The sequence below is a fragment of the Saccharothrix australiensis genome (assembly GCF_003634935.1).
Taxonomy (GTDB): Bacteria; Actinomycetota; Actinomycetes; order Mycobacteriales; family Pseudonocardiaceae; genus Actinosynnema; species Actinosynnema australiense.
On record NZ_RBXO01000001.1, the window covers coordinates 1783741 to 1895619 of the forward strand.

The 111879-nt window shown below is 73.5% G+C and carries 115 protein-coding genes, 3 tRNA genes and 4 pseudogenes (2 of these 122 cut by a window edge); 72 read left to right on the plus strand and 50 right to left on the minus strand.

What is annotated here, in order from left to right; translation table 11 throughout:
- Positions 1–324, minus strand: the 5' portion of a protein-coding gene (locus C8E97_RS08410; protein WP_121011101.1) for an enoyl-CoA hydratase-related protein. The gene continues 453 nt to the left of window position 1, outside the view; the window shows 324 of its 777 coding nt (coding positions 1–324); the start codon lies at positions 322–324; its stop codon lies off the left edge, out of view.
- Between the two features lie 63 nt (positions 325–387).
- On the opposite strand from C8E97_RS08410, the gene C8E97_RS08415 reads away from it, so the two are divergent.
- Positions 388–1011 (plus strand): DJ-1/PfpI family protein, encoded by a 624-nt coding sequence (locus C8E97_RS08415; RefSeq protein ID WP_121003201.1) that lies wholly within the window; start codon positions 388–390, stop codon positions 1009–1011.
- Positions 1008–1538 carry a MarR family winged helix-turn-helix transcriptional regulator gene (locus tag C8E97_RS08420; protein ID WP_246018761.1) on the plus strand — a complete coding sequence of 177 codons (531 nt, stop codon included), beginning with the start codon at positions 1008–1010 and terminating at the stop codon, positions 1536–1538. Before C8E97_RS08415 ends, C8E97_RS08420 begins: the two co-directional genes overlap by 4 nt.
- Positions 1539–1590: 52 nt before the next feature.
- On the opposite strand, the gene C8E97_RS08425 is transcribed toward C8E97_RS08420, so the two are convergent.
- The 10 genes from C8E97_RS08425 to C8E97_RS36780 form a co-directional block, all read right to left on the minus strand.
- The gene (locus C8E97_RS08425; protein ID WP_121003203.1) at positions 1591–2328 is read right to left on the minus strand and encodes a sirohydrochlorin chelatase; all 738 of its coding nucleotides are present in this window, start codon (positions 2326–2328) and stop codon (positions 1591–1593) included.
- Positions 2325–3203: an ABC transporter permease gene (locus tag C8E97_RS08430; RefSeq protein ID WP_121003205.1), complete on the minus strand. Its 879-nt coding sequence runs from the start codon at positions 3201–3203 to the stop codon at positions 2325–2327. The genes C8E97_RS08425 and C8E97_RS08430 overlap by 4 nt, the downstream gene beginning before the upstream one ends.
- Complete coding sequence (locus C8E97_RS08435) at positions 3184–3969, minus strand: ABC transporter ATP-binding protein (RefSeq protein ID WP_121003207.1); 786 nt, start codon at positions 3967–3969, stop codon at positions 3184–3186. Before C8E97_RS08435 ends, C8E97_RS08430 begins: the two co-directional genes overlap by 20 nt.
- A gap of 21 nt (positions 3970–3990) precedes the next feature.
- Complete coding sequence (locus C8E97_RS08440) at positions 3991–5073, minus strand: ABC transporter substrate-binding protein (RefSeq protein WP_121003209.1); 1083 nt, start codon at positions 5071–5073, stop codon at positions 3991–3993.
- Between the two features lie 22 nt (positions 5074–5095).
- Positions 5096–6436, minus strand: a complete 1341-nt coding sequence (locus tag C8E97_RS08445; protein WP_121003211.1) for a sulfate adenylyltransferase subunit 1 — start codon at positions 6434–6436, stop codon at positions 5096–5098.
- Positions 6437–7411: a sulfate adenylyltransferase subunit CysD gene (gene cysD, locus C8E97_RS08450; RefSeq protein WP_425470495.1), complete on the minus strand. Its 975-nt coding sequence runs from the start codon at positions 7409–7411 to the stop codon at positions 6437–6439. It abuts the gene before it with no gap.
- Entirely contained in the window at positions 7369–8070 is a 702-nt protein-coding gene (locus tag C8E97_RS08455; RefSeq protein WP_121003213.1) for a phosphoadenylyl-sulfate reductase, read from the minus strand. The genes cysD and C8E97_RS08455 overlap by 43 nt, the downstream gene beginning before the upstream one ends.
- Positions 8067–8225, minus strand: a complete 159-nt coding sequence (locus C8E97_RS08460; RefSeq protein WP_033427569.1) for a hypothetical protein — start codon at positions 8223–8225, stop codon at positions 8067–8069. Before C8E97_RS08460 ends, C8E97_RS08455 begins: the two co-directional genes overlap by 4 nt.
- Positions 8226–8316: 91 nt before the next feature.
- Positions 8317–9999 (minus strand): nitrite/sulfite reductase, encoded by a 1683-nt coding sequence (locus C8E97_RS08465; RefSeq protein ID WP_121003215.1) that lies wholly within the window; start codon positions 9997–9999, stop codon positions 8317–8319.
- 111 nt (positions 10000–10110) lie between these two features.
- Positions 10111–10197, minus strand: coding sequence for a putative leader peptide (locus C8E97_RS36780; RefSeq protein WP_425470662.1), 87 nt, complete (start codon positions 10195–10197; stop codon positions 10111–10113).
- 486 nt (positions 10198–10683) lie between these two features.
- On the opposite strand from C8E97_RS36780, the gene hemW reads away from it, so the two are divergent.
- The gene (gene hemW, locus C8E97_RS08470; protein WP_121003217.1) at positions 10684–11898 is read left to right on the plus strand and encodes a radical SAM family heme chaperone HemW; all 1215 of its coding nucleotides are present in this window, start codon (positions 10684–10686) and stop codon (positions 11896–11898) included.
- Here the strand turns inward: hemW and C8E97_RS08475 are convergent.
- On the minus strand, positions 11891–12631 hold the full coding sequence (locus tag C8E97_RS08475; protein WP_121003219.1) for a GNAT family N-acetyltransferase: 741 nt from the start codon (positions 12629–12631) through the stop codon (positions 11891–11893). The genes hemW and C8E97_RS08475 overlap by 8 nt on opposite strands.
- A gap of 110 nt (positions 12632–12741) precedes the next feature.
- Here C8E97_RS08475 and hrcA point away from each other — a divergent pair, with 110 nt between their 5' ends.
- From hrcA to C8E97_RS08500, 5 genes are all read left to right on the plus strand, one after another.
- Positions 12742–13764 (plus strand): heat-inducible transcriptional repressor HrcA, encoded by a 1023-nt coding sequence (hrcA, locus tag C8E97_RS08480; protein ID WP_121003221.1) that lies wholly within the window; start codon positions 12742–12744, stop codon positions 13762–13764.
- Between the two features lie 79 nt (positions 13765–13843).
- Positions 13844–14992, plus strand: coding sequence for a molecular chaperone DnaJ (dnaJ, locus tag C8E97_RS08485; protein WP_121003223.1), 1149 nt, complete (start codon positions 13844–13846; stop codon positions 14990–14992).
- Positions 14989–15723 (plus strand): 16S rRNA (uracil(1498)-N(3))-methyltransferase, encoded by a 735-nt coding sequence (locus tag C8E97_RS08490; RefSeq protein WP_121003224.1) that lies wholly within the window; start codon positions 14989–14991, stop codon positions 15721–15723. The genes dnaJ and C8E97_RS08490 overlap by 4 nt, the downstream gene beginning before the upstream one ends.
- 202 nt (positions 15724–15925) lie before the next feature.
- The gene (locus C8E97_RS08495) at positions 15926–16597 is read left to right on the plus strand and encodes an alpha/beta hydrolase family protein (protein ID WP_121003226.1); all 672 of its coding nucleotides are present in this window, start codon (positions 15926–15928) and stop codon (positions 16595–16597) included.
- A gap of 10 nt (positions 16598–16607) precedes the next feature.
- Positions 16608–16946, plus strand: coding sequence for an HIT domain-containing protein (locus tag C8E97_RS08500; protein WP_121003228.1), 339 nt, complete (start codon positions 16608–16610; stop codon positions 16944–16946).
- 404 nt (positions 16947–17350) lie between these two features.
- Here the strand turns inward: C8E97_RS08500 and C8E97_RS08505 are convergent, their stop codons facing one another.
- The gene (locus C8E97_RS08505) at positions 17351–18733 is read right to left on the minus strand and encodes an FAD-binding oxidoreductase (RefSeq protein WP_121003230.1); all 1383 of its coding nucleotides are present in this window, start codon (positions 18731–18733) and stop codon (positions 17351–17353) included.
- 60 nt (positions 18734–18793) lie between these two features.
- Entirely contained in the window at positions 18794–19582 is a 789-nt protein-coding gene (locus tag C8E97_RS08510; protein ID WP_121003232.1) for a GNAT family N-acetyltransferase, read from the minus strand.
- 143 nt (positions 19583–19725) lie between these two features.
- On the opposite strand from C8E97_RS08510, the pseudogene C8E97_RS35840 reads away from it, so the two are divergent.
- The 14 genes and pseudogenes from C8E97_RS35840 to C8E97_RS08570 all read left to right on the plus strand — a co-directional run.
- Positions 19726–20436, plus strand: a pseudogene (locus tag C8E97_RS35840) (PhoH family protein); the annotation flags it as partial.
- A 261-nt stretch (positions 20437–20697) separates the two neighbouring features.
- A pseudogene (locus C8E97_RS35845) lies at positions 20698–21246 on the plus strand (LAGLIDADG family homing endonuclease); the annotation flags it as partial.
- Between the two features lie 267 nt (positions 21247–21513).
- Positions 21514–21879 (plus strand): annotated as a pseudogene (locus C8E97_RS35850) (PhoH family protein); the annotation flags it as partial.
- 5 nt (positions 21880–21884) lie between these two features.
- Positions 21885–22439, plus strand: coding sequence for an rRNA maturation RNase YbeY (gene ybeY, locus C8E97_RS08520; RefSeq protein WP_121003237.1), 555 nt, complete (start codon positions 21885–21887; stop codon positions 22437–22439).
- Positions 22440–22449: 10 nt separating this feature from the next.
- Positions 22450–23751 carry a hemolysin family protein gene (locus tag C8E97_RS08525; protein WP_121003239.1) on the plus strand — a complete coding sequence of 434 codons (1302 nt, stop codon included), beginning with the start codon at positions 22450–22452 and terminating at the stop codon, positions 23749–23751.
- 1 nt (position 23752) lies between these two features.
- Complete coding sequence (locus tag C8E97_RS08530; protein WP_121011110.1) at positions 23753–24103, plus strand: cytidine deaminase; 351 nt, start codon at positions 23753–23755, stop codon at positions 24101–24103.
- A 29-nt stretch (positions 24104–24132) separates the two neighbouring features.
- Complete coding sequence (locus C8E97_RS08535) at positions 24133–24450, plus strand: (2Fe-2S) ferredoxin domain-containing protein (protein WP_246018762.1); 318 nt, start codon at positions 24133–24135, stop codon at positions 24448–24450.
- A gap of 124 nt (positions 24451–24574) precedes the next feature.
- Positions 24575–25471 (plus strand): GTPase Era, encoded by an 897-nt coding sequence (era, locus tag C8E97_RS08540; RefSeq protein WP_121003241.1) that lies wholly within the window; start codon positions 24575–24577, stop codon positions 25469–25471.
- Between the two features lie 87 nt (positions 25472–25558).
- Positions 25559–26311, plus strand: coding sequence for a DNA repair protein RecO (gene recO / locus C8E97_RS08545; RefSeq protein WP_121003243.1), 753 nt, complete (start codon positions 25559–25561; stop codon positions 26309–26311).
- 80 nt (positions 26312–26391) lie between these two features.
- The gene (locus C8E97_RS08550; RefSeq protein ID WP_121003246.1) at positions 26392–27255 is read left to right on the plus strand and encodes an isoprenyl transferase; all 864 of its coding nucleotides are present in this window, start codon (positions 26392–26394) and stop codon (positions 27253–27255) included.
- 59 nt (positions 27256–27314) lie between these two features.
- Positions 27315–27680 (plus strand): hypothetical protein, encoded by a 366-nt coding sequence (locus C8E97_RS08555; RefSeq protein ID WP_121011116.1) that lies wholly within the window; start codon positions 27315–27317, stop codon positions 27678–27680.
- Entirely contained in the window at positions 27680–27952 is a 273-nt protein-coding gene (locus tag C8E97_RS08560; RefSeq protein ID WP_121003248.1) for a hypothetical protein, read from the plus strand. Before C8E97_RS08555 ends, C8E97_RS08560 begins: the two co-directional genes overlap by 1 nt.
- A 97-nt stretch (positions 27953–28049) precedes the next feature.
- Positions 28050–29060, plus strand: a complete 1011-nt coding sequence (locus C8E97_RS08565; RefSeq protein WP_121003250.1) for a permease — start codon at positions 28050–28052, stop codon at positions 29058–29060.
- Complete coding sequence (locus C8E97_RS08570; RefSeq protein WP_121003252.1) at positions 29057–29842, plus strand: TIGR03943 family putative permease subunit; 786 nt, start codon at positions 29057–29059, stop codon at positions 29840–29842. The genes C8E97_RS08565 and C8E97_RS08570 overlap by 4 nt, the downstream gene beginning before the upstream one ends.
- Positions 29843–29918: 76 nt before the next feature.
- Here C8E97_RS08570 and C8E97_RS08575 read toward each other — a convergent pair whose 3' ends face one another.
- From C8E97_RS08575 to C8E97_RS08585, 3 genes are read right to left on the minus strand one after another with little or no spacing between them, the layout of a single operon-like run.
- A complete protein-coding gene (locus tag C8E97_RS08575) occupies positions 29919–30341 on the minus strand; it encodes a Fur family transcriptional regulator (RefSeq protein ID WP_121003254.1) in 423 nt (140 codons plus the stop codon).
- Positions 30338–30733 carry an ArsR/SmtB family transcription factor gene (locus tag C8E97_RS08580; RefSeq protein ID WP_121003256.1) on the minus strand — a complete coding sequence of 132 codons (396 nt, stop codon included), beginning with the start codon at positions 30731–30733 and terminating at the stop codon, positions 30338–30340. Before C8E97_RS08580 ends, C8E97_RS08575 begins: the two co-directional genes overlap by 4 nt.
- 42 nt (positions 30734–30775) lie before the next feature.
- Positions 30776–31039: a hypothetical protein gene (locus C8E97_RS08585; protein WP_121003258.1), complete on the minus strand. Its 264-nt coding sequence runs from the start codon at positions 31037–31039 to the stop codon at positions 30776–30778.
- Positions 31040–31056: 17 nt separating this feature from the next.
- On the opposite strand from C8E97_RS08585, the gene C8E97_RS08590 reads away from it, so the two are divergent.
- On the plus strand, positions 31057–31434 hold the full coding sequence (locus C8E97_RS08590) for an antibiotic biosynthesis monooxygenase family protein (protein ID WP_121003260.1): 378 nt from the start codon (positions 31057–31059) through the stop codon (positions 31432–31434).
- 91 nt (positions 31435–31525) lie between these two features.
- Positions 31526–32911, plus strand: coding sequence for a glycine--tRNA ligase (locus C8E97_RS08595; RefSeq protein WP_121003262.1), 1386 nt, complete (start codon positions 31526–31528; stop codon positions 32909–32911).
- 167 nt (positions 32912–33078) lie between these two features.
- Here C8E97_RS08595 and C8E97_RS35855 read toward each other — a convergent pair.
- Positions 33079–33426 (minus strand): annotated as a pseudogene (locus C8E97_RS35855) (helix-turn-helix domain-containing protein); the annotation flags it as partial.
- Here C8E97_RS35855 and C8E97_RS35860 point away from each other — a divergent pair.
- From C8E97_RS35860 to C8E97_RS08615, 4 genes are all read left to right on the plus strand, one after another.
- A complete protein-coding gene (locus C8E97_RS35860; protein WP_246019460.1) occupies positions 33343–33519 on the plus strand; it encodes an anthrone oxygenase family protein in 177 nt (58 codons plus the stop codon). The pseudogene C8E97_RS35855 and the gene C8E97_RS35860 overlap by 84 nt on opposite strands.
- A 177-nt stretch (positions 33520–33696) precedes the next feature.
- The gene (locus C8E97_RS08605) at positions 33697–34050 is read left to right on the plus strand and encodes a hypothetical protein (RefSeq protein ID WP_147455032.1); all 354 of its coding nucleotides are present in this window, start codon (positions 33697–33699) and stop codon (positions 34048–34050) included.
- Positions 34051–34106: 56 nt separating this feature from the next.
- A complete protein-coding gene (locus C8E97_RS08610; protein WP_121003268.1) occupies positions 34107–34694 on the plus strand; it encodes a carbonic anhydrase in 588 nt (195 codons plus the stop codon).
- Positions 34695–34709: 15 nt separating this feature from the next.
- Complete coding sequence (locus tag C8E97_RS08615; RefSeq protein ID WP_121011119.1) at positions 34710–36167, plus strand: SulP family inorganic anion transporter; 1458 nt, start codon at positions 34710–34712, stop codon at positions 36165–36167.
- 53 nt (positions 36168–36220) lie between these two features.
- Here the strand turns inward: C8E97_RS08615 and C8E97_RS08620 are convergent, their stop codons facing one another.
- Positions 36221–37081 (minus strand): serine hydrolase, encoded by an 861-nt coding sequence (locus C8E97_RS08620; protein ID WP_121003270.1) that lies wholly within the window; start codon positions 37079–37081, stop codon positions 36221–36223.
- Positions 37082–37096: 15 nt separating this feature from the next.
- Positions 37097–37822 (minus strand): Type 1 glutamine amidotransferase-like domain-containing protein, encoded by a 726-nt coding sequence (locus tag C8E97_RS08625; RefSeq protein ID WP_121003272.1) that lies wholly within the window; start codon positions 37820–37822, stop codon positions 37097–37099.
- Positions 37823–37868: 46 nt separating this feature from the next.
- Between C8E97_RS08625 and C8E97_RS08630 the strand changes: the two genes are divergently transcribed.
- The 4 genes from C8E97_RS08630 (at position 37869) to C8E97_RS08645 (ending at position 41147) form a co-directional block, all read left to right on the plus strand.
- Positions 37869–38507 carry a YdcF family protein gene (locus tag C8E97_RS08630; RefSeq protein ID WP_170211695.1) on the plus strand — a complete coding sequence of 213 codons (639 nt, stop codon included), beginning with the start codon at positions 37869–37871 and terminating at the stop codon, positions 38505–38507.
- 93 nt (positions 38508–38600) lie between these two features.
- A complete protein-coding gene (locus C8E97_RS08635; RefSeq protein WP_121003274.1) occupies positions 38601–39857 on the plus strand; it encodes a deoxyguanosinetriphosphate triphosphohydrolase in 1257 nt (418 codons plus the stop codon).
- Between the two features lie 19 nt (positions 39858–39876).
- Positions 39877–40122, plus strand: coding sequence for a hypothetical protein (locus C8E97_RS08640; RefSeq protein ID WP_147455033.1), 246 nt, complete (start codon positions 39877–39879; stop codon positions 40120–40122).
- On the plus strand, positions 40101–41147 hold the full coding sequence (locus C8E97_RS08645) for a serpin family protein (RefSeq protein WP_121003278.1): 1047 nt from the start codon (positions 40101–40103) through the stop codon (positions 41145–41147). Before C8E97_RS08640 ends, C8E97_RS08645 begins: the two co-directional genes overlap by 22 nt.
- Here C8E97_RS08645 and C8E97_RS08650 read toward each other — a convergent pair.
- Positions 41117–41323 (minus strand): hypothetical protein, encoded by a 207-nt coding sequence (locus tag C8E97_RS08650; RefSeq protein WP_147455034.1) that lies wholly within the window; start codon positions 41321–41323, stop codon positions 41117–41119. The genes C8E97_RS08645 and C8E97_RS08650 overlap by 31 nt on opposite strands.
- Positions 41324–41428: 105 nt before the next feature.
- Here C8E97_RS08650 and C8E97_RS08655 point away from each other — a divergent pair, with 105 nt between their 5' ends.
- The gene (locus tag C8E97_RS08655) at positions 41429–41995 is read left to right on the plus strand and encodes a carboxymuconolactone decarboxylase family protein (protein WP_121003282.1); all 567 of its coding nucleotides are present in this window, start codon (positions 41429–41431) and stop codon (positions 41993–41995) included.
- A 190-nt stretch (positions 41996–42185) separates the two neighbouring features.
- Here C8E97_RS08655 and C8E97_RS08660 read toward each other — a convergent pair whose 3' ends face one another.
- Positions 42186–43085, minus strand: coding sequence for a sigma-70 family RNA polymerase sigma factor (locus tag C8E97_RS08660; protein WP_121011125.1), 900 nt, complete (start codon positions 43083–43085; stop codon positions 42186–42188).
- A 25-nt stretch (positions 43086–43110) separates the two neighbouring features.
- On the opposite strand from C8E97_RS08660, the gene dnaG reads away from it, so the two are divergent.
- The 3 genes from dnaG to C8E97_RS08675 are packed head-to-tail and all read left to right on the plus strand — an operon-like array spanning position 43111 to position 46311.
- Positions 43111–45003, plus strand: a complete 1893-nt coding sequence (gene dnaG / locus C8E97_RS08665; protein ID WP_121003284.1) for a DNA primase — start codon at positions 43111–43113, stop codon at positions 45001–45003.
- Positions 45003–45515 carry a hypothetical protein gene (locus C8E97_RS08670; protein WP_121003286.1) on the plus strand — a complete coding sequence of 171 codons (513 nt, stop codon included), beginning with the start codon at positions 45003–45005 and terminating at the stop codon, positions 45513–45515. The genes dnaG and C8E97_RS08670 overlap by 1 nt, the downstream gene beginning before the upstream one ends.
- Positions 45516–45564: 49 nt before the next feature.
- A complete protein-coding gene (locus C8E97_RS08675; protein WP_121003288.1) occupies positions 45565–46311 on the plus strand; it encodes a trans-aconitate 2-methyltransferase in 747 nt (248 codons plus the stop codon).
- A gap of 108 nt (positions 46312–46419) precedes the next feature.
- On the opposite strand, the gene C8E97_RS08680 is transcribed toward C8E97_RS08675, so the two are convergent.
- Complete coding sequence (locus C8E97_RS08680) at positions 46420–46659, minus strand: hypothetical protein (RefSeq protein ID WP_121003290.1); 240 nt, start codon at positions 46657–46659, stop codon at positions 46420–46422.
- Positions 46660–46796: 137 nt separating this feature from the next.
- On the opposite strand from C8E97_RS08680, the gene C8E97_RS08685 reads away from it, so the two are divergent.
- A tRNA-Asn gene (locus C8E97_RS08685) sits at positions 46797–46868 on the plus strand.
- Positions 46869–46934: 66 nt separating this feature from the next.
- Here C8E97_RS08685 and C8E97_RS08690 read toward each other — a convergent pair.
- Complete coding sequence (locus tag C8E97_RS08690) at positions 46935–47603, minus strand: site-specific integrase (protein ID WP_246018765.1); 669 nt, start codon at positions 47601–47603, stop codon at positions 46935–46937.
- On the opposite strand from C8E97_RS08690, the gene C8E97_RS08695 reads away from it, so the two are divergent.
- Positions 47593–48063, plus strand: coding sequence for an NUDIX hydrolase (locus tag C8E97_RS08695; RefSeq protein WP_121003294.1), 471 nt, complete (start codon positions 47593–47595; stop codon positions 48061–48063). The genes C8E97_RS08690 and C8E97_RS08695 overlap by 11 nt on opposite strands.
- On the opposite strand, the gene C8E97_RS08700 is transcribed toward C8E97_RS08695, so the two are convergent.
- A complete protein-coding gene (locus tag C8E97_RS08700; protein ID WP_121003296.1) occupies positions 48051–48605 on the minus strand; it encodes an HD domain-containing protein in 555 nt (184 codons plus the stop codon). The two genes, C8E97_RS08695 and C8E97_RS08700, sit on opposite strands and share 13 nt — an antisense overlap.
- A gap of 1499 nt (positions 48606–50104) precedes the next feature.
- On the opposite strand from C8E97_RS08700, the gene C8E97_RS08705 reads away from it, so the two are divergent.
- From C8E97_RS08705 to C8E97_RS08715, 3 genes are all read left to right on the plus strand, one after another.
- Positions 50105–50950 (plus strand): oxygenase MpaB family protein, encoded by an 846-nt coding sequence (locus tag C8E97_RS08705; RefSeq protein ID WP_121003298.1) that lies wholly within the window; start codon positions 50105–50107, stop codon positions 50948–50950.
- A gap of 84 nt (positions 50951–51034) precedes the next feature.
- Positions 51035–51109 (plus strand) — tRNA-Ile (locus tag C8E97_RS08710).
- A 233-nt stretch (positions 51110–51342) separates the two neighbouring features.
- Positions 51343–51987 (plus strand): hypothetical protein, encoded by a 645-nt coding sequence (locus C8E97_RS08715; RefSeq protein ID WP_147455035.1) that lies wholly within the window; start codon positions 51343–51345, stop codon positions 51985–51987.
- Between the two features lie 33 nt (positions 51988–52020).
- Here C8E97_RS08715 and C8E97_RS08720 read toward each other — a convergent pair whose 3' ends face one another.
- From C8E97_RS08720 to C8E97_RS08730, 3 genes are all read right to left on the minus strand, one after another.
- On the minus strand, positions 52021–53997 hold the full coding sequence (locus C8E97_RS08720) for a carbamoyltransferase family protein (RefSeq protein ID WP_121003302.1): 1977 nt from the start codon (positions 53995–53997) through the stop codon (positions 52021–52023).
- A gap of 186 nt (positions 53998–54183) precedes the next feature.
- Complete coding sequence (locus C8E97_RS08725) at positions 54184–54888, minus strand: hypothetical protein (RefSeq protein ID WP_121003304.1); 705 nt, start codon at positions 54886–54888, stop codon at positions 54184–54186.
- A gap of 53 nt (positions 54889–54941) precedes the next feature.
- On the minus strand, positions 54942–55583 hold the full coding sequence (locus C8E97_RS08730) for a Crp/Fnr family transcriptional regulator (protein WP_121003306.1): 642 nt from the start codon (positions 55581–55583) through the stop codon (positions 54942–54944).
- A 185-nt stretch (positions 55584–55768) separates the two neighbouring features.
- Between C8E97_RS08730 and C8E97_RS08735 the strand changes: the two genes are divergently transcribed.
- From C8E97_RS08735 to C8E97_RS35195, 3 genes are all read left to right on the plus strand, one after another.
- On the plus strand, positions 55769–56620 hold the full coding sequence (locus C8E97_RS08735; RefSeq protein ID WP_211346948.1) for an NAD(P)-dependent oxidoreductase: 852 nt from the start codon (positions 55769–55771) through the stop codon (positions 56618–56620).
- A 360-nt stretch (positions 56621–56980) separates the two neighbouring features.
- A complete protein-coding gene (locus C8E97_RS34360; protein WP_170211698.1) occupies positions 56981–57118 on the plus strand; it encodes a hypothetical protein in 138 nt (45 codons plus the stop codon).
- Complete coding sequence (locus tag C8E97_RS35195) at positions 57115–57264, plus strand: hypothetical protein (RefSeq protein ID WP_211346949.1); 150 nt, start codon at positions 57115–57117, stop codon at positions 57262–57264. The genes C8E97_RS34360 and C8E97_RS35195 overlap by 4 nt, the downstream gene beginning before the upstream one ends.
- A gap of 143 nt (positions 57265–57407) precedes the next feature.
- Here the strand turns inward: C8E97_RS35195 and C8E97_RS08740 are convergent, their stop codons facing one another.
- Positions 57408–57596 (minus strand): ferredoxin, encoded by a 189-nt coding sequence (locus C8E97_RS08740; RefSeq protein ID WP_425470497.1) that lies wholly within the window; start codon positions 57594–57596, stop codon positions 57408–57410.
- Complete coding sequence (locus C8E97_RS08745) at positions 57596–58795, minus strand: cytochrome P450 (protein WP_121003312.1); 1200 nt, start codon at positions 58793–58795, stop codon at positions 57596–57598. Before C8E97_RS08745 ends, C8E97_RS08740 begins: the two co-directional genes overlap by 1 nt.
- Positions 58796–58979: 184 nt before the next feature.
- On the opposite strand from C8E97_RS08745, the gene C8E97_RS08750 reads away from it, so the two are divergent.
- Genes C8E97_RS08750 through C8E97_RS08760 form a run of 3 tightly spaced genes read left to right on the plus strand, consistent with a single transcriptional unit; the run spans position 58980 to position 60939 of the window.
- Positions 58980–59852, plus strand: coding sequence for an ABC transporter ATP-binding protein (locus C8E97_RS08750; protein WP_121011128.1), 873 nt, complete (start codon positions 58980–58982; stop codon positions 59850–59852).
- Positions 59849–60703, plus strand: coding sequence for an ABC transporter permease (locus C8E97_RS08755; protein ID WP_121003314.1), 855 nt, complete (start codon positions 59849–59851; stop codon positions 60701–60703). Before C8E97_RS08750 ends, C8E97_RS08755 begins: the two co-directional genes overlap by 4 nt.
- A complete protein-coding gene (locus C8E97_RS08760) occupies positions 60700–60939 on the plus strand; it encodes a helix-turn-helix transcriptional regulator (RefSeq protein ID WP_121003316.1) in 240 nt (79 codons plus the stop codon). The genes C8E97_RS08755 and C8E97_RS08760 overlap by 4 nt, the downstream gene beginning before the upstream one ends.
- A 44-nt stretch (positions 60940–60983) precedes the next feature.
- Here the strand turns inward: C8E97_RS08760 and C8E97_RS08765 are convergent, their stop codons facing one another.
- On the minus strand, positions 60984–62132 hold the full coding sequence (locus C8E97_RS08765) for a macrolide family glycosyltransferase (RefSeq protein ID WP_121003318.1): 1149 nt from the start codon (positions 62130–62132) through the stop codon (positions 60984–60986).
- Positions 62133–62266: 134 nt separating this feature from the next.
- Positions 62267–62851, minus strand: a complete 585-nt coding sequence (locus C8E97_RS08770; protein ID WP_211346950.1) for a TetR/AcrR family transcriptional regulator — start codon at positions 62849–62851, stop codon at positions 62267–62269.
- Positions 62852–62916: 65 nt separating this feature from the next.
- On the opposite strand from C8E97_RS08770, the gene C8E97_RS08775 reads away from it, so the two are divergent.
- From C8E97_RS08775 to C8E97_RS08795, 5 genes are all read left to right on the plus strand, one after another.
- Positions 62917–64020 (plus strand): FAD-dependent monooxygenase, encoded by a 1104-nt coding sequence (locus C8E97_RS08775; protein ID WP_121003319.1) that lies wholly within the window; start codon positions 62917–62919, stop codon positions 64018–64020.
- Between the two features lie 197 nt (positions 64021–64217).
- Positions 64218–65369 carry a nitric oxide synthase oxygenase gene (locus C8E97_RS08780; RefSeq protein WP_121003321.1) on the plus strand — a complete coding sequence of 384 codons (1152 nt, stop codon included), beginning with the start codon at positions 64218–64220 and terminating at the stop codon, positions 65367–65369.
- 94 nt (positions 65370–65463) lie between these two features.
- A complete protein-coding gene (locus C8E97_RS08785) occupies positions 65464–66573 on the plus strand; it encodes an NAD(P) transhydrogenase subunit alpha (protein WP_170211700.1) in 1110 nt (369 codons plus the stop codon).
- Positions 66570–66845: an NAD(P) transhydrogenase subunit alpha part 2 gene (locus C8E97_RS08790; protein ID WP_246018767.1), complete on the plus strand. Its 276-nt coding sequence runs from the start codon at positions 66570–66572 to the stop codon at positions 66843–66845. Before C8E97_RS08785 ends, C8E97_RS08790 begins: the two co-directional genes overlap by 4 nt.
- Positions 66842–68200 (plus strand): NAD(P)(+) transhydrogenase (Re/Si-specific) subunit beta, encoded by a 1359-nt coding sequence (locus C8E97_RS08795; RefSeq protein ID WP_121003325.1) that lies wholly within the window; start codon positions 66842–66844, stop codon positions 68198–68200. The genes C8E97_RS08790 and C8E97_RS08795 overlap by 4 nt, the downstream gene beginning before the upstream one ends.
- Before the next feature lie 39 nt (positions 68201–68239).
- Here the strand turns inward: C8E97_RS08795 and C8E97_RS08800 are convergent, their stop codons facing one another.
- Together C8E97_RS08800 and C8E97_RS08805 are read right to left on the minus strand one after the other, a co-directional pair.
- Complete coding sequence (locus C8E97_RS08800) at positions 68240–70273, minus strand: bifunctional diguanylate cyclase/phosphodiesterase (RefSeq protein ID WP_121003327.1); 2034 nt, start codon at positions 70271–70273, stop codon at positions 68240–68242.
- Between the two features lie 6 nt (positions 70274–70279).
- Positions 70280–71089 carry an SAM-dependent methyltransferase gene (locus C8E97_RS08805; RefSeq protein WP_121003329.1) on the minus strand — a complete coding sequence of 270 codons (810 nt, stop codon included), beginning with the start codon at positions 71087–71089 and terminating at the stop codon, positions 70280–70282.
- A gap of 186 nt (positions 71090–71275) precedes the next feature.
- Here C8E97_RS08805 and C8E97_RS08810 point away from each other — a divergent pair, with 186 nt between their 5' ends.
- The 3 genes from C8E97_RS08810 to crcB are packed head-to-tail and all read left to right on the plus strand — an operon-like array spanning position 71276 to position 72544.
- Positions 71276–71713 (plus strand): MarR family winged helix-turn-helix transcriptional regulator, encoded by a 438-nt coding sequence (locus C8E97_RS08810; RefSeq protein ID WP_121011137.1) that lies wholly within the window; start codon positions 71276–71278, stop codon positions 71711–71713.
- Positions 71703–72203 carry a fluoride efflux transporter FluC gene (locus tag C8E97_RS08815; protein ID WP_246018768.1) on the plus strand — a complete coding sequence of 167 codons (501 nt, stop codon included), beginning with the start codon at positions 71703–71705 and terminating at the stop codon, positions 72201–72203. Before C8E97_RS08810 ends, C8E97_RS08815 begins: the two co-directional genes overlap by 11 nt.
- Positions 72200–72544, plus strand: a complete 345-nt coding sequence (gene crcB / locus C8E97_RS08820; RefSeq protein WP_121003331.1) for a fluoride efflux transporter CrcB — start codon at positions 72200–72202, stop codon at positions 72542–72544. The genes C8E97_RS08815 and crcB overlap by 4 nt, the downstream gene beginning before the upstream one ends.
- Positions 72545–72547: 3 nt before the next feature.
- Here the strand turns inward: crcB and C8E97_RS08825 are convergent, their stop codons facing one another.
- A complete protein-coding gene (locus C8E97_RS08825; RefSeq protein ID WP_121003333.1) occupies positions 72548–74800 on the minus strand; it encodes a HelD family protein in 2253 nt (750 codons plus the stop codon).
- Positions 74801–74979: 179 nt separating this feature from the next.
- Here C8E97_RS08825 and C8E97_RS08830 point away from each other — a divergent pair, with 179 nt between their 5' ends.
- From C8E97_RS08830 to C8E97_RS08850, 5 genes are all read left to right on the plus strand, one after another.
- Positions 74980–75876, plus strand: coding sequence for an NAD(P)-dependent oxidoreductase (locus C8E97_RS08830; protein ID WP_121003335.1), 897 nt, complete (start codon positions 74980–74982; stop codon positions 75874–75876).
- Positions 75877–76054: 178 nt separating this feature from the next.
- A complete protein-coding gene (locus C8E97_RS08835; RefSeq protein WP_246018769.1) occupies positions 76055–76741 on the plus strand; it encodes a hypothetical protein in 687 nt (228 codons plus the stop codon).
- 228 nt (positions 76742–76969) lie between these two features.
- On the plus strand, positions 76970–77614 hold the full coding sequence (locus tag C8E97_RS08840; protein ID WP_246018770.1) for a TetR/AcrR family transcriptional regulator: 645 nt from the start codon (positions 76970–76972) through the stop codon (positions 77612–77614).
- A gap of 68 nt (positions 77615–77682) precedes the next feature.
- On the plus strand, positions 77683–79059 hold the full coding sequence (locus C8E97_RS08845) for a dihydrolipoyl dehydrogenase family protein (RefSeq protein WP_121003339.1): 1377 nt from the start codon (positions 77683–77685) through the stop codon (positions 79057–79059).
- A gap of 205 nt (positions 79060–79264) precedes the next feature.
- The gene (locus tag C8E97_RS08850; protein ID WP_121003341.1) at positions 79265–79636 is read left to right on the plus strand and encodes a hypothetical protein; all 372 of its coding nucleotides are present in this window, start codon (positions 79265–79267) and stop codon (positions 79634–79636) included.
- 145 nt (positions 79637–79781) lie between these two features.
- On the opposite strand, the gene C8E97_RS08855 is transcribed toward C8E97_RS08850, so the two are convergent.
- Complete coding sequence (locus C8E97_RS08855) at positions 79782–81029, minus strand: hypothetical protein (RefSeq protein WP_121003343.1); 1248 nt, start codon at positions 81027–81029, stop codon at positions 79782–79784.
- A gap of 71 nt (positions 81030–81100) precedes the next feature.
- Between C8E97_RS08855 and C8E97_RS34370 the strand changes: the two genes are divergently transcribed.
- Both C8E97_RS34370 and C8E97_RS08860 read left to right on the plus strand, forming a co-directional pair.
- Entirely contained in the window at positions 81101–81274 is a 174-nt protein-coding gene (locus C8E97_RS34370) for a hypothetical protein (RefSeq protein WP_170211702.1), read from the plus strand.
- A gap of 240 nt (positions 81275–81514) precedes the next feature.
- Positions 81515–82018 (plus strand): DUF3145 domain-containing protein, encoded by a 504-nt coding sequence (locus C8E97_RS08860; RefSeq protein WP_121003345.1) that lies wholly within the window; start codon positions 81515–81517, stop codon positions 82016–82018.
- Positions 82019–82892: 874 nt separating this feature from the next.
- Here C8E97_RS08860 and C8E97_RS08865 read toward each other — a convergent pair.
- From C8E97_RS08865 to lanKC, 4 genes are all read right to left on the minus strand, one after another.
- Positions 82893–84596: an ABC transporter ATP-binding protein gene (locus C8E97_RS08865; RefSeq protein ID WP_121003347.1), complete on the minus strand. Its 1704-nt coding sequence runs from the start codon at positions 84594–84596 to the stop codon at positions 82893–82895.
- Entirely contained in the window at positions 84596–86188 is a 1593-nt protein-coding gene (locus C8E97_RS08870) for an ABC transporter ATP-binding protein (RefSeq protein WP_121003349.1), read from the minus strand. The genes C8E97_RS08865 and C8E97_RS08870 overlap by 1 nt, the downstream gene beginning before the upstream one ends.
- Before the next feature lie 148 nt (positions 86189–86336).
- The gene (locus C8E97_RS08875) at positions 86337–86501 is read right to left on the minus strand and encodes a SapB/AmfS family lanthipeptide (protein ID WP_121003351.1); all 165 of its coding nucleotides are present in this window, start codon (positions 86499–86501) and stop codon (positions 86337–86339) included.
- 32 nt (positions 86502–86533) lie between these two features.
- A complete protein-coding gene (gene lanKC, locus C8E97_RS08880) occupies positions 86534–89065 on the minus strand; it encodes a class III lanthionine synthetase LanKC (protein WP_121003353.1) in 2532 nt (843 codons plus the stop codon).
- 498 nt (positions 89066–89563) lie between these two features.
- On the opposite strand from lanKC, the gene C8E97_RS08885 reads away from it, so the two are divergent.
- Positions 89564–90130: a hypothetical protein gene (locus C8E97_RS08885; RefSeq protein WP_121003355.1), complete on the plus strand. Its 567-nt coding sequence runs from the start codon at positions 89564–89566 to the stop codon at positions 90128–90130.
- 242 nt (positions 90131–90372) lie between these two features.
- Here C8E97_RS08885 and C8E97_RS08890 read toward each other — a convergent pair whose 3' ends face one another.
- The 5 genes from C8E97_RS08890 to C8E97_RS08910 form a co-directional block, all read right to left on the minus strand.
- On the minus strand, positions 90373–91608 hold the full coding sequence (locus tag C8E97_RS08890; RefSeq protein WP_121003357.1) for a beta-ketoacyl-[acyl-carrier-protein] synthase family protein: 1236 nt from the start codon (positions 91606–91608) through the stop codon (positions 90373–90375).
- On the minus strand, positions 91605–91844 hold the full coding sequence (locus C8E97_RS08895) for an acyl carrier protein (protein ID WP_033437259.1): 240 nt from the start codon (positions 91842–91844) through the stop codon (positions 91605–91607). Before C8E97_RS08895 ends, C8E97_RS08890 begins: the two co-directional genes overlap by 4 nt.
- Positions 91845–91905: 61 nt before the next feature.
- Complete coding sequence (locus C8E97_RS08900) at positions 91906–92883, minus strand: beta-ketoacyl-ACP synthase III (RefSeq protein ID WP_121003359.1); 978 nt, start codon at positions 92881–92883, stop codon at positions 91906–91908.
- Entirely contained in the window at positions 92880–93818 is a 939-nt protein-coding gene (locus tag C8E97_RS08905) for an ACP S-malonyltransferase (protein ID WP_281275317.1), read from the minus strand. The genes C8E97_RS08900 and C8E97_RS08905 overlap by 4 nt, the downstream gene beginning before the upstream one ends.
- 170 nt (positions 93819–93988) lie before the next feature.
- The gene (locus tag C8E97_RS08910; protein WP_121003361.1) at positions 93989–95176 is read right to left on the minus strand and encodes a PucR family transcriptional regulator; all 1188 of its coding nucleotides are present in this window, start codon (positions 95174–95176) and stop codon (positions 93989–93991) included.
- A gap of 350 nt (positions 95177–95526) precedes the next feature.
- Between C8E97_RS08910 and C8E97_RS08915 the strand changes: the two genes are divergently transcribed.
- The 3 genes from C8E97_RS08915 (at position 95527) to pnuC (ending at position 99146) form a co-directional block, all read left to right on the plus strand.
- On the plus strand, positions 95527–97065 hold the full coding sequence (locus C8E97_RS08915; protein ID WP_121003363.1) for an alpha/beta hydrolase: 1539 nt from the start codon (positions 95527–95529) through the stop codon (positions 97063–97065).
- 211 nt (positions 97066–97276) lie between these two features.
- Complete coding sequence (locus tag C8E97_RS08920; protein ID WP_121003365.1) at positions 97277–98257, plus strand: mechanosensitive ion channel family protein; 981 nt, start codon at positions 97277–97279, stop codon at positions 98255–98257.
- Between the two features lie 262 nt (positions 98258–98519).
- Complete coding sequence (gene pnuC, locus C8E97_RS08925; protein WP_121003367.1) at positions 98520–99146, plus strand: nicotinamide riboside transporter PnuC; 627 nt, start codon at positions 98520–98522, stop codon at positions 99144–99146.
- Between the two features lie 13 nt (positions 99147–99159).
- Here the strand turns inward: pnuC and C8E97_RS08930 are convergent, their stop codons facing one another.
- From C8E97_RS08930 to aceE, 3 genes are all read right to left on the minus strand, one after another.
- Positions 99160–100416, minus strand: a complete 1257-nt coding sequence (locus tag C8E97_RS08930) for an ABC transporter substrate-binding protein (protein ID WP_121003369.1) — start codon at positions 100414–100416, stop codon at positions 99160–99162.
- Positions 100403–102433, minus strand: a complete 2031-nt coding sequence (locus C8E97_RS36435) for a substrate-binding domain-containing protein (protein ID WP_170211703.1) — start codon at positions 102431–102433, stop codon at positions 100403–100405. The genes C8E97_RS08930 and C8E97_RS36435 overlap by 14 nt, the downstream gene beginning before the upstream one ends.
- A 368-nt stretch (positions 102434–102801) precedes the next feature.
- Positions 102802–105549 (minus strand): pyruvate dehydrogenase (acetyl-transferring), homodimeric type, encoded by a 2748-nt coding sequence (gene aceE / locus C8E97_RS08940; protein ID WP_121003373.1) that lies wholly within the window; start codon positions 105547–105549, stop codon positions 102802–102804.
- A gap of 293 nt (positions 105550–105842) precedes the next feature.
- Between aceE and C8E97_RS08945 the strand changes: the two genes are divergently transcribed.
- From C8E97_RS08945 to C8E97_RS08960, 4 genes are all read left to right on the plus strand, one after another.
- Complete coding sequence (locus tag C8E97_RS08945; RefSeq protein ID WP_121011149.1) at positions 105843–106274, plus strand: DUF3052 domain-containing protein; 432 nt, start codon at positions 105843–105845, stop codon at positions 106272–106274.
- Positions 106275–106373: 99 nt separating this feature from the next.
- On the plus strand, positions 106374–106838 hold the full coding sequence (locus tag C8E97_RS08950) for a peroxiredoxin (RefSeq protein ID WP_121003375.1): 465 nt from the start codon (positions 106374–106376) through the stop codon (positions 106836–106838).
- 40 nt (positions 106839–106878) lie between these two features.
- Positions 106879–106950: transfer RNA gene (locus C8E97_RS08955), tRNA-Val, on the plus strand.
- A gap of 88 nt (positions 106951–107038) precedes the next feature.
- On the plus strand, positions 107039–107341 hold the full coding sequence (locus C8E97_RS08960; protein WP_121003377.1) for a hypothetical protein: 303 nt from the start codon (positions 107039–107041) through the stop codon (positions 107339–107341).
- A gap of 7 nt (positions 107342–107348) precedes the next feature.
- Here C8E97_RS08960 and C8E97_RS08965 read toward each other — a convergent pair whose 3' ends face one another.
- Entirely contained in the window at positions 107349–107627 is a 279-nt protein-coding gene (locus C8E97_RS08965; RefSeq protein ID WP_121003379.1) for a hypothetical protein, read from the minus strand.
- Positions 107628–108478: 851 nt separating this feature from the next.
- Here C8E97_RS08965 and C8E97_RS08970 point away from each other — a divergent pair.
- Positions 108479–109495, plus strand: a complete 1017-nt coding sequence (locus tag C8E97_RS08970) for an XRE family transcriptional regulator (protein ID WP_121003381.1) — start codon at positions 108479–108481, stop codon at positions 109493–109495.
- 84 nt (positions 109496–109579) lie between these two features.
- Here C8E97_RS08970 and lipA read toward each other — a convergent pair whose 3' ends face one another.
- The gene (gene lipA / locus C8E97_RS08975; RefSeq protein ID WP_121003384.1) at positions 109580–110581 is read right to left on the minus strand and encodes a lipoyl synthase; all 1002 of its coding nucleotides are present in this window, start codon (positions 110579–110581) and stop codon (positions 109580–109582) included.
- 371 nt (positions 110582–110952) lie between these two features.
- Between lipA and C8E97_RS08980 the strand changes: the two genes are divergently transcribed.
- A protein-coding gene (locus C8E97_RS08980) for an LLM class F420-dependent oxidoreductase (RefSeq protein ID WP_121011152.1) crosses the window boundary here: on the plus strand, positions 110953–111879 show its 5' portion. The gene runs 9 nt beyond the window's last position; only the first 927 of its 936 coding nucleotides appear in the window; its start codon is at positions 110953–110955; the stop codon falls past the right edge of the window.

Below are 111879 nucleotides of genomic sequence, written 5' to 3' on the forward strand. Positions count from 1 at the left end.
GCCCGCCCTGGCCGGCCCGGCGAGCCGCGCGACGACCGGCTTCGGGCTGGTCCACAGCTGTTCGAGGATGGCGGGGAACTCGTTGACCCCCTGCTGGTCGGGGCTCGCGCCACCGGCCTCCTTGAGGTCCATGCCCGAGCAGAACACCGGCCCGGTGTGAGTGAGCACGACCACGCGCACGCCGTCGTCGCCGACGGCCGTCGTCAGGTGCCCGATCAGCTCGGCGCGCAGCTGCGCGGACAGGGCGTTGCGGTTGCGGGGGGAGTCCAGCGTGATCGTCGCGATGCCACGCCGCACCTCGTAGTGGACCAGCTCGTCTGCCATGAGCCGCACTCTAACGAGGGTCCGGTATTTGACAGCGTGCTGTCAAAATGACATGATACTGTCATGACACCGCAGACGGTCCACCTCGCGCTCTACGACACGCTCGCCGACTGGGAGTTCGGCTACGCCACCGCGCGGCTCAACGACCCGCAGTTCCAGCGCGAGCCCGGCCGCTACCGGGTGCGGACCGTCGCCGAGACGCTCGACCCGGTCACCACGAAGGGCGGCGTGCGGATGCTGCCCGACCTGCTCCTGTCCGACCTCGACCCGGCCGACAGCGCGATGCTGGTCCTGCCGGGCGCGGACACCTGGCTCGACGGCGGCAACGCGGCGTTCGGCGCGGCGGCCCGGCGCTGGCTCGACGCCGGCGTGCCGGTCGCGGCCATCTGCGGCGCGACCGTCGGCCTGGCCGCCGAGGGCCTGCTCGACGACCGCCCCCACACCGGCAACGCGGTGGAGGAGCTGTCGACCGCCGCGGCGTACGCCGGCGCGGCGCACTTCAGCACCGAGCGCGCCGTCCGCGCGGGCGGGCTGATCACGGCGGGCGGCGCGAGCGCGCTGGAGTTCGGCCGCGAGATCCTCGCCGAGCTGGACGTCTACGAGCCTGCGGTCCTCGACGCCTGGTACGGCCTGTTCCGCACCGGCGACCCGGAGTGGTTCGGCAAGCTCGTCGCCGCGGTGTCGTGACCACCGACCCCGGCACGGAGTGGGGCGACGTCCTGACCGACGTGGTGATGCGGACGTTCCGCCTCTACGGCGGCTTCCTGGAGGCCGCCGAGGTGCTGACGAAACCCGTCGGCCTGACCGCGGCGTGGTGGCAGGTGCTCGGCGCGGTGCTGCGCCGGCCCCTGCCCGTCTCCGGCATCGCCCGCGAGATGGGGCTGACCCGGCAGAGCGTGCAGCGCATCGCGGACCTGCTGGTGGACCGCGGCCTCGCCGAGTACCTGCCCAACCCGGCGCACCGGCGGGCCAAGCTGTTCCGCCCCACGGAGGCCGGGCAGGCGGCCGTCGCCGGTCTGGAGCAGGCGCAGCGCGCCTGGGTGGAGCGCATCTCGGCGCAGGTCGACCCGGACGAGCTGCGCACCACGCTCGCGGTGATGGAACGCCTCATCGCCGCCCTGGACGCCGACGCCGGGCGACCCGTCGCGGGGCCGCCCGGCGGTCGGCCGGGTGATCGGCGGGCTCCGGCGGAGTCGGAGCCCGAGCGGAGCTGACAGGGGTCGGGGCCGCCCGGCGCCGTGCGGAGTCGGGACCGGGCGACGGGTTTCAGGCGGACCGGACGGCGAGTGCCGCGCCCACCGCCGCGTCGAACCGGTGCAGCACGAGTTCCGCCACCTCCGGGTCCGGGCCAAGCGGTGGCGCGACCACCGCGTCCGGGCCGGCCAGGCGCGCCACCCGGTCCGGCAGCAGCCCGGGCGCGAGGAACCACGACGCCACCGCGATGCGGCGGGCCCCGCCCGCCCGGAGCCGCGCCACGGCCGTGGGCACGTCGGGTGCCGCGGTGGCCGCGAAGGCCGCCGTCACCCCCGCCCAGCCCGAACCGCGCGCCCACCGCCGGGCGATGTCCGTCACGAGGGCGTTCGCCGGCGCGTGCGACGAACCGGCGCCCGCCAGCACGACACCCCAGTCGCCGCCCGCGTCCACCCCGGCCGACGCGAGCCGGCGCAACGCCGCCGACTCCAGGCGCGGGTCGGGTCCGAGGACGTCGGCGATCGCCACGTCCAGCGACGGCAGCCGCGCCGCGACCTCCGCCACCGCGCCCGGCACGTCCACCCGAGCGTGGAACGCCTTGCCCAGCAACAGGGGCACCACGACCGCCGACCGGTGCCCGGCGGCGTGCACGGTCCGCAGCACGTCGCCGAGCCGGGGCGCGGACAGGTCCAGGAAGGACGCCCGCACGTCCAGCGAGGGCCGCAGCACCCGCACGACGTCGAGCAACTCGTGCACGGTCGCCGCCGACCGCGGGTTCCTGCTGCCGTGCGCCACGGCCACCAGCGCCGTCACAACGCCCCCGTCAGGCCGCGGGCGCGCAGCACCGCCCGTTCCAGCGGTCGGAACACCAGCAGTTCGATGCCGATGCCCACCAGCAGGATCAGGAAGATCGCCGCGATCACCACCGAGATGTCGTTGAGGGAAGACCCGTTGTGCAGGTACTGCCCCAAACCCTCGCCCAACTGCGGCGAGGTCGCGATGATCTCCGCCGCCATCAGCGAGCGCCACGAGAACGCCCAACCCTGCTTGAGCCCCGCCAGGTAACCGGGCAGCGCCGCCGGCAGCAGGATGTGCCTGGCCGCCGCCAGCTTGCCCGCGCCCAGCGCCTGGCCGACCCGCGGCAGCAGCGGCGGCACCTGGTCGACGCCCGCCACGAGGCCGTTCGCGATGGACGGCACGGAACCCATGAGCACCACGAAGTAGATGGTCGACGGGGTCGCGCCGAACCACAGGATGCCCGCCGGCACCCACGCCACCGACGGCAGCGACTGGAGGCCGGTCAGCAGCGAGCCGATCGCCGCGCGCACCACGCGCACCTTCGCGATCAGCAGGCCGAGCGGCGTGGCGATGACGACCGCGGTCAGGAAGCCCAGCACGGCCCGGTGCACCGACGTCCACAGCACGTCGAACGCCCGGCCGGTCTCCACGGCCTCCACCACCGACGCCCACACCGACGCGGGTGACGGCAACTGGTACTCCGGCCAGAACGCCGCCGCCCACAACGCCTGCCACGCCCCGAGCAGCAGGGCGAACGCGATCAGCGGCGGAACCGCCGTGCGCACGAACCGCTTGCCGAGCGACGGTCGCTGCTCCTGCGACGGCGCGTCGAGCGCGTCGAGGCCCGCGCCGACCGCCGCGAGGTCGTTGTCAAGCCGCGGCGTGGCCACTGATCACCTCCCGGAGGTGACCGGTGATGTCGTCGATGAGGGCGGGCTCGTCACCGTCCACCGTGGACCACTCGCGGACCACGCGACCGGGCCGGGAGGACAGCAGGATCACCCGCTGCGCCAGCCGCACGGCCTCCCGCACGTCGTGCGTGACGAACAGGATGGCCGTCGACGTCTCCCGCCACACCCGCACCAGCTCCGCCTGGAGCACGTCGCGCGTGATGGCGTCCAGCGCCGCGAACGGCTCGTCCATCAGCAGCAGGCCGGGCGTGCCCTGCTCGGCGCTGCCCAGCGTCGACGCCAGGGCGCGGGCCAGGGCCACGCGCTGGCGCATGCCGCCGGACAGCTCGTGCGGGCGCTTGTGGCCCGCGCCGTCCAGGCGCACCAGCGACAGCAGCTCGCTCGCCTTCTCCCGGCGCTCGCCGCGCCGGACGCCCGCGAGCCGCAGCGGCAGCTCCACGTTGCGCGAGGCGGTCAGCCACGGCATCAGCGCGGCTTCCTGGAACATCACGGCGGGCCGCGACGTGGTCAGCTCGATGGTGCCGGAGGTGGGCGCGTCCAGCCCGGCGACCAGGTTCAGCAAGGTCGACTTGCCGCAGCCGGAAGCGCCCAGCAGGCACACGAACTCACCCGGCGCGACCCGGAGGTCGACCCCGTCGAGCGCCGGCACCGCGCCGGCGCCGTGGCCGAATGTCTTGCGCACCCCGGACAGGGTCACCGCGGCATCCACTGTGGACCCCGGTGTGTTCTCAAGCGTGGCGGTCATGGTGTGCCTGCCTTCCCTGAGTCACTTCTTGTCGAGTCCGGCGGTGTCCACGGTCGGCTTGCCCGCGGCCGAGAGCACCTTGTTCAGCAGCGTGAAGTCCACGAGCCCGGCCACGTCCGCGGCCTCCTTGGCGACGCCCGCGGCGACCGCGTCCTGCGCCAGCCGCGGGAACGCCTTGGCCTGCGGGTCCATCGTCAGCTCGATGTGGTCGAACGCCCGGTCGAGCACCGGTTCGCCGAGCGACTTCCCGGTCAGCGCCTTCAGCGCGCCGTTCACGACCTGCTTGGCCTCGGCCTTGTTGCCCTGCGCGAAGTCGGTGGCCGCGAGGTGGCCGCGCAGCAGCTGCTCCACGGTCTCGGGGTGGTCGCGCAGGAACTCGGTGCGCACGACCAGCACCGTGGTCGGGAACCGGCCGCCCTCCCACAGGGACTCCTCGTCCAGCAGCACCTTCGCGCCCGCGTCCAGCACCAGCCGCGACGACCACGGCTCGGGCGCCCACGCGCCCTGCACGTCGCCCTTGCGGAACAGGTCGAGCGACTGCGCGTTCTCCGTGTTGGTCACGTTGACCTGCTCGGGCGCGGTGCCGATGCCCAGCTTCTGGTCCGACAGCCACTTCTTCAGCGCCACGTCCTGCGTGTTGCCCAGCTGCGGGGTGGTGACGACCTTGCCCTTGAGGTCCGCCGCCGAGCCGATCTCCGGCTTGACCACGAGCTGCGCGCCGCCCGACGTCGCGCCGGCCACCAGCCGGATCGCCTCGCCCTTGGACTTGGCGTAGGCGTTGATGACCGGGCCGGACCCGATGAACGTCGCGTCCAGCGACTCGCCCAGCAGCGCGTTCACCGCGTCGGGACCGGCGTTGAACGTCTGCGTGGTGAGCTTGGTGTTGCCCAGCTCCTTGGCGAACAGGCCCTTGTCGACGCCGATCAGGGCGGCGGCGTGGGTGACGTTGGGGAAGTAGCCCAGCCGCACCTCGGCGGCCGGGCCCTTGCCCCCGGTGGGTCCGGCGGCGGTGTCGCCACCGCCCGCCCGTGAGCACGCGGCGAGCGCGAGCAAAGCGGTCAGTGCGGCCAGTGACTTGGTCAGGGTTCTGCGCTGGGTGCTCACGGGGGCGGTGGCCTTTCTCGGGTCAGGGACCGGGGGAGACGAGGGCGTGGCTGTCGGTCGGCGCGCTGCCGCCGCCCTCGGTGGCGGCGGTCACGCCGTCGGGCACCGGCAGCGGCGCACCGACCAGGCCGGCGGCCAGCGTGCCGCCGTCCGAGGCGTCGATGACCAGGAAGGCGCCGGTGCGGCGGTCGTGGGTGTAGTCGTCGACGGGAACGGGTTCGGCCGTGCGCACCACGACCTGGCCGATCTCGTTCAGGGCGAGGGAATCCGGGCTGCCGGTGCGGCCGAGCCGCTGCTCGTCGAACCGGTTGCGCAGCTCGGTGACGATGGCCTGGACGGTGCGGGTGCCGTGCTTGACCAGCACGCGCGCGCCGGGCAGCAGCGGCTTCTCGGCCAGCCAGCACAGCGTGGCCTCGAACTCGTCGGTGACCCTCGGCGGCGTGCCGCCCGCGATCAGGTCGCCGCGCGAGATGTCCAGGTCGTGCTCCAGCAGCAGGGTCACGGACTGCCCGGCGGCGGCCTCGTCCAGCGGGCCGTCGGCGGTGTCGATCCCCGTGACGGTGCTGCGCAGGCCCGAGGGCAGCACGGCGACCGGGTCGCCGACGCGCACGGTGCCGGCGGCGACCTGGCCCGCGTAGCCGCGGTAGTCGGGGAACTCGGCGGTGCGCGGGCGGATCACGTACTGCACGGGGAAGCGGAGCGGCGCGTCGTGCGGGTCCGCCTCCACGGGCACGTTCTCCAGGTGCTCCAACAGGGTCGGCCCGGTGTACCAGGGGGTGCGGTCCGAGCGCTCCACCACGTTGTCACCCGCCAGGGCGGACAGCGGGATGCCGACGACGGCGTCCCCGGGGAACCCGAGCGCGGTGGCGTGGGCGGTGAACTCCGCGGCGATGCGGGAGAACACGGCCTCGTCGTACCCGACCAGGTCGATCTTGTTCACCGCCAGCACCAGCCGCGGCACGCCCAGCAGCGCGAGCACGGCGGCGTGGCGGCGGGTCTGCTCGACCACGCCCTTGCGGGCGTCCACCAGCAGCACGCCCAGCTGGGCCGTGGACGCGCCGGTCACCGTGTTGCGCGTGTACTGCACGTGGCCCGGCGTGTCGGCCAGCACGAACGACCGGTTCGGCGTCGCGAAGTACCGGTACGCGACGTCGATGGTGATGCCCTGCTCGCGTTCCGAGCGCAGGCCGTCCACCAGCAGCGACAGGTCCGGTGTGGCCAGACCGCGGTCGGCGCTGGCGCGGTGCACGGCGTCCAGGGTGTCGGCGAGCACGGACTTGGTGTCGTAGAGCAGCCTGCCGACGAGCGTGGACTTCCCGTCGTCCACGCTGCCCGCGGTCGCCAGCCTCAACAGGTCGCTCATCTAGAAGTAGCCCTCCCGCTTGCGGTCCTCCATGGCGGCTTCCGACAGCCGGTCGTCGGCGCGCGTCGCGCCGCGCTCGGTCAACCGGGACGCGGCGACCTCCGCGATCACGGCCTCGATGTCGGCGGCGTCGGACTCCACCGCGCCGGTGCACGAGCCGTCGCCGACGGTGCGGTAGCGCACGGTCTTGGTCACCAGCTCCTCACCTCCGCGGGGTCCGCCCCAGGGGCCTTCGGCCAGCCACATCCCGTCGCGGAGGTAGACCTCGCGCCGGTGCGCGTAGTAGATCGACGGCAATTCGATCCCCTCTCGCGCGATGTAGTGCCAGACGTCCAGCTCGGTCCAGTTCGACAGCGGGAATACCCGCACATGTTCCCCCGGGCGGTGCCTTCCGTTGTAGAGGTTCCACAATTCGGGACGCTGGCGCCGCGGCTCCCACTGCCCGAAGGCGTTGCGCAGGCTGAAAATGCGCTCCTTGGCGCGGGCGCGCTCCTCGTCCCGGCGTCCACCGCCGAAAACGGCGTCGAATTTGTGAGTGGTGATCGCGTCCAACAATGGAACGGTCTGCAATGGATTCCGCGTGCCGTCGGGGCGTTCCGCGAGCCGGCCGTCGTCCAGGTAGTCCTGGACCCGTGCGACCTCCAGCCGCAGCCCGTGCCGCGCCACCACGCGGTCGCGGAACTCGATGACCTCCTCGAAATTGTGGCCGGTGTCCACGTGCAGCAGCGGGAACGGGACCGGGGCCGGCCAGAACGCCTTCACGGCGAGGTGCAGCAGCAGCGTGGAGTCCTTGCCGCCGGAGAACAGGATCACCGGCCGGTCGAACTCGCCCGCCACCTCGCGGAAGATGTGGATCGCCTCGGATTCGAGGCGCTCCAACGTGTCCAGCGGCGATGTTCGCGCACCCGAACCGGTGCGCAGGTCTTCGACAGTCATCCGTGCAACCCGCATTCCGTCTTCGCCAGGCCCGCCCACCGGCCGCTGCGCGGGTCCGCGCCCGGCAGCGGCTTGGCGGTGCACGGTGCACACCCGATGGAGGGATAACCCGCCTGCACCAACGGGTTCTCCAGAATCCCGTGTTCCGCGATGTAGGCGTTGAACTCGTCGTCGGACCACGCGGCGATGGGGTTGACCTTCACCAGCCCGTTGCGGTCGTCCCACTGCACGACGGGCGTGTTGGCCCGCGTCGGCGCGTCGACCCTGCGCACACCCGTCACCCAGGCGTCGTAGTTCGCCAGCGTCCGCCGCAGCGGGACGACCTTGCGCAGGTGGCAGCACCGGCTCGGGTCGGTCCGGTTCAGCGGGCCGAACTCGCGCTCCTGGTCGGCGACCGACTGCTCGGCGGCGGCGTCGACGATGCGCACCTCCGGGTAGACCAGGTCGACCGCGTCGCGCGTGCCGATGGTCTCGGCGAAGTGGTAACCGGTTTCCAGGAACAGCACCTCGACGTCCGGCTTCACCTTGGCGGCCAGGTCGATCAGCACGGCGTCCTGCATGTTCGACGCGACGATCCAGCTCTCGCCGAACGTCCGGGCGGTCCACGCGAGCGCTTCGTCGGCGGTGGCGTCAGCCAACTCGACCGAAGCGGCCCGCGCGATCACCTTCAGCTCCTCGACCTTGGTCGGGGCGGTCATCGCTGCACCTCCTGAGGAAGGTTGAGACCCACGAACTTCACGGTGAACACGCGGCGGCAGGAGGCGCACAGCCACGAGTGGCTCGGCTCCTCCTGCGGCCTGAGGTCCTCGTCACCGCAATAGGGGCAGTAGAACGGGGTGGCCCGCTCGCTCATCGTCGCTCCTCCTCGGACGCCGACGCGATCGCCCGTCCGGGCCAGGTTTCCGACGTTCCGGACGACACCCGGTTGGCCCACGACGATCGGCTCACTTCAAGTCCGCTTCATCCGCGCGCGCGACCCACTGCGCGAACCGCTCGTCGTCCGCGCGCCCCGCAAGGAAGTTCCGTACCACGCGCTCGACGTAGTCGGACAGCTCGGCGGCGGTCACCTTGTGGCCGCGCAACTTCCGGCCGAACCCGGCGTCCAGGCCGAGCCCGCCGCCCAGGTGCACCTGGAAGCCCTCCACCTGGTTGCCGTCCGCGTCGGTGACGATCTGGCCCTTGAGTCCGATGTCGGCGGTCTGGACGCGGGCGCACGAGTTCGGGCAACCGTTGATGTGCACGGAGATCGGGGCCGTCACGCCCGACACGACGTCCGCCAGCCGCGACTCCAGCGCGGCCACCAGCTCGACCGCGCGCGCCTTGGTCTCGACGATGGCGAGCTTGCAGAACTCGATGCCGGTGCACGCCATCACGCCGCGCCGCCACGGCGACGGCTCGGTCTGGAGTCCCAGCTCCGCCAGGTCCGCCTGGAGCCCCTTGACCTCGGACTCGGGCACGTCCAGCACGATCAGCTTCTGCTGCGGCGTCAGGCGCACCCGGCCCGAACCGGCGCGGTCCACCGCCTTCGCGACCTCCACCAGCGTGGAGCCCGAGACGCGGCCGGCGATCGGCGCCGCGCCGACGTAGCACAGGCCGTCCTTCTGCCGGTGCACGCCGATGTGGTCGTGCGGCACGGCGGGCACCGCGGGCGCCGGGCCGTCGAGCAGCTTCCGGCCGAGGTACTCGTCCTCCAGCACCTGGCGGAACTTCTCCGCGCCCCAGTCGGCGACCAGGAACTTCAGCCGCGCCCGGTGCCGCAGGCGGCGGTAGCCGTAGTCGCGGAAGACGCTGATCACGCCCTCCCACACGGCGGGCACCTCGGCGAGCGGCACCCACGCGCCCAGCCGCTGGGCGATCATCGGGTTGGTGGACAGCCCGCCGCCGACCCACAGGTCGAAACCCGGACCGTGTTCCGGGTGGACGACGCCGACGAACGCGACGTCGTGGATCTCGTGCGCCACGTCCGGCAGGCCCGAGATGGCGGTCTTGAACTTGCGCGGCAGGTTCGCGAACCGGGGGTCGCCGATGTAGCGGCGCAGGATCTCCTCGATCGCGGGCGTGCCGTCGACGACCTCGTCCTCGGCGATGCCCGCGACCGGCGAGCCGAGCACGACGCGCGGGCTGTCGCCGCACGCCTCCATCGTGGTCAGGCCGGCGTCCTCCAGCTTCCGCCAGATCGTCGGCACGTCCTCGATGCGGATCCAGTGGTACTGGATGTTCTGCCGGTCGGTGATGTCGGCGGTGTCGCGCGCGTAGGTCTGCGACAGCTCGCCGATCAGGGCGAGCTGCGCCGTGGTCAGCCGGCCGCCGTCGATGCGGACGCGCAGCATGAAGTACTCGTCGTCCAGCTCCTCCGGCTCCAGGGTGGCCGTGCGACCGCCGTCGATGCCGGGCTTGCGCTGGGTGTAGAGCCCGTACCAGCGGAAGCGCCCGCGCAGGTCCGCCGGGTCGATCGAGGCGAACCCGCCGGCGGCGTAGATGTTCTCGATCCGGGCGCGGACGTTGAGCGGGTTGTCGTCCTTCTTGCTCCGCTCGTTGGGGTTGAGCGGCTCGCGGTAGCCCAGCGCCCACTGCCCCTCACCTCGGCGTTGCTTGGCACGCTGAGGCGTCGTCGTAGGGGGGACCATCCTCGTCCTCCGGGGTTCGGGGCGCCGGTGCGCGTGGGAGTCCCGGTGGATCGGTGGTCGGGGGCCCGTCAGCGCACCCGGCGCCGACAGGATCGAAAAGTCGGGCGCGGGTTATGCCGAAGGACGGCACATCGCGCTGGAGACACGACGGAAGTCGACGTGGCGGCGAACCACCAGGCGCACTCCGTTCGAGGTCATGGCAGTCAGCGTGCCACGCGTCCACCCCGTGGTCCACCGCCATCCGCATCCTGGGACGACCCCGCGGTGCTGCTAGAACCCCCACTGCTCTCCCTGGAGCCCCCGCCCCTCTCCCTCCCTCGCCCACTCCAGCTCCCTCCTTCGCCCACTCCAGCTCCCTCCCTCTCTCCGCTCCCTATCCCGCCCCCGCGCCGCGAGGCCGCCGTCGGGTTGTCGCGCCTCATTTCCCGCCGATCACGCTTTTAGATCGGCGGGAAATCAGGCGCGACGGCCCGACCACAGGGCGGCCGAGCCGCCGCGACGGAGGAGCGGCAAATTCAACACAGCTCTACGCCTGTGTCACCGCTCCCGCCCTGACCCAGTCGCCCTCGCCCCTCCGACCCCTCGCCCCTCCGACCCCTCGCTCCGCCGACCCCTCCCACCTCTCACTCCGCCCACCCCTCCCTCCGGTCCTGCCTCACACCCCCGTACCGCACACTGGGTGTCATGCCTTCCGCGTTGCCGACCGGTGAACCCGCGCCCCCGGACGGTTCACTGCCCGTGACCGCCCTCCAGGGCCTCGGCACGCGCCCGTTCGGCGTCTACGTGCACGTCCCGTTCTGCGCGACCCGGTGCGGCTACTGCGACTTCAACACCTACACCGCCGGTGAGCTGGGCACTTCGGCGTCGCCCTCCTCGTGGCTGGAGGGGCTGCGCCGCGAACTCGACCTGGCCGCGGCGGTGCTGGGTGCACCGCCTGCCGCGGACACCGTGTTCGTCGGCGGTGGCACTCCGTCGCTGCTGGGCGCGGACGGCTTGGCCGACGTGCTGGCCGCGGTCCGGTCGTCGTTCGGCTTGGCCGACGGCGCGGAGGTCACCACCGAGTCCAACCCCGAGTCGACGTCGCCGGGGTTCTTCGCCGCCATCCGTGACGCGGGTTACACGCGGGTGTCGCTGGGTATGCAGTCGGCGGCCCGGCACGTGCTCGCCGTGCTGGACCGGGCGCACACGCCGGGACGCCCGCCGGAGGCGGCCCGAGAGGCCCGCGCGGCCGGGTTCGACCACGTGAACCTGGACCTCATCTACGGCACGCCCGGCGAGACCGCGGACGACCTGCGCGCCTCGCTGGACGCCGTGCAGGAGGCGGGCGTGGACCACGTGTCGGCCTACGCGCTGATCGTGGAGGAGGGCACCGCGCTGGCACGCCGGGTCCGGCGCGGCGAGCTGCCGATGCCCGACGACGACGTGCTGGCCGACAAGTACGAGCTGATCGACGCCGCGCTGACCGCCCGGGGCCTGCGCTGGTACGAGGTGTCGAACTGGGCGGCCGGCCCGGCGTCGGTGTGCCGGCACAACGTCCTCTACTGGCGGGGCGCGGACTGGTGGGGCGCCGGGCCGGGCGCGCACAGCCACGTCGGCGGCGTCCGCTGGTGGAACGTCAAGCACCCGGCCAAGTACAGCGAACTGCTGGCCGCCGGCCGCTCGCCCGCCGCCGGCCGCGAGGTGCTGTCCGCCGACGACCGCCGGGTGGAGCGCGTCCTGCTGGAGCTGCGCCTGGCCGAGGGGCTGCCGGTCGACGTGCTCGACGCCGGCGGCCGGGCGGAGGCGAAGACCGCGGCGGCGGACGGCCTGCTGGACCCCGACGCGCTCGCCGCCGGCCGCTGCGTGCTCACCGACCGGGGCAGGCTGCTCGCCGACGCCGTGGTCCGCAGGCTCACCTGAGCGAGATCGCCGCCGACTCCCCGATGGTCCGGTAGCCGATCGGGCCGTAGAGGCGGCCGGCCTTGCCGTCCGGCTCGGTCTCCAGGAACGGCGTGAGCCCGGCCGCGAACACCCGGGCGGTCAGCTCGCCGCAGATCGCGCCCGCGATGCCCCGGTTGCGGTACTCCGGCAGCACGCCGATCCCGGCCACCTGCGCCAGGCCCCGCTGCGGCGCCGTGTGCGCGCCCGCGCCCACCGCGATCCCGTCCGCCACCGCCAGCACCAGCAGCCCGCCCTGGTCGAGCAGCGCCCGCTGCCGCTCGATCGCGACCTCGCGCGTGACCGATTCCACACCGAAGGCCCGGTGCTGCACGTCGGTGAGGTCCGCCAGCTCGTCGTCGGAGGCCGCGTCGACCAGCGCCACGCCCTCGGGCACGTCGGGAACGCGCAGCGCGGCCCGCTCCACGGCCATCATCGGCAGCAGCTGGTCGACCGCGAACCCGGCCTCCGCCAGCGCCGCGTCCACCGCCGGGAACGGCCGCAGGTACTCCAGCCGCGGGGTGCGTGACCTGGCCCGGAAGGCCGCGACGAGCCGGGCGACGTCGTCGGCGGTCGGCGTGGCGTCGGCGTCGGGCACCGCGTAGTTGAAGAACACGTTGTCGGTGTGGGCGTCGAAGCGCACGAGGAACGGTCCGACGCGTTCGGCCTCGCCCCGGATCGAGTCGCGGAGGGAGTCCTGGATGACGGCGAGCACACCGGAAACTAGCCGTGCGGGGCGAACCGGTGCCACCGACTTTCCCTGCGGGGCGTCACAGCTCCGTAAACTCGTGGTGGTCCAGACCGTGGTAGTGGAGGTGACGCGCGGTGAACGCCGATGAGCGCCGGTTCGAAGTGCTGCGCGCGATCGTCGCCGACTACGTCTCCAACCAGGAGCCCGTCGGGTCGAAAGCGCTGGTCGAACGGCACAACCTGGGTGTGTCCAGCGCGACGGTCCGCAACGACATGGCGTCGCTGGAGGAGGACGGCTACATCACCCAGCCGCACACCAGCGCGGGCCGCGTGCCCACCGACAAGGGCTACCGCCTGTTCGTCGACCGGCTCAGCGAGGTCAAGCCGCTGTCCCCGGCCGAGCGCAAGGCCATCCACAGCTTCCTGGAGGGCGCGTACGACCTGGACGACGTGCTGCGCCGCAGCGTCCGGCTGCTCGCCCAGCTGACCCGCCAGGTCGCGGTCGTGCAGTACCCGACGCTGAGCCGGTCCACCGTGCGGCACATCGAGGTGCTCGCCATCACACCGGCGCGCCTGATGCTGGTGCTGATCACCGACACCGGCCGGGTGGACCAGCGCTCCGTCGACCTGGGCGACGTGATCACCGAGGAGAACGTGGCGCGGATGCGCACCATGCTCAACTCCGCGCTGGTCGGCAAGCGGCTGTCCGACGCCTCCGCCGAGGTCGCCGAGCTGCCCGACCGCGCGCCCGCCGAGCTGCGCGACGTGGTGCTGAGGGTGAGCACGGTGCTCATCGAATCGCTGGTGGAGCACCCGGAGGAGCGGTTGGTGCTGGGTGGCACCGCGAACCTCACCCGGAACGTGGCAGACTTCCCCGGTTCGCTGCGCCAGGTGCTGGAGGCGCTGGAGGAGCAGGTCGTGGTCCTGAAGCTGCTGGCCGCGGCCCGCGACCCCGGCACGGTCCTGGTGCACATCGGCGAGGAGAACGAGGCGGCCGAGATGCGCAGCACCTCTGTCGTGTCCATCGGTTACGGCAGTCGGGACAACCTGCTCGGGGGCATGGGCGTGGTGGGCCCGACGCGGATGGACTACCCGGGGACGATGGCGGCCGTGCTCGCGGTCGCCGGCTACGTCGGGGAAATTCTGACTTCACGGTAGCCGGGGGAACACCGAAGGCCCACAGGACGTTTCGCAAGCGAGCGAGCGCGTGCTCGACGCGCCCGCAGGAGGACACACGGTGGCGAGGGACTACTACGGCACGCTCGGGGTCTCCAAGAACGCGACACCCGAGGAGATCAAGCGCGCCTACCGCAAGCTCGCGCGCCGGCTGCACCCGGACGTCAACCCCAACGAGGAGGCGCGCTTCAAAGAGGTGACGGCCGCCTACGAGGTGCTGTCGGACCCGAAGAAGCGCGAGATCGTCGACCGGGGCGGCGACCCGCTCCAGCCCGGCGGCGGTGGCGGCGGGGTGCACGACCCGTTCTCGGGCTTCGGGCTCGGCGACATCATGGACGCGTTCTTCGGCGCGACGGGTGGCGGCGGGCGCGGTCCGCGGAGCCGGGTGCAGCCCGGTTCGGACGCGCTGATCCGGCTGGCCATGACGCTGGAGGAGTGCGCTGCGGGCGCGTCGCGGGAGCTGACCGTGGACACGGCGATCCTGTGCGACCGGTGCGTGGGCAGCGGCTGCGCCGAGGGCTCGTCCCCGGTGCGCTGCGACACCTGCGGCGGGCGCGGCGAGGTGCAGTCGGTGCAGCGCTCGTTCCTCGGCCAGGTGGTCACGGCGCGGCCGTGCCCGGTCTGCCGCGGGTTCGGCGAGGTCATCCCCGAGCCGTGCCTCCAGTGCGCGGGCGAGGGCCGGGTCCGGTCGCGGCGCACCATCTCGGTGCAGATCCCGGCCGGGGTGGCCGAGGGGATGCGGGTGCGGCTGGCGGGCCAGGGCGAGGTCGGCTCGGGCGGCGGGCCGGCGGGCGACCTGTACGTCGAGGTCGAGGAGGTGCCGCACGAGGTGTTCGAGCGGGACGGCTCGAACCTGCACTGCTCGGTGCGCATCCCGATGACCACGGCCGCGCTGGGCGCGGTGCTGCCGCTGCAGACGCTGGACGGCGAGGAGGAGCTGGAGATCGAGCCGGGCACCCAGCCGAACACCGAGCTGGTGCTCACCGGCCGCGGCATGCCGCGGCTGCGGTCCTCCGGCCGCATCGACGGCCGGGGCGACCTGCACGTGCACCTGGAGGTCGTGGTGCCGACCAAGCTCGACGCGCGGCAGGCGGAGCTGCTGCGGGAGCTGGCGGTGCTGCGCGGCGAGGAGGAGCCGACGCTCGCGCACAACGGCAAGGGCGGCGGGGGCCTGTTCTCGCGGCTGCGGGCCGGCCGCGGCAACCGGTGACGCTGCCGGTCTTCCTCGTCCCGGCGCTGCCGCCGGGCCCGGAGGCGGTGCTGGACGGCCCCGAGGGCAGGCACGCGGCCACCGTGCGGCGGCTGCGCGCGGGCGAGGAACTGGTGCTGTCCGACGGCACCGGCGCGCAGGTCCGCTGCGTGGTCGAGGAGGCGTTGAAGGACGCGCTGCGGCTGCGGCTGGTGGAGCGCTGGGTCGTGCCCGAGCCCGCGGTGCGGGTGGTGGTCGCGCAGGCGCTGGTGAAGGGCGACCGGGGCGAGCTGGCCGTGGAGCTGGCGACCGAGGCGGGCGTGGACGGCGTGGTGCCGTGGCGCGCCGCGCGGTGCGTCGCGAAGTGGGAGGACGGCCCGCGCGGGGCGAAGGCGCTGGAGCGCTGGCGCGCCACCGCGCGGGAAGCCGCGAAGCAGGCGAGGCGGGCCCGCGTGCCGTCGGTCTCCGAACCGGTGGGCACGCCCGCGCTGGCCCGGTTGGCGGGGTCCGCGACGGTCGCGCTGGTGCTGCACGAGTCGGCGACGGCGACCCTGCGCTCGGCGCCGCTGCCCGACGCGGGCGAGGTCCTGCTGGTGGTCGGCCCGGAGGGCGGCGTCACCGACGACGAGCTCGCGGTGCTGACCGCGGCCGGCGCGCACCCCGTCCGACTGGGGCCGACGGTCCTGCGGGCGTCCACGGCGGCGGCGGTCGCGTTGGGAGCGCTGGGTGTGCTGACCGATCGCTGGGCGTGATCACCGCTGTTCTCGGCTGGCGGACCTCCCGGTTAGGAGTTACCCTCTTGGCCTGAGGGGTTGCATTGGTCTAGTCGCGATCGGCCCTTCAGACCACAGACTCGCCGGACACCTCCCCCCTCGGTCCGGCGTCGCCGCGTCGCGGTGGGGCGACCCCCAGGTCCCATCGCGACGCGGCCCTTTCTCGTCAGGGGTTTTCCAGGTGCGGCGGATCGCTTACGGCGGGCACGCGAGCCAGTTCGGCGAGCTGTCGGCACCCGAGGGCGCGCCGTCGTCACCGGTGGTCGTCGTCATCCACGGCGGGTTCTGGCACCAGGACTGGGACCTGGAGCTGGGCCGGCCGCTCTCCGCCGACCTGGCCGCGCACGGCGTGCCCGTGTTCAACGTCGAGTACCGGCGGGTGGGCGGTGGCGGCGGGTGGCCGCGGACCGGCGACGACGTCCTGGCCGCCATCGACGTGCTCGACGCCGACGTCGTCACCCTCGGGCACTCCGCGGGCGGCCAGCTGGCCGTGTGGGCGGCGGCCAGGCACCCGCGGGTCGTCGGGGCCGTCGTGCAGGCCGGTGTCCTGGACCTCGTCCGCCACCCGTCGATCACCCGGCGGGTGACCGGCCTGCTCGGCGGCACGCCGGAGGAGGTGCCCGAGCGGTACGCCGACGCGTCGCCGGCGGCGCTGCTGCCCATCGCCAAGCCGATGGTCCTGGTGCACGGCGAGGACGACGAGGACGTGCCGGTCGAGCAGAGCACCGCGTTCGCGGCGGCCTCCGGCGCGGAACTGGTCACGCTGCCCGGCGTCGGACACATGGACCTGATCACGCCGGGCACCGCCGCGTGGGCCGCCTGCCGCGCCGCCGTGCTGCGGCTGGCCCGCTAGCCTGCGCGCCATGTCCGACTGCCTGTTCTGCCGCATCGTCGCGGGCGAGGTCCCGGCGACGATCGTGCACGAGACCGAGACGACCACCGCCTTCCGCGACATCGCGCCGCAGGCCCCGACCCACGTCGTGCTGGTGCCGAAGCTGCACTCGCCGGACGCCGTCGCCCTGGCCGCCGCCGCGCCCGGCGTCCTGGCCGACCTGTTCCGCGCGGCCGGCGAGGTGGCCGCCGCGGAGGGCGTGGACGAGAGCGGGTACCGGTTGCTGTTCAACACCGGGCCGGACGCGGGGCAGACCGTGTTCCACGCCCACCTGCACCTGCTCGGGGGCGGTGAGCTGGGCTGTATCTGATGGCCCGACTCCGTCGGGCGGCTCGGCCGCCGGGGAGTCGGCGGCTCGCGGGGCGTGTTCAGCCGATCGAAAAGCGTGATCGGCAGAACACGCGCCGCGAACCACCGACGCGGCCTCGCTGTGTCTGATGGCCCGACTCCGTCGGGCGGCTCGGCCGCCTGGAAGTCGGCGGCTCGCGGGGCGTGTTCAGCCGATCGAAAAGCGTGATCGGCAGAACACGCGCCGCGAACCACCGACGCGGCCTCGCTGTGTCTGATGGCCCGACTCCGTCGGGCGGCTCGGCCGCCGTTTAGTCGGCGGCTCGCGGGGGTGCGTGCGAGCGGTAGCTAGTGGGAGGGGCAGGGAGAGCGAGAGGGAGGGGAGGGGGAGGGTGGGAAGGGGGAGGTGGAAAGGGGAGGTGGGGGCTAGAGGGACTGTGGGAAGGCCAGTACGTGGTCCGGGTCGTAGCGGCGGGCTACCTGTTGGAGTCTTGGCAGGTTGGGGCCGTAGTAGGCGTGTCGCCAGTCGGGCATCTCCGGGTCGATGTAGTTCACGTAGCCGGTGTCCAGGCCCATCCCGTCGCGGACGGTGGCGACCTGTTGTCGCGCCTGTGCCTCGGGCACCCCGGCGGCGTCGACGTACACCTGTGCGCTCGCGATCGCGTCGCGGTGCGGGAACGCCGTGTCCGTCGCGCCCACCCGCGCGATCGCGCCGCCGAACGAGTCGAACAGCACCGACGTGGACCGCGCGCCGTCCAGCAGCCCGACCGCCCGCGCCGGGTCGAGCGGTCGCCGCAGCATCCGCGACGAGGCCACGAAGGGCGTCCCCGCGAACGGCGGGCACCCCTTCAGGCAGTTCGCGTAGTGCCGCATGGCGGTCGGGTAGTCCATCGGCCGGAGGTCGCGCCGGGTCACCGGGACCTTCGCCGCGAACCGGTCCAGCACCGGCGTCAGCGACTCGGGCGTGCCCACCCAGCAGCCGGACACGACGGCCGTGGTCCGGCGGCCCGACGACAGCCGGCACGCCGCCCACAGCTCGTCCGGCTGGTCGACCACCCACTCCTGCCACGCCCCGAACACGTCCACCGCCGCGCCGGCCGGGGTGCGCAGCTCGAACGGCACCAGGTCCCGCGCCTCGTCGGTGGCGAACCGGAACGACGTGACGATCCCGAAGTTGCCGCCACCGCCGCCCCGCAGCGCCCAGAACAGGTCCGGCTCGTGCTCCTCGTCGACCACGCGCACCGAGCCGTCCGGCGTCACCACCCGCGCACCGCGCAGGTGGTCGCAGGTCAGGCCGTACTTGCGGCCGACCACGCTGATGCCGCCGCCGAGCGCCAGCCCGCCGATGCCGACGCTGCGGCACGTGCCGGCGGGCAGCAGCCGCCCCGCCGCGCCCAGCCGCTCGTACAGGTCGATCAGCGCGATGCCGCCGCCGACCACCGCCTCCGGGCCCGGCCGGACCTCGCGCAGCGCCGCCACGTCCACCACCAGGCCGTCCTCCGGCGCCGAGTAGCCCGCGTAGCTGTGCCTGCCGCCGCGCGCCGCGACCGGCAGGCGCTCCTCCGCCGCGAAGACCAGGCACCGGGCCACGTCCGACTCGGACGCGCACAGCGCGACGGCCGCCGGCCGCCGGGACGCGTAGACGGTGTTGTACGGACGCCGGGCGGTGTCGTAGTCGGCGTCGCCGGGCAGCACCAGCCGGCCGGTCAACGCCCGGCGCAGCCGGTCCCAGTCCCGGTCCCGGCCGGTCCACCCGCCCAGCACGGCCAGGCCGGTCGCCCCGAGGAAGGTCCTGCGATCGAATCCCACAGCGCTCACCCCCACCGACATGGTGAACCCGAGCGACCTCCGACACAGCCGTCTATCGGGTCATCCCAGCGCCTGCATGACCGGCGCGTACAGCCGGTCGCGGGCGCCGGCCGGCTCGCCGCGCACCATCCGCGCGACGTCGAACCGGGCGGGCATCCCGTGCGCCGCCAACCACGCCGCGAGGTCCGGGTCGGCGACGTCCACCCGCGCCGGCCCGGCGCCCGCCACGTCCGCGATCAGGGCTTTCGCCACCTCCACCGAGTCGGCGACCACCGGGCCGACCACCAGGCGGTCGGTGTCGCGCCAGGACGCCGCGAACCCGCCCTCGGCCACCCGCACCTCGTGCGCGAAGTCGAACAGCTCCGCCCACAGCGCCGACCGGTCCGCGCCGAACACCTCCGCGTCCTCGGCCACCAGCCGCGCCCGGTCGGCCCGCGCGGCCGGCCTCGTCGCGCCCGACGGCGGCGCGGTCAGCACGCCGAAGTGCCCGGCCAGCCGCCCGACCTCGCGGAAGCCCAGCTTCTCGTACAGCGGCCTGCCCAGCGGGGTCGCGCACAGCGACGCCACCGGCGTGCCCGCGAACGCCAGGGCGTGCGCCACGACCCGCCGCCCCAGCCCGCGCCCGCCGTGGCTCCGCGCGACCAGCACCATGCTGAGCACCGTGTGGATATCACCGAACCGGGTGACGATCGCGGTGCCGACCAGGCGTTCGCCGTCGAACGCGCCGAACCCCGAGCCGACCCGCAGCAGGAACCGCCACTTGGCCTCCTCCCGCGGCCAGTCCCGGTCGGCGGCCAGGTCGAGGCAGGCGGGCAGGTCGGCCGCGGTGAGCGCGCGCAAGGTCTCCATGCCCCCGAGTACACCCGGCGTGTCCACCGCGTTTCGCGCTCGGCGTTCTTACTCCGGTGCGGAGTGTCGGTGGTGGCGGCTAGCATCGGTGGGAAACCGATCCGAGTTCGGCGCGAACGCGCAGGAAGCAGGCCCGAGGCCACGTGGCCGACACCGCTGACACCACGCCGCAGGCGGGCCACGCCGCGGCTGACGCCCAGTCCAAGTTCGCCGTGCCCGACGGCGCGGTGCTCGCCCTGCTCGGTTCGCGCGACGAGAACCTCCGGCTGGCGGAGGAGCTGCTCGACGCCGACGTGCACGTGCGCGGCAACGAGATCACCCTGACCGGCCCGCCCGCCGACGTGGCGTTCGCCGAGCGCGTGTTCGGCGAGCTGATCACGCTCGCCGGCCGCGGCCAGGAGGTCGGCCCGGACACGGTCCGCCGCACCGTCGCGATGCTGTCCGCGGGCACCACCGAGTCGCCCGCCGAGGTGCTCAGCCTCGACATCATCTCGCGCCGCGGCCGCACCATCCGCCCGAAGACGCTGAACCAGAAGCACTACGTCGACGCGATCGACCAGCACACCGTGGTGTTCGGCATCGGGCCGGCGGGCACCGGCAAGACGTACCTGGCGATGGCGAAGGCCGTGCAGGCGCTCCAGGCCAAGCAGGTCAACCGGATCATCCTCACCCGCCCGGCGGTGGAGGCGGGCGAGCGGCTGGGCTACCTGCCCGGCACGCTCTACGAGAAGATCGACCCCTACCTGCGCCCCCTGTACGACGCGCTGCACGACATGGTGGACCCGGAGTCGATCCCGCGCCTGACCCAGGCGGGCACCATCGAGGTCGCGCCGCTGGCCTACATGCGCGGCCGGGCGCAGCCGGTCACCACGAACGTGCTCACGCCCGACGGCTTCCGGCCCATCGGTGACCTGGCGGTCGGTGACCTGGTCATCGGGTCGAACGGCGAGCCGACGCCCGTGCTGGGCGTGTACCCGCAGGGCGAGAAGGACATCTACCGCGTCTCGGCGCAGGACGGCGCGTCCACCCTGTGCTGCGGTGAGCACCTCTGGACCGTGCGGACCGCCGCCGACCGCCGTCGCGGCAAGCCCTGGCGCGTCCTCGAAACCAGGGAGATGATCGGCGACCTGCGCGCGGCGCACGCCCGCCGGTACGAGCTGCCGCTGCTCACCGCACCGGTCCGCCGGCCGGCGCGCGAGGTGCCGGTGGACCCGTACGCGCTCGGGTTGCTCCTCGGCGACGGCTGCCTGACGGGGAAGACCGCGCCGGCGTTCGCCGGCCGGGACCCGGAGCTGATCCCGGCGCTGGAGGCGGCGCTGCCGGGCGTCGGGGTGCGGTGGCACGGGCGCGCCGACTACGCGCTGGACCGCGTGCGGTCCGCCGGCGACGTCGTCACGCTGGAGAACCCGGTCACCGGGGCGCTGCGCGCGCTCGGCCTGCTCGGCGCCCGCGCGCACACCGAGTTCGTCCCGCGGGACTACCTCGACAACAGCCCGGAGGTCCGGCTCGCGGTCCTCCAAGGGCTGCTCGACGCGGCCGGCGGCCCGGTCGCGCAGCTCGGCCGCACCCGCCGCGTGCAGTACACGACCACCTCGCGCGCGTTGCGGGACGACGTGCTCGACCTGGTCCGGTCGCTGGGCGGGGTCGCCTACGCCCGCCGCCGCCCGGCCGCGGGCCGGTCGCCCGGCCGCGTCGCGGGTCGCCCGGTGGCGCACCGGCACGACACGTACGTCCTCGACATCCGGCTCCCCGACGGCGTCGAGCCGTTCCGCCTCGACCGCAAGCGGCGGAAGTACCACGCGTCCGGCGGCGGGCGGCCGATGCGGTTCATCGACGCCATCGAGCCCGCCGGGCGCGCCGAGGCGGTGTGCATCCAGGTCGCGGCGGCCGACTCGCTGTACGTCACCGAGGACTACCTGCTGACGCACAACACGCTCAACGACGCGTTCATCATCCTGGACGAGGCGCAGAACACCACGCCCGAGCAGATGAAGATGTTCCTCACCCGCCTCGGGTTCGGCTCCAAGATCGTGGTGACCGGCGACATCACCCAGGTCGACCTGCCCGGCGGGCAGCGGTCCGGGCTCAAGGTCGTCAAGGACATCCTCGAAGGCGTCGACGACGTCCACTTCTCCGTCCTGACCAGCAGCGACGTGGTCCGCCACCGGCTGGTCGCGGACATCGTGGACGCCTACGAGAAGTGGCAGGTCGAGCAGGACGAGCGCGACCTGGGCGACGACCGGGCGCACCACGCCGGACCCGGTGCGCGGTCGCGAGGGCACCGCCGGGGACGATAGGCGCCGTGAGCATCGAGATCGCGAACGAGTCGGGCGTGACCGTGGACGAGCCGTCCATCGTCTCCGCCGCCCGATTCGCGCTGGACCGGATGGGCGTGAGCCCCTTGGCCGAGCTGTCCGTCCTGCTGGTGGAGCTGGACGTGATGGCGGACCTGCACCAGCGGTGGATGGACCTGCCGGGACCGACGGACGTCATGGCGTTCCCGATGGACGAGCTGGACTCGGCCCGCCGACCCGACGCGGCGGGCCTCGGCCCGGCGCTGCTCGGCGACATCGTGCTGTGCCCGGCGTTCGCCAAGGACCAGGCGAAGAAGGCCGGCCACAGCCTGCTCGACGAGCTGCACCTGCTCACCGTGCACGGCGTGCTGCACCTGCTGGGCTACGACCACGCCGAGCCCGCCGAGGAGCGCGAGATGTTCACCCTCCAGAACCGCATCCTGGGCGACTTCCGCACCGCGACCGCCGAGGCCGAGCGCACCGCCGCGCAGCGCGAGGCCGATTCCAAGCTGCTCGGGGCGGTGGGCCTGGAGGACTCCGACAGGCCCGACCCGACCGCCTGAGGCGGCCACCGTGTCGGGGGACTCCACCAGTCTCATCGCGCTGGCGGTCGCGCTCGTGCTGGCGGCGGGCGCGTTCGCGGGCGCGGACGCCGCGCTGGGCACCGTGTCGCGGGCCCGCGTCGAGGCGCTCCAGCGGCAGGGCCGGTCGGGCGCGCGGCAGCTCATCCAGGTGCTCGCGGACCGGCCGCGGCACGTCAACCTGCTGCTGTTGCTGCGCCTGGGCTGCGAGCTGTCGGCGACGGTGCTGGTGACGGTCGTGTGCCTGCGCCTGATCGCCACCGGCTGGGTGGCCGTGCTGGTCGCGGGCCTCAGCATGCTGGTCGTGTCGTACGTGCTGGTCGGCGTCGGCCCGCGCACGATCGGCCGCCAGCACCCGTACGCGGTGAGCCTGGTCGCGGCGGCGCCGATCCGGGTGCTCGGCCGGGTGCTGGGACCGCTGTCGCGGCTGCTGATCCTCGTGGGCAACGCCATCACACCGGGTCGCGGCTTCCGCGAGGGCCCGTTCTCGTCCGAGGTCGAGCTGCGCGAGCTGGTCGACATGGCGCAGGAGCGCGGCGTCGTGGACGAGGGCGAGCGCGAGATGATCCACTCGGTGTTCGAGCTGGGCGACACGATCGCGCGCGAGGTGATGGTGCCGCGCACCGAGATCGTGTGGATCGAGCAGATCAAGTCGGTGCGGCAGGCGCTGGCGCTGTCGCTGCGCACCGGCTACACGCGGGTGCCGGTGATCGGCGAGAGCGTGGACGACATCGTCGGCGTGGTGAACCTGAAGGACCTGGTGCGGCGGACGCTGGCCGAGGAGCCGAACGGCGCGGTGGTCGCGGACGTCATGAAGCCGGCCTCGTTCATCCCCGACTCGAAGCCCATCGCCGACCTGCTGCGCGAGATGCAGCTGTCCCGCAACCACCTGGCGATCGTGGTGGACGAGTACGGCGGCACGGCGGGCCTGCTGACCATCGAGGACATCCTGGAGGAGATCGTCGGCGAGATCACCGACGAGTCGGACACGGACGACCGGCCGCCGGTGGAGCACCTGACCGACGGCTCGGTCCGGGTGAGCGCCCGGCTGCCGGTGGACGACCTGGACGCCCTGTTCGGCACCGAGCTGGACGACCACGAGGTGGAGACGGTGGGCGGGCTCCTGGCGCAGCGCCTCGGCCGGGTGCCGCTGCCCGGCACGGAGGCGGAGATCGCGGGCCTGCGGATGCGGGCCGAGGGCGGCAAGGACGAACGGGGGCGGATGCGCATCACGACGGTGCTCGTCCGCCAGGTGAACGGCGACCACGGCGCGGAGGGAACACCCGGTGACTGACCTGCACCCGCTCGACCCCGAGGACGAGAAGATCATCACGCTGGCGCGGTCGGCGCGGGCCCGCACGGGCGCGGCGGAGGGCGCGGCGGTCCGGGACACCGACGGCCGCACCTACGCGGCGACCACGGTGGGCCTGCCGTCCCTGCGCCTGACGGCGCTCCAGGCGGCGGTGGCGGCGGCCGTGTCCAGCGGGGCGGAGGGCCTGGAGGCGGCGGCCGTGGTGACGGCGGCCGACGCGGTGGACGCCGGCTCGGTGGCCGCGGTGCGCGACCTGACCGCCACCGCGCCCGTGTTCCGGGCCGACCCGTCCGGCGCGCTGGTCGACACCGTGGCCGTGCCGGACGCCGGGTAGTGGCGCGGGTGGGTCGTGCGGTGGCGCACGTGACGGTGTGCCGCGCCTGCTGCTGCGGCACCGTGAAGAAGCACCCGGACTACGACCACGAGGGGCAGCTGCACCGCCTGCGCGCCCTGGCCGCCGGGTCCGGCGGCCGGGTCCGCGTGCGCACGGCGGACTGCCTGGACACCTGCGAGAACTCGAACGTCGTCGTGGTGAAGCCGCCGGGCGGGCAGCCGGTGTGGCTGGGGTTCGTGCTGCATGACGCGGTGATGGACGACCTGGAGCGCTGGCTGGCCGACGGCGGCCCGCTGCCGGCGACCCTGGAGCTGAACCGCATCCCGTCGCCCGCGCGGCGGGGCTGAGGCGGTCACCGGCCCGGTCCGGGCGGCTCGACGGGCGCGACGCCGGCCGACCCGGCGCGGTGGCGGCCCGGCGCCCGCGAGGGGCGGAGGGGCCGCGCTCGACGGCGGCGGGGACAATGGGCGGATGGATGGTTACCGCTCCGGGTTCGCGTGTTTCGTCGGCCGCCCCAACGCCGGCAAGTCGACGTTGACCAACGCGCTGGTCGGCACCAAGGTCGCGATCACCTCCAGCAAGCCGCAGACCACCCGGCACACCATCCGCGGCATCGTGCACCGCGCCGACGGGCAGTTGGTGCTCGTGGACACGCCCGGCCTGCACCGGCCGCGCACGCTGCTCGGCCAGCGGCTCAACGACCTCGTCCGCGAGACGTGGTCCGAGGTCGACGTCGTCGGCTTCTGCGTGCCCGCCGACCAGAAGGTCGGCCCCGGTGACCGCTTCATCGCGGCCGAGCTGGAGAAGATCGCCAAGCGGACGCCGGTCATCGGCATCGTCACCAAGACCGACCTCGTCGGCCAGGAGCAGGTGGCCGAGCAGCTGCTCGCGCTCCAGCGGGTGATGGAGTTCGCCGAGTTCGTCCCGGTCTCCGCGCAGCGCGGCTACCAGGTCGACACGCTGGCGGACCTGCTGGTCGGGAAGCTGCCCGAGGGGCCGCCGCTGTACCCGGACGGCGAGCTGACCGACGAGCCCGAGCAGACCCTGGTCGCCGAGCTGATCCGGGAGGCCGCCCTGGAGGGCGTGCGGGACGAGCTGCCGCACTCGATCGCCGTGGTCGTGGAGGAGATGCTGCCCCGCGAGGGGCGGGACGACCTGGTGGACGTGCACGCCAACGTGTTCGTGGAGCGGCCCAGCCAGAAGGCGATCATCCTGGGCCACCGCGGCGAACGCCTCAAGCAGGTCGGCATCACCGCGCGCAAGCACATCGAGAAGCTGCTCGGCACCCGCGTGTACCTCGACCTGCACATCAAGATCGCGAAGGACTGGCAGCGCGACCCCAAGCAGCTCCGTAGACTGGGCTTCTGAGGACCGGGCCGCCGGCGGGGCGGGGCCGCGGGGTGAGGGGCGACCGCGGGTCGCGACGGCTGAGGCGACTGGGGTTGCGACGGGATCATGGCCAACCTGTACCGGGACACGGGAGTGGTCCTCCGGGTGCAGAAGCTCGGTGAGGCCGACCGCATCATCACGCTGCTGACCCGGAAGCACGGCAAGGTGCGCGCGGTCGCCAAGGGCGTGCGGCGCACGTCCTCGCGGTTCGGCGCGCGGCTGGAGCCGTTCGGGCACGTCGACGTGCAGTTCTACCCGGGCCGCTCGCTGGACGTGGTGACGCAGGTGCAGACGGTGGACGCGTTCGGCGTCGACCTGGTGGCCGACTACCAGCGCTACACGGCCGCGTGCGCCGTCCTGGAGACCGCCGACCGGCTCACCGCCGAGGAGGGCGAGCCGGCGCTGCGCCTGTACCTGCTGGTCACCGGGGCGCTGCGGGCGCTCGCCGCCAGGGAGCGGGACGCCTCGCTCATCCTCGACGCGTTCCTGATGCGCGCGATGGCGTTCGCGGGCTGGGCGCCGGCCGTGGACGAGTGCGCCCGCTGCGGCGACCCCGGGCCGCACCGGGCGTTCAACGTGCACGCGGGCGGCCTGGTGTGCCCGAACTGCCGCCCGGCGGGCAGCGCCGCGCCCAACCAGGACACGCTGCGGCTGCTCGGCGCGCTGCTGCACGGCGACTGGGACGTCGTGGACGGCATCCCGAACGCCCAGCGCCGCGAGGCGAGCGGCCTGGTCGCCGCGCACCTCCAGTGGCACCTCGAACGGCAGCTCCGGTCGCTGCCGTTGGTCGAGCGCAAGGCGCCCCTGACCGACGGATAGAGTCGCCTGCCGCACGCAACGCACGCGTCCCGGCCCGCACTCCGGGACCGCCTCCGCCCCAGACCTCCGAGAGGACCGCCATGCTCCGCCGACGGCGGGCCGAACGCGTCCAGCGCGTTCCCCGACCCCCGGAACCGCACCCCTCCGGCGCGACCCCGCCCGCGATCCCGGCCGACCTCGTGCCCAAGCACATCGCGATCGTCATGGACGGCAACGGGCGCTGGGCCAATCAGCGCGGCCTGTCCCGCATCGAGGGGCACAAGCGCGGCGAGGCCGTCGTCGTGGAGGTCGCCAAGGGCGCGATCGAGCTGGGCGTGCGGTGGCTGTCGCTGTACGCGTTCTCCACCGAGAACTGGCGGCGCAGCCCCGAGGAGGTCCGCTTCCTGATGGGCTTCAGCCGCGACGTGATCCACCACCGCACCGACGAGCTGGACGAGCTGGGCGTCCGGGTGCGCTGGGCGGGCCGCCGGCCGAGGCTGTGGCGCAGCGTCATCAAGGAGCTGGAGGTCGCCGAGGAGCGCACGCGCGACAACACCGTGCTGAACCTGGCGATGTGCATCAACTACGGCGGGCGGGCCGAGGTCGGCGACGCGGCCCGCGAGATCGCCCGGCTCGCCGCCGCCGGCCGGATCAACCCGGAGAAGGTCGACGAGCGCACCGTCGCCAAGTACCTGTACCAGCCGGAGATGCCGGACGTGGACCTGTTCATCCGCCCGTCCGGCGAGCAGCGCACGTCGAACTTCCTGCTGTGGCAGTCGGCGTACGCCGAGCTGGTGTTCCAGGACATCCTGTGGCCCGACTTCGACCGGCTGGACCTGTGGCGGGCGTGCGAGCAGTTCGCGCGGCGCGACCGGCGGTTCGGCGGCGCCGTCGACAAGCCGGACGACCCCCTGTTCGACGAGCCCGCCGACGACCCCGCCGACGACCCCGAGGAGAACCGGTGACCGACGACGACGCCGCGGTGACGGCGGAACTGCTCACCGCCGCCCGCGAGGCGCTGGAGATGTTCCACGAGGTGCACGTGGACGACGACGGCGCGCTGAGCTTCCGGCACGGCGAGGTGCCGTGCGCGGTGCAGGCGATGCGGCTCGCCGAGGGGCTGACCGTGCTGAGCCTGACCTGCGTGGTGGCGTGGGACCTGCCCGAGGAGCCGAGGCTGGCCGTGTCGGCGGCCGAGCGCGCGGGTCAGGGCCTGTTCGGCACGCTGGGCGTGGTGCACACCGCGCGGGGCATGGACGTGACCCTGCGGTACGCGTTCCCGGCGGAGGGCCTGCGCGCGGAACCGCTGAGCACCCTGCTCATGCTGGTGGTCTCGACGGCGTCCCAGCTGCGCGCGGAGCTGCTGGCGAGCGTGGAAGGCGGAGCCTGATGGGCGGCGTGATCGTGTACGAGCCGGACGACGACACCGACGTCGCGGGCCTGCCCTGGGCGATCACCTTCGAGGCGTCGGCGGGCGAGGACTGGGACTCGTTCGTGTGCGGCCCCTACGAGCGCGACGAGGCGGTGGCGCTGGCCGAGTCCGTGCTCCAGGAGGGCCGGGGCGTGACGGCCGTCGTGGAGCCGCTGCTGCCGGTGCGCAGCGCGATGGACGTGCTGTCGACCATCGACGAGCTGCGCGAAGAGGTGGAAGACCCGACGTAGGCGGGCGGTTCGCGCGCGGGGACGGCGCTCGGCGGGCGGCGGGGGACCGACGGAGGTCGGTTCGGCGGCGCGGGCGGATCCTGGCATCATCTCGAAAGTGACAATCACTGGCGAGATCCGGGGGTCGCGGCCGCGCCGCACACCGCCCCGCCTGCGGGTCACCTCCCTCGAAGTGCTGTGCGTGGTGCTCGTGGTGGCCCTGGTGTTCCAGGACTGGCTGGTGGCCGCGCTGGACGCGCCGGTGCTGCGCACGGCGTCCACGGTCTTCGTGGCGGTCTGCGTGCAGGCGATGCCGTTCCTGGTGTTCGGCGTGCTCATCAGCGGCGCGATCGCGGCGTTCGTGCCCGCGAGCGCCCTGCGGAGGCTGCTGCCGAAGAAGACCGCGCTCGCGGTGCCCGTGGCCGGCGTCGCCGGTGTCGCGCTGCCCGGCTGCGAGTGCGCGTCGGTGCCGGTCGCGCGCCGGCTCATGCAGCAGGGCGTGGCCCCCGCGGTGGCGCTGTCGTTCCTGCTGGCCGCGCCCGCGGTGAACCCGATCGTGCTGGTGTCGACCGCCGTGGCGTTCCGGGACGCGCCGCTGATGGTCCCGGCGCGGTTCGTCGGCTCGCTGCTCACCGCCGTCGTCATGGGGTGGCTGTGGACGCGGTTCGGCAAGGCCGGGTGGATCGCGGAACGGGCCCTGCGCCGGCTGCCGGACCGCGACGGCACGTCCCGGTGGGTCGTGTTCGCCGAGACCGCCCGCCACGACCTCGTGGAGGCGGGCGGGTTCCTGGTGCTCGGCGGCGTGTTCGCGGCGGCGTTCAACGTGCTGGTCCCGGCCGCGTGGCTGGAGGCGCTGGGCGCGCAGCTCGTGCTGGGCGTCCTGGTGATGGCGCTGCTGGCGGTCGTGCTGGCGCTGTGCAGCGAGGCGGACGCGTTCGTGGCGGTGTCCATGACCGCGCTGCCGCTGCTGCCCCGGCTGGTGTTCCTGGTGGTCGGCCCGGCGGTGGACGTGAAGCTCGTCGCGCTCCAGGCGGGTGCGTTCGGGCGGTCGTTCGCGGCGCGGTTCGCGCCCGTGACGTTCGTCGTGGCGATCGCGAGCGCGCTCGCGGCGGGGGTGGTGTTCCTGTGAGGCGCGAGACGCAGAACGTCCTGCTGGTGCTGCTCGGCGGCGCGCTGCTGAAGCTGGCGCTGACCGGCACCTACCTGCGGTACGTCAAGGAGTCGCTCCAGCCGTGGCTGGTCGCGACCGGCGCGGTCATGATCCTGCTGGCCGCGGTGGCGATCGTCCGGGACCTGGCCGGGCAGCGCCGGAACGCCGCGCCCGCGGCCGACGCCGGGGCTGCGGGGGGCGGTGCCGACGCCGGGGCTGCGGGGGGCGGCGCCGGGTCGGCGGGCCACCACGAGGGCCACGAGCACGGCTCGCGCAGCCCGTGGCTGCTGCTGCTGCCCGTGCTGGCGGTGTTCCTGATCAGCCCGCCCGCCCTGGGCGCGGACACGGTGAACCGCACGGACCGCAACGCCGCCCAGGAGTCCAGGGCGGGCAACGGGTTCGCGCCGCTGCCCGCGGACGCGGTCATCCCGCTGACCATCACCGAGTTCGTCACCCGCACCGCCTGGGACGACTCCGGCTCCCTCGACGGCCGGGCGGTCCGGCTCACCGGGTTCGTGGTGCGCAAGGAGCAGAACGTCTACCTGGCCCGGCTGACCATCTCGTGCTGCGCCGCCGACGCCGCGCCGGTGAAGGTGCTGATGGTCGGGCAGGACTTCGGCGCGCTGCCGACCGACCAGTGGGTGGAGGCCACCGGCCGCGTCGTGCCGGGTTCGGCCACGAAGGAGACGGCCTACGTGCCCACGTTCACGGTCGAGGGGATCACGCCGATCGTCCCGCCCGAGGACACCTACGAGGGGTGAGGTCCGAGGGCCGGCGAGGGTCCCCGGCCCCTGGGTGGGGCGGTGGCGCGGCGGCCCCCGCCCGTGCGCCGCGCGGCTAGCGCGACTTGGCGCAGTCCGAGCAGGTGCCGAAGATCTCCACGGTGTGGCTGACCTCGGAGAAGCCGTTCTCCGCCGCCACGCGGTCCGCCCACTTCTCCACCGCCGGGCCCTCCACCTCGACCGTCCGGCCGCACGTGCGGCACACCAGGTGGTGATGGTGGTGCGCCGAGCAGCGCCGGTAGATGGCCTCGCCCGAGTCGGTGCGCAGCACGTCCACCTCGCCCGCGTCGGCCAGCGACTGGAGCGTCCGGTAGACCGTGGTCAGGCCGATGCCCTCACCGCGCTTGCGCAGCTCCTCGTGCAGTTCCTGCGCGGACCGGAACTCGTCCAGCGAGTCGAGCAGCTTGGACACGGCGGCGCGTTGCTTGGTGGATCGCAAACCGGGCACAGCGGTGTTGGGGCGCTCGCTCGTCGTCACAGGTCCTCCGTCCCGAGTCCTCCGGAGTTGATACCACGCGGGCCTTCGTCCACGTGCGCCACCGCGTCCACCACGATGTGCGCCAGGTGCTCGTCGACCAGCCGGTAGACGACCTCGCGCCCGTGCCGCTCGCCGTGCACGACACCGGCCGCCTTCAGCACCCGCAGGTGCTGGCTGACCAGCGGCTGGGCCAGGCCGAGCGCCTCCACCAACTCGTGCACGCACCGGTCGGCCTCGCGCAGCTGGAGGACGATCGCGATCCGGACGGGCGCGGCCAGCGCGCGCAGCAGCTCCCCGGCGGCGGACAGGGTGTGCGCCGGCCGCGGCGGTACCGGCCGCGCCGCGCCGCGCAGGGGGGAGTGCACGTGCTCGCTCCGCACTTCGACCGTCACGGCGCCTCCAGGTGGTATGGATTTTCACCACCGATACTACGGTCAGAGCACCGAAACGGTGACGAGCACGAGCACCCCGAGCACCAGCACCCGCAGGACGCGCGCGCCGGGCGCGAGGAACCGCCACGTCACGGCCAGCAGCGCGGCCACCCCGAGGGCCAGCGCGCCCAGCAGCAGCGCCCCCACCGGGCCGCGCACCAACACGCCGAGCCCGAACAGCGCCAGGACCAGCAGGAACACGGCCGGGGCCGGCACGCGGGCCAACGGCCCCGAACCGGGGATCAGCGTCCGCTTCGAATCCGCCACCGTGGCATCCTTGCACCGTGCTGCTCGTCTGCCGGTTCACCGTGCCCGAATCCGCCGCCGAGCCGTTCACGGCGCGCGCCACCAGGGCGCTGGAACTGCTCACCGCCCAACCCGGCTGCCGCCGGGGCGCGCTGGGCCGGTCGACCGACGAGGCCGACCTGTTCGTGCTGACCGTCGAGTTCGACTCGGTGGTGGCCTACCGCCGCGCCCTGTCGCCGTTCGAGGTCCGCGAGCACGTCGTGCCGCTGCTGTCAGAGGCGTCGGCGGAACCGTCCGCGTACGAGCCGCTGCTGGTGGCGGGCGACGGCTCGGTGGAGCGGCTGACGAGCCTGGTCGCGCGGGACGCGGGCACCGTCCGGCTGGGCGAGGCGGCGGGTCCGGCGACACCGCGGTAGCGCCCCGGCCGCGGCGCGGTCCCCCGATGGGGGCCCGTCGTCGGGGACTACCCTGGCAAGCCCGTTTTGTTCGTCCTCCGATGGAGTGTCCGTGGCAGCCGATCGCATCGAGACCGTCGTCAGCCTGTGCAAGCGCCGTGGGTTCGTCTACCCGTGCGGTGAGATCTACGGGGGCACCAGGTCGGCCTGGGACTACGGTCCGCTGGGCGTCGAGCTGAAGGACAACATCAAGCGCCAGTGGTGGAACTCCGTGGTCCGCGGGCGCGACGACGTGGTCGGCCTGGACTCGTCGGTGATCCTGCCGCGCGAGGTGTGGGTCGCGTCGGGCCACGTGGAGGCGTTCGTCGACCCGCTGGTGGAGTGCAACTCGTGCCACAAGCGGTTCCGGCAGGACACGCTGGCCGAGGAGTACGCCGAGCGCACCGGCAAGGACGTGGCCGAGGGCGACGTGTCCGACGTGCCGTGCCCGAACTGCGGCACGCGCGGCCGGTACACCGAGCCGAAGATGTTCAACGGACTGCTCAAGACCCACCTCGGCCCGGTGGAGACCGAGGAGGGCCTGCACTACCTGCGCCCGGAGACCGCGCAGGGCATCTTCACCAACTTCCTGAACGTGCAGACCACGTCGCGGCGCAAGCCGCCGTTCGGCATCGGCCAGATCGGCAAGAGCTTCCGCAACGAGATCACGCCCGGCAACTTCATCTTCCGCACCCGCGAGTTCGAGCAGATGGAGATGGAGTTCTTCGTCGAGCCCGGCACCGACGAGGAGTGGCACCAGTACTGGATCGACGAGCGCACCCGCTGGTACACCGACCTGGGCATCTCGAAGGAGAACCTGCGGCACTACGAGCACCCGCGGGAGAAGCTGTCGCACTACGCCAAGCGGACCGTCGACATCGAGTACCGCTTCCGGTTCGGCGGCCAGGAGTGGGGCGAGCTGGAGGGCATCGCCAACCGCACCGACTACGACCTCACCACGCACTCCAACCACTCGGGCGTCGACCTGTCGTACTTCGACCAGGCCACCAACTCGCGGTACCGGCCGTTCGTGATCGAGCCGGCCGCCGGTGTCGGCCGGCCGATGATGGCGTTCCTGCTGGAGGCGTACACCGAGGACGAGGCGCCCAACGCCAAGGGCGGCGTGGACAAGCGCGTCGTGCTGCGCCTGGACCGCAGGCTGGCCCCGGTGAAGGCGGCGGTGCTGCCGCTGTCGCGCAACGCCGACCTGTCGCCGAAGGCGAAGGACCTGGCCGCCGCGCTGCGCAGGCACTGGAACGTGGAGTTCGACGACGCGGGCGCGATCGGCCGCCGCTACCGGCGGCAGGACGAGATCGGCACGCCGTTCTGCGTGACGGTCGACTTCGACACGCTGACCGACCACGCGGTGACCGTGCGGGAACGCGACACCATGTCCCAGGAGCGGGTGTCGATGGACCAGTTGGAGGGCTACCTGGCGGCCCGGCTGATCGGGGCCTGACGCGTGCGGGACCTCGCCCCGCCGCGCGAGCCGGTGGGGGCGGGTCGGCCGTGCCCGGTCGCGGGCGGTGGTCCGCGGCCTGCGGTCGTACCCGGCGGTGCCTCGCGGCCGGTGCGCGCGCACCGGGCCCCGGCACGCGACGGTGGCGGTCCGGTCAGGCGGTCCGGTCAGGCGGTCGTCCGGTACCCGGACGGGCTCCGGCCGCGGACCCGCCCGAAGGCCGTGCTCAGCGCGAACGGCGCGCGGTAGCCGACCCGCCGGGCCGCGGCGGCGACGGTCACCGACGGGTCGCGCAGCAGGTCGGCGGCCAGGGTGAGCCGCCAGCCCGTCAGGTGCGCCATCGGCGGCTCGCCGACGAGGTCGGTGAACCGGCGGGCGAACGCGGCGCGGGACGCGCCCGCGGCGGTCGCCAGGGACGCCACCGTCCCCGGTTGGGCGGGGTCGTGCTGACCGCCGCCTACCACGTGCCGCGCAACCGCGCGTCGGAAGAGCGCGGGTCCTCGGAGTGCTGGGCGCGCTATCTGCGGGAATGGGTGCCGGCGAACCACGTGCGCGCGATCACCTGTCTCGGTGCGGCGGCGTTCCTCCTCGCCGCTACTGAGCTGTGATCCGGCTGCGCCGCCCGGAATCCCGTCACAATGAGTAATGCTCATGTTTTTGAGTGCGAAAAAGGGGTTCAAACGGGTGAATATCGGGCAAAAGTGATGAAACCGCCTCACCATTAACCTTGACGTCACCGCGCGCTGTGAGACTGGGACCACGAGCGCGGATCATCGGGGGGTGTCATGGCGCGTGCAGTGGTCGCGGCGGTGCTGTTGGCGCTCGTCGCCGTGCTCACGCCCGCGCCGTCTGGCCCGGAGCACGTGCTCCTCACCGCCGTGCCCGGCAACCGCGCGCCCACGCCCAACGAGGCGCTGTCCGAGGAAGAGCCCAACCGCGAGCACCGCAAGGGCCCGGAACCGCGCACCCTGTCCTCCGCCCAGCGCGCGGGCCACCAGCACCGCGCCTGCCCCTCCCTCCGGCCGGGCGCGGCGGCCTGCGCCAGGGTCGAGCCGCCCGAACCCGTGCCGCTCGACCCCGCCACCGACCACCTGCACACGCGGCTGACGCCGTCGACGCTCCAGGTGTTCCGGAACTGACCACCCCCGCTGTGCCACAACCGCATCCTCGCCACTACTGACCAGTGAGGAATCCGATGGAATTCCGTCACCTAGTTCAGCACGCCCGGACGCATTCGCAGCGGCGCTCCCCCGAAACGGGGCGCAGGCTCGCGGCCGGCCAGTCACCGACCGCCTTGTTCATCACCTGTGCGGATTCGCGCATCGTGCCCGCGGCCATCACCGGCGCCGAACCCGGCAGCCTGTTCGAGCTGCGCACGGCGGGCAACGTGATCCCCGCGTTCTCACCGCACTCGGCGTCCAGCGAGATGGCCACCATCGAATTCGCCGTGGTGCAACTCGGCGTGGCCGAAATCGTGGTGTGCGGGCACTCGCACTGCGGCGCGGTCAACGCCCTGCACCGCGGGCGGCGGTCGCTGGAGCACCTGCCGACCATGCTGCGCTGGCTCGCCTCGCACGCGCCGCTGCGCACCTCCGCGCCCGCCGACCCCGGTCTGCGGGCCGAGGGGCAGGAGCACGTGCTGGCGCAGCTGCGCACCCTTGAGGACTACCCGTTCGTGCGCGAGCGGATCGCCTCCGGCGACCTGCGCACCCACGGTTGGTTCTACGACATCGAGTCCGGCGAAGTGTCGGCGTTCGCCGCCGACCGCTTCCAGCCGCTCTAGGAGCTTGGCGTGACCATGCACATCGAAGAACCCGTGTCCCGCTCGTCCGGCGGGACCTCCTCCTACTGGCCCGACGTCGGCGCGTCCCTGGTGGTGTTCCTGGTGGCGCTGCCGCTGTGCGTCGGCATCGCCGTCGCCTCCGGCGTCCCGGCCGAACTGGGCATCATCACGGGCATCGTCGGCGGCATCGTCGTCGGCCTGCTGCCCGGCAGCTCGCTCCAGGTCAGCGGTCCGGCCGCGGGCCTGACCGTGCTGGTCGCCGACACGGTGGCCGCGCACGGGCTCGCCGCCCTGGGCGTCATCGTCCTCGGCGCGGGGCTGCTCCAGATCCTGATGGGGCTGCTCCGCCTCGGCCGCTGGTTCCGGGCCATCTCGCCGTCCGTCGTGCAGGGGATGCTCGCGGGCATCGGCCTCGTGCTGGTGCTCAGCCAGCTCTACCCGTTCGCCGGGCGGGCCGCGCCCGCCACCACCGCCGAGAAGGTCGCCGGGCTGCCCGGCCTGGTGGTCGGCGCGGTCACCAGCCCGGCCGCGATCGGGGTCGGCCTGCTCACGCTGGCCGTCGCCGCGCTGTGGAAGCGGTCGCGGCTGCGGGCCGTGCCCGGCGTGCTGGTCGCCGTGGTGGTGGCCAGCGCGGTGGGGCTCCTGCTGCCGCTGCAACGCATCGAGGTCGGACCGCTCACCGACGTCGTCGCGCTGGTCGACCTGTCGGTGCTCGACGCCGGCCTGATCGGCGCGATCGTGACGTTCGCCCTGGTCGCGTCGGCGGAGAGCCTGTTCAGCGCGGCGGCCGTGGACCGGATGCACAGCGGTCCCCGCACCCGGTACAACCAGGAGCTGGTGGCCCAGGGCGTCGGCAACGCGGTGTGCGGCGTCCTCGGCTCGCTGCCGATGACGGCGGTGATCGTGCGCAGCTCGGCGAACGTCCAGGCGGGCGCGCGCACCAAGGCGTCCCGCGTGCTGCACGGCGTCTGGCTGCTGGTGTTCGTCGTGGCGCTGCCGGGCGTCCTGGCGTACGTGCCGCTGGCGGCGCTGGCCGCGGTCCTGCTCCAGGCGGGCTGGAAGCTGCTGGAGCCGCGGCGGGTGGCCGAACTGGTCCGCACCGACCGGGCGGAGAGCGCGGTGCTGCTGCTCACGGCCGGGCTCATCATCACCACCGACCTGCTCACCGGCACCCTGGCCGGCCTGCTGGCGGCCGTGGTGAAGACGGCGTGGGACGTGTCGCGGCTGTCGGTCAGCGTCACGCCCGACGGGCAGGAGCACGAGCACGTGACGCTGCGCGGCAACGCGACGTTCCTCCGGTTGCCCCGCCTGCTGGAGGCGCTGGAGTCGCTGCCGGTGACCAAGCACGTGCGGGTGGACCTCAGCGGCCTGCGCCACCTGGACCAGGCGTGCCATCAGGCGATCGAGCACTGGGCGGACGCGCACCGCACCGCGGGTCGCACGGTGGACCTGATCCGGCCCTCGGCCGGCTGATCCCGCTCGACGCACCGGTCCGGGTGGCCCCGCGCGGGGCCACCCGGACCGGGTCAGCGCTCGGCCAGCCCGGCCAGCAGGTCCCGCGCCACGCCGGTCAGCAGGTCGCCCGCCGCGTCGACGGCGGTCCCGTGCCGCGACAGCAGCGCGACGGCGTAGCGGCCGTCCACGACGCCCGCGCTGTGCAGGTACAGGCCGGCGGGCTCGTACCACATCCAGCCCTGCTTGGCGTACGCGCCGAGCCCCGGCGCGAGCAGGCCGAACGCCTGGTCGAACCCGTCGGCGGCGACCTGCGGCGCGGCGGACAGGGCGGCGACCAGGAAGTCCCGCTCAGCCTCGGGCAGGGCGGTGAGGACGTGCCGGTAGAGCAGCGCCAGGTCGTCGGCCGACAGCTCGACCTCGCCCCACTGGGTCCCGTCCGCCGGCGCGCGCGTCCTGGTCAGCCCGACGCGCCGGGCGACCCGGCCGACCGCGCCGTAGCCGTCGTGCCGGGTCCACAGGGCGTTCATCGCGTCGTCGTCGCTCGCGCCGAGCGCCCGGCGGAGCAGCTCCCGGTCCTCCTCGTCGACCTCGCCGGAGCCCAGCACGTCGACGGCCACGAGCAGCTTGCTCAGCGACGCGGAGGGGAACGCCACGTCGCCCCGGTGGTCCGCGCGGGCGCCGGTCGCCAGGTCGAGGACGGACACCGCGACGTCGGCCTCACCCGCCGCCTCGACCGCCCGCGCCACCGCCGCCGACAGGTCGGGCGCGCCGACCGCGTCCCCGGCGGACACCGTCGGGGCGTCGCCCGCGTGCCCGGTGGCGGGGTCCACGGACAGCGCCGTGTGGGTGCTCGGGCTCGTCATGGCCGCTGCGGCGACGCACACCCCGGCGATGGCCAGCGCCAGCCCGCCCAGCCACCCGCGTCGTCCCACAGGGCCAGGATCGGTTCACAACCGCCTGATGTCGAGCGTTTCCTCCTGTGCGATTCCTGAAGACTCCTCGCGGCGCACCACGTACGCCCCGCCGCTTCGGCGCTCCGAAACGGCCTCCACGAGTTCGGTGCCCCGGTACAGCAGCCCCGCGCCGTCGTCGGTGCAGTAGGTGAGGGGCAGCGCGCCCGACGCGACGGCCGCGTGGATCGTGGGCCGGCGCAGCGCCTCCGAGTCGTAGTGCACGCCGTTCCCGTAGGGCAGCAGCCCCAACCCGTTGGTCACGACCCGCAGCTCGGGGCCGAACGAGTCGGTCGAGCCGCCGACGTGCCAGCAGATCGACCCCGCCGACACCCCGCCCAGGACGACGCCGGCCTCCCACGCGCGGCGCATCGCCGCGCCCAGCCCGTGCACCTCCCACACGGCCAGCAGGTTCGCCACGCTCCCGCCGCCGACCCACACCACGTCGTGCTCCAGCAGGAAGCCGGCGAGGTCGGCGGTGGGCGGCATCGTGAACAGGTTGAGGTGGCTCACCTCCCAGCCCGCCACCCGCCCCGCCTCGTCGACGTGCGCGTTGAACGACCGCTGGTCGCCGCCCGCGGTGCCGACGTGGCACAGCCGGGGCCTGGTCGCGCCGGACAGCTCCACCGCGAAGTGGACCAGTCGGTGGAACTCCAGGTGCGTGCGCGCGCCGGGCCGGTAGCCGCCGGACGTGGCCAGGATCGTGGGTCGCTCTGCGGGCATCCCCCGATCCTCGCAGCCCGCCGGCCGGGTGTGGGATCATCGTCGGGTGACCTTCCTGGCCCGGCTCCGCCGTCTGGTCCAACGCGCGCTGATCGGCGCCCTCGTGGTCGGGTTCCTCGTCGTGGGCGGCACCGCGTTCCGCGTGTGGCAGGTGGCGCGCGAGGACGACCGGACCCACGCCGACATGGCCGTGGTCCTCGGCGCCGCGCAGTACAACGGCGTGCCCTCGGAGGTGCTGGAGGCGCGGCTGGAGCACGCGCGCCGGCTGTTCCGGCAGGGCGTGGTGGAGTACATCGCCACCACGGGCGGTCGCCAGCCCGGCGACAACTTCACCGAGGGCGAGGCCGGCCGGATCTGGCTGGAGGAGCACGGCGTGCCCGCCGACCGCATCCTGGAGGTCGGTGAGGGCGCGGACACCCTGGGCAGCATCCGGGCGCTGGCCGCGGCGGCGCGGGCCAAGTCGCTGAAGACGGCGGTGATCGTGTCCGACCCGTGGCACTCGCTGCGCGCCCGCACGATGGCCGAGGACGAGGGCCTGGACGCGTGGACCTCGCCGACCCGCAGCGGACCCAACGTGCAGACGCGGGAGACGCAGCTGTTCTACATCCGGCGCGAGACCGGGGCGCTGCTCTACTACCACCTGATGAAGGCCCCGGTGGACGCGTTCGACGGCATCGTGCTCTGACGTGGCCCCGGCCGGATCGGGTCCGCGCGGCTCGGGCGCCTCGGCCGGCCGGACCCGTGCGCGCCGCGCGCCGGTGGTCCTTAGGCTTGGTCGATGAGCGATCGGTACACCGAGCACGACTCGGCTCGGATGGTCGTCGAAAGACCCAAGGAGGCGACGCTGGCCGGCGTGCGGGTGGAGCGGCGCACGCCGTTCGCCCGCGACCGGGCCAGGGTGCTGCACTCCGCCGCGCTGCGGCGGTTGGCGGGCAAGACGCAGGTCGTCGGACCCGGCGAGGGCGCCGAGGTCACCGGTGTGCCCCGCACCCGGCTCACGCACTCGCTGGAGGTCGCCCAGATCGGCCGGGGCATCGGGGAGGAGCTGGGGTGCGACCCCGACGTGGTCGACACCGCCGGGCTCGCGCACGACATCGGGCACGCGCCGTTCGGGCACAACGGCGAGCGCGCGCTGAACGACCTCGCCGGTGCGTGCGGCGGGTTCGAGGGCAACGCGCAGACGTTGCGCATCCTCACGCGCCTCGAACCCAAGACCGAGCGCGGGCTGAACCTGACCAGGGCCTGCCTGGACGCCGCGACGAAGTACCCCTGGCCGCGGCGTCCCGGCACGGCCAAGTTCGGCGCGTACCAGGACGACCTGGAGGTCTTCGACTGGGTCCGCGACGGCGCGCCCGGCGACCGGCGGTGCCTGGAGGCCCAGGTGATGGACTGGGCCGACGACGTCGCCTACTCGGTGCACGACGTCGAGGACGGCGTGCTCGGGCACCGGATCAGCCTCGCGTCGCTGGGCGACCCGGAGGAGCGCGCCGCGATCGCCGAGCTGGCCGCCAAGCACTTCTCCGACCAGCCGGTGTCCGCGCTGGAGGCCACGGCGGACGAGCTGCTGCGGCTGCCGGTGATCGCCGAGCTGGCGGATTACGACGGGTCGCCGCGGGCCCAGGTGGCGCTCAAGCGGCTCACCAGCGAGCTGGTCGGGCGGTTCGCGTCGGCGGCGGTCAGCGCGACCCGCGACGTCCACGGTGACGGGCCGCTGTCGCGCTACGCGGCCGACCTCGTGGTGCCGCCCCTGGTCGCGGCCGAGGTCGCGCTGCTCAAGGCGGTCGCCGTCCGGTACGTGATGAGCGACCCGCACCGCCTGCGGATGCAGGAGCGGCAGCGCGAGCTGATCACCGAGCTGGTGCACCGGCTGCTGGACCGCGCGCCCGAGGCGCTGGACGCCGCGTTCGCGCCCGCCTGGCACGCCGCCGCCGACGACGCGGCCCGGCTGCGGGTGGTGGTGGACCAGGTCGCCTCGCTCACCGACGCGCAGGCCGTGGCGTGGCACCTGGCGAACGGCTCCTCCGTTCCGCTGTGATCGGTGGCACACTCGGGGTATGGCCGAGGAGTCCACGCGACCGCCGGGCCGACCGTGGCCGTGGCGCAGACCAAGCCGCGACCCGGTGTACGCCGGCGACGTGACCGACGAGGGCTGGACCGACGACCCGGACGACGGGTCCGCCGGGGTGCGCGAGCCCCGGCGGCCCAAGCCGCTCGGGCCGTCCTCGGGCGCCGGGGAGCGCCCGATCCCGGACGACCCCGTGGCGGTGGAGGCGAGCCAGTGCCTGATCGAGCGCACCTGAGGTTCGTCCTCGCCCTGCACGACGCCATCGCACCCGATCGCGGTCGCAACGCGTGCTGGTCGCCGTACTCGGTGGCCGCCGCGCTCGGCATGGTCGCCCGCGCCGCGCGCGGCACGGCGCGGCGCGAGGTCGTCGCGCTGCTCGGCGAGGACCACGCCGACCTGCTCAAGGCGTCCGACGTCGGCGACGACGCCGAGTCCGCCGTCGCGAACACGCTGTGGGTGTGGGAGGGGTTGCCGCTGCGCGAGGACTTCCTCGCGGAGGTGGCCGGGTGGCCGGGCGGGCGGGTCCGGTCCGCGCCGTTCCGCGCCGATCCGGGTGGCGTGCGCGAGGTGATCAACGCCGACGTCGCCGACACCACCAGGGGCCTGGTGCCGCGGCTGCTGCCGCCCGGCGCGATCACCGCGGACACGGTGGCGACGCTGGTCAACGCCCTGTACCTGAAGTGCGCGTGGGCCGAGGAGTTCCCGGCGCGCGACACCGCGCCACGGCCGTTCCGGGGCGCGGGCGACGTGCCGACGATGCGGCTGGAGACCACCCTGCGCTACGGCCGGACCGCCGGCTGGGAGGCCGTCGCGCTCGCGGCGCGGGGCGGCGTGGAGGCGGTCGTGCTGCTGCCCGCCGGCGACCTCGGCTCGACCGAGGGGGTGCCGGGGGTGCTGGACGCGCTGGACCGGCAACGGGTGGAGCTGTTCCTGCCGAAGCTGGACCTCGCCGTGCCGACGGCCCTGGGCGACGCGCTGCGCGCGGTCGGGGTGCGCGCGGTGTTCACCGAGGACGCCGGGCTGACCGGGCTGAGCCCCGACCCGCGGCTGCGCGTGGACGAGGTGCTGCACGAATCCGTGCTGCGGGTGGACGAGCAGGGGTTCGAGGGCGCGGCCGCGACCGCCGTGACGATGCGCCTGACGTCGGTCGTGGAGCACCCGCCGGCGCGGACCGTGCGGGTGGACCGGCCGCACCTGCTGCTGGTGCGGCACGCCGGCACCGGCGCGGTCTACTTCCTGGCCCAGGTCGCCGCGCCCTGATCCGGGAAGCGGAGCTGGAGCCGCATCCCCTCGCCGTCGCGGCCGGGCAGCGCGCACAGCAGGACGGAGCCGCGCTCGCCGTGGCGGACCCGGACGGCGCACGAGTCGCCCGCCAGCAGGGTGCCCGCGAGCATTCCGGCGGCTTCCGGGTCGAGTTCCAGGGTCAGACTGGTCATGGGAATCGACGCTATGCCCTCCGTCACCACCAACCCAGTCACCTGAAGGTGTCACGTTCCGCGCGCCCGTCCCGTCCCCGGTGTGGAACCGAGACAGGAGGGGACATGCCCAGGATTCCGTTGCTCACGACCCGAGAGGCGAACCCGCTGGTCAAGCTGGCGTACTGGTTCTCAAGGCGGAAGTTCGGCGCGGTGCCGGAACCGGTCGCGGTGACCGCGCACCACCGCAAGCTGATGATGGCGAGCGCGCGTCACGAACTCGGTGTCGAAGGGGCCGCGAAGACGCTGCCGGCGTCGTTGCGGGACCTGGTGGTGTACGCGGCGGCGGCCAAGCTCGGCTGCTCGTGGTGCGTCGACTTCACCGCCATGCTGATCAAGCATGAGGGGCTGGACGTCGACCGGCTGCGCGAGATCCACACCTACCGGTCGTCGGACAAGTACACCGAGCTGGAGAAGCTGGCGCTGGCCTACGCGGACGCGATGACCGAAACCCCCATCACGGTGACCGACGAGCAGGTCGCCGAACTGGAGGAGCGGCTGGGGCGCGCCGGTGTGGTCGAGCTGACCTACCTGATCGCGCTGGAGAACCACCGCGGCCGGTTCAACTCGGCGCTGGGGATCACCGACCAGGGCTTCACCTCCGGCGACGCGTGCCGGGTGCCGATGCCGTGAGCGGGCCGGGTGCGGTCGGCCGTGCCTGCCGGACGGCCGACCGCACCCGGCTGATCGCGTTGTGGACACACGCTCCCGTGTAGCGCTGATCACAGTCGTGCACATCACAGTTGTGCACATCACGGCCGAGCACCGCCACGGTCGCGCACCGCCGGGTCGAGCGGTGCCGGACCGGGTGCCGCCGGGACGATCAGAACCGGACGTGCTTGAGCTTGTCCGGGTTGGCGAAGTCGTAGAACGCGGCCACCTTGCCGTCGCGCACCACGAACGTGCTCACGCGGGCCGCCAGGTCGTCCCGCGCCCGCACCTTGATCCCCAGCTCGCCGTTGACCAGCACCGCCTCGCCGCCGTGCAGGCCCCCGTACCGCCGCACCAGGCCCAGCGCGAACCGGGCGACCTTCTCCGCGCCGGTGATGACGTTGATCGCCGTGCGCGCCTTGCCGCCGCTGTCGCCCACCACCACGGCGTCCGGGTGCAGCAGGCCGACCACCGCGTCCACGTCACCGGAGGCCAGCGCCGCCAGGAACCGCTCCAGCACCTCGCGCTGCTCGTCCAGCGCGACGCGGGGCGGCGGGGGAGCGGCCGACGCCGCGCGCCTGCCCCGCGAGGCGTGCTGGCGCGCCGTGCCGACCGTGCAGCCCAGCGTCTCGGCGATCGACTCGAACGGCACCCCGAACGCGTCGTGCAGCACGAACGCCACCCGCTGCTCGGGCGTGAGCCGGTCGAGCACCACCAGCGCCGCCATCCGCACGCCGTCGTCGCGGACCACCGACTCCAGCGGGTCGTCCTCGAACGACGTGACCAGCGGCTCGGGCAGCCACTGGCCCACGTACTTCTCCCGCCGCACGGCCGCCGACCGCAGCCGGTCCAGGCAGATGCGCCCCACGACGGTGGTCAGCCAGCCCCGCAGCTCCTGGATGTCCTCCCGCGCCCGGTCCGACAGCCGGGTCAGCCGCAGCCACGCCTCCTGCACCGCGTCCTCCGCGTCGGCGACGCTGCCGGTGAGCCGGTAGGCGACGCCGATCAGGTGCGACCGGTGCTCGGTGAAGGTGGCGGCCAGGGTCTGCTCGGCTGCGGTCACGCACCCCAGTCTGCCGGCACTAGACTCGCCCACCGTGGCAGGACGAATCCGGGACAGCGATATCGCGTTGGTGCGGGACCGCAGCCGGATCGACGAGGTCGTCGGCGACCACGTCTCGCTGCGGCGGGCGGGCGGCGGCGCGCTGAAGGGCCTGTGCCCGTTCCACGACGAGAAGTCGCCCAGCTTCAACGTGCGGCCCACGCACGGCACGTTCCACTGCTTCGGCTGCGGCGAGGGCGGCGACGTGATCGCCTTCGTGATGAAGATCGAGCACCTGGGCTTCGTGGAGGCCGTCGAACGGCTCGCCGACCGCGCCGGCATCCAGCTCACCTACGAGGGCGGCGGCGCGACCATCCAGCGGGACCGGGGCACCCGCAGCCGCCTGATCGAGGCGCACCGGGCCGCGGCCGAGTTCTACGCCGAGCAGCTCGCGACGCCGGAGGCCCTGCCCGCCCGCGAGTTCCTCGCGCAGCGCGGGTTCGACGAGTCCGCCGCCCGGATGTTCGGCTGCGGTTTCGCGCCCGCCGGGTGGGACCGGCTGACCAAGCACCTGCTCGGGCGCGGGTTCGAGCTGACCGAGCTGATCAAGGCGCAGCTGTCCAAGGAGGGCAGGCAGGGCCCGATCGACCGGTTCCACCGCAGGCTGCTGTGGCCGATCCGGGACATGGGCGGCGACGTCGTCGGCTTCGGCGCGCGCCGGATCTTCGACGACGACCAGATCCAGGCCAAGTACCTCAACACCAGCGAGAGCCCGATCTACAAGAAGTCCCAGGTGCTGTTCGGGCTCGACCTGGCCAAGCGGGAGATCGCCAAGCGCAGGCAGGCCGTGGTGGTCGAGGGCTACACCGACGTGATGGCCATGCACCTCGCGGGCGTGCCGACGGCGGTCGCGTCCTGCGGCACGGCGTTCGGCGCGGATCACATGAACGTGCTGCGCCGCCTGCTGATCGACGACGACCTCAACGGCGAGGTGATCTTCACCTTCGACGGCGACGCGGCCGGGCAGAAGGCGGCGCTGAAGGCGTTCGAGGGCGAGCAGCAGTTCTCCGCGCAGACCTACATCGCGATCGCGCCCGACGACATGGACCCGTGCGAGCTGCGCCAGGCCAAGGGCGACGTGGCGGTGCGGGACCTGGTGGCGCGGCGCACACCGCTGTTCGAGTTCGCGATCCGGACCCAGTTGCAGGCGTACGACCTGGACTCGGTGGACGGCCGCGTCGAGGCGCTGAAGAAGATGGTCCCGTTCGTGGCGCAGATCAAGGACCGCGCCAAGCGGGACGGCTACGCGACCAAGCTCGCCTGGTGGGTCGGCTGGGACGACGAGTCGGCCGTGGTGCGGCGGGTGCGCGAGACGGCCACCGGGCGGGCGCCGGCGAAGGGCCGGTCGCGCCCGGTCGACCCGAACCAGGGCGCGCTCGCGGTGGAGGTCGACGGCCCGGCGCGGCCCGACCCGCGCGACATGCGGCTGTGGCACCAGCGCGAGGCGCTCAAGGTCGCGTTGCAGCTGCCGGAGATGGCCGGGCCGTACTACGACTCGCTGCCCGACGAGGCGTTCACGCACCCCGTGTACCAGGCGCTGCACCGGGCGATCCGGGAGGCGGGCGGCGCGTCCGGCGGCCTGTCCGGTCCGGCGTTCGTCGACGCGGTGAGCAGGCAGTGTGACCAGCAGGCCGTGCGGTCGGTGCTGACCGAGCTGTCCGTCGAGCCGTTGCAGGTGCGGGCGGACGACGAGTACCGGTACGTGCAGAGCGTGCTGACCCGGTTGCAGCAGCTGCTGGTGGCCGCGCAGATCGTGGAGATCAAGTCGCGGCTGCGGCGGGTGTCGCCGGTCGAGGAGGCCGACGAGTACCGGGCGCTGTTCGGCGACCTGATCGCGCTGGAGGCGTACCACAAGGAGCTGGGCGAACAAGCGGTGGGCGGGCTGTGATGGGGCTGTGGCGCAGGCTGTTCGGCACGGGCGCGCCCGACGGGTTCACCGGTGCGCTGGCGTCCGACGAGCGCGTGCTGGCGTCGGCGGCGACCGGTGACGGGTTCCTGGTCGCGACCACGCTGGGGCTGTGGCTGCCCGGACCGCGGCGGCTGGGCTGGCACCTGGTGTCGAAGGCCACGTGGAGCGGCACGGCGTTGACCGTGGTCGAGGCGGAGGAGGACGGTGCGGCGGGCGAGGCCGTGCTGCTGCGCGACCTGCCGCCGCACCGGTACGCGCTGACGTCGCCGGGCAAGGTGCCCGAGGTGGTGCACGCGCGGGTGACCGGGTCGATCCGGTCGCGCGAGCGGAACGACGGGCTGGGCGCGTGGTTCGTGCAGCGCAAGGTGCCCGGTCGGGACGGCGTGGTGCTCCAGGTGCGGCCGGACGAGGGCGCGGACGTGGCGCGGGTCCGGCAGGTGGCCGCCGAGGTGGCGGCGAAGATCGCGCGGTTGAGGGCTGCCGGCCGGTAGCAGTACGGGCGTACTGTGAGGGGCGTCCGCAGCGCTACGGGGGGTGCCCATGTGGAGTCCGGCGAAGTACCTGGCGTTCGGCGACCACCGCGCGCGACCGTTCCACGACCTGCTGGCCGGGGTCGGCGCGGAGGACCCGCGCCGGGTGGTCGACCTGGGCTGCGGTCCGGGGACCCTGACGGCCGTGCTGGCGCGGCGGTGGCCGTCGGCGGTGGTGGAGGCGCTCGACTCGGCGCCGGAGATGGTGGCGGCGGCGCGGGAGCGCGGGCTCGACGCGCGGGTCGGGGACGTGACCACGTGGCGGCCCGCGCCGGACACCGACGTGGTGGTGGCCAACGCGGTGCTGCACTGGGTGCCGGGGCACGAGGACCTGCTGCGGCGGTGGGTCGGCGAGTTGCCTTCCGGGGCGTGGCTGGCGGTGCAGGTGCCGGGCAACTTCGACGCGCCTTCGCACGCCCTCACGCGCGCCTTGGTGGCGTCGTCGTGGCCGTCGCTGGTCGGTGTGGTGCCCGAGGCGCCGGTGCTCGACCCGGTGGGCTACGCGGGCGTCCTGGGCGCCGCGGAGGTGGACGCCTGGGAGACCACCTACCTCCAGCGGCTGGAGGGGCCGGACGCCGTGCTGGAGTGGCTCAGCGGGACGACTTTGCGGCCCGTGCGCGCCGCGCTGGACGACGCGGGGTGGGCGGAGTTCCGGGGTCGGTTGGGGCCGTTGCTGCGCGAGGCGTACCCGGAGCGGGCGGACGGGACGACGTGGTTCCCGTTCCGCCGCGTCTTCGCCGTGGCGCGGGTGCGCTGATCCGGTGTGCGCTGATCCGGTTTGCACTGGTGCGGCGCACGCTGCCCCGTGCGCGGCCGTCCCCGGCCGGGTGCCGCTCGATCGCCGTCGCGCCGGTTCCGACGCCGCTCAGGTGGCGTTCGCGCGCGGGATCACGGGGTCCGGCCGGTGACCGTTGGTACGGGCCTCGGACCGCCGCCCGAACCCGGTCTTCTCGCTGACCTTGGCGCGCACGATCCCGGCCGCGCCCTGCACCGCGGGGTGGTCGGCGACGGCGTGGAACGCCCGAGCGATCTGCTCGTACCGCTCACGGCCCGCCCGAGCACCGAGCACGTAGCCGACGGCCGCCCCAAGCAGGATGCCCTTCATGAGGTCTCCTCTCCTCCCGTCGTGCCTGGTCACACCCCATCCCGTCGCAACAGGAGGGGGGTGTGCACGAGCACTGTTCCAGATGCGCTAGAGTTGTGTCCCGTCAGGCCGAGAGGCCCGGCGCGACAACCGAACATTCCCCCTTAGCTCAATGGCAGAGCATTCGACTGTTAATCGAAGGGTTACTGGTTCGAATCCAGTAGGGGGAGCTTAGCCCCAGGTCAGCACCCGTCCACTGTGGACGGGTGCTGACCTGTCTACGTCCAGCCCATGCTTTACCCACACCCTTGGTGACGACTCGGCGGCTCTGCGATCACCTCCAGGATGGCCGCCGCGCCCGTCCGCGAAACCTTCCGCTTGAAGTACCTGTCCTGGGTCATGGACACCTTGGCGTGGCCGAGCTGGTCCGCGGCGGCCCGAGCGGACAGACCTGCGTCGTCCATCATCGACGCCACGGTCTTGCGGTAGACGTGGCTCGTGACCCAGGCGTAGCCGGCCGCCTCGAACACCTCCTTCAGGTCGGCGTTGGTGTTGGACGGGTCACGCAGGCCACCTCTCGGGGCGGTGAACACCGGATCACCCGGCTGGGCGTCCGCCGGGCGACGCGCCCGTAGCATCGCCACCGCCCATGAGGGCAACTCGATCGTCCGGTAGCCGCTCTTGCTCTTCGGCGCGGGTTTGATGATCAGTCCCACGCCTCTCACCCGTACGACCGTGCCGCGCACTTCGACCGCGCCCGCGTCGAGGTCCACCGCGTCCCACACGATGGCTGCCCTCTCGCCGATCCGGAGACCACTGGCGGCCATCATGTCCGTGAAGTCCGGGAGGTCTCGGGCGACGGCTTTCTTGTCCGCCGCGATCTTCGCACGCAGTTCCCGAGCCTGATCGATTTCGAGAGCACGGGCGGGTTTGTCAGTACTCTCGATAGAGGCCGTGAGCCGCACCGACCACCTCAACGATCCGGACGCGCCCCAGGCGACCAGCATCCGCGTGGCCGTCAGCGCGGTAGTCCGCGACCAGGCCGGGTGCGTCCTGCTGATCCGGCGCACGGACAACGACAAGTACGCCATCCCCGGCGGCGGCCAGGAGCCGGGCGAGACCCTGACCGAGGCGGCCGTCCGCGAGGTCTTCGAAGAGACCGGCGTCCACGTCGAGGTCACCACCCTGGTCGGCCTCTACTCCAACCCCGCCCACGTCATCGCCTACGACGACGGCGAAGTCCGCCAGGAATTCTCCATCTGCTTCCGCGCCCGCCCACTCGGCGGCGAGCCGCGCACCAGCGACGAGTCCAAGGAAGTCCTCTGGGTGAAGCCCACGGATCTGGACGACCTGGACATCCACCCGTCGATCCGCCTGCGCATCGCCCACGGCCTGACCGACGACCGCGACCCCTACTTCACCTGAGCGCCCCGCAACCGAGCCTCGGTACGCTCCACAGCCGCCACCAACTCCGGCCGGGCCTCCCGGATGAACCGAGTAACCAGATCATCCGGCCCGTACCGCCGCTCGATCTCGGCGATCCGTTGCTGAACGTCGACCAACCCACCATCCGGCCCGGTCGTCATGTCCGCCCACCACAACGCATCCCGAACCGCCGTACCCTCATCCGCCCAGGCCGCCAAGTCCTCCGACAACCCCCGCGACGACGCCTCCCCGCGCGCGCACGAGTGGTGAGCCACCAGCCCACACACCCGCTCAGGCATCCCCAGCTCGGTGAGGTACAACGCCCCGTCGACCGGATGAAACCCGGTCCGCGCGATCGCAGGCGCGTAACCAACGTCGTGCAACACCGCGGAGGCAACCAACACATCGAGGTCATCACCCTCGAACAACCCACCGGCCCGCCGAGCCCGCTCCGCAACAGCCCGCACATGCACCCACCGCCGAGGCACCACGTCCTGCAACAGCTCGCCGGCCACCGAGTAGGCCCAAGCCACAAGCTCCACGCCGACAGCGTATGGCGTACCCGCAATCCCACCACACGGCACTCACCGCGTGCACTGACGAATTCAGCTTTATGGGATCAAGGCGCGCCGCCGGCGGCGGCGCGCTGGGCAGTCGCGTCACGCAGTCACCGACTCACGTTGGCACCGACTCCCCGCATCGCGGCCCGCCGGGCTCCCGCTCCGCTCCGCCCGGCGGCCGCGCGCGGAGTCGATGCACGCGGCTAGGTCCAGCACGCCACCGCAGACGGACCACCCACGACGGCGACAAGAACCCGTCCACGAACAGATGACGCACGCTCACGACCCACCCCCGCGTGCGCGGGGAGACTTGCCGCCAGCGGTGCGGGTCACCGTGCCGCCGGGAACACCCCCGTGTGCGCGGGGAAGACCGTCAGGGCCACAGTGGAGTCGCCGGGCGGGATGGACCACCCCCGCGTGCGCGGGGAAGACCCGAAGGTGACTTCGATGAGCACAGCCACCTGGGGACCACCCCCGCGTGCGCGGGGAAGACCTTCGGCGGGACCGGGAGCTGCACGACCGTGGCGGACCACCCCCGCGTGCGCGGGGAAGACACTTCGCCACCAGCGACTTTAGACCAGCCTCCACCCGTTTTCATTCGGTGCATCCCAGTTTCGAAATCACGTGTACCGGGACCACCCTCCACCCCGCCGATGACGAACTCGCCGTGCGGACGGCCGACCTGCCGGCGAACACGAACAGCTTGCGCGGGCTGTCCCCACGGAGGCCCTGGGATTTTTTAACACCGCGCCGACGGCATCAAGGGCGCTGCGCGTCGCTGCGCGATGGCCTGCGGCCACCCTTGACACCGTCGACCCGACGCTAACCGCGGCAAGGGCCGGGGGACAGGGGGCGACAAGCCCACCAACACCACCGGACCCGTTGTCGACAGGCGGTTAGGAGGCGGCAATGCGCGGCACCAGGATCAACAGCCCCGGACAACTCGCACTCTGGGGACGCTACGAGCTGGAGGACCAAGCCGTAGGTCACGCCAGCCGACGCCGTTCCGCCCTGCCGGCGCCCAGCCAGACGGGACAGCAGCAGCCGGCCATGCGGGTCGCGGCTCCGCGAATGGCGCTGACTCCGACGTTCCGACAGCCGGTCAGCCTGACGCCTCTGTTCCGGGCACCGGCAGCGCCGCACCCATCGGCCATGATCGTCGCGATGCTCAACCCGGTACAAACGTCGATAGACAACAGAGATCAACGGTCTACAGTGTCCATTTGCTGGCGCGAAGCGCCCAGGTCACGGCAAGTGACAGCGCATGACGACAGAAATCAAAAAGAGTGGATCTTAAATCGAAGGGTTACTGGTTCGAATCCAGCAGGGGAGCCACGGCCCAGGTCAGCGACCTGGGCCGCAGTCGTCTCAAGCGCATGGTCCGGTGTACCCCGCGGAAACCCCGGCGGAGTGTCCTTGGGCCGCTGGAAACCACCCGATCGTCACTGCTCGACGGGTGACGTGTGCGGCACCCTGGCACCATGCCGGACCGTTTCGCCAACCTCCGCCTCATCAGGTCCCTGGACCCCGAACGCGACCACCAGCGCATCCTGCGCTTGTCGTCGGGCTACGAGTTCCCGTGGGACTACGTCCGGGCGTTGGAGTTCGCCCTCTTCAAGACCTACTGCGTGCCGTCGATCTCCGGGCTGCTGGCCGAGACCGGCGAGTTCGAGCGGCGGGCGCAGAAGCGTTACGACGACACCGCGCTGCTGATGGCGGAGCTGGTGGACCACGGTTACGACTCGCCGCGCGGCAAGGAGGCGTTGCGGGTCGTGAACCGGCTCCACGGCCGGTATGACATCGCGAACGACGACATGAAGTACGTGCTGTCGACGTTCGTCTACGAGCCGATCGACTGGTTGACGCGGTACGGCTGGCGGCTGTTGACCGAGCAGGAACGGCTGGCGGCGTTCCACTTCTACCGGGCCGTGGGCGCCCGCATGGCGATCCGGGACGTGCCGGACACCTACGAGGGGTTCCGGGCGTTCAAGCGGGCGTACGAGCAGGAGCACTTCGTCTACCACGACACCAACCGGCGGATCGGTCAGTACACGGTCGACCTGTTCTGCTCCTGGTACCCGCTGCCGAAGGCGTGGACGTCCGGAGCGGTCCGGGCGCTGCTCGACGACCGCATGGTGAGGGCCTTCGGCTTCACCGCCGCGCCACCGTGGCTGGGCCCCCTGCTCCGCACCGCCCTCCACCTCCGCGCCCGAGCGGTCCGCCTCCTGCCACCCCGCAGGACACCACGCCTGACCAACGACCCGGACAACCGCACGTACCCCGGCTATCCGCGCGGCTACCGGCCGTCCGACCTCGGTGCCCCGTAGCGGGTTGCATACGGCTTGGTCACGTGGTGCCGGGTTGTCGAGACGCGGCGACCGCTGATCTGTACTCTCCTGAACCGCACATCAGGGGCTGTAGCTCAGCTGGTCAGAGCAGCGGACTCATAATCCGTCAGGTCGTGGGTTCGAACCCCACCGGCCCCACCGTTTCGGCTGGTGGCGATGGTGGCGTTGATCCCTGTCATGATCAACGCCGCGCTTCTGCCACCTTCAACCCGGTTGCGGAGCTCGTGCCGAGTCACCGTGTCGGGCCCGCCCCTGAGCACGTCGCCGATCGACAGGGTCGCTGCCGCGAAGCCGGATCACGGGGTGGTCGAGCGGGCAGCTGTTCTCCGAAGACGGGGCCTGCGTCGGGCTGCTGCGGCTAGGTTGGCGCTGTGAGCGGTAGGACGTCCGACGAAGTGTTCGACGCCTGGAGGAGGGCTCTCGGCGAATCGGCCTCGACCAAGGAAGCCGCGGAGGCTTGGCGGCACCGCCGGTACCGGTTCGCGCACCGGTTGGGCGCCGCGTTGGTGGGTGCGCAGGCCGACGGCCGGCCCTCGGTGGTCGGGCATGTCGTGTACGGGGTGTGGCTGGAGTGGGGGTTGTTGTACGTAGGGCAGACGGGCAAGGCGGAACGCCGGTTGCGGGATCTTGCGGTCGGGGAGAGCCACCACCTCGCGAACACCTTCCCGCCCGAGATCTGGCACCGGGTGGTCGTGGTGTCCTGGCCGCGGTTGCCGGAAGCTGCCGAGTTGTCCGGGGTGTTCGGACCCGGCGACATCAGCCTCGGGCTGGAGCACCGCTTGCAGGCGTGGCTCGGCCCGTTGGCGAACGCGTCCCGCCGGACGTCGGACGGTCGGTGGCGGTCGGTCGACTGGGTGCGCAGCGACTCCGTCGGGGCACGGGTCGGTCGCCGGATCGACCGCCTGTTCTCGGCTGTGCAGGACGTCTGGCAGGAGGCGTCCCGAGCCGAGGCGAGCACCGGCGACGGGGCCGGCGTCTACCGGGTCGTCCGTCCGGCCGCCCTGCTGGCCGAGTGATCCCGTCGCCACGCCGACCGGCACGGACCGCGTTCAGGCGGCGTCCTTCGGCGTCAACGTGAAGAAGCGGCGCTGCCACAGGGTGATCAGCTCGGCCCGCATGGCCGGTGTCAGGGGGGTCCACGTGTTCAGCGGGCTGGTGCCGTCCGCCTTCGACAGCAGTTCGAACACCTCGGCGGAGACCTTCGCCCGCGGTCCCGCCGAGTACGCCAGGTAGATCTCGCCCTCCGGCTCGGTCCCCGGCCGCCAGTCCTTGACCAGCCTCGTGTCCGGGCGGAACTCCAGGATCAGGTCGTCGAGGGCCTCGGGTAGCGGGGTCCGGCGTCGGATGAGGGAGTTCTCGACCACCAGGACGTCGATCTCCGTCGTCAGGAAGGTCGTCACGGCGTCGTCGACCGTCTGGACGATCGGCTCGGCGTTGTTGTTGAACGACGTGTTCAGCAGCACCGGCGTCCCGGTCAGGGCCCCGAAGCGGGTGATCAGCGCGTGGAACCTCGGGTTGGTGTCCTCGTGCACCACCTGCACCCGCGCGGTGCCGTCGACGTGGGTCACCGCGCCCAGCCCGGCGCGGTGCGGTTCGCGCACCCGCACCACGAACGACATGAACCCGTGGTCGGCGGCGGTGTCGGTCAGGTCGAAGTAGGTGTTCGCCGCTTCCGCCGTCACGGCCGGCGCGAAGGGGCGGAAACCCTCCCGCTTCTTCACCATCGCGTTGATCCGGTCGCGGTTCGCCGCGGGTCGCGGGTCGGCGATGATGCTGCGGTTGCCCAGCGCCCTCGGCCCGAACTCCGAGCGCCCGGCGGCCCAGCCCACCACCGCGCCCCCGGCCAGCAGCTGCGCCGTCGTCGCCACGATGTCGGCCGGCCGCTCCACCGCCACGACGCCCGACCACGCGGCCAGCCGCCGCTCGACCTCGTCCGCCGTACCGAGCGACGGGCCCAGCGACGCGCCGCGCAGGCGGGTCGGCGTGTGCGGCCTGCCCAGGCTCCGTGCGGCGACGATGGCCGCGCCCTCCGCCGCCCCGGCGTCGTGGGATGACGGGTGGACGAAGACCTCTTCGAACAGCCCCGAGCGCAGGATGCGGCCGTTCAGGCTGCTGTTGTGCGCCACGCCGCCGGTGAAGCACAGGCGGGTCGCGCCGGTCCGCCGCGCCCAGTGCGTGATCACGTGCATCGCCAGCGTCTCCAGCGCTTCCTGCAACCCCGCCGCGAAGTCCTTGTGCTGCCCGGTCGGCTCCTCGCCGGCCCGGCGCGGCCGGAAACCGATGTCCTCGAACGGCCACAGCGTCGGGTTGATGTCCGGGATCGACGGCGTCAGCGTGTAGTCGCCGTCGTCGTGGAGGGTGTAGAGGCGGCGGAACAGGGAGCGGTAGGTCGCCGGGTCCCCGTACGGAGCCAGGCCCATCACCTTGTACTCGTCGCCGAAGCCGTAGCCGACCTGGCCGATGGCGTCCTGGTAGAGGATGCCCAGCGACTGGGGGATCGAGTACGTCCGCAGCTCCGTCAGCTCGCCGCCCTCGGCCCGGTAGACCGTGCCGGAGGCCAGCTCGCCCCGGCCGTCCATGACCACGACCAGCGCGTCGGACATGCCGGAACGCCCGTAGGACGACCACGCGTGCGCCAGGTGGTGCGGCGTGAACAGCACGCGGTCCTCGGGCAGGTCCCACGCGAACCGGTCGCACAGCAGGCCCCGGATGACCTCACGGGCGTAGCGGATCGGCTGGGTGGGGGTGACCGCGTGGTGGTTCGCCAGCGCCAGGTCGGCGAACCGGTGGTCGAAGTAGTAGCTGATCGCGTCGACCTCGTGCGGTCGGACGCCCGCCACGTCCAGGCAGGCCCGGATGGCGCCGGCGGGGAAGCGGTTGGTCTTCTTGATGCGGTTGAAGCGCTCCTCCTCGGCCGCGGCCACCAGTTCGCCGTCTGCCACCAGGCACGCCGCCGCGTCGTGGGCGTAGTTGTGGTAGAGCGCCGGCACCAGGTCGAAGTGACCACTGATCCCCAGAGTCAGCATGGAGCCACCGAACCACGGGTGTCGGGGGTGGTCACTCCGCTGATCGGCTCGCCGCCGGTCGTCCGGCGCGGCGCGCTTCGGCATGGCGAACCGGCCGGTCGGACCGCGTGCCCGGCGCGGTAGTCCGACGGGAGCGCCCGCCGGGCGTGGCGCTCCGGTTCGACCGTGCGGCCGGTCGGACCGGGCTCAGCGCGGCGGCGGTACGCCCAGGTGGATGCCGCCGTGCACGTCACCCGCCTGCACGCCGTAGAACGACCCGTTCACCACGTTCACCACCCGCCCGTGGCCGGCCGGCGGCGTGCCGGTCGGACCCGGCTGCGGCGCACGCGTGTCGTAGCCCGGCACGCGCACCCACGCCGTCGCCGAGAACTCCTTGTCCCGCACCGCGAGCGGCGCGAAGTCGGTTCGCCGGACGTGCCTCGTGTAGTCACCGCCGAACGCCGCGCGCAGCACGCCGTCGGACACGATCAGCGCCGTGGCCGCCCCGGCGCACCGCGCCACCAACTCCTTGAACGCCGGCGCGTCCAGCAGCCGGCACAGCGCGATCTTCGCCGCGTAGAGGCCGGGCCGAGGCCCGACCGGACCCACCTCGACCGCCAGCCGCAGCCGGATGTCGGGCTTGCGGTGCCGGTTGTGCTCCGCCGCCGACCCGTCCAGGTGGTGCGCCGCGTCCAGCACCGCGCCCAGTCGCCTGCTCGACAGCGTCAGCAGCGCACCGTCCCCGGTCGGCTCCCACTCCACCACGTCGGACCGCCCGACACCGGCGGTGGCGAGCGCGGCGCGGACCATCCCGTCCACCGCCGCCCGCACGGTGTCGAGGTGGTACCCCTCGTTCCGCGTCGAACCCACCACGTCGACGCCCAGCAGCGCGCGGTGCTCAGGAACCTCCATGCGGGTGATTTTCCGCCCGGACCGGGCCGTCGTTCTCCCGGAAACTGCGGACATCAGCGGTCCAGCGCGCGGGCCAGCGCCGCCGGGTCCGTGAGGGTGAAGCTCAGCCGCGCGGTGCGCAGCAGTCCCTTCGCCCGCAGCGAGCCCAACGCGGTTTCGACGCTCTTCTCCGACGCGGCCACGGCGTCCGCGAGGTCGCGCTGGCTCAGGCCGTCCAGCCGCAGCCCCGCGTCGGTCGGGCGGCCCAGCTCCGTCACCCACTTGAGGAGCACCGACGCCACCCGCGCGGGCACCTCGCGAGTCTGCGCGAGCTGGCGCTCGTCGGCGTCGCGCTGCCGCTTCAGGATCGTCTGGTCGACCAGGGCGCGCACGTCGTCGCTCTGCGCCCGCAGGCGCACGAAAGCGCTTGCGGCCAGATGCACGGCCCGACCGGGGGACAGCGCGACGACGTGCGCGCTGCGCGGCCGCCCGGTGATGACGCCGAGTTCGCCCACCATCGCGCCCGGCCCGAGCAGGCTGACCAGCGGTTCCACGCCGGGCCCCGGCAGCAGCGCCTTCACCAGGCCGGACTCGATCAGCAGGACCTCGTCACTGTCCGTGCCGGCGGTGATCAGTCGTTCACCCTTGCGGAACGGGGCGGACCGCCCGGCGGCGCGGATCTCCGCTCGGCCCCGGTCGGGAGCGTGGTCGGGCATGACGCACCATCGTGCCGATGCCCGTCGCCGTCGTGGGTCGGAATCCACCGCGTTCACACGTTCAGGTGAGAGATTCGCCCGGAGCGCCCAACGCGGAGCCGGTGCTGCGGGCGGCCGGCCCGGACGGGCACCGCCGGCCGCGGCGAGCACTTGATCGGTCCGGCGCCCGCCACCACGATGGTGCGGTGACGAACGGACGACCGCCGGTGACCGTGCTCGGCCTCGGCCTGATGGGCGCCGCGCTCGCCGCCGCCTTCCACCGCGCCGGGCACCCCACGACGGTGTGGACGCGCTCGGACCGGCCGGGCCCGGACGGCACGGTCCGGGCGGCCACGGCGGCGGGCGCCGTCGCCGCGAGCCCGCTGGTGGTGGTGTGCGTCCTGGACTACCGGGCGGCCGAGCGGGTGCTCGACGGCGACCTCGAAGGCAGGACCGTGGTCAACCTGACCACCGGCACGCCGGAACAGGCGCGCGAGCTGGCCGCGCGGGTCGCCGGCCGGGGCGGCGCGTACCTCGACGGCGCGATCCTGGCCAACCCGTCCGGGGTCGGCTCGCCCGCCACCCCGGTCTTCCACAGCGGACCACCCGAGGTGTTCCGGGCGCACGAGCGGACCCTCGCCGCGCTGGGCGCCTGCACGCACCTCGGCGCGGACGTCGGCCTGGCCGCGCTGTACGACACCGCGCTGCTCGGGATCGTGTACCCGGCGGTGACGGGGTACCTCCAGGCGCTCGCGCTGCTGGGCCGGGAAGGCGTGTCCGCGGCGGAGTTCACGCCGCTGGCGCAAGGGGTGCTCGCCGCCTTCCCCGCGCTGCTGCCCGCGATGGCCGCGCAGGTGGACAGCGGTGACTACGTGACGGGGGAGGCGCGGCTGGACATGCAGGTGGCCGCCGTCGAACCCCTGATCGAGGGCGGGCGGGCGCGCGGCGTGGACACCGGGCTGCTGGAGCACGTGCGGTCGCTGATGGCGCGGGCGGTGGCGGCGGGCCACGGCGCGGCGGACTACTCCGCCGTCGTCGAGGTGCTCCGCGCGCCCTGAGCGGACCCCGCTCGCGCCGAGCGGCGAAAGCCCCGCTCGTTCCCCGTGCGGTGCGGGACCCGCTCGCCCCGGAGTCACGAGCGGCCCTGACCGAGGCCGCCGACAGGGGGCTGCCCGGAACCCCGGTCGAACGCCGCGACGGGGCCGCCCGAACCCCGCGAGCGCAACCGGCCGCCCGAACCCCGCGAGCGCAACCGGCCGCCCGGTCGCGGTCGGGTCAGTCGACGCACGGGATGTCGTCGGGGACGGCGGCGGCGGACGGCGGGGTGGGCTCGGCCGCGGTGGCGGTGCTCGGCGGCGCGGGCTCGGACGTCGACGGTCGCGGCGGGCTGGCCGTCGCGGCGGTGCGCGTGGGGGAACGTGGCGGCGGAACAGGTCTTCGTCGACGAGAGAGGCAGACGTCGCGGGCTGATGGGCGTGCTCGGCTTCGGCCGCGCTGCCGGGCTGCTGGGCTTCGCGGGCGTCATCGCGGCCACGGTGTTCGAGCACCTGCCGTGAGGGCGCACTGGGTCTCGCTGCTGGTCGGGTTGGTGCTGCTGCCGTTGCTCGCGCCCGCGTTGGACGTGTTCGTGGTGCACGGGGCGTTCATCGCGGACGCGCCCTGGGCGATCGCGGTGTGGGGCGGCTTCATGCTGTGGTGGTGAAGTCGCTGGTCACCGCCTTGCACGGTACGCCGGTGCGGTGGCAGTCGGTGCGGGCTGGCCGAGGTGGGCGCGCGGTAGTGCCGGCGGGGTGGCCCGCCCGTCGGGAGAGGGTCGCCGGAGCAGGGCGCCGGCGACCCGTTCGCCTACTCGATCACGCGGATGGCGCCCGCGGGACAGAGGTGTGCGGCCTCCCTCGCCTCCTTCTCGTGCCCGACGGCGGTCGGGTCGAGCAACACCACGGTGCCGTCGACCTCGTCCTGGTCGAACACGGCTGGATCGGTGAGCGCGCACATGCCGGATCCGGCGCAGCGGTCCGGGTCGACCTCGATCATCATGAGAACTCCACTGGCAGACGGTGTACGCCGTAGATTCCCATGTCGGTCCTCATCGGCACCTCCGACGCGGGGATCGCGAGCCTCAGGTCCGGGAACTCGGTGAACAGCGCCCGGAACGCCACCCTCATCTCGATGCGCGCCAGCTGCTGCCCGAGGCACTGGTGCACCCCGTGGCCGAAACCGACGTGCCCGGTGGCGGGCCGGTGGATGTCCAGCTCGTCCGGCCGGTCGAACCGGTTCGGGTCGCGGTTGGCGGCCGGCACGGAGATCACGACCGACTCGCCCTCCTTGACCGTGACCCCGCCCAGCTCCAGGTCCTCCAGCGCGGTCCGGATCGGGCCGAGCTGGATGATCGACAGGTAGCGCATCAGCTCTTCGACGGCGTTGTCGACCAGGCTCGGGTCCGCGCGCAGCTCCGCCAGCTGGTCCGGGTGCTGGAGCAGCGCGAGCGTGCCGATGCCGAGCATGTTCGCCGTCGTCTCGTGCCCGGCGACGAGCAGGAGGAGCCCCATGTTGGTGACTTCCTCGTCGTTCAGCTCGCCGCTCTGGATCAGGCCGGTGAGCATGTCGTCGCCGGGGTCGTCGTGCTTGCGCCGCACGAGGTCGGCGACGAACGCCTTGATCCGGTTGAAGGCGGCCTGGATCTCCTCGAAGTCGTTCGACAGCTTGAACGACGTGCCCGTGTCCCGCTGGAACCCCTCGCGCTCCTCGTACGGCACCCCCAGCAGTTCGCAGATCACCATCGACGGCACGGGCAGCGCGAACGCCTGCACGAGGTCGACGCCCGGGCCCGCCTCCCGCATCGCGGCCAGGTGGTTCGCGACGATCTGCTCGATCCGGGGCGTCAGCTGGTTCATCCGCCGGACGGTGAACTGCCCGGTGAGCAGCTTGCGGTACCGCGAGTGCTCCGCGCCGTCGGTGGTGATGAACATGCCCGGCTCGGACGGTGGCGACGGCGGGACGACCTGGCCGCCGATGCGGATCGGCGAGTGCTGGAGCTCGGGCCGGTTGCTGAACCGCTGGTCGGCCAGCACGGCCCGCGTGAGCGAGTGGGACGTGACGAGCCACCCCAGGTGCCCGTCGGGGAACTGGAGCCTGCTGATCGGCTCGGTCTCGCGTAATTCGCCCAGCCTGGTCGGCGGGTCCAGCGGGGAGCTGCGCTCCATGGGCAGCTCGGGATGCAGTGTTTCGGTCATCTCGCACACCTCCCAGTGCGTTCGGGGACCTCCTTTGCAAGCTACAGAAGTTTCACGAACCCGTGAAGTAAATATGCCGTAAGGATGATGGCTAGTACGGCTGATAGCAGGTGTGCTACAAACTGGCCTGGAACTTCTACAGGGGGAGGTGGGTGTCCTGGTCATCGAGGTGCGCGACCTGCGGATGCGTTACGGCACCGCGGACGTGTTGCGCGGAGTGGACTTCACGGCCGGGCGAGGTGAGGTGGTCGCGCTGCTCGGGCCCAACGGCGCGGGCAAGACGACCACGATCGAGATCCTGGAGGGCTTCCGGGTGCCCTCCGCGGGGCGGGTGCGGGTGCTCGGCGTCGACCCGGCCAAGGGCGACGAGGCGTGGCGGGCCAAGCTGGGCGTGGTGCTCCAGTCCTGGCGCGACCACTCGCGGTGGCGCGTGCGGGAGCTGCTGGACCACCTCGGCCGCTACTACCAGCCCTACGGCACGCCGGACCGCGCGCGGCCGTTCGACACCGACGAGCTGATCCGCACGGTGGGCCTGGAGGAGCACGCGCACCAGAAGAGCGCCAAGCTGTCCGGCGGCCAGCGCCGGCGGCTGGACGTCGCGATCGGCATCGTCGGCAAGCCCGAACTGCTGTTCCTGGACGAGCCGACGGCCGGGTTCGACCCGCACGCGCGGCGCGAGTTCCACGACCTGGTGCACCGGCTGTCCGACCTGGAGGGCATGACCATCCTGCTGACCACGCACGACCTGGCCGAGGCGGAGAAGCTCGCCGACCGGATCCTGGTGCTCGCGGGCGGCCGGATCATCGCCGACGGCAGCCCGGACCAGCTCAGCAGGCAGGTGTCCGGGCAGGCCGAGGTGCGCTGGACCGAGCACGGCGAGCGCCACGTGCACGCCACCGACGACGCCACCGGGTTCGTGCGGACGCTGCTCGCCCGGCACAGCACCGGCATCTCCGACCTGGAGGTGCGCCGCAGCACGCTGGAGGACACCTACCTGGCGCTCGTGCACCGGCACGAGAGCGGCCAGGCGGACGTGGAGGAGGTGGCCGCGCTGTGAACGCCGACCTGCACGCGTTCCGGCTCGGGGTGGACCGGGGGTGGCGCGAGTTCCGGCACTCCCTGGGCAGCTCGGACCAGTGGTTCAACGTCGTCATCGGCATCGCGTACCTGACGGTGCTGCTGTTCCAGCGCGGCTCCGCCGTGGACGGCACCACGCTGTCGCTGGCCGCGCTGACGCTGCCGAGCATGGTGGGCATGTCGGTCGCGTTCGGCGGTCTCGTCAGCCCGGCCGGCCAGCTCGCGCTCAACCGCGAGGACGGCACGCTGCTCCGCGCCAAGGCGATCCCGCACGGCATGGTCGGCTACCTGGTCGGCCGGGTCGTGCAGACCTCGCTGGACATCTTCCTGGCCCTGCTCATCGTCCTCGTCCCCGGCCTGCTGGTGGTCGAGGGGCTGTTCCGGACCGGGCTGGGCGGCGTCCTGCTGCTGGTCGCGGTGCTGGTGGCCGGGTTGCTCGCGACCCTGCCGTGGGGCGCGGTGGTCGGCTCGCTGGCCAAGAGCCCCCAGGGCGCGGCCGGCCTCACGATGCTGCCGATGATGGGCATCGTGGCGATCTCCGGCATCTTCTACCCGATCACGGCCCTGCCCGGCTGGCTCCAGTGGGTCGCGCAGCTGTTCCCGGTGTACTGGACGGGGCTGGGCGCGCGGTCCGCGCTGCTGCCCGACTCGGCCGCGGCGGCCGAGATCGGCGGCTCGTGGCGGACGCTGGAGACGTTCGGCGTGCTGGGGGTGTGGGCGGTGGTCGGGCTCCTGCTCGCGCCTGTCATCCTGCGTCGGATGGCCCGGCGCGAGTCGGGCGCCGACATGGAGCAGCGCCGCCAGGCGGCGCTGACGAGGGGCATGGGGTGAGCGAGACCGTCTTCAACCGGATCGCGATGCTGCGCGCGGAGCGCGGCGTCTCGCGCCGGCAGCTGTCCGAGGCGTTGGGCATCCACTACCAGACCGTGGGCTACCTGGAACGCGGCGAGTACAGCCCGAGCCTCTACCTCGCGCTGCGCATCGCGCAGTACTTCGAGGTGCCGGTGGAGGTCGTGTTCTCGACCGACCCGTTCCCCCGGCTGGGCAGCGAGGAGCGGTCCGCCTGAGGCGGAGGGGGCGGCGCCGACCGGCGCCGCCCCCGTCCCCGTGCTCAGCCCAGCGCTCCCTCGATCACGTCGGCCGCCGCCGCGGTGCCGCCCGCGGCCCGGACCTCCGCCCGGAACGCCGCCAGGCGGGCCGCGACCTGCTCGTCGCCGGCCAGTTCGAGGACGGCGGCGCGCAGCGCCTCCGGGGTCGCCTCCTCGCGCGGCAGGTGCCGGCCGAGGCCGAGCTCGGCCACCCGCACGGCGTTCATGACCTGCTCGTCGATCGTCGGCACGCCGACCATCGGGACGCCGTGGTAGAGCGCCTCCATCGTGCCGCCCATGCCGCAGTGGGTGATGAACACCTTGGCGTGCGACAGGATGTCGAGCTGCGGCAGCCAGCGGTGCAGCTCGACGTTGGCCGGGATCCCGCCGAGGTCGGCCGGGTCGACGTGCTTGCCGATGTTGATCACCACGTGCCAGTCGAGGTCGCCGAACGCCGCCAGGCACGCCCGGTAGAACGCCGGGTCGTCGGTGTAGGCCGAGCCGAGCGAGATCAGCAGGACCGGCCGGCCGTCGGCGGGCGCGTCCCAGCCGCCCTGGAACGACCGGTCGCCGATGCACGGGCCGACGAAGGTGTACTTGTCGGCCACCCGCTCGCCGTACTGGAACGACCGCGCGATGCTCACGACGGCCCGGTCGGGGTCGCCCACGAACGCCTGCGGGTCCATGTCCACGCCCTCGGCGCGCAGCCACGCCCCGATCTCGGCGTGGACCGCCTTCATCTCGGGCGTCTCGTTGACCTCGCCCATGTCCTCCTCCCAGCCCTCGTAGGCCACGAAGGTGGGGGAGAACTGGATGGCGGGCACACCCCAGCGGGCGGCGAGGACGCGCGCGGGCCACGCGCCGATGTCGTACACGACCACGTCCGGGCGGTCGTCGGCGTAGGCCGCGGCCAGGACGGGCAGCAGGGCGACGGCCTCGTCCAGGAACAGCTTCATGGCGGGCGCCATCCCGGTCGGCCACTGCCCGTCCTCGGCGGGCAGGGTGGTCGGGTAGGCGACCGGCGTCGCGCCGGCGTGCTCGACCGCGGCGCGGAAGGCCGCCGGCACGGCGTAGGTGACCCGGTGGCCGCGCGCGACGAGTTCCGCCACGACGGGCAGCGTCGGGTTCACGTGGCCGTGGCCGGGGATGTTGAAGAAAGCGATGTGCGACAAGGATCTCTCCGGTGATTCCGAGGATGGCTCAGGAGCCCCGTCACGCGGTGCGCGCGGGGGCGGGCGGCTGAGCCGGAATCAGAGGTAGAAGACCTTGAACGCGAACATGGGCCAACGGTAGCGCGGCCGTCGAATCATTTTCCGAGCACCGCTCGCAACGCGATCCGGACGGCGTCGACGAGCTCGGCCCGGCTCTCCGGCGTGCCGGGCGCGGGCGCGTGCGCGGCGCCCGCGCCGACCAGGCGGTCGAACAGCAGGCCGTCGAGGAACGCGACCAGGTCGCGCCCCCTGCGGTCGGCGTCCGGCACGCCCGCCCGTTCGAGCAGCTCCCGTGCGCCGGCGCGCACCCGGTCGCCGTGCGCGAGGATGCCGCGCAGCTCCGGGTGGCGGGTGGCCTCCAGCAGGCACGCGTACCGCGCGAGGACGCGTTCCCGACCGGTGGTCATCCAGTGGTCCAGCAGGTGCCCGATGGACCGGGCGAACGCGTCGGCGTCCACCGGGCCCGGTCGGTCGGCGTCGGCCGCCTCCGCCTCGTCCTGCTCGGCCAGGCGCGCCACCACGCCCTCGACCAGCGCCTTCCGGGTGCGGAAGTAGGCCGAGGTGGACCCCTGCGGCAGGCCGGCCTCGGCGTCGACGGCGCGGTGGGTCAGGCCGCGCATGCCCCGCGTGGCGACCACGTGGACGGCCGCGTCGGCGATGGCGGTCATCCGGTCGGACACGGACCACCTTCCCTTCTACACCTGTAGAGTACGGGTCCTCTACAGGTGTAGAAGCGGGGGCGGTCATGCGTGCGGTGGTGGTCGGTGGTGGTCTCGGTGGTGTCGCGGCGGCGGTGGCGCTGCGCGTGGTCGGGTGGGAGGTCGTCGTGCTGGAGCGGGCGGCCGAGTTCGGCGAGGTCGGCGCGGGTGTGGGCGTGATGCCGAACGCCCTGCGGGCGCTGCGCGCGCTGGGGCTGGAGGACGCCGTGCGCGCGATCGGCACGCCGCGCGTGTCGAGCGGCGTCCGGGACCGGCGGGGCCGCCCGCTGTTCCGCGTCGACGCCGCCGAGGCGGAGCACGTCGTCGCCGTGCACCGGGCGGACCTGCACCGGGTGTTGCGGTCGGCGCTGCCGGCGCGGTGCCTGGTCACCGACACCGAGGTCGCCTCGGCGGACGACGTGGACGCCGACCTGGTGGTCGCGGCGGACGGCATCCGCAGCCGGCTCCGGGCGGAGCTGTTCCCCGGCCACCCCGGACCGGTGTACGCGGGCACGACGGCGTGGCGCAGCGTGACCGAGGCGCGGTTCCCGCGCGACCTGGAGCTGAGCCAGACGCTCGGGCCGGGCACGGAGTTCGGCGTGCTGCCCTTGGGCGACGGCCGGGTGTGCTGGTACGCGGCGACGGTCGCGCCGGAGGGCGGGCGGGAGGCCGACGAGTTGGCGCGGGTGCGCGAGGTGGTGGGCGACTGGCACGACCCGATCCCGGCCCTGCTGGCCGCGACACCGCCCGAGACCCTGCTGCGGCACGACATCCACGAGCTGGCCGCGCCGCTGCCCGCCTTCGTGCGCGGCCGGGTGGCGCTGCTCGGCGACGCCGCCCACGCCATGACGCCCTACCTGGGGCAGGGCGCCTGCATGGCCTTCGAGGACGCCGTGGTGCTGGCGGCCGCGTGCGCCCGGCACACCGCGGTGCCGTCGGCGCTCGCGGCCTACGACCGGGCGCGCCGGCCGCGCGCGCAGGCGATCGTCCGCGCGTCGCGGCTCGCCGGCCGGTTCGGGCACCGGCTGCGCCACCCGCTGGCGGTGGCCGCGCGGGACGCCGCCGTGCGGGCGATCCCGACGAGCGTGACCCTGCGGGGCGCCGAGCGGTTCCTGGCGTGGGAACCGCCGGCCCTGTCACCCGATCGGTGAAGCCTTGGTGATGTAAATCACGGATCACCACCGTGATTCGGGCGAGTAACGATCCGGTAACACTCGTTTGCCCAGGGTCGCTCACACTTCCGCGCGATCAAGCACTCACCGTGTGGTGTCGATCGCCCGGCGTGGTGGCTCCCCGTGATCGACACGGCGGTGCGGGCACCGCCGCCGGGCAACTACGGTGTCGCGGCATGGCCCCCGTCCCCTCGTGCCCGACTGAAGCCATCCCCCTGCACACCACCCGCGTCGACCTCGCCGAGGCCGTCGACTTCGTCCGCCTGCACCACGCCGAGCACCCGGAAGCAGGACCCGTCGAGCGCCGGTTGGCGGCGGTGCGCGCGGAGGTCGCCGCGACCGGCACCTACCGCCACACGCCCGCCGAGCTGGCCTTCGGGGCGCGCGTCGCCTGGCGCAACAGCGCCCGCTGCATCGGCCGCCTGTACTGGCGCAGCCTCAAGGTCCGCGACCTGAGGGACCTGCGCGACCCGAAAGAGGTCGCCGACGAGTGCGTCGAGCACCTGAGGCTCGCGACCAACGGCGGTCGCGTCCGCCCCGTCATCACCGTGTTCGCCCCCGACGAGCCGGGCAGGCCGGGCCCGCGCATCCGCAACGACCAGCTGATCCGGTACGCGGGCTACCGGGGTCGGGACGGCGGCGTGCTCGGCGACCGCCGCAACACCGCCCTGACCGACGCCGCCCTCGCGCACGGCTGGCGCCCGCCGACGCCGCGCGGGCCGTTCGACGTGCTGCCGCTCATCGTCGAGCGCGAGGACGCCGAGCCGGCGGTGGTGGAGCTGCCCCGCGACGCCGTGCTGGAGGTGCCGATGAGCCACCCGGAGTACCCGTGGCTCGCGCGGCTCGGGCTCAAGTGGCACGCCGTGCCCGCGATCAGCGACATGCGGCTGCGGATCGGCGGCGTCGACTACCCGGCCGCCCCGTTCAACGGCTGGTACATGGGCACCGAGATCGGCGCGCGCAACTTCGCCGACACCGACCGCTACGACCTGCTGCCCTACCTGGGCAGGCGGATGGGGTTGGACACCTCCGACGTGCGGACCCTGTGGAAGGACCGGGTGCTGGTGGAGCTGAACCGGGCGGTGCTGCACTCGTTCGCGAGCGCGGGCGTCACCATCACCGACCACCACACCGAGTCGGACCGCTTCCTGACGCACCTGCGCCGGGAGGAGGAGGCCGGCCGGTCGTGCCCGGCCGACTGGACGTGGATCGTCCCGCCCCTGTCCGGCGGGATCACCAGCGTGTTCCACCGGTACTACGACAAGGGCGAGCTGGTGCCGAACTTCTTCCCCGCCGGCACGAAGGGCGTCTGCCCGGTCATCCACTGACGCCGCGCCGCACCCGCCCGCAGTACGTCCGTCCGGTTAACGTCAACGGCGTGGTGTGGTGTGGATCACCTTTGATCGACTACTGTGCCGTTTCGTGAGAGTGGGCATTCCCGCGGAGTCGCGGCCCGCCGAGCGCCGCGTGGCAGGTCTACCCGAGACGGTGGCCTCGCTGATCGGCGCAGGTCTCGCGGTGGAGGTGCAATCCGGCGCGGGCGCGCACGCCCACGCCTCGGACGCCGCCTACCGCTCGGCGGGCGCCGAGATCGTCCCCGACCACCCCGCCGGCCGGGCCGACGTCGTCACCTCCGTGCAGCCGCTGGACCCGGACCGGGCACGGCTGCTGCGCGCGGGCGACATCACCGTCAGCTTCCTCCAGCCGGCCGCCGAGCTGGACCTCGTCCGCGTCCTCGCCGACCGCGGTGTCACCGCGTTCAGCCTGGACCTGCTGCCCCGCGTGACGCGGGCGCAGAGCGCGGACGCCCTGTCCTCGCAGGCCCTCGTCGCGGGATACCGGGCGGTCCTGCTGGCCGCCGGGCGGCTGCCGCGCTTCCTGCCGATGTTCACCACGGCCGCCGGCACCGTGCCGCCCGCCAAGGTGCTCGTGCTCGGCGCGGGCGTGGCCGGCCTCCAGGCCATCGCCACCGCCCGCCGGCTCGGCGCCGTCGTGGAGGCGTACGACGTGCGCAGGGCCGCCGCCGAGGAGGTGCGCAGCCTCGGCGCGAAGTTCCTCGAACTCGACCTGGAGACCCAGGACGGCGTCTACGCGGCCGAGCAGTCCGAGACCCACCTGGAGCGCCAGCGCGAGCTGATCGCGGAGCGCGTCGCCGCGAGCGACGTCGTGATCTCCACCGCCGCCGTGCCGGGCCGCAAGGCGCCGGTGCTGGTCACCACCGACATGCTCAAGGCGATGGCGCCGGGGTCCGTGGTGGTCGACCTGGCGGCCGAGTCGGGCGGCAACGTCGTGGGCTCCGCGCCCGGTGAGGACGTGTGGGTCGGCGACGTGCTGGTGCACGGCGCGCGGAACCTGCCGAGCGGGATGCCCGCGCACGCCAGCCGCCTGTACGCGAAGAACGTCGCCAACCTGCTCGCCCTGATGACCGCGGACGGGCGGGTCGAGCCGGACCTGACCGACGAGGTGCTGTCCGGCGCCTGCCTCACCCACGCCGGCGAAGTCCGGCACGCGCCCACCAGGGAGCTGCTGTGATCGACCTGCTGACGATCTTCGTGCTGGCCGTGTTCGTCGGTTTCGAGGTGGTCTCGAAGGTCTCGACGATCCTGCACACCCCGCTGATGTCCGGCGCGAACGCGATCCACGGCGTGATCCTGGTCGGCGCGATCCTGATCACCGGCCAGGCCGACGGCGGCGTCGCGCTCGCCCTCGGCCTGCTCGCCGTCTTCCTGGCCACGGTCAACGTGGTCGGCGGGTTCGTCGTGACCGACCGGATGCTGGAGATGTTCAAGGGGCACAAGCGATGAACTGGGTCCAGCTCGCCTACCTGGCCGCCGCCCTGTGCTTCATCCTGGCGCTGAAGGGCCTCAGCACGCCGAAGTACGCCCGCGCGGGCAACCTGGTCGGCGCGGCCGGCATGGCCCTGGCCGTCGTCACCGCGTACACGACGATCGAGCGGAACGGGCTGCTCGTCCTGGTCGCCGTGGCGGCGGGCACCGCCGTCGGCATCCCGGCGGCCCGGCAGGTCAAGATGACCGCCATCCCGCAGATGGTGGCGCTGTTCAACGGCGTCGGCGGCGCGGCGGCGGCCCTCGTGGCGCTGGCCGAGTTCGTGGCGGTCGGCGGGGCGGGCGTGCTGTTCGCCGTCGCGACCGTGCTGACCGTCCTGATCGGCGCGGTGAGCTTCTCCGGCAGCGTCGTCACGTTCCTCAAGCTCCAGGAGGTCATGACCACCCGACCGGTGCTGCTGCCCGCCGGGCAGGTGCTCGGCGTCGGCGTGGCGGTGGTCAGCGCGCTGCTCGCGCTGGCCGTGCTGGTCACCGGCTCGGGCCCGCTGCTGGTGCTGCTGGCCGTCGCCGGGCTCGCGCTCGGCGTGCTGTTCGTGCTGCCGGTGGGCGGCGCGGACGTGCCGATCGCGATCTCGCTGCTCAACGCGTTCACCGGGCTCGCGGTCGCCGCGTCCGGCTACGTGCTGGGCAACACGCTGCTGATCGTCGCGGGCACGCTGGTCGGCGCGTCCGGCACCATCCTGACCCGGCTGATGGCGCAGGCGATGGGTCGCTCGCTGCCGAACATCCTGTTCGGCGCGTTCAAGGCGACGCCGCCCGGCGCCGCGTCCGGCGAGCAGCGCACGGTGCGCGCCGGCACGGTCGAGGACGTCGCGATCCTGCTGGGCTACGCGCACTCCGTGCTCGTGGTGCCCGGCTACGGGCTGGCCGTGGCGCAGGCGCAGCACGCGGCGCGGGAGCTGGCCCAGCTGCTGGAGTCGCGCGGCATCACCGTCGACTACGGCATCCACCCGGTGGCGGGCCGGATGCCGGGGCACATGAACGTGCTGCTCGCGGAGGCCGACGTGCCCTACGAGCACCTGAAGGAGCTGGACGACGTCAACCCCGGCATCGGCAGCGTCGACGTGGTGCTGGTGGTCGGCGCGAACGACGTGGTCAACCCCGGCGCGCGGGACGAGCCGTCCAGCCCGATCTACGGGATGCCGATCTTCGACGTGGACCGGGCGAAGGCCGTGGTGTTCATGAAGCGCTCGATGCGGCCCGGTTTCGCGGGCGTGGACAACAGCCTGCTGTACCACCCGAAGACGACCCTGCTGTTCGGTGACGCCAAGGACTCGCTGACCAAGCTGCTGGCGGCGGTGAAGCAGGTCTAGCGGCCGGCGCGCGGTCGGGAGCCCCGGAACGCGGTGGCGCTACAGCTCGTAGCCCGGCACGGCCGGACCGGTGAACGGCCCGTACGCGCCGTCTGCGCCGAGGTCGCGCCACCACCCGGCGATCTCCCTGGTCGGGACGTCCGGCACGTGCACCGCGACACCGGACTCGCGGATGGTGCGCACCAGGCCGGCGATCGCCCGGTGCGGCGGCGACCCGCGCCGCTCGGCGAGCCGGCGCACCACGGACGGCGCGAACACCACCGCGTCGACGGACAGCTCGTCGAGCAGGGACAGCTCGGCCTGACCGCCGTTGAACCCGGCCAGCCCGACCGCGATCCCGTTGTCCCGCAACACCTGCGCGTTGTCGCCGCCCTCGGCGAGCATCGACCGGGTGTCCAGGAGCAGCCGCAGGTCCGCACCGGGTAACCCGGTGCCGTCCAGGGTGCGCTTCACCGTGCCGACCAGGTCCTCGTCGCGGGACTGCATCGGCGACAGCTCGACGTGCAGCGGGCCGGCCGACCACCCGGCGGCGGCCTCGGCCGCCTCGCCCAGCGCCCACTGGCCCAGCGCGAGCGACAGCCCGTTGGCCTCGGCCAGGTCCACGCAGTCGGCGTGCTCCAGCTCGTCCCACCGCAGCCTGGCCAGGTGCCCGAACGGCTTGCCGGACACCAGGTCCACCACCGGCCGGAACTCGACCTCCAGCTCGCGGTCGGCCAGCGCGCCGGGCATCCGCGCGGCACGGGCCAGCCGCGCCCGGCTCCGCAGGTCCTCGTGCCGGTCGTAGGGCAGCCACTGCCGCTTGCCGTTCGCCTTCGCCCGGTGCAGGGTCGCGTTCGCCGCGCGCAGCAGCTCGTCGACGCCCCAGTCCGCCGACGGCCGGTCCACGACGCCGATGCTCGCCGACAGCGCCGCGCCGCACTCCATCGGCACGGCGAGCGCGGCGTTGATCCGCTCCACCACCTCCGGCACGCCGGGCGTGGTCGGCGCGTGGGACACCACGACGGCGAACTCGTCGCCGCCGATCCGCGCCACCACGGCGTCCTCGCCCGCGAACACGCCTTCGAGCCGCCGGGCGACGACGCGCAGCACCCGGTCGCCGACCACGTGCCCCAGGCCGTTGTTCACCACCGAGAACGCGTCCAGGTCCAGGTGGTACAGGGTGATCCCGTCCCGCGCGGACCCGTGCATGGCCTCCAGCCTGGTCACGAAGTGCTGCCGGTTGGACAGCCCGGTGAGCGAGTCGTGCAGCAGCTGGAAGTCGAGGCTCTTCTGAAGCAGGTGCAGCTCGGTGACGTCCTCGGCCATCGTCACGTGGTACGCGGGCCCGCCGTCCGCGTCCCGCAGCAGCGACACCGCCAGGTGCACCCACACGGGTTCGCCGTCGGCGCGCACCAGCCGCCGCTGCTCGCGGAACCGGTCGAGCCGGCCCGCGGCGGCGGCCCGGTACCCGGCCGACAGCGCCTCCGCGTCCGCCGGGTGGAACAGCTCGGTCAGCCGCCGACCGGTCAGCCGCTCGTGCGGGGTGCCGAGCATCTCGCCCAGCGCCTCGTTCGCCTCGACGCACACCCCTTGCAGGTCGGTGATGGCGATGCCGAACCCCGACGTGGTGAACAGCTCCCGGAACCGCGCCTCGCTGACCCGCAGCACGCGCTCCACCCGCCGCTTGGCCGCCAGCAGCGCCCACTTGACCTCTTCCTGCTGGTCGAACGCGTCCATCCGCATGGCGTTGGCGAAACCCGCGCCGACGCCGCCGAGGATGGCGACGACCCGCTCCGCCAGCCGCGGCACGTCGCGCAGCTCCGGCGCGAGCAGCAGGGCGCGGCCCAGCACGTCGACCGTGCGGCGGAGGGTCTCCCGGCCGGTGAAGCGCTCGCGCACCAGCCGTTCGCCGACCGGCTCGACCGGGTCGGCGGTGAACGGCTCGGCCCGCGCGGCGTCCGCGACCACGTCCACCAGGTCGAGCAGGAGCAGCTCGATCTCGGTCGGCGACAGGGGCACGTAGGCCGTCGGGTACACGGCCCGCATCCAGTCCCGCGCGAGGTCCCGCCGCCATGATCTAGCGGGTGGGGGCATGTCGGCTCACTTCTTGTGACCCACCCCGGCGAAGATGCCCGCGTGGCCGGGGTCGCCGTCCTCGACGGCGCCCTCCTCCGGCCGCCACAGCGGCAGGGGCACCACGCCCGGCGGCACGATGTCGAAGCCCTCGAACAGCTCGGTGATCTCCGCGTGGGTGCGCGGGTACATCGGGTCCGAGCTCTTCTTCATCACCTCGACGATCCCGGCCATCTCGGCGGGCTGGAGGTCGGAGGTGAACTGGGACAGCGCCAACCCGCTGCCCGGCGCGACGGCGTCCCGGTAGGCGGCGACGACCCCCTTCGGGTCCTTGTCCGGCGGCACGAAGTGGAAGACGCCGACGGTGAGCACGCCGATCGGCTCGGCGAAGTCCAGCAGGCCGGTGGCGTCGGCGGCGGCCAGCACGGCGTCCGGGTCGGTCATGTCCTCCTGGAGGATCGTGGCCAGGGGGTCGTCCTTCAGCAGCATCCGGCTGTGCGCGACGGCGACGGCCTCGTAGTCGACGTACACGACCCGCGACTCGGGCGCGGCCTTGCGGGCGATCTCGTGCACGTTGCCGACGGTCGGGATGCCCGAGCCCAGGTCCAGGAACTGGCGGACGCCGTGGTCGACCAGGTGCAGCACGGCGCGCCGCAGGAACGCGCGGTTCAGCCGGGCGATGGTGCGCGCGTTGGGCTGGGCCAGCAGGAACTTCTCGGCGAGCGCGCGGTCGGCCGCGAAGTTGTGGCCGCCGCCGAGGAGGTAGTCGTAGAGCCTGGCGGCGCTGGGCAGCCCGACGTCGACGCTGTCCGGCACCCACTCCATGCGTTCCGACACGCCCGCACCCCATCCGAATTCCACGTCGGCGGGACCAGCCCCTGCTCCCGCGCGTGGAGGTTACTGAGGGAAGCCGCGCCAGGGCAGTGCCCGACGGCGCTTCGCCCTGAACGGCGTAGTGCCGGGACGGGTTTCCCGCGATGCGGACACCCCGTCCGAGGCGTGCGAAACCAGTACCATTTGCGCATGTCAGACGAGGCACGCACGCTCACCGACGTCGTCACCAGGCTGCGCCGGGCGCTGCGCACCAGCATCCGGTCGGAATGGCCGTGGGACTCGCTGCCGATGGCCCAGGTGGAGCTGCTCCAGACGCTGGCCGAGCGCCCCCCGATGCGCGTCGGCGACCTCGCGGCGGAGCTGCGGCTCGCGCCCAACACCGTGAGCGGGCTGGTGGGCCAGCTCATCGAGGGCGGTCTGGTGGCGCGCGGCGGCGACCCGTCGGACCGGCGCGTGGCGCGGCTGTCGGTGACACCGCTGGGCCACGAGCAACTGGCGGTCTGGCAGGCGGCGCACGAGAAGCGCATCGGCTCGGCGCTGGACCGGTTGGAGCCGGGTGAGCGGGACGACGTGGTGCGGGCGTTGTCGGCGCTGGACCACCTGGTGGACCACCTGCGTGCCCACTGAACCCGGACGTCCGGGCCCGGCCGGCGGTGCCGACCGGTCCGGCGGTGCGGACCCGGCCGGCGGCGTGGAGGCGGCTGGTGGTGCGGAGGCGGCCGGTCCGGGCGCGGCCGGCGGCGCGGGGCCGGTCGGTGGTCCCGCGCCGGCGGGCGGCTCGGCGCGCGTGCTGCTGGTCGTCGCGCTCGGTGGCGGACTGGGCGGCCTCGCCCGGTACGCGTTCGCCGGACTCGGCACGGCCGGGACGATCGCGGTCAACGTCCTCGGCTCGGCGCTGATCGGCGTGCTGATGGTGCTCGTGCCGCGCCTGCACCCGCTGGCGCGGCCGTTCCTCGGCGTCGGCGTGCTCGGCGGGTTCACCACCTTCTCGGCCTACGCCCTGGACGCGGTGCGGCTGGGCGGGCTCCGCGCCGCCGCCTACCTCCTGGCGGTCGTCGTCCTCGCCGTCGCCGCCACCGCGCTCGGCGCGGCCGTCACCCGGCGGGTGCTCCGGTGACGGTGCTGCTGGTGTTCGCCGGCTCGGCGCTCGGCGCGGTGGCCCGGTACCTGACCGACCGGTTCGTGCGGGGCAGGACCCGCGCGACCTTCCCGTGGGGCACGCTCGCCGTGAACGTGGTCGGCTCGTTGCTCCTCGGCTGCGTGGCCGGGGCCGACCCGGCGTGGGCGGCGTCGGTCGGCACCGGCTTCTGCGGGGGGCTGTCCACCTACAGCACGTTCAGCCACGAGACCGTCCGCCTGCTGGAGGACGGCCGGCACGGGCAGGCGCTGGTCAACGTCGCGGCGAACCTCGGCGCGGGCGTCGCGGCGGCGGCCGTCGGCTGCCTGCTCACGCGGTGACCGTCAGGCGGTGGCCTTCAGGCGGCTGAGCACCGGGGGCAGCTCGCCCTCGTGCACGACGCCGAGCCGCTGCGTGGCGCGGGTCAGCGCCACGTAGAGGTCGCTCGCGCCGCGGGGCGACTCGGCGAGGATGCCCGCCGGGTCGACCACCAGCACGGAGTCGAACTCCAGGCCCTTCGCGTCGGTCACGCCGAGGACCACCACCTGCGCCTCCAGGTCGTCCGACGCGCCGGGCACCAGCGCGCGCAGCGCCGCGACCGAGCCGGCGGGCACGATGACCGCCAGCTTGCCGTCGCCGATCGCGGCGACCTCCGCCGACACCAGCTCCGGCAGCGCCTCGGCGGCCGACGCGACCCGTCGGCTCCACGGCTCGTGCCCGCTGTCCCGCACGGACGTGGGCGGCACCAGGTCGGGGTCCACGCTCGCCAGCACGTCGGCGGCGACCGCCATGATCTCCGACGGCGTCCGGTAGTTCACCGTCAGCTCGGTCAGCTTCCAGCGGTCCATGACGTACGGGGACAGGACGTCGTGCCAGGAGGACGCGCCCGCGATGTCGCCGGTCTGGGCGATGTCGCCCACGACCGTCATCGACTTGCTGGGGCAGCGGCGCATCAGCGTCCGCCACGCCATCGCCGACAGCTCCTGCGCCTCGTCCACGATGACGTGCCCGAACGTCCAGGTCCGGTCCGCCGCCGCGCGTTCCGCCGCCGTCTCGTAGCGCTCGACGCCGTGCCGCTCGGCCAGCCGGTAGGCGTCCACCAGGTCGGTCGCCATCAGGATGTCCGGGTCGGCGTCGTCCTCCAGGTCCAGGATGTCCAGCACGCCCTGCGCGTAGTCGATCGCCTGCCGCCTGCGGCGTTCCGCCCGCGCCTTGGCCTCGGTGTCGTCCTCGCCGAGCAGCTCCGCCGCCTCGTCCAGCAGCGGCACGTCGGCGGGCGTCCACTCCGCGCCGCGCGGGCGCGCGAGCAGGGCGCGCTCCTCGGCGGTCAGCTTCGGCGTCGCCTTCGCCAGCAGCTTGGGCGTGGCGTACAGGTCCTCCAGCAGCTGCTGCGGGGTGAGCGTCGGCCACAGCCGCGCCACCACCGCCTGCACCTCGGGGTCCTCGCGCAGCTCGCGGCGGATGTCGTCGACGTCGGCCTGGTCCAGCAGGTGGCGGCCGAGCCGGGCGACGGCCTGGGCCGCCAGCGCCGAGATGATCTCCCGCTGGAACGTCCGGCGCGCCTCGTTGTGCGGGCGGCGGGTGCGCCGCGCGCGGCCCCGCGCCGCGGTGATCGTCCGGCGGTCCAGGCGCAGCACGTCCTGCTCGAAGGGGACCTCGACCAGGGCGGGCGCCTCCTGCCGGTCCTTGATCGCGTGCGCCACCACGTCGGCCATCCCGATGCGGCCCTTGAGCGCGGCCGTCTCGGCGGACTCGCGGCCGACCGCCGTCAGGCCGGGGAACAGCTCGCCCACCGTCGACAGCAGCACGCCGGTCTCGCCCAGCGACGGCAGCACCTGGGCGATGTAGCGCAGGAACGTCGCGTTCGGACCCACCACGAGCACGCCGCGCTTGGCGAGCTGCCTGCGGTGCGTGTAGAGCAGGTAGGCGGCCCGGTGCAGCGCGACCGCGGTCTTGCCGGTGCCCGGACCGCCCTGGACGACGACGACGCCGTTCAGCTCGGTGCGGATGATCCGGTCCTGCTCGGCCTGGATGGTGGCGACGATGTCGCCCATCTGGCCGGTGCGGCTCGCGCTCACCGCGGCCAGCAGGGTCGCCTCGCCGGTCAGCCCCTCCGAGGGGCGTGACGGGTCGACCGAGTCGATGTCGAGCACCTCGTCGTCGAACCCGACGACCTTGCGCTGCTTGGTGCGCAGGTGCCGGCGGCGGCGCACGCCGTCCGGCGCCGCCGCGGTGGCCAGGTAGAACGGCCGCGCGGCGGGCGCGCGCCAGTCCATGAGCAGCGGCTCGTACTCCTTGTCCTCGTCGAACAAGCCGATCCGGCCGATGTAGAAGCGGTCGTCGGTGTCGAAGTCCAGGCGGCCGAAGCACAGCCCGTTCTCCACCGCGCTGTACTGCGCCAACTGGTCGGAGTACAGGGCCACCGAGGTGTCCCGCTCCGAGCGCATCTGGTGCGTGCCACCGGTCTCCCGCAGCGCGCTCGCCAGCCGCTTGGAGCTCTGGTCGCGGAGGTCGTCCAGCCTGCCGTACAGCATCGACACGTATTCCTGCTCCGACTCGATGTCCGCGAGTCGGAGGTCGTCGGAGGGGCTTGACAACGTGCCTCATTTCTGGATAGCGTGTTTTATCGGGCTGTGTCGCAATCGCCTGATTCTTCTGCTTGCGCAGAAACTCCAATCTACACGGTCGGGTCGCGCTCCGCTGCCAGGTATCGCCGTCCCGCCGCCCCGTCCGGGGAGCGCCGGCAGCGCCACCGCGCGCGGGCCACGATGCACCCATGCGCCACGACCCGATCTCGGTGCTCGGCCTCGGCGCGATGGGGCGGCCGATGGCCCGCAACCTCGCCCGCGCCGGCTTCCCGGTGACCACCTGGAACCGCACGCCCGGCCGCGACGGGGAGGTCCGCGCCGCCGGGTGCCGGGCCGCGGCCACACCCGCCGACGCCGCCCTGCCCGTGGTGCTCACCGCGCTGCCGGACCTGCCGGACGTGGTGGCGCTGCTCGACCGCGCGGACGGCCTGCTCGCCGGGTGGCGCGCGGCGCGCGTCGAGCGGCCGCTGCTGGTGGTGGCGGGCACGCACGCGCCCGACGCGGTCCGGTCGCTCGGCGCTCGGCTCGCGGGGGAGGGCGTCGGCCTGGTCGACGCCCCGGTCGGCGGCGGTGAGGCCGAGGCGGACGCGGGGACGCTGACCGTCATGGTCGGCGGGCCGGCGGAGGACGTGCTGCGGCTCCAGCCGTACTTCAGCGCGCTCGGCGGGACGGTCCGCCACCTGGGCCCGCTCGGCGCGGGCCAGCTGGCCAAGGCGTGCGACCAGGTCGCGGTGGCGGCGGTGCTGGCGGGCGTGGCCGAGGCGCTCGCGCTGGCGGCGGCCGGCGGGCTCGACCCGGAGGCCCTGCTGGACGTGCTCGGCGGAGGGCTGGCGGGCGGCGCGGCGCTGGCGGCCAAGCGCGACCGGTGGCTCGCGCGCGACTTCTCACCCGGCGCGCGGGCGCGGCACCAGCTCGACGGCCTGGTGCTCGCCCTGGCGGCGGGCCGGGAGTCGGGCGTGCCGCTGCCGGTGACGGCCGCTGTCGAGCAGGTGTACAGCGCGATGTGCGCGCTGGGGTTCGGCGACGACGACCACAGCGGCGTCTGCCGGGTGTACGAGGTGCTGTCCCGGACGCACCGGCGGTGACGCGTGGCGCGGCCGTCGGCCCGGCGGCGCCGCGCGGTGCGGTGGTGCGGCGCGGTGCGGTGGTGCTGCGCGCGGGCTCGGCACGGCGGGTGAGGGCGCGCACCCGAAGAGCCGCACTCGGCGGGCACGTGGGTGAAAGCGGGCGCACCCGTGCGGTCGGCCCGGCACCCTGGGCAGGGTGAAGGAGCATCGCCGGGAACTGGTCCGGCTGAGCAGGCTCGCGGTGGACCGGCCGCGGTGGCAACTCGTCCTCGCCGCGCTCGTGTCGGCGTGGTCGCTGGCGTGGGTCGCGGGGCAGCCGTTCGGCGCGCCCGGACCCCTGGACGTGCTGGCGCGCCCGGTCGCGTGGGCGGGGCTGCCGACCGGGTGGCTCGACGCCGCGAGCGCGTGGTGCCAGGGCCGGACCGGGTGGCTGGCGGTCGCCGGCGGGCTGCTGTGGGCGATGACGAGCGCGCGGCAGCAGGTGTCGGCGCTCGGCGGGTGGCTCGCGGTGATGTGCGCGGCGGAGTCGGTCGGATATGGCGCGGTGCACCGGGCGCTGCTCACGTTCGCGGTGTTCCTCGTGGTCGTGGGGTTGGCGTCGATTCCGGGGCGGCGGGCGTTCGTGGTGGACCGGATCGCGATCATCCCGAAGGACGTCGCGCGGGCCGCCGCCACGGCGCTCGCGTTGTCCGCCGTGGTGCCGTTGATCGCTCCCGGCTTGCTGATCACCGGATTGCTGAAACCGTATGTGACGAGACCGCCACGCTCCCGTTCTGAACCGAAAGAACCGCCGGGGAAGTCAAGGTTCGATCACGCTTTGCCGACGCCGCGCGGCGAGGTGGGCGCCCCGGCGGCGGCGGGTTCGCGTCGGTCGCCCGGCTAGGCGCCGATCGCGGAGCGGCCGGCGATTGTCCGGTGGGCGATCGTTTCGTCGGCAATTGCTTTGCCGCATGGCCGGTGGCGGCGTTATTCGTGCGGCGCGGGATCGATCGAAGGTGAGTGTTTCTCACATGGTCGACCGCAGTCGTGCAGGTACGTGCGACGATCCGTGATGAAGCTGTCGCCAATCCTGTGTTTGGGCTTACCGGGCCGTATCCATCAAGATGATGGAGTGCATGAAAATCCCGCCGAAAACCGCTTAGCCAAGGTGATGCGCCGTCAGCCTGTCCAGCAGCGTGGCGCGGCCACGGTGACCGCCATTGTCGACGCGTGCGCGCAGCTGCTGAACGAGTACGACTACGACGACATCACCACAGCCCGGATCGTCGAGCTCGCCGGGGTGCCAATTGGATCGTTCTACCAATACTTCCCGGACAAGCGTTCTGTCGTGCACGCGTTGGCGCTGCGCGGCATGGAGGAGTACCTCACACGAGTCGAGACCCTCTTCACGGAAGGACAGTTGGCCGCGAACTGGCGGGAAGCGGTGCAGCAGGTCGTCGGCGTCTACCTGCGGATGCTGGCCGAATTGCCCGGTTTCGGCCGAGTGCGGTTCAGCGACCTGTTCGACGGGCACCACCTCGACGCCAGCGTCGACCAGTACGAGTTGATGGCGGAACGGCTCCGCGACCTGTTCGTCGACCGGTTCAAGGTGCGTGGCGACGCACCGGTCGCGTTGACGTTCCGGATGGCCACCCAGACCGCCGATGCCATGTTCAAGCTCGCCGAACGCGTCGAGCCCGACGAGCGCCAGGTGGTTCTCCGCACCGCCGACGGCGTGATCCTGCGCCTGCTCGCGGGCGTGTTCGACCCAGCTTGACACCGCTGCACCCCGCGTACGACTCCGCGTGACTTGCCGCCCCGGTCCAGGTGGTGTGGGGTGGACCGGTGGACGACTTCGACGTGATCGTGATCGGCGGCGGACCGGTGGGCGAGAACGCCGCCGCCCGGACCGCCGCCGGTGGCCTCCGGACCGCGTTGGTCGAGGCCGAGCGCTTCGGCGGCGAGTGCTCGTACTGGGCCTGCATGCCGAGCAAGGCGCTCCTGCGGCCCGGTCACGCGCTCGCCGCCGCCCGGCGCGTGCCCGGCGTGCCGGTCGGCGAGCGGCTGGACGTCGCGGCGGTGCTCGCGCGGCGCGACGCGTTCACCTCGAACTGGGACGACTCGGGCCAGGTCGAGTGGGCCGTCGGCGCGGGCCTGGAGGTCGTCCGGGGCCGCGGCAGGCTGGTCGGCGAGCGGCAGGTGGAGGTCGACGGGCGCGTGCTGACGGCGTCCCGCGCGGTGGTCGTGTGCACCGGCAGCGTGCCGCGCACCCCTCCGCTGCCGGGGCTGTCCGACGTGCCGCACTGGACTTCGCGGGACGCGACCTCGGCGCACGAGGTGCCGTCGTCGCTGGTCGTGCTGGGCGGTGGCGTGGTCGGTGTGGAGATGGCGCAGGCGTGGGCGCGCCTCGGCTCGGCGGTGACGCTGGTCGTCTCCGGCGAACGCCCGCTGCCCAGGTTCGAGCCGTTCGCGGGCGACCTGGTGACCGAGGGGCTGCGCGCGGACGGCGTGACCGTGCGCACGAACGTCCGCGCGACCGGCGCGTCCACCGCGGGCGGCGAGGCGGTGCTGGCGCTGTCGGACGGGTCCACCGCGTCCGGCGCGCACCTGCTGGTCGCGACCGGTCGGCAGCCCGCGACCTTCGACCTGGGCGTGGAGCGGTTCGGCCACACCGCGGGCGAGGCGCTGCCGGTGGACGACACCGGCCGGGTGGCGGGCCTGGACTGGCTGTACGCGGCGGGCGACGTGACCGGTCGCGCCCAGCTCACCCACCAGGGGAAGTACGCGGCCCGCGCCGTCGGCACGGCGATCGTCACGGGCGCACGGTCACCGGAGCCGTGGACCGCGCCGGTGGCCACCGCCGACCACACCGCCGTGCCGCAGGTCGTGTTCACCGACCCCGAGGTGGCGTCGGTCGGCTGGACCGAGGCGCGGGCGCGGGACGAGGGCCGGGACGTCCGCGTGGTCGACCTGGACATCGCGGTGGCGGGCTCCTCCCTGCACGCCGACGGCTACCGCGGCAAGGCGCGGATGATCGTGGACGAGCGGACCCGGACCCTGGTGGGCGTGACTTTCGTGGGCCCGGACACGGCCGAACTGCTCCACGCGGCCACGATCGCGATCGTGGGCGAGGTGACCGTGGACCGGCTTTGGCACGCGGTTCCCGCTTATCCGACGATCAGCGAGGTGTGGTTGCGCCTGTTGGAGGCGTACGGGCTCTGACGATTCCCGGTACCGCCGTCCAGCCGGGTGTGGACGGCGGGTCGGGCGGCGGCGTGGTGTTTTCGTTGACAATGCAAAAAGGTGGCCACGTCCGGTAGAACGCCGGTCACCCGCCGAAAGCGGCGTTGGGCCGACCGATGTACGGTTTCTGCGCCATTGGGTGTCAGATCCGAGAAGCGAGGGCTCCGCTCATTACACTGCGGAAGTGACCAGAGGAACCGTTGCCCTCGCGACCGCGGCGGTCCTGTGGTGCGCGTTCCTCATCGGCACCGCGTTCCTGCCCGACACCCCGGACTTCGCGCCCATCGCGGTGCACCTGCCGGGATTCCTGATCGTGCCGGTGGTGGCGTTCACCCTGTTCCGCGCGCGCAAGAACGCATTGCTGTGCCTGGCGCAGGTGCCGAAAGCGGTGCTGGGCCTCGGGTTCGCGATCGCCGTCGCCGGCTGGCTGTTCTGCTGCGGCGCGCTGTCGGGGCGGCCGGGTACGGAGATGCTGTGCACGGTGGCCGGCCTGGCGATCGTGCTGCACGTGGCGTTCGGGCTGATCGCCGTGGGCCTCGTGCGCGCGGGTCGCTGAGCGCCCGCGTCACCACGCGACCGCACGCCACCGCGCTCGAACTCCGGCTCGTCCCGGCGGTACGCCACCCGCTTGCCGCCGGCTCACCGCCGTGGTCCGGCGCGCCGCACCGGTCGCGGTCACCCGCCCCGCTCCGGGCACGCGGTCACTGGGTCGTCGGCAGGCGCAGCGCCTGCTCGACCAGCGCGGCGAGCCGGGGGTCGGCGGGGTCGGAGTCGCCCTCCGCCCACACCGCCTGGGTGATCCGCACCTGGGCGTTCTTCAGCGTCGCCCGGATCGCCGACCGGTCGAACGAGGGCGGGCCGCCCGGCCACGCTCTGCCCTCCTTCACCAGCGCGGTGATCCCGCCCGCGCCCGCCGTCGACGCGACCCGGTGGAACTCGCCCGCCCGCGCGGCGTCCGGCAGGTTCAGCTCGGCCACCGCCACGCCGACCCGGCGCCCGTCGACCGCCGTCTCGTACTGCGCCCGGCGCAGTTGCAGGCACAGGTGCCCCGACAGCCACGCCTGCACGTCGCCGAACGCGTGCTTCGCGCAGTCCTCCGTCCGGTCCGCGCCCTTGGGCGCGAAGTTGCGGCCGTCCACCACCACGGTGGTCGGCCGCGGCGTCGTCGGTGCGGCGGAGGAGGCGGCCTCCGGCTTGCCGCCCGCGGTCAGCGTGAGGACCAGGGCGATCACCACCAGCACCGCCACCACGGCCGCCACCGCGTACGGCAGCCACTTCGGCTTCCGGCGGGCGGGCGCGACCCTGGGCAGGTACACGGTGCTGGCCGACGCCAGGTCCGCCGCCGCGTCGGGGAAGCCCTCGGCCCGCAGTTGCCGGGTGTCCGGCGGCGTGCCGGTGGGCGCGAGCACGGCGAGCAGCCTCGCCGCGTGGTCGGCCGAGCAGGGCCGGTCGCTGGTGGCCAGCTCCCGCGCCGCCGCGAGCAGCGTGGTCGGCTTGGGGTGCAGCACGCGCACACCCCGGTTGAGGTCGACGGTCGGCTGCACGACCTGCGCCACGTAGGGCCCGACGGCCACCACGGTGGTCACCGGCAGCGGCTCGCCGCGCATCTGCTGGATGCGCCGGGCCACCGCCGTGGTCGCCGCCAGCGCCTCGGCGGCCGGGTTGGTCGCGCCGTCGGGACGGGTGAGCGGCCAGCCGTCGATCTTCCACTGGCCGGTGAGCGGCGCCTCCAGCCGCATGGCGGGGTCCGGCAGGTCGACGCCGACCACGACGAGCACCCCGCGCGGCAGCACGACCAGGGCGTCCAGCGCGCGCGGGCAGTCCGGTGGCGTCACGCCGAGCATGGCGACACCGCCCAGCACGGAGTCGCCCGCGCCGCACGTGCTCAGCGCGGCCCGCACGTCCACGCCGACCTGGGACGGCTCGGTACCGAGCCGGATCAGCCGCACAAGATCACACCGTTCCACACGGTCGAACACGGTAGCGCCGCAGGGGGCGCCTCGGCCGTTCGGATCGCGGGATGACACTTCCCGTGACCGCCATCACCGGAATGGACGTGTGCCGGGCCCTGACCGGCGCGACCGGCCTGCCGCTGGGCGGCGGCGACGTCGCCGGCACGGTGACCGACGGCCCGGCCGACCCGAGCGGGCCGCGTGGACGGGGTCGCGGCGGTTACCACTTCGAGGGCCATTGATCACGTGAACGTGTCGGAGTGATGTCGGAATGTGACCCTGTAGACCCCTCGGCGGGGTGCGGGGTCGCACATTAGGGTCGAAAGTCCTGTATCTGACCCGCCTGGGTGATGGACGTGCTGGTTCTTCTGGCGGACCGCTCCCACAACGGGCAGAATGACCAAGTCGGGAATTCGCAAGATCGTCCGCGCATCGACAGGCCGTAGGGGAAGACGTCCCTCGTCGAGTAGCGGAGGTCAGCTGTGAGCACCCGTGGCAGCACCAGTGGCGTGGTCTACGTCCACTCGTCGCCGTCTGCGGTCTGTCCGCACGTCGAGTGGGCGATCTCGGGCACCCTCGGCGAGCGCGTGGACCTGAAGTGGGCGGCGCAACCGGCCGCGCCGGGGCAGTTGCGCGCCGAGTGCGCCTGGACCGGCGAGGCCGGCACCGGCGCGCGGCTCGTGTCCGCGCTGCGCGCGTGGCCGATGCTGAGGTTCGAGGTCACCGAGGACCCGAGCCCCGGTGTCGACGGCGTCCGCTACTGCTTCGCGCCCGTGCTGGGCCTGTGGCACGCGCGGACCAGCGCGAACGGCGACATCGTCGTGTCCGAGGACCAGTTGCGGGCGTTGGCGGCGCGCAGCCGGGGCGGCGAGTCCTTCGCCCACGGCGTGGACGAGATCCTGGGCGCGGCCTGGGACGACGCCCTCGAACCGTTCCGGCGGGCGGGCGACGGCGCGCCGGTGACCTGGCTGCACCGCGTCGGCTGAGCACCGGCCGGACGCCCGCGCGCCACCCCGCCGACGGGGTGGCGCGCCCGCGCCGGCGTGGGGGAACCCAGTGGGACCTGCGGTCTTCCAGCGCGCCCACAGCACCTCGAACCCACCCCCGCGCCGCCACATCGATGCTGTTCCGCTGGTGCCCGCGCCGCCGCACCGGGCCCGCTGGTGCCCGCGCCGCCGCATCGATGCTGTTCCCGCTCGTGCCCGCCCGCCGCATCGGGCCTGCTCAGCCCCTGGTGCGCCAGGCACCTGCTCCGCCCGGCACCCGCTGAGTCCGGTACCGGGTGCGCCCGGCACCTGATGCGCCCGCGCCTGCACGCCGTCGCTGCCGCGCCGGCTGTCCGAGCGGCTCGACCGGGACCCGGTCGAACCGCGTCGCCCGCGCCGGCGCGCTGCAACCCCCGCACCGCCTGTCCGCGTCCCTGCCCCCGCTCGACGGGACGAGCCGGGGCGGAGCACCCCACGAATCCCGCCGGCCGTGCGCCCGGAAAAGCGCGCGGTACCCACTTGAGTGCCTTCTCAAACTTGCTCACCGGTTTTTGTCGGTGCCGGCCGGTAGAATTGATACCGGGGGCGGCGGCCCGCAAACCAGGCGCAAACCGACCGCAAACTCGGGGCCATCCGCAAACCCGCCGCCCCTATCGGCAAACCGCGCGCAACCACTCGTGAACCGCCCGTCACCGCCGGCGAACCGCCCCCGAACGCCCCGCAAACAACCGCACACCGCGGCATCCCCGGCACGGCGAGCCGGCAGCACGGGAAGCCGGCAGCGCAGGGGCCGGCAGCGCACGGGCCGGCAGGACACGGGCCGGCAGGACGCGGCCCGGCAGGACGCGGCCCGGAAGCACGGCGGGCCACGCGGTCACCCCGCCGCCACGACCGGCTGCCAGGCCGCCATCAGCTCCGCGTAGGTGGCGGACTCCGCCATCAGCCGCTCGTGCGAGCCGAGCAGCGGCGCGCCACCGTCCATCACCAGCACCCGGTCCGCCCGCAACGCCGAGGACAGCCGGTGCGCGATCACGACCAGGATCCCGCCCCTGGCCGCGAACGCCTGCTCCACCACGGCCTCCGCGGCCGGGTCCAGGTTCGACGTCGCCTCGTCCAGCACCACGACGTCGGCCTCGCACGCGTAGACCCGCGCGACCGCCAGCAACTGCGCCTCACCCGCCGACAGGCCCGCCCCCGCGTGCCCCACCGCGCCGTCGAGCCCGCCGAGCCGCGAGACGACCGCTCCCGCGCCGACCGCCGCCACCGCCGCGAGAAGGACGTCGTCGGAGGCCGTCGGCGCGAACAGCGCCAGGTTGTCCCGCACGGTCCCGGTGAACAGGTAGGTCTCCTGCGGCACCAGGGCGATCCGCCGGTGCCGCTCCGCCGGCCGCACCTCCCGCACCGGCACGCCGCCGAACAGCACCGCACCGGCCTGTGGCGCGACCAGCCCGGTGATCAGCCCGGCCAACGTCGACTTGCCGATCCCGCTCGGCCCCACCACCGCCAGGTGCGACCCGCGCGCCAGCACCAGGTCCAGGTCGCGGACGACCGGCTCGGCGTGCTCACCCCACCCGAACGTCACACCGCGCAGCTCGACCCCGTCGCCACCCGGAACGAGGTCGCCCGGCTGCTCCTCGACCTCCGGCGCGGCCTCCGCGAGCCGCCGCAGCGCCACCGCCAGCCGCAGGACGACGGTGCTCGTCGTGTCGGCCAGCCGCCGCAGGGCCGGCTGCACGCTGGTGCTCAGGTACACCACGGCCGCCAGCACGTCGCCGACGGTCAGCGTGCCCGCCGCGACCATCGTCGGGGCCAGCACCAGCAGCAGCGCCAGCGGCAGGAAGCCGCCGACCGAGATCACGACCCCGCGCGACGCCGACGCCCAGGCCATGCGCACGGTCGCCCGCGCCTGCCGGTCGACCTGCCGCAGCACGTCGGCCGAGGCGTGCGACCGCGCGTCGCAGGCCACCACGTCCCGCATGCCCAACAGCACGGTGCCCGCCACCTCGGCGGCGCCCTCGTCGGCGAGCACCAGCTCGCGCTGACCGCGCGCCAGCGACGGCAGCAGCAGCCCGAACAGCGCCAGCGCCGCCACGACCGGCAGCACGACCAGCCACGCCAGCGAGGACACCGTCGTCGCCAGGCCCACCAGGGCGGCGGTGGTCGTCACCAGCAGTGCCCGCGCCTGCACCAGCAGCCCGGCGGTCGCGTCGCGCACGACCTCCACGTGCCGGGTGATCCGGGCGACCGCGCCGGCGTCCGGCTGCCGCCGGTGCGACCGGCCGTCGTGCAGCACGCCCCGCACGACCGCCGCCACCAGGGCGTCCCGCAGTGGCTCCACCACGTCGCCGAGCCGCGTGAACACCTGCCGCAGCCCGAGCCCGCCGAGCACCGCCACGAGCGCGAACGCCACCAGCCACCCGACACCGGTCCGCACGTCGCCGACGGCGAACCCCCGGTCCACCGCCAGGCCGACCAGCCGACCGGACAGCAGCGCGGGCACGCCCTCCAGCACCGACCAGCCCAGCAGGGCCAGCACCGCCCGCCGCCGTCCCGCCAACGCCCGGAAGTAAGCTCCCATCAGCCGAACACCGCCCGGTAGTCCGCGTCGTCCCACAGCGCCCGGTGCGGCGCCACCGCCCGCACCCGGCCGTCCTCCAGCCACACCACGAGGTCCGCCCGCCGCGCCGTCGCCGCCCGGTGCGTCACGACGACCCTGGTGCGGCCGGGCAGCGCCGAGGCCAGGGCGTCCTCCACGGTGGACTCGGTGACGGTGTCGAGGCTGGCCGTCGCGTCGTCCAGCACGAGCACGCCGGGGTCGCGCACCACGGCGCGGGCCAGCCCGAGGCGCTGCGCCTCGCCACCGGACAGCGGCGTGTCGGCCACCGGCGTGTCGTAGCCGTCGGGCAGCCGCACCACCACGTCGTGCACCTGCGCGGCGCGGCACGCGGCCACCACCCGCTCCCGGTCGGCGGACGTGCCGTAGCCGACGGCGTCCGCGACGGTCGCGCCGAGCAGCGCGGGCCGCTCGAACGCGTACCCGACCGACCCGCCGCGCAGCACCTCGCCGGACGCGGGCGCGGTCAGCCCGCCGAGCACGGCCGCCAGCGCCGACTTGCCCGCGCCGGACCGCCCGACCACGGCCAGGAACGTCCCGGGTGGCACCACCAGGTCCACCTCGTGCAGGGCGTCCGGCACCGACACGCCGCGCAGCTCCACCGAACCGGCCGGCGCGGTGGCCGGTTCGGCGGCGTCCGGCGCGGTGGCCGTCAGCACCTCGTCGATCCGCGCGGCCGACGCCCGCGCCCGCTGCACGGCCGTCAGCACGGTCGCCTGGCCGACCACGGCCAGGCCGAGCCCCGCGTAGCCGAGCGCCGCCAGCACGTCACCGACGCTCAGCCTGCCCGCGACCACGCCGAACCCGGCGGCGGTCAGCACGGCCAGCTCCACGGTGGGCAGCAGCAGCCCGGCGCGCCAGATCATCCGCGCCTGGGTGCGCCACATGCCGACGCCCGCCGCCGCGAGCCGGGGCAGTGGCCGCAGCACCCGCGCGGCCTCCTGGTCGGCGCGGCCGGACGCCGCGATGGTGCGCAGCCCGCCGACCGCGTCCAGCAGCCGCGCGGACAGCTCGCCGGAGACCTCCTGGTAGGTGGCCACGTCCTCGGCGGTCAGCTTCAGGTGCGAGCGCACGAGCAGCAGCGCGGGCGGCACGCTCACCAGGAACACCACCGCGAGCCGCCAGTCCAGCAGCGCCAGCGCCACCACCGCGCCGCACGCCGTCGTCACCGTGATGCCGAGGTTCACCAGCAGCACGGCGTACCCGCCCGCGATGGCGCTGTCGCCGGTCAGCCTGCTCACCGCGTCACCGGCCTCGAACCGGCCGGGGTGGCCGAGGTCCAGCAGGCGGGCGGTCAGCCGGCGGCGCAGCCACGCCGTGCCGCGCGCGGTGATCGCCGCCGCCAGGACGACGCCGATCGCGTCGCCCACCACCTCCACGCCCGCCAGGCCGACCAGCCACAGCACGGTCGCGCCGGTCGGCCGCCCGGACAGGACGGCGTCCACGGCGTCGGCCAGCGCGGTCGGCAGCAGCAGGCCCGCGGCGGTGGCCAGCAGCGCGTTGAGCGCCAGCAGCAGCCAGCGCGGGTCGCGGAGGACGACCGATCTCAGCAGCATTCGTGCTCCAGCGGGTCGGGGCCCATCATGGGTGAGGGCCCGGCGCCGGCCACCCGGGTGCGAACCGGGCGACCGCCGCCGGACCCTCGTGCGGTGGTGAGCGGCGCACTTCGCCTGCGCCGCTCACCGCCTGCTCAGCGCGGCTCCGTCAGCAGAGGACGAGGCTCACGGTGGAGTGGCTGCAGGGCAGCAGCAGGGACGCGTTGGAGGCGGTCGTGCTGCCGCCACCGCCGCCGCTGCTGCCGCCGCTCGCCATCGCGTTGGCCTGGACCTCGGGGGTTTCGAGGTCCTGCAGGTCGAGGATGAACTCCATGTCGACTCCTTGGATCTTCTTCGGGGGAACGGTTACTGCGACCGACCCGGAGGGGCCGGGGTCCGGAGGAACGGCAGCACGGGTGCTCCGCTCGTGGCGGTCGCGAGCGCCATCAGCACGCCCGCGCCACCGGTGTTGAGGTCCATCGACAGCCGGCGCAGCTGGATGCCGGGGAACGCCAGGCCCTCCTGGTAGGGCACGGCGTGCCAGGACAGCGCCGCCAGGTGCCGGTCGACGGCCGCGCGCGGGCCGCCGCCGTGCACGAGCGCGGCCAGCAGGCCCGCCCGGCCGAGCATCAGCGCGGGCTGGATGACGAACTCGCCGGTGAGGCCGCCGACCAGCTCGGGCAGCCGGGCCGAGCACGGCGCGTCCGGCGCGACCCGCGCGAACTCGGCGAGCACCAGCGCGATGCCCGCGCTGCCCACGCCCACGTACGGCAGGGTGCGGAAGTTGCCGTCGCGGACCTGCGTCGAGCCGTCCAGTGCGGTCATGCACTCGGCCAGGTCGCGCTCCAGGGCGCGCTCGGCCTCGGCCAGCCACCGCCGGTCGCCCGTCCGCTCGTGCAGCCGGACGAACAGCAGCGCCGGTCCGGACCAGCCGTGCAACAGGCCCGCGCGGGCCTTGTCGCCGGGTGGCGGCGCGTCCGCGAGCATCGCCGCCAGCCGGTCGCCGAGCCCGGCGGCCCGCGCGGCGTGCGCCTCGTCGTCGCGGGCGTCCGCGAAGTGCAGCAGGTTCAGGGCGACGCCCGCCAGCCCGGACTTGAGCCCGTGGTCCCTGGTGGCGGGCACGATCTCGGCGTACGCGCGGACCAGCTCGTCGGCCTCGTCGTGGTAGCCGAAGTTCTCCAGCACGTGCGCGATCCCGTGCGCACCGGTGAAGAACCCGACCTCCTTCGGCGGGTCGCGGCGCAGCGAGTCCAGCAGCCACCGCTCGTGCTCCGGGTAGCGGCCCTCGCCCGCCGCGTCCAGCGCGTGCAGCACACCGGCCGCGCCGTAGGCGAAGCACGCGCCGCCCACCTCGAACTGCTCGACGTCGCCGGGGAACAGCCGGTCCGCGCGGTGCGGCGTGGCGGAGGCCAGGATCGCGGCGGCGACGGACTTGCGGACGACCTCCCAGTCCGGCTCCGGCTCGTCCAGCGCCGTGACGACCGGCGCGGGCGGGTCCACGCGCGGGGTCAGGGTGGCGAGGATGCCCTCGCAGTACTCGTCGGGCAGGTCGAACCGGCGGCGGATGAACTCCACGTGGGTGCGCAGCTTCACGGGCGCGAGTTCGACCACCGCGTTGAGCGGCAGGAACACGTACAGCCGCAGCGCGGCCAGCGCGTACTCGTCGATCTCGAACCCGGAGCGGTCCGGCGGCGCCTGGAAACCGGGGGAGCCCAGCGTCGGCTTGCGGTCCTCCTCGACCGGGAACGCCAGCTCGAAGTCGATCAGGGACACCGAGTCGTCGTCGTCCACCAGCACGTTGAGCGGGTGCAGGTCGCTGAACACCACGCCGCGCCCGTGCACGTCGGCGATGATCCGCTCCACGGCCGCGACGACCGCCATCGCCCGCGCGGCGTACGCGGCGAGGTCGCCGACCTCGTGGTGGGTGAGCGGGTAGTGCTGCCCCAGCCACTGCCCGATCGGGCGGCCGGGCACCGGCTGCATCGCGACGAACTCGTGCTCCCACGCGGTGAAGTGCTCGTACACCTCGGGCACGCCCGGCACGCCCGCGAGCCGGGTGAGGATCGCGTGCTCCCGGCGCAGCCGCGCCACCGCGTCGACGTTCTCCCGGTCCAGCCCGGCGTGCGGGCGGGCTTCCTTGAGCACCACCTGCGCGCCGTCGGACTTGCGGGTCGCCCGGTACACGCCGCCGCCGTTGGAGAAGTGCAGCGACTGGGTCACCCGGTAGGGGAACGACTCCGCGTCACCGGCCTTCCGCGCGGCCAGGTGCTCCTCCAGGCACCGGGGCAGGGTGATCCAGTCCGGTACCCAGAACGTGGGTTTGCGCTGGTCGGGCACGAGTTCGCCGGTGGGGCCCCCGATCGCCAGGACGCGCTTGCCGTCGACCTCCAGCCACTGCTCGACGAATCCGCCGTACCGCACGAACAGCGGTCCCCGGCCGTACCGCAGGTCGCTGAGGATGTACGCGCCGGGCTTGCCCCCCAGCAGGGCGTCGAGGTCGCGCAGGACGGTTTCGAGCTGGTCGTCGTCGGCCGGGTAGATCGTGATGAGCTTGCCGCTGGCCTCGCGCGGCGCGTACTTCGAGTTGCGCGCCAGCACGATCGACCGGGTGCGCAGGTACTTGAACGGGATGCGGTGCTCGACCAGGTAGTCGTAGGCGGTCAGCAGGACCTCGCCGGCGTTGCGCACGGTGGCCGACACGTGGATCTTCCAGCCCTGGCGGGGCACCTCCGCGCCGGCGGGCTGGAGGTAGCGCCAGATCGTGAGATCAGTCTGCGACCAGTCTTCCGACAACGGCGGGAGCACTCGCGAAAAATCGTCGTCCGCGGTTTTCGTCGAGCTTTGCACGTCGTAGAAGAGGCGGTCCGCGAAGCAGTAAGCCTCATAGCGGAGGTCCACGGGAATTCGCCTCCCTGTAATTGTTCGACCGGCATATTCCCGCACAGCGGCTTCGTGGGCGCCATCCGCCATCTCGGGGAGCCCGTTGCTCCATCCGTGACGCCGCAGGTGGCGTTGAGCAGCACTTTCGGTGTCATTAGCAGCAGTCGAACCACCCGGATGCGAGGTTTGAGCCCGGATAGAGTGCACTTCGGCGGGCATTGTCGCTAAACGACACCGGATCGTTCAACAGTGGCACGTGGGCTCACCAGGGCGGTCGCGCGCACTTCCGCTATTCTGCGGTTCGCCGGCCGGCGGGCGGCGCGCTACTCCTTCCGGGTGGCCATCCCCCGCACGGCGTGGGAATAGTCCGATAGGACGTGTGATGTCGGCCGAAAATTGGGTTTGCGCATTTATGGCAACCGGCCGCGGACGGGCGGGACCGCCCGGATCGGGTCTGCCGCTGCGCCGTTCGGGTGGTGCTGGGCGTGTTCCGGGGGATGTGGCACGCTCGTCGGCGTGTCACTCCGGCTGCTGCTGCCCGCCGTGCTGGTGGCCGCGGTGTTGACCGCGGTGGTCGGCGTGCCGGTGCGCGAGCTGTACCAGCGGCCCGTGCGCGCCGCCGCCGAACCGGTCGTCGCGCCGTCCTCGTCGGTGCCGCGCGACGCCCAGCCCGGCAGCCCGGCGGTGCGGCTCAGCGTCGACGCGGCCCAGCACCCCGACGGCGCACGCGTCCGCGACGTGCTCCAGGACCACTTCGACGCCATCAACGCCCACGACTACGCGCGGTGGACCAGGACGGTCACCGCGGAGCGCACCCGGCGCACGCCGCGCGCCCGCTGGGAAGCCGAGTACGAGTCGTCGCGCGACGGGACGATCCAGGTGCTCCGCGTCGAGACCGCGTCACGGACCCGGCTGCGCGTGCTGATGACGTTCGTCAGCACCCAGGACGTCGCGAAGGCGCCACCGGACCTCCGCAGCGATTGCATCACGTGGCGGGTCGTCTACCCGATGCAGGTGGAGGCGGGCGGCCTGCGGGTCGACTCCGGCACCGAGGGCGCCGGCTCCCAGGCGGCGGCCTGCTGAAGCGCCCCCCGGCTCGCACCGGCACCGGTCCGCCGATCGCGGGTTCCCGCGGGCACCGGAACAACGACCGCGGCCGTGGGTTTCGCGGGCACCGGTCCGCCGGCCGCGGGTTCCTGCGGGCACCGGTCCGCCGACCGCGGCCGCTTCGGCAGGCCGGGAGGCCCGTTGACGGCACGAGGCCGCCTCCCGCGCCGGGAAGCGGCCTCGTCGGACCGGGGAACGGCCCCGGTGGGGTCGGGCGGTCAGGCGTTGGTGAAGACCAGCGACACGTTGTGCCCGCCGAACCCGAACGAGTTGTTCACCGCCGCCACCAGGTCCACCTTGCGCGGCTCGCCGGTGACGACCTCCAGCTGCACCCTCGGGTCCTGGTCGACCAGGTTCAGGGTCGGCGGCACGACGCCGTCGCGCACCGAGAGCAGCGTGGTGATCGCCTCCACCGCGCCGGACGCGCCCAGCAGGTGGCCGTGGTTGCCCTTGGGCGCGGTCAGCAGCGGGTGGTCGCCGATCGCGCGCCGCACGGCCTGCGGCTCGATCACGTCGCCCACCTGGGTGGACGTCGCGTGGCAGTTGACGTGGCCCACGTCGGAGGGGTCGACACCGGCGCTGCGCAGCGCCGCCGCGATGGCCCGCGACTGGCCGATGCCCTCCGGGTCGGCCGCCGTGATGTGGTGGCCGTCCGAGCTGGTGCCGATGCCGGCGAGCCTGCCGTAGACGCGGGCGCCGCGCGCGCGGGCGAACTCCGCCCGCTCCAGCACCATGATCCCGGCGCCCTCGCCGAGCACGAAACCGTCCCGGTTGACGTCGAACGGGCGCGAGGCGCGCTCCGGGTCGTCGTTGCGGGTGCTCATGGTCCGGGCCTGGATGAAGCCCGCCATCGTGATCGTGGTGATGCACGCCTCCGCGCCGCCCGCCACGACCACGTCGGCCTCGCCCGCGCGCAGCATCCGCCACGCCCACGCCAGGCCCTCCGCGCCGGACGCGCAGGCCGACACCGGCGCGTGCACGCCCGCCCGCGCCTTGAGGTCCAGGCCGACGTGCGCGGCCGGGCCGTTGGGCATGAGCATCGGCACGGTCAGCGGCGACACCTTGCGCAGGCCGGCGGTCTCGATCAGGTCGTCCTGCTCCAGCAGCGTCATCGCGCCGCCGATGCCCGTGCCGATGACGACGCCGAGCCGCTCCGGGTCGACACCGCCCTCGCCGAGGCCGGAGTCCGCCCACGCCTGCCGGGCGGCGACGACCGCGACCTGCTCGCAGCGGTCCAACCGGCGCGCCTCGACGCGGGGCAGGATCTCGGTCGGCTCGACCGCGAGCTGCGCGGCGATGCGCACCGGCAGCTCGAACTTCTCCGCCCACTCGCCCACCAGCGGCCGGACGCCGCTGCGGCCGGCGAGCAGCGCGTCCCAGGTGGTGGCGACGTCGCCACCGAGCGGGGTGGTGGCACCCAGCCCGGTGACGACGACGTCGTTGTCAGTGGTCATGCGTTGCTGGCGATGTAGTTGACCGCATCGCCCACGGTCTTGAGGTTGGCCAGCTCGTCGTCGGGGATCTTGACGCCGAACTTGTCCTCGGCCTGCACGGCGATCTCCACCATGGACAGCGAGTCGATGTCCAGGTCGTCCACAAAGGACTTGTCGACCGTCACGTCGGCCGCCTCGACGCCGGCGACCTCCTCGACGATCTCGGCAAGCCCCTTCTGGATGTCCTCGTTGCTCACTGGAATTCCCTTCCTTCTGGCGTCCGCCGGCTGGGCTGTCCCACCGGAGTCTGGTGTCGGATCACGGCAGTCGGACGACCTGTCCCGCGTAGGACAGGCCGGCGCCGAAGCCGACGAGCAGCGCCACGTCGCCGCTGCGGACCTCGCCCGCGGCGCGCATGTGGTCCAGCGCGAGCGGGATGGAGGCCGACGACGTGTTGCCGGAGTCCACGATGTCACGGGCGATCACGAGGTCCTCGCGGGCGCCCTTGGCGCGCAACCGCTTCGCGATCGCCTCGATGATCCGCAGGTTCGCCTGGTGCGGCACGAACACGTCCACCTCGGACACGTCGATGCCGGCCAGTTCCACCGCCCGCAGCGCGATGGGCGCGATCTGCGTGGTCGCCCAGCGGAAGACCGACTGGCCCTCCTGGAAGATGAACGAGCTGCGGTCGGCCACGTGGATCATGTCCACCAGGTCTCCCGCGCTGCCCCAGGCGACCGGCCCGATGCCCGCCTCGTCCGCCGGCCCGACGACCGCCGCGCCCGCGCCGTCGGCGAAGATGATCGCGGTCGACCGGTCCGTCGGGTTCACCCAGTCGGTGAGCTTCTCCGCGCCGATCACCAGCACGTGCCGCGCGGTGCCCGCGCGGACCAGGTCGGAGGCCGTGGCCAGGGCGTAGCAGAAGCCCGCGCAGGCCGCGTTCAGGTCGAACGCGGGCGCGGCGCGCACGCCGATCCGGTCGGCGACCTGCGCCGCCGCGTTCGGGATCATCGACGGCATGGTGCAGGTCGCGACCAGCACGGCGTCGATCTCCGACGGCGTGAGCCCGGCGTCGGCGACGGCCTTCGCGCCCGCCTCGATCGCCATGTCGACGAGCTTCTCGTCGGGCTTGGCGAACCGGCGGTTGACGATGCCGACGCGCTCCCGGATCCACTCGTCCGAGGTGTCCATCGTCTGCGCGAGGTCGTGGTTGCTGACGATCGTCTCGGGCTGGTAGCTGCCCAGCCCGAGGATGCGCGTGCCGGCGGTGCCGGTGTGCGCCGCGAGGGAAGTCATGCGGAGACCTCCGCGAGCAGCGCCACGACCTGGTCGAGCTGGTCGGGGGTCTTGAGAGCCAACGTGGGGGTGCCCTTCAGTTCGCGCTTGGCCAGGCCCGTCAACGCGCCCGCGGGCGGCAGTTCCACCACCGCGGACACGGCGCGCGCGCCCAGCGTCGCCTGGCAGGAGTCCCACCGCACGGGGCGGGTCACCTGGGAGATGAGTCGGTCCAGCACCTCGGGGCCGGAGGTCACCTCGGCGCCGTCGGCGTTGGACAGCAGGGGCAGCGTGGGGTCGGCCACGGTGATCCCGGCGGCACGGGCGCGCAACGCCTCCTCGGCGGGCGCCATGTACCCGGTGTGGAACGCGCCCGCGACCTGGAGCCTGCGGACCTTCGCCCGCTCGGGCGGGTCCTCGACCAGCTTGTCCAGCGCGTCCAACCGACCGGCGGCGACGATCTGCCCCGCGCCGTTGCGGTTCGCGCCGACCAGCCCGAGGTCGTCGAGCCGGGCCAGCACGGCGTCCTCCGCGCCGCCGAGCACGGCCACCATCCCGGTCGGCTCCAGCGCGCACGCGGCGGCCATCTCGGCGCCGCGCACGGCGGCCAGCGCCACGGCGTCGTCGGCGGAGAGCACGCCCGCGATCGCGGCGGCGGCCAGCTCGCCGACGGAGTGACCGGCCACGACGGTGTCCGCGGGCAGGTCGACCCGCTGCCGCAGCGCCTCGTGCGCCAGCAGCGCGAGCGCCACGACCAGCGGCTGCGTGACGGCGGTGTCCTTGATCTCCTCGGCCTCGGCCGAGGTGCCCAGCCGCTTCAGGTCGAGCCCCGTCGCGTCCGACCACGCCGCCACCCGCTGCTCGGCCCCCTCGACGTCGAGCCAGGGCGCCAGCATGCCGGGTGTCTGAGACCCCTGTCCGGGGGCGAGGAGCGCGATCACCTGCTCACTGAACACGTTGCCGGCGGTCGCCGGGGATGCTGCCACTGACGAAACGCGGCGGTGCCTGTTGTAGGGTTCCTACAAAGGTGACTCAAAGATGAACGTAGAACGACCCCGCGTGTTGTCGATGACGGCCCATATGACCCCAAACGGGACGTGCGTAATGCGTCACACCCGAACGAGGGTCACCACAACCCGCGAGCCCGCGCGAGCCTGCCGACCGACAGCGCGACCCGGAGCACCAGCGCGTCACGGGGGTCGTTCGCGTTCCTCCCGGTGAGCTCCGTCGCGCGCCGCAGCCGGTAGCGGACCGTGTTCGGGTGGACGAACAGCTTCCGCGCGCACGCCTCCAGCACGCCACCCACCTCCAGGAACGCGTCGACCGTCTCCAGCAGCGCGCCGCCCGCCTCCTCCAGGGGCCGCGCCACCCGGTCCACCAGCTGCCACTCGGCCTCGGGGTCGCCGGCCAGCGCCCGCTCCGGCAGCAGGTCCAGCGACCGCACCGGCCGGGGCGCGGCCGGCCAGCCGACGACGGCCCGCAGCCCCGACAGGGCGTCGCCCGCGCTGCGGTGCGCCTCGGCGAGGCTCGACACGGACGGTCCCGCCACCACCGGTCCCGCGCCGAACGCGTCCGCCAGCCGCACCAGCGCGTCCCCGGTCTCCGTCTCGCCGCCGAGCACGACCACCAGCCGGGAACCCTGCACGCTCAGCAGCACCGGCCGGGAGATCCGGGCCGCCCGGCTGCGCACCTCGAAGACCACCGCGGGCGGGTCGTCCGACGGCGGGTTGCCCACCAGGACCGTCGCCTCGGCCGCCGGGTCCCAGCCCAGCGCGGTGGCGCGCGACAGCAGCGACTCCTCGGCGTCGCCGCGGACGATCCCGTCCACCACCAGCGCCTCCAGCCGGGCGTCCCACGCGCCGCGGGCCTCCGCCGCCGCCGCGTAGGAGGTGGCGGCCGAGAAGGCGATCTCCCGCCCGTACCGGAGCACGCCCTCGGTGAGCAGCGCGCGTTCGGCCTCGTCGGCGGCCAGCTTCGGCAGCAGCTGCTCGAACAGCTCCAGGGCGATGCGCACCAGCTCGACGGTCTGGCGCAGGCTGACCCAGCGCGAGATGTCCTTGGGCGCGGACCGGAACGCCTCGGCCGTGAGGCGGATGGCCTGCTGCGGGTCGTGCAGCCAGGAGACGAACCCGGCGACCCCGTTCTGGATCAGCAGCAGCACGCCCGCCCGCTGGTCGGCGGGCATCCGCCGGAACCAGGGCAGGCGGGCCTCCATCTCGGCGACGCTGGCCGTGGCGAGGTCCCCGGAGGCCCGCTGCAAGGTGCGCAGCGTCTCCCGCGACAGCGTGGGCAACACCTCGGCTGAGCTGCTCATACCCCCACCATCGCACACCCGGCGGGCCACCCACGCGGCCCGCTCTCGGCCGTGCGGGCGGGCGGGGAGCGGGGCCGTCCACCCTCGCCGGTCGACGTCCGGGGCGGTGCGCGTGCGGGCGGGGCGCCGGTAACCCGTCGGCCCCCGGAGCCGCGTGCCGGGGCTGCCCGGTCGGCCCCGTGCGCGGCCCGTCGGACCTCGGAGCCGCCTGCCGGTCACCGGTGGCGGTGCGCTGCCGAGGGCCCCGCGCGGGCCTTCCCGGTCACCCACACCAACGAGTGACTCGACCTGTCGTCGCCTCCCGATCGACCTACCTTCGGGAGCACCCACCACCACACGGGAGGTCGCCCATGCGCAGAATCCTGTCGGTCGGTTTGGCGACGACGCTGTTGTTGTCGACGGCGGCGGCACCTACCTTCGGCACGTCCGGCTCACCACCGTCCGTCGACCCGCTGGCACCCTTCACCGGCCAACAACTCACCTGGAAAGCCTGCCACGACGGTCTCGAGTGCGCGGACCTCGTCCTGCCGCTGGACTACACCCGCCCCGCGGCCGACCGGATATCGCTGCACATCAGCCGCCGGAAGGCCACCGACCCGGCCCGCCGCCGCGGCATCCTCGTCCTCAACCCCGGAGGCCCCGGCGGCTCCGGGATCACCATGCCCAAGTTCCTGGCGAAGTCCGCCGCCGCCGCCGTCTACGACCTGATCGGGTTCGACCCCAGGGGCGTGGGCGGGTCGACCGAGCTGAACTGCCGCACCGGTCCCGGCTTCGCGGTCGCCGACACCCGGCCGATCGACGCGGACTTCCCGAAGTGGGCCGCCGAGGCCCGCGCGGCCGAGGACGCCTGCCAACGCGCGGGCGGCGGCATCCGGCCGCACGTCAACACCCCGAACACCGCCCGCGACATGGACGTCGTGCGCGCCGTGCTCGGCGAGGAGAAGCTGAACTACCTGGGCTACTCCTACGGCACCTACCTGGGCGCGGTGTACGGCAGCCTCTTCCCGGACCGCCTCGACCGCAACGTGCTCGACTCCGCCGTGCACCCCGAGTGGGTGTGGCGCGAGCAGTTCCGCGCGCAGGCCGTCGCCTACCGGCGCAACGTCGAGCAGTGGGCCGACTGGGTCGCCGCCCGCAACGACCGGTTCGGGCTCGGCACGACGGCCAAGGAGGTGCTGGGCGTGGTGGAGCGGATCGCGGCGCGCCTGGCGGAGCACCCGGTCGGCGAGCAGACCCGGACGGCGTTCGACGCGGCGGTCGGCGTCGGCGCGCGCTACCGCCCGCTGTGGTCGGAGATCGCGGCCACCGTCCAGCAGCTCAAGGGCGACCCGGCCGCCACCGCCGAGTCGGGGCTGGTGATGGCGCGGGCGGCCAGGAAGGAGCTGCGCTCGGGCGTGTTCGACACCGTGACGTGCGAGGCGGACTGGCCGACCGACGTGCAGACCTACTTCGAGGACATGCGGGTGTTCCGCGAGCGCTACCCGTACGGGTTCGGCGTGGCCCGCGCCGCGCCGACGACGTGCACCTTCCGCTCGTTCACGCCGCCCGAGCCGCCGGTGGAGCTGCGCCGGGACGGTTACCCGATCGGTGTCGTCGTGCAGGCCGAGGGCGACACCCAGACCCAGTACGAGAGCGGGCCGGCGATGGCGTCGCGCCTGGGCCACAGCCTGATCACCGTCCGGGACGAGGGCAGGCACGGCATCTACGGCGGCGCCAACAAGTGCGTCAACGCGGCCGTGGACCGCTACCTGGTGGACGGCGTGCTGCCGGACAGCAGCTCGGCCTGTCCGGGCGACCCGCGGCCGGTGACCGACAAGCCGCCCTCGGCCGCCTTCGTGCAGTCCTATCTGGACGGTCGCGGGATCGCGGCCTGGACCGAGCGCTTCTAGCGCGCGGGAACGGAAACGCCCGACGCGCTCACGAGCGCATCGGGCGTTTCCCTCTCCCCGGTCCCCACCGGTGATTCCACTCTGGACTGTTCGCGGGGATCGCGCCACGCGAGTCACCCTTTCGTGCCACAGCTTCAGGTTGCCGGGTGATGCGGCCTGGGAAACGATCTCCCCAAGCGACACCGTGCGACTCCCGAGGAGGGACGACGACGTGGGCTCCCAGATCACCGACGGGCTCGGCCAGGCGTGGGCGATGGTGGCCACGTTCGTGCCGAAGCTGCTCGGCTTCCTGCTCGTGCTGCTGATCGGCTGGCTCATCGCCAAGGCGCTCGCCAAGGCGGTGGGCTTCCTCCTCGAACGGGCCGGGTTCGACCGGCTGGTGGAGAGGTCCGGCCTGGGCGGCGCGATGAGCCGGTCGCCGATCGACGCGTCCGTCCTGATCGTCAAGCTCGTCTACTACGCCGTGCTGCTGATCGCGCTGCAGCTCGCGTTCGGGGTGTTCGGCGCGGGCAACGCGGTGAGCACCCTGCTCAACGAGGTCATCGCGTACCTGCCGCGCATCGTCGTGGCGATCGTCCTCGTCCTGGTCGCCGCCGCCATCGGGAAGGCGGTGCGCGGCCTGGTCGCGGGCGCGCTCGGCGAGCGGCCGTACACGCGGGCGCTCGGGGGCACCGCCTACGGCTTCATCCTGGCGCTCGGCGTCATCGCCGCGCTGAACCAGCTCGGCATCGCGGTGTCGGTGACCATGCCGGTGCTGATCGCCGTCCTGGCGACGGTGGCGGGTGTGGTCGTGGTCGGCGTCGGCGGCGGCCTGGTGCGGCCCATGCAGGAGCGCTGGGAGGGGTGGCTCCAGCGGGCGCAGGAGGAGGCCAAGGCGTCCGCGCCCGAGCCGCGCCGGTCGCAGGAGCCGGTGACGTCCTCGGCCCGCGCCGGGGAGCCGGTGACGTCCTCGGCCCGCGCCGCGGAGCCGGCGACGTCCTCCGCCCGCGCCACCTCCACGTGGCAGGCGCAGATGGACCCGCCCACGCCCCCGGCGGGGCTGCCCCGGCCGCCCCAGCCCCAGCAGCAGTCGCAGCCCCAGCACCAGGCGCAGCACCAGTCCCCGCCTCAGCCCCACCAGTCCCAGCCTCAGCACCAGTCCCAGCCCCAGCACCAGTCCCAGCCCGGCTGGCACCCCGGCCCCGAGCGGTGACCGGGACGGCGCCGCCCGACCCGCCCCGCTCGCCCCCGGATCACCCGATCCGGCCAGCCCGACCCGCTCGACCGACCCGACCCGGTCCGCTCGGCCCGGCGCCGGACGACGGAGCCCCGCCCACCGTGGGCGGGGCTCCGTCGCGTGTCGGGGCCGCCCCGACCCCGCCGTCGCGGCGCCCACGGACCGTGTGGGCCGCGTTACGTCGGGAATCCGGCGACGCCGGCCGGTGTTCCCCGCGAAGAGACGATGGGAGAACGCGATGCGCGTCCTGGTGGATCACGGCTTCACGGTCTTCGGCCAGCAGGTGTCCTACGCCGAGTTCACCGGTCAGGTGTTCGCCCTGGTCGTGGTGTACCTGGCGCAGCGCCGGTCGCTGTGGACGTGGCCCGTGCAGCTCCTGTCGGTCACCCTCCTGTTCGTCGTCTACGTCTCCGCGCACCTCGGCGGCACGGCGTCCCGCCAGGTCGTGATCGCGCTGATCACCCTCTACGGCTGGTGGGCGTGGACCCGCCGCCGCGACCCGGTGTTCGGCGTGGTCGTGCGCAGGGGCACGGTCCGCGAGCGCGTCGCCGTCGGAGCGGCCTTCGTGGTGGGCACGTCGGCGTTCGCGCTGGTCCTGGACGCGCTGGACGCGTCGTGGGCACCGTGGCCGGACGCGGCGATCTTCGTCGGCACGGTGCTCGCGTTCGCGCTCCAGGGCCTGGGCCTGGTCGAGTTCTGGCTGGTGTGGCTGGTGGTGGACGCGATCGGCGTGCCGCTCCAGCTCCAGTCCGGCCTGTACTTCAGCGCGCTGGTCTACACGGTGTTCGCCGCGCTGGTCGTGCGCGGCTGGGTCGACTGGAACCGCGAGGCGAAACGAGCGGCCCTGGCCGCGGCCGCGCGCTGACCGCGCGCCGGCGCTACCGGCCCGCGCGCGCACGCCGGACGCGGTCGGGCAGCTGTCTCAGCTCGGCCTTCAGCGACTCCGGGTTGCGCAGCGCGCTGTGCAGGGCGCGCTGCATCACCTTGGTCACCTCGTCGTAGTGGGCGGAGACCGGTCGGTTGCGCGCGTTGGCCACCGCCGCCCGCAGCACGGCCAGGTGCGGCAGCCGGGCGTTCAGGTCCGGCTCCTCGTACAGGCCGCGCAGCGTCGGCGGGTAGCCGGCGTTCTCCAGCAGGAACCGCTGGCTCTCGTCGCCGGTCAGGAACCGGATGAACTCCCGCGCGGTCCCGCGGTGCGCCGAGCACCGGGAGATGGCGAGGTTCCACCCGCCCAACGCGCCCGCGCCGGGCAGCGCGGCCACGCCGTAGCGGTCCCGCAGCGGCGAGGCGTCGAGCCGTGACCGCGCGAACGGCCAGTTGCGCAGGAACAGCGCCCGCCCCTCGGCGAACTCCGCCAGGCTGGCCGTCTCGTCGTAGCCGAGCGCGGCCTCCGGTATCCAGCCCCGCCGGATGCCGCGCGCCAGCATCCCGACGCCCGCCTCGGCCTCCGGCGCGTCGAGCCGGTCCGCGTCGCCGCCGTGGCCCCACACGGCCTCCAGGGCGTTGACGGTCAGCCCCTCGTAGTGGTTGAGCTGGGCGACGTACCCCGCCAGCCCGTGCTTCGGCCCCAGGGTGGCGGCCAGCTCCTCCAGCTCGGCCCACGTCGACGGCGGACGGCGGCCCTCGGCGGCCAGCAGGTCCGCGCGGTAGTAGAGCATCCCGACGTCCGCGCGCCACGGCACCGCCCACAGCTCGTCGCGGATGGCCGGGTCGTCGCGGGTGGTCGAGGACTCCACCGCCGCGGGCATGAAGTCGTCGACGCGGAACTCGGCGCGCGACAGCGGCACCAGGTAGCCGGACGCGGCGAACCCCGCCGTCCACACCGAGTCCAGGGCCATCACGTCGTAGCACTGGGACCGGACGTCGCCCCGCGCGCCCGCCAGGTCCTGCGCGCGGGCCATCAGCTGCGCGCGGTACTCGTCGGTCGACCTGGGCATCGACACGTAGGTCACCTGGTCGTGGCGGGTGTTCCGCTCGTTCCACTCGTCCACGCGCTGCTTGATGTACGGGTTCCGGGACAGGTCCTGGCTGTCCACGAACGTGATGCGGCCGTGGGCGCCGTCCGCCGGGTCCACCGCCGGGACGCCGCACGCGACCAGGAGGCACAGCAGCCACAGGCACCTAACCACGCGCACCCCACAACTCCTCCGCCAGTGCGTCCAGCGCCCGGTCCACGTCCGGCTCCTCGTGGCAGTTGCCGCGGTAGGCGGACCGGAACGCGCCGAGCTGGTCGGTCGCCGAGCACGCGCCCGGCGCGAACCCGACGCCGAACACGGTCACCGGCGCGGTCGACACCTCGCGGCGCGGCACGGCGGGCCGCGGCACGCCGCTGAGGACCACGACCGGCGGGTCGGCGCCGTGCGCGTCGACCGCGCGCTCCACCACGGAGGCCAGCTCGGCGGGGGAGAAGTCCAGGCGCAGCACCTCGCCGCGCGCCGCGACCCGCTCGGTGAGCAGGTCCGCCAGCCGGACCGCGCGTTCCGTGCCGTCCACGGCGAGCACCACGCGGCTCGGCCGGTTCGCCGCCTGCCACGCCGGGCGCAGGGCCTCCGGCTCGACGGTGACGGCCAGCTCGCGCTGCCGCTCGCGCGGGACGTCGGGGTGCGGCTCGGGCGTCCAGTCCCGGTCCCGGAAACCGGCCAGCCGGAACGCCTCCTGGGCCGGCTGGGCGAACAGGTGCTCCCGGAACAGGCCGACCACCCGGTCCCGCCGGGCGCTGCGCGGCCGGTCCGGGCGGCGCACCGAGACGAACGGGTGGTCCAGGTGCAGCGTGCCCTCCGCCGCGTACAGCGGCACCAGGCACGTCAGGTCGCGGACGGTCTTCTCCGAGGCGAGCACCGCCCGGTCGGCGGCCGGGCACACGTCGCCGCGTGACGGCGCGGTGCGCAGCGCCACGTCCCGCAGTCTGCGCGCGACGCCCGCACCGCGCAGCGCGCCCGCGTCCAGGGCGGTGACGCCCAGCGCCGACCGCGCCAGGGCGGCCGCCGCCGCCAGGTCCGCGCCGGAGTCGGCCGCGTCGACGGCGGCGAGCGGCCGGAACGCCGCCAGGTCGCGCCACTGGAAGGTCCGCTCGCGGGCGCGGGCCGGCGCGACGCCCAGCACCAGCGGCGAGTGCGCGACCGCGCCCTCGGCGGTCAGCTCGACGTCGGTGCGCCCGCCTGCGGCGAGGGTCCGGCGGACCTCCTCCACCTCCCACTCGGTGTCGGGCAGCCACACGTGCGGCTCCGGGCCGGCCAGCGCGAGGTCGTCGTCCGGCCACCCCCGGCTCAGCACCGCCGCGACCGTGGCCGAGTCCTCGTCCGTCACCTGCACGTCCGCCTGCTTGCAGCCGCTGTCGGCCAACCGGCCCGAACCGTCCTCGAACGCGGCGGCCAGTTCGCGCACCACGTCCTGCTTCTCGGTGGAGGTCAGGACGTTGAGCTGCACCGGCTCCGGGCAGGGCGCGGGCGGCACGGGCGCGGCGAGCAGCGCGTCGCAGAGCAGGGGGAGGGCCAGCAGCGCGGTCAGCGCCGACACCGACCACCTCGGCCGGGCCCGCCTACCCGGCGGCGGCGGTGGTGGCGGCGGGTGGTCCGGGCGGCAGATCCACGCCGTGCCGCGGACCTCCTTCACGTCCACCGCGACCTCGCCGTACGAATCCGGGTCGCACGCCGGGTCGGGCCGGACCACGTCCTGGAAGAACCGGTCCGACACGATCAGCGCGAGCACGCCGGGGTGCTGTGCCAGCTCGGCGCGCAGCGGCGCGCAGTCCAGCAGCCGGAACGCCAGCACCAGGCCGTCGCCCATCACGCCGTTGCCGTCGTTGAGCACCTCGCCCGCGGTGATCGCCGCCCGGAGCCGGATGCGCGCCTCCGGCGCGGACGTGGCGTTGTGCCTGCGGAGCCGGCCGACCAGCGCGTGCGGCAGGGTGCTGACCACCCGGCTGTTGGGCACCCCGGCCGGCACGAGCACGAACAGCCCGTCGCCCCGGTCCTCGTGGTAGGTGCCGTGCCAGTCGTCGGTCCACTCGACGCCGCACTCGGCGAACGCGCCCACCAGCGCCTCGTACAGGCCGTGCCGGATGGCCTGCTGCTGGCTCAGGTCACGCGCGCCGAACCCGGACACGTCCACCGCCAGGATCGTCCGGTGGACCGCGGGCCGCGGCGTCCCCATTGCCCCCCTCATCGGAGTCTCGCGCCGATTCTATGGTGTCGGTCACACCCGGCGAGGCATATCGGGCGCGGCGGCGATTCCCGATCCCTCCGCGCCGGCCGTGCGGGTGCCCGGCACGCGGCCCGCGCCACCCGGCCCCGCGTCGCCGCCCCCCGTCGCCGCCTCGCGGGACCTCGCGCGCCCGGTGAGGAACCGCCGAGGCACCGTGCCGACGGCTCGCGGGACCGCGTGCCCCCTCGACCGCGGACCGCCGGCCACCACGTCCCCGGCGGTGTGCCGCAGATCGTAAGAGCGGGCCCACCGCCCCGAACCGCAAAAAGGCGTGTGGGGCCCCACCCGTTCGGGTGGGGCCCCACAGGGGTGAAACCTCAGGCCAGGCCCGCGTCCGTCGTGGACGGGCCGGCCGCGCCCACGTCGTCGATGCGGTACTTGCGCGCCGCCTGCACGACCAGCGACTGCTGGACCTCGCCGCGCTTCGCCAGCGCCGCCAGCGTCGCCACCGTGATCGACTCCGCGTCGACCAGGAAGTGCCGCCGCGCCGCGGGCCGCGTGTCGGAGAAGCCGAAGCCGTCCGTGCCCAGCGTCGTCATGTCGGTCGGCACGTACGGCCGGATCAGGTCCGGCACGGCCGTCATCCAGTCCGACACCGCCACCACGGGGCCCGCCACGCCGGACAGCGCCTGCGTCACGTACGGCACGCGCGGCTCCTCGTCCGGGTGCAGCAGGTTGTGCCGGTCGACGTCAACGGCCTCGCGGCGCAGCTCCGAGTACGACGTCGCGGACCAGACGTCGGCCTGCACGCCCCAGTCCTCGGCCAGCAGCCGCTGCGCCTCGATCGCCCACGGCATCGCCACACCGGACGCCAGCACCTGCGCCCGCGGGCCCGAGCCGGGCGCCTGCTGGTAGCGGTAGAGGCCCTTGAGCAAGCCCTCCACGTCCAGGTCCGCCGGCTCGGCGGGCTGCTGGTACGGCTCGTTGTAGACGGTCAGGTAGTAGAAGACGTTCTCGGCGTCCTCGCCGTACATCCGCCGCAGGCCGTCCTTGACGATGTGCGCCACCTCGAACGACCACGCCGGGTCGTAGGCGATCACGGCCGGGTTGGTGTGCGCGAGCAGCAGCGAGTGCCCGTCGGCGTGCTGGAGGCCCTCGCCGGTCAGCGTGGTGCGGCCCGCCGTCGCGCCCAGCACGAAGCCGCGCGCCATCTGGTCGGCCGCCGCCCACAGGCCGTCGCCGGTCCGCTGGAACCCGAACATCGAGTAGAAGATGTAGATCGGGATCATCGGCTCGCCGTGCGTGGCGTAGGACGTGCCCGCCGCCGTGAACGACGCGGTGGAACCGGCCTCGTTGATGCCCTCGTGCAGGATCTGGCCCTGCTCGGACTCCTTGTAGGCCAGCATGAGCTGCGCGTCGACCGACGTGTACAGCTGCCCGTTCGGGTTGTAGATCTTCTGCGCCGGGAACATCGAGTCCATGCCGAACGTGCGCGCCTCGTCCGGGATGATCGGCACGATCCGGCCGCCGATCTCCGGGTCCTTGGCCAGGTCGCGCACCAGCCGGACGAACGCCATCGTGGTGGCGACCTCCTGCTTGCCCGAGCCGCGGCGCACCACGTCGTAGACCTTGTCGCCGGGCAGCACCAGCGCCTTGGACTTGGTGCGGCGCTCCGGCACGAAGCCGCCGAGCTGCTTGCGGCGCTCCAGCAGGTACCGGATCTCCGGCGCGTCCTGGCCGGGGTGGTAGTACGGCGGCAGGTACGGGTCGAGGTCCTTGTCCGCGATCGGGATGCGCAGGCTGTCCCGGAACAGCTTCAGGTCCTCGTGGGTCATCTTCTTCATCTGGTGCGTGGCGTTGCGCCCGGCGAAGTGCGGGCCCAGGCCGTAGCCCTTGATGGTCTTGGCGAGGATGACCGTCGGCTGGCCGTGGTGCTCCGAGGCCGCCTTGTACGCCGCGTACACCTTGCGGTAGTCGTGGCCGCCGCGCTTGAGGTTCCACACCTCGTCGTCGGTCATCGGCGCGACCAGCTCCTTGGTCCGCGGGTCGCGGCCGAAGAAGTGCTCCTTGACGTACGCGCCGTCGTTCGCCTTGTACGTCTGGTAGTCGCCGTCCGGCGTCTGGTTCATCAGGTTCACCAGCGCGCCGTCGCGGTCGGCGTGCAGCAGGGCGTCCCACTCGCGGCCCCAGATGACCTTGATGACGTTCCAGCCCGCGCCGCGGAAGAACGCCTCCAGCTCCTGGATGATCTTGCCGTTGCCGCGGACCGGGCCGTCGAGGCGCTGGAGGTTGCAGTTGACCACGAAGGTCAGGTTGTCCAGTTGCTCGTTCGCGGCGATCTGGAGCAGGCCGCGCGACTCCGGCTCGTCCATCTCGCCGTCGCCGAGGAACGCCCACACGCGCTGGTCGGTGGTGTCCTTGATGCCCCGGTCGCGCAGGTAGCGGTTGAACCGCGCCTGGTAGATCGCGTTCATCGGGCCGAGGCCCATCGAGACGGTCGGGAACTCCCAGAAGTCCGGCATCAGCCGCGGGTGCGGGTAGGACGGCAGCCCGCCGCCCGGACCGGCGTGCGAGAACTCCTGGCGGAAGCCGTCGAGCTGCCGCGCCGACAGCCTGCCCTCCAGGAACGCCCGCGCGTACACGCCCGGCGAGGCGTGGCCCTGGATGAACACGTGGTCGCCGCCGCCGGGGTGGTCCTTGCCCCGGAAGAAGTGGTTGAAGCCGACCTCGTAGAGGCTCGCCGACGAGGCGTAGGTCGAGATGTGGCCGCCGACGCCCACGCCCGGCCGCTGGGCGCGGTGCACGGTCATCGCCGCGTTCCAGCGGATCCACGCGCGGTAGCGGCGCTCCACCTCCTCGTCACCGGGGAACCACGGCTCGCGCTCGGTGGGGATGGTGTTGACGTAGTCCGTGCTGGTCAGCGACGGCACGCCGACGTGGTTCTCCCTCGCCCGCTCGAGCAGCCGGAGCATCAGGTAGCGGGCGCGCTGCTGACCGCCGCCCTTGAGCGCGGCGTCGAAGGACTCCAGCCACTCCGCGGTCTCCTCCGGGTCGATGTCCGGGAGGTGGGCGGCCAGGCCGTCACGGATGACGTGCACCCGTTCGGGAGTGTTCTGGGGGCTCAAGGGATCTCCTCGTTCCGGGGTCTCTGACTCCCATCGTCACCTTCGGGAGCTGATCCGTCACCGCTACCGGTGGGTAATTTGGACCGTGTCCCTCGCGCGCGCGAATAGGAGGTATGTAGAGCGTGCCTCATCCGGATGGCGCAACGCACCCGGGGGTACCCGATGCGGCGTGTCTTGGCCCTTACGGTTGCGCTTAGCAGGCCCGACAGTGTTCGCTAGCCGCGACTGGTAGTGACATCGCGCGGCAGTCGAACCCCGGCTGCCGCTCTTGTGTACTTGGAGGAGTGGAAGCCGTGGTCGCCGCGGAAGACGCCGGCAAGATCGGTGTCGCCGACAGGCTCGGGATCGAACCGGGCAGCGTGGTCCAGGAGATCGGCTGGGACGAGGACGTCGACGACGACCTCCGTGCCGCGATCGAAGAGCGCATCGGCAGCGATCTGCTCGACGAGGACGTCGACGAGGTCGTGGAAGTGGTCCTGCTGTGGTGGCGCGAGGATGACGGCGACCTGGTCGACGCACTGATCAACGCCACCACCTCGCTGGCCGACGACGGCGTGATCTGGGTGCTGACGCCGAAGACCGGTCGGACCGGCCACGTCGAGCCGAGCGACATCGCCGAATCGGTGTCCACCGCGGGGCTCGCCCAGACCTCCAACGTCAGCGTGAGCGCCGACTGGATGGCGACGAGGCTGGTGGCGCCGAAGTCGGCCAAGTCCAAGCGCTGACCCGACCGCCCGTCGCCGGTGCCGCTAGGCTCGCGGACGGGCTCCGCACGCGTGGAGCCCGTCTTGTCGGGTGCACGAGTTCCGGTGGAAGGGCTAAGCATGGCGGTCGAGGTCGGTTCGGAGGCTCCGGACTTCACGCTGAACGACTACAACAAGCAGCCGGTGGCGTTGTCGTCCTTCCGGGGCAAGCGCAACGTGCTGCTGGTCTTCTACCCGTTCGCGTTCAGCGGCATCTGCACCGGCGAGCTGTGCCAGGTGCGCGACGAGCTCGCGGCGTACGAGGACGAGAACGTGCAGGTGATCGGTGTGTCGGTGGACACGCCGTTCAGCCTGAAGGCGTGGGCCGAGCAGGAGGGCTACCGCTTCCCGCTGCTGTCGGACTTCTGGCCGCACGGCGAGGTGGCGTCCCGGTACGGCGTGTTCAACGAGGCGGCGGGCCTCGCCAACCGCGGCACGTTCCTGGTGGACCTCTCGGGTGTCGTCCGGTACGCCGAGGTCAACGGGCCGGGCGAGCCGCGCGACCAGGAGGCGTGGAAGAAGGCCGTGGCCGCCCTGAAGTCCTGATAGCGTTGCCGGCGTCACCCCACGGTCGGGTGACGTCTCCGGGCGTGTAGCTCAGCGGAAGAGCACTCGGTTTACACCCGAGCGGTCGCAGGTTCGAACCCTGCCGCGCCCACCCCGTCGTGCCGTGGCGGCCGGGCCCCGTGGTGCGGGTTCCCGCACCGACCTCGCCAAGCCGCCCGGCCGGCCCGTAGCTTGTCGCCATGTCACCCAGGACGGTCGCCGCTGTGGTGGGGGTCTCGTTCTTCCTCGCCGGGCTGCTGATCGCGCTCGTGCCGACGGCCGCGGACGCGCCGTCGGGCCGGGCGGTGCCCTGCGGCAACAGCCTGGGCGGTGGGTTCGACGAGGTCGGGGTCAGGGCCGAGAGCCCGGCGCTGGTCGGCATCTGCGGCCGGTTGCGGAGCGAGCGGCTGGCGTGGGCCGCGCCGGTGACCGGGGTCGGGCTGGTGGTGGTCGTCGGGTCGCTCCTGGTGCGCCGCGGTTCCTCGGGCGGTGCGGCGGCGTGACGGCGGCTCACACCTCGCCGGAGGTCTGCGCGGCGGCCAGCAGGCAGGCCACGAGGACGAGCTGCGGGTCCTGCACGCCGTCGGCGGTCAGGCCGGTGACGCACTTCTCGGGCGACTCCTCGCCCGCCTTGCAGGCGTCGCGCGTCGCGTCGGTGATCTTGTGGCCGGCCTGTTCGAGGATGGCCGTGCACTGCTCGGCGGACGCCTGAGCCGGGGTGGCGGCCAGCGCGGGCAGGAGCGTGGCGGCGGCGAACGTGGCGGCGGCCAGGGCGGCGGTGCGGAACATCGCGGGATCTCCCGTCTCCTCGGTGCGGCGGCGCCCCCAGCGGGACGACCGCGCTCGACCACGCCGAACTACCCGGCAGGGGCGGGGGGAACCGCCCGCCATCCCATCGTGTGACCGGATCGCCCGCGCTTCGAGGCACGATGGTCGAATCGACCACGGGCAGGCCGACGAGCCGGGGAGCACCGACGTCGGACTACCCGAGGCGGGCGGAACCAGGCGCCGGGGAGGTCGTGACCGCGGGGGCAGATGTCCGGATCGGGTCATGTCCCGGTCCGGTGCCGGTCGTGGTGTCCGGAGCAGCGCGGGTGTCCCCTGTAAGAGCAGGCCAAGCCGTCGCGCCATCGGGTTGCACCGGGTATCCGCCCGGCCCACTGTGGTAGCCGGCGATCGGGGGTTGAGACGCACAGGCAGGAGGCACGATGCCCGGACCGCTCACCGGTCGCACAGTCCTTGGTCTGCTCATCAGGCAACGTCGACTCAGTGTTGAAGAGTTCACCGAGCAGCTTGGGGGTTTCGCTCGGGAACACCGGGAAGTCGGCACGCTGAGCGTTCGGCACATGCATCGGATAGTGACTGGAAGAGTCACGGCGAACCAGTTGCGCCCGGCTACCGTTCGCCTGCTGGAGGGGTTCCTCGGGGTGCCTATCGAGGAGCTTCTGACGCTGACCGGGCTTGGCGAAGAAGCTCGGAACGCGACTGCTCCCGTCGCGGACAAGAGCGATGCGGACGTCGTCAGGGCTGATCAGGCTGAGTGGCTGCGGGTGCGTGGTGTTCCCGGTGTGCGTGGGCGGGAGTTGTCCGAGTCGGCCGCGTGGCTGTACCCGGATTCGGTGCGTGCGCCCGGTGGCCATGTGCTGGCTGGGCCCGGCTGGCTGGTCGAGCGGCCGGTCGAGTTGGACCTTGTCGAGCTGGAGTGGGCGGGCGACTCCCCGTGCTACGCGTTTCCCGCACAGGTCGACGTGACCGGTCTGCTGCCGTTGAGCGACCAGGGTGTGCGGTACCGGGACTACAGCCGTGCCGTCCGCGACCTCGTCCGGCCGAGGTTGCTGGAGAACCGGCTGAGCTATCGCCTCACCGGCGTGGCCGCCGGTCGTGGCGGTGGGTTGCGCCTGCGCTTCGGCCGGACGACCTTCTTCGAGGGCTTCAACCTGAGACAACTGCTGGCCCACGAGTTCAAACGGGCCTGGCTGGTCTCCGGCCGGGCCACCCCGCGAATAGCGGACCTGCCCCTGCGGCAGGCCGTCGGGGACCCGTTCGACCCGGAGCGCCTGCTGATGTCGCCCGGCATCACCACGCTGACCATCCGGCGTGGCGGCATCGGCGAGGGCGCGAGCTTCGTCCTGCACGAGCGGGACGGCGGCAAGGTGGCGGATGGTGGGGGCTTGTGCCACCCGATGCCCGCCGGGGAGTTCCAGCCGTCCTCGAGCGCGCCCGAGGACGTCGAGCGTGACTTCTCGCTGTGGCGGAACATCATGCGCGAGTACTCCGAGGAGTTCCTCGGCAACCCCGAGCACGACGGCGGCGGTCCCCGGTCCATCGACTACGCGCACGACGAGCCGTTCGCGCGGTTCGAAGCGGCGCGCGGGCGCGGGAGCTTCCGCGTGTGGCATTGCGGCCTGGTGATCGAACCCCTCGAACTCAACGTCCAGCAGTTGACGGTGGCCGTCATCGACGCGCCCGAGTACGACGAGCTGTTCGAGGGCGTGGTCGCGGTCAACGACGAGGGGTGGATCGTCGGGCAGGGTGACGCCAGGCACATCCCCTTCACCCCGGACGCCATCGACCGCCTCGAACCGCGCCTGTCGGCCGGTGGGCTCATCCTGCTCCGGTTGGCGTGGCGGCACCGACGGGTGATCCTCGGAGGCTGACCGGCGCACACGGCCCGGAGCCCAGGAGCGGCGACGAAAACGCCCGGCACCTCGTCGGGTGCCGGGCGTCCTCGGAGAGCTTCCCTAGCGGGACAGGAGCGACGTGATCTCCTGGGCCGCGCCGCCCGCCTCCAGCAGGTGGCGGAGGTTGTCCGGCAGCACGTCCCCGCGCTGCTGCACGGCCTGCGCGTAGAGCCGGCCCGCCCGGTACGAGGAGCGGACCAGCGGGCCCGCCATGACGCCGGAGAAGCCGATCCGCTCGGCGGTCTCCTTGTGGGTCACGAACTCCTCGGGCTTCACCCAGCGCTCCACCGGGTGGTGGCGCGGCGACGGGCGCAGGTACTGCGTGATGGTGATGATCTCGCAGCCCGCGTCGTGCAGGTCGCTCAGCGCCTCGGTGACCTCGTCCGGCGTCTCGCCCATGCCCAGGATGAGGTTCGACTTGGTGACCAGGCCGGCTTCCCTGGCCCTGGTGATGACCTCCAGCGACCGCTCGTAGCGGAACGCCGGGCGGATGCGCTTGAAGATCCTCGGCACCGTCTCCAGGTTGTGCGCGAGCACCTCGGGGCGGGAGTCGAAGACCTCCGCCAGCTGCTCGGGCACCGCGTTGAAGTCCGGGATCAGCAGCTCGACGCCCGTGCCGGGGTTGAGGGCGTGGATCTGGCGGACGGTCTCCGCGTACAGCCACGCGCCGCCGTCGGCCAGGTCGTCCCGCGCCACGCCGGTCACCGTCGAGTAGCGCAGGCCCATCGCCTGGACGGACTCGGCGACCCGGCGCGGTTCGTCGCGGTCGAGGTCGGCCGGCTTGCCGGTGTCGATCTGGCAGAAGTCGCAGCGCCGGGTGCACTGCTCGCCACCGATCAGGAAGGTGGCCTCCCGGTCCTCCCAGCACTCGTAGATGTTGGGACAGCCGGCCTCTTCGCACACCGTGTGCAGACCCTCGCGCTTGACCAGGCCCTTGAGTTCACGGTACTCGGGGCCCATCTTCGCCTTGGTCTTGATCCACGAGGGCTTCTTCTCGATGGGCGTTTGACTGTTGCGGACTTCCAGTCGCAGCAGCTTCCGACCCTCAGGTACGACGGTCACGTCACCAACCCTACGTCACGGTGGAGTGTGTTGGATTTCCTGTGTTGGATTGGCCCGACTCCGTCGGGCGGCTCGGCCGCCTGTTAGTCGGCGGCTCGCGGGGCGGGTTGCGCCGATCGAAGAGCGTGATCGGCGCAACCCGCGCCGCGAACCACCGACGCGGCCTCGCTGTGTTGGATGGCCCGACTCCGTCGGGCGGCTCGGCCGCCTTTCAGTCGGCGGCTCGCGGGGCGGGTTCTGCCGATCGAAGAGCGTGATCGGCAGAACCCGCGCCGCGAACCACCGACGCGGCCTCGCTGTGTTGAATGGCCCGCCACCGGCGGGGTTGTGCGCGGGACCGGCGTCGGGGCGGTTAGCTTGTGCCCGTGGAACTGGAACTTCGCATCTTCACCGAGCCCCAGCAGGGGGCCTCCTACGACGACCTGCTGCGCGTCGCACGCGCTGCCGAGGACGCGGGCTACGGCGCGTTCTTCCGTTCCGACCACTACCTGAAGATGGGGCCGGGCGACGGGTTGCCCGGACCCACCGACGCGTGGATCACGCTCGCCGGCCTCGCCCGCGAGACGAAGACGATCCGGCTCGGCACGCTGGTGACCGCCGCCACGTTCCGCCACCCCGGACCGCTCGCGATCGCCGTCGCGCAGGTGGACCGGATGTCCGGCGGCCGGGTCGAGTTCGGCCTCGGCTCGGGCTGGTTCGAGGAGGAGCACACCGCATACGGCCTGCGGTTCCCGCCGCTGGGCGAGCGGTTCGGGGTGCTGGAGGAGCAGCTCGAGATCATCACCGGGCTGTGGGCCACGCCGGTCGGCGAGCGGTACTCGTTCAAGGGCGAGCACTACGCGCTGGTCGACTCGCCCGCGCTGCCCAAGCCCGCGCAGTCGCCGGTGCCGGTCGTCGTCGGCGGCACGGGCGCGAAGCGCACGCCCGCGCTGGCCGCCCGGCACGCCACCGAGTTCAACCAGCCGTTCGTGCCCGTCGACGTCGCCGCGCGGCAGTTCGAGCGGGTGGACGCGGCGTGCCGCGAGATCGGCCGCGACCCGGCCACGATGACCCGCTCGGCGGCGCTGGTCGCCTGCGTGGGCCGCGACGACGCCGAGGTGGCCCGGCGTGCGGCGGCCATCGGGCGCGAGGTGGCCGAGCTGAAGGAGAACGGCCTCGCGGGCACGCCCGCCGAGGTCGTCGAGCGGCTCGCGCGGTGGCGGGCCGAGACCGGTGTCAGCCGGGTGTACCTCCAGGTGCTCGACCTGGCCGACCTCGACCACCTGGAACTGGTGGCGGCCGAGGTCGTGCCCCAACTG

Bases quoted from the DNA above. Each gene is read 5' to 3' on its own strand.
- C8E97_RS08415 (WP_121003201.1), top strand. From the start codon at position 388: ATGACACCGCAGACGGTCCACCTCGCGCTCTACGACACGCTCGCCGAC.
- C8E97_RS08435 (WP_121003207.1), bottom strand. From the start codon at position 3,969: ATGACCGCCACGCTTGAGAACACACCGGGGTCCACAGTGGATGCCGCG.
- C8E97_RS08445 (WP_121003211.1), bottom strand. From the start codon at position 6,436: ATGAGCGACCTGTTGAGGCTGGCGACCGCGGGCAGCGTGGACGACGGG.
- C8E97_RS08455 (WP_121003213.1), bottom strand. From the start codon at position 8,070: ATGACCGCCCCGACCAAGGTCGAGGAGCTGAAGGTGATCGCGCGGGCC.
- C8E97_RS08460 (WP_033427569.1), bottom strand. From the start codon at position 8,225: ATGAGCGAGCGGGCCACCCCGTTCTACTGCCCCTATTGCGGTGACGAG.
- C8E97_RS08465 (WP_121003215.1), bottom strand. From the start codon at position 9,999: ATGGTCCCCCCTACGACGACGCCTCAGCGTGCCAAGCAACGCCGAGGT.
- C8E97_RS36780 (WP_425470662.1), bottom strand. From the start codon at position 10,197: ATGACCTCGAACGGAGTGCGCCTGGTGGTTCGCCGCCACGTCGACTTC.
- hemW (WP_121003217.1), top strand. From the start codon at position 10,684: ATGCCTTCCGCGTTGCCGACCGGTGAACCCGCGCCCCCGGACGGTTCA.
- C8E97_RS08500 (WP_121003228.1), top strand. From the start codon at position 16,608: ATGTCCGACTGCCTGTTCTGCCGCATCGTCGCGGGCGAGGTCCCGGCG.
- C8E97_RS08510 (WP_121003232.1), bottom strand. From the start codon at position 19,582: ATGGAGACCTTGCGCGCGCTCACCGCGGCCGACCTGCCCGCCTGCCTC.
- era (WP_121003241.1), top strand. From the start codon at position 24,575: ATGGATGGTTACCGCTCCGGGTTCGCGTGTTTCGTCGGCCGCCCCAAC.
- recO (WP_121003243.1), top strand. From the start codon at position 25,559: ATGGCCAACCTGTACCGGGACACGGGAGTGGTCCTCCGGGTGCAGAAG.
- C8E97_RS08550 (WP_121003246.1), top strand. From the start codon at position 26,392: ATGCTCCGCCGACGGCGGGCCGAACGCGTCCAGCGCGTTCCCCGACCC.
- C8E97_RS08555 (WP_121011116.1), top strand. From the start codon at position 27,315: ATGTTCCACGAGGTGCACGTGGACGACGACGGCGCGCTGAGCTTCCGG.
- C8E97_RS08560 (WP_121003248.1), top strand. From the start codon at position 27,680: ATGGGCGGCGTGATCGTGTACGAGCCGGACGACGACACCGACGTCGCG.
- C8E97_RS08605 (WP_147455032.1), top strand. From the start codon at position 33,697: ATGGCGCGTGCAGTGGTCGCGGCGGTGCTGTTGGCGCTCGTCGCCGTG.
- C8E97_RS08610 (WP_121003268.1), top strand. From the start codon at position 34,107: ATGGAATTCCGTCACCTAGTTCAGCACGCCCGGACGCATTCGCAGCGG.
- C8E97_RS08615 (WP_121011119.1), top strand. From the start codon at position 34,710: ATGCACATCGAAGAACCCGTGTCCCGCTCGTCCGGCGGGACCTCCTCC.
- C8E97_RS08625 (WP_121003272.1), bottom strand. From the start codon at position 37,822: ATGCCCGCAGAGCGACCCACGATCCTGGCCACGTCCGGCGGCTACCGG.
- C8E97_RS08635 (WP_121003274.1), top strand. From the start codon at position 38,601: ATGAGCGATCGGTACACCGAGCACGACTCGGCTCGGATGGTCGTCGAA.
- C8E97_RS08640 (WP_147455033.1), top strand. From the start codon at position 39,877: ATGGCCGAGGAGTCCACGCGACCGCCGGGCCGACCGTGGCCGTGGCGC.
- C8E97_RS08650 (WP_147455034.1), bottom strand. From the start codon at position 41,323: ATGACCAGTCTGACCCTGGAACTCGACCCGGAAGCCGCCGGAATGCTC.
- C8E97_RS08655 (WP_121003282.1), top strand. From the start codon at position 41,429: ATGCCCAGGATTCCGTTGCTCACGACCCGAGAGGCGAACCCGCTGGTC.
- C8E97_RS08670 (WP_121003286.1), top strand. From the start codon at position 45,003: ATGGGGCTGTGGCGCAGGCTGTTCGGCACGGGCGCGCCCGACGGGTTC.
- C8E97_RS08675 (WP_121003288.1), top strand. From the start codon at position 45,565: ATGTGGAGTCCGGCGAAGTACCTGGCGTTCGGCGACCACCGCGCGCGA.
- C8E97_RS08680 (WP_121003290.1), bottom strand. From the start codon at position 46,659: ATGAAGGGCATCCTGCTTGGGGCGGCCGTCGGCTACGTGCTCGGTGCT.
- C8E97_RS08705 (WP_121003298.1), top strand. From the start codon at position 50,105: ATGCCGGACCGTTTCGCCAACCTCCGCCTCATCAGGTCCCTGGACCCC.
- C8E97_RS08720 (WP_121003302.1), bottom strand. From the start codon at position 53,997: ATGCTGACTCTGGGGATCAGTGGTCACTTCGACCTGGTGCCGGCGCTC.
- C8E97_RS08725 (WP_121003304.1), bottom strand. From the start codon at position 54,888: ATGGAGGTTCCTGAGCACCGCGCGCTGCTGGGCGTCGACGTGGTGGGT.
- C8E97_RS08730 (WP_121003306.1), bottom strand. From the start codon at position 55,583: ATGCCCGACCACGCTCCCGACCGGGGCCGAGCGGAGATCCGCGCCGCC.
- C8E97_RS08740 (WP_425470497.1), bottom strand. From the start codon at position 57,596: ATGATCGAGGTCGACCCGGACCGCTGCGCCGGATCCGGCATGTGCGCG.
- C8E97_RS08745 (WP_121003312.1), bottom strand. From the start codon at position 58,795: ATGACCGAAACACTGCATCCCGAGCTGCCCATGGAGCGCAGCTCCCCG.
- C8E97_RS08750 (WP_121011128.1), top strand. From the start codon at position 58,980: ATGCGTTACGGCACCGCGGACGTGTTGCGCGGAGTGGACTTCACGGCC.
- C8E97_RS08775 (WP_121003319.1), top strand. From the start codon at position 62,917: ATGCGTGCGGTGGTGGTCGGTGGTGGTCTCGGTGGTGTCGCGGCGGCG.
- C8E97_RS08780 (WP_121003321.1), top strand. From the start codon at position 64,218: ATGGCCCCCGTCCCCTCGTGCCCGACTGAAGCCATCCCCCTGCACACC.
- C8E97_RS08795 (WP_121003325.1), top strand. From the start codon at position 66,842: ATGAACTGGGTCCAGCTCGCCTACCTGGCCGCCGCCCTGTGCTTCATC.
- C8E97_RS08800 (WP_121003327.1), bottom strand. From the start codon at position 70,273: ATGCCCCCACCCGCTAGATCATGGCGGCGGGACCTCGCGCGGGACTGG.
- C8E97_RS08810 (WP_121011137.1), top strand. From the start codon at position 71,276: ATGTCAGACGAGGCACGCACGCTCACCGACGTCGTCACCAGGCTGCGC.
- C8E97_RS08830 (WP_121003335.1), top strand. From the start codon at position 74,980: ATGCGCCACGACCCGATCTCGGTGCTCGGCCTCGGCGCGATGGGGCGG.
- C8E97_RS34370 (WP_170211702.1), top strand. From the start codon at position 81,101: ATGACACTTCCCGTGACCGCCATCACCGGAATGGACGTGTGCCGGGCC.
- C8E97_RS08865 (WP_121003347.1), bottom strand. From the start codon at position 84,596: ATGGGAGCTTACTTCCGGGCGTTGGCGGGACGGCGGCGGGCGGTGCTG.
- C8E97_RS08870 (WP_121003349.1), bottom strand. From the start codon at position 86,188: ATGCTGCTGAGATCGGTCGTCCTCCGCGACCCGCGCTGGCTGCTGCTG.
- C8E97_RS08875 (WP_121003351.1), bottom strand. From the start codon at position 86,501: ATGGAGTTCATCCTCGACCTGCAGGACCTCGAAACCCCCGAGGTCCAG.
- C8E97_RS08890 (WP_121003357.1), bottom strand. From the start codon at position 91,608: ATGACCACTGACAACGACGTCGTCGTCACCGGGCTGGGTGCCACCACC.
- C8E97_RS08900 (WP_121003359.1), bottom strand. From the start codon at position 92,883: ATGACTTCCCTCGCGGCGCACACCGGCACCGCCGGCACGCGCATCCTC.
- C8E97_RS08910 (WP_121003361.1), bottom strand. From the start codon at position 95,176: ATGAGCAGCTCAGCCGAGGTGTTGCCCACGCTGTCGCGGGAGACGCTG.
- C8E97_RS08915 (WP_121003363.1), top strand. From the start codon at position 95,527: ATGCGCAGAATCCTGTCGGTCGGTTTGGCGACGACGCTGTTGTTGTCG.
- pnuC (WP_121003367.1), top strand. From the start codon at position 98,520: ATGCGCGTCCTGGTGGATCACGGCTTCACGGTCTTCGGCCAGCAGGTG.
- C8E97_RS36435 (WP_170211703.1), bottom strand. From the start codon at position 102,433: ATGGGGACGCCGCGGCCCGCGGTCCACCGGACGATCCTGGCGGTGGAC.
- C8E97_RS08950 (WP_121003375.1), top strand. From the start codon at position 106,374: ATGGCGGTCGAGGTCGGTTCGGAGGCTCCGGACTTCACGCTGAACGAC.
- C8E97_RS08960 (WP_121003377.1), top strand. From the start codon at position 107,039: ATGTCACCCAGGACGGTCGCCGCTGTGGTGGGGGTCTCGTTCTTCCTC.
- C8E97_RS08965 (WP_121003379.1), bottom strand. From the start codon at position 107,627: ATGTTCCGCACCGCCGCCCTGGCCGCCGCCACGTTCGCCGCCGCCACG.